This is a genomic window from Pseudomonas sp. TWRC1-2 (assembly GCF_049896685.1).
Lineage (GTDB): Bacteria > Pseudomonadota > Gammaproteobacteria > Pseudomonadales > Pseudomonadaceae > Aquipseudomonas.
In genome coordinates this window covers 1-107,045 of sequence record NZ_JAFCUU010000013.1, presented here as the reverse complement: position 1 = coordinate 107,045, position 107,045 = coordinate 1, and the positions used below count along the sequence as shown (strand labels likewise).

Annotated in this window: 104 protein-coding genes and 3 pseudogenes; 69 read left to right on the top strand and 38 right to left on the bottom strand. The window is 60.2% G+C overall.

The features are described 5' to 3' along the window. The 4 genes and pseudogenes from ACP7B3_RS27860 to ACP7B3_RS27845 form a co-directional block, all read right to left on the bottom strand. Positions 1 to 542, bottom strand: a pseudogene (locus ACP7B3_RS27860) (DUF4055 domain-containing protein); the annotation flags it as partial. Further along, positions 539 to 1,840, bottom strand: a complete 1,302-nt coding sequence (locus tag ACP7B3_RS27855) for a terminase large subunit domain-containing protein (protein ID WP_145163871.1) — start codon at positions 1,838 to 1,840, stop codon at positions 539 to 541. The pseudogene ACP7B3_RS27860 and the gene ACP7B3_RS27855, both read right to left, overlap by 4 nt. Further along, complete coding sequence (locus ACP7B3_RS27850; protein WP_242201978.1) at positions 1,827 to 2,288, bottom strand: DUF2280 domain-containing protein; 462 nt, start codon at positions 2,286 to 2,288, stop codon at positions 1,827 to 1,829. Before ACP7B3_RS27850 ends, ACP7B3_RS27855 begins: the two co-directional genes overlap by 14 nt. A gap of 30 nt (positions 2,289 to 2,318) precedes the next feature. Continuing rightward, positions 2,319 to 2,942: a putative metallopeptidase gene (locus ACP7B3_RS27845; protein ID WP_145164111.1), complete on the bottom strand. Its 624-nt coding sequence runs from the start codon at positions 2,940 to 2,942 to the stop codon at positions 2,319 to 2,321. A gap of 710 nt (positions 2,943 to 3,652) precedes the next feature. Here ACP7B3_RS27845 and ACP7B3_RS27840 point away from each other — a divergent pair. Continuing rightward, entirely contained in the window at positions 3,653 to 3,901 is a 249-nt protein-coding gene (locus tag ACP7B3_RS27840) for a hypothetical protein (RefSeq protein ID WP_145163866.1), read from the top strand. A 125-nt stretch (positions 3,902 to 4,026) separates the two neighbouring features. Here ACP7B3_RS27840 and ACP7B3_RS27835 read toward each other — a convergent pair whose 3' ends face one another. Continuing rightward, on the bottom strand, positions 4,027 to 4,344 hold the full coding sequence (locus ACP7B3_RS27835; protein ID WP_145163864.1) for a hypothetical protein: 318 nt from the start codon (positions 4,342 to 4,344) through the stop codon (positions 4,027 to 4,029). After that, a complete protein-coding gene (locus ACP7B3_RS27830; protein ID WP_025856073.1) occupies positions 4,344 to 4,715 on the bottom strand; it encodes a chemotaxis protein in 372 nt (123 codons plus the stop codon). The genes ACP7B3_RS27835 and ACP7B3_RS27830 overlap by 1 nt, the downstream gene beginning before the upstream one ends. 159 nt (positions 4,716 to 4,874) lie before the next feature. On the opposite strand from ACP7B3_RS27830, the gene ACP7B3_RS27825 reads away from it, so the two are divergent. The 3 genes from ACP7B3_RS27825 to ACP7B3_RS27815 all read left to right on the top strand — a co-directional run bounded on the left by ACP7B3_RS27825 (position 4,875) and on the right by ACP7B3_RS27815 (position 8,443). After that, complete coding sequence (locus ACP7B3_RS27825) at positions 4,875 to 5,090, top strand: carbon storage regulator (protein ID WP_145163863.1); 216 nt, start codon at positions 4,875 to 4,877, stop codon at positions 5,088 to 5,090. 1,164 nt (positions 5,091 to 6,254) lie between these two features. After that, complete coding sequence (locus ACP7B3_RS27820) at positions 6,255 to 8,033, top strand: sensor domain-containing phosphodiesterase (protein WP_145163861.1); 1,779 nt, start codon at positions 6,255 to 6,257, stop codon at positions 8,031 to 8,033. Positions 8,034 to 8,206: 173 nt separating this feature from the next. After that, positions 8,207 to 8,443: a hypothetical protein gene (locus tag ACP7B3_RS27815; RefSeq protein ID WP_145163859.1), complete on the top strand. Its 237-nt coding sequence runs from the start codon at positions 8,207 to 8,209 to the stop codon at positions 8,441 to 8,443. A 67-nt stretch (positions 8,444 to 8,510) separates the two neighbouring features. On the opposite strand, the gene ACP7B3_RS27810 is transcribed toward ACP7B3_RS27815, so the two are convergent. The 9 genes from ACP7B3_RS27810 to ACP7B3_RS27770 all read right to left on the bottom strand — a co-directional run bounded on the left by ACP7B3_RS27810 (position 8,511) and on the right by ACP7B3_RS27770 (position 13,693). After that, positions 8,511 to 9,056, bottom strand: coding sequence for a hypothetical protein (locus ACP7B3_RS27810; protein ID WP_145163857.1), 546 nt, complete (start codon positions 9,054 to 9,056; stop codon positions 8,511 to 8,513). Further along, on the bottom strand, positions 9,053 to 9,697 hold the full coding sequence (locus ACP7B3_RS27805) for a recombination protein NinG (protein ID WP_145163855.1): 645 nt from the start codon (positions 9,695 to 9,697) through the stop codon (positions 9,053 to 9,055). Before ACP7B3_RS27805 ends, ACP7B3_RS27810 begins: the two co-directional genes overlap by 4 nt. Then, positions 9,694 to 10,209 (bottom strand): hypothetical protein, encoded by a 516-nt coding sequence (locus ACP7B3_RS27800; RefSeq protein ID WP_426182443.1) that lies wholly within the window; start codon positions 10,207 to 10,209, stop codon positions 9,694 to 9,696. Before ACP7B3_RS27800 ends, ACP7B3_RS27805 begins: the two co-directional genes overlap by 4 nt. Next, positions 10,206 to 10,373, bottom strand: a complete 168-nt coding sequence (locus ACP7B3_RS27795) for a hypothetical protein (protein WP_426182440.1) — start codon at positions 10,371 to 10,373, stop codon at positions 10,206 to 10,208. Before ACP7B3_RS27795 ends, ACP7B3_RS27800 begins: the two co-directional genes overlap by 4 nt. Continuing rightward, positions 10,370 to 10,813 (bottom strand): hypothetical protein, encoded by a 444-nt coding sequence (locus ACP7B3_RS27790; RefSeq protein WP_145163851.1) that lies wholly within the window; start codon positions 10,811 to 10,813, stop codon positions 10,370 to 10,372. Before ACP7B3_RS27790 ends, ACP7B3_RS27795 begins: the two co-directional genes overlap by 4 nt. Further along, on the bottom strand, positions 10,810 to 11,598 hold the full coding sequence (locus tag ACP7B3_RS27785) for a hypothetical protein (RefSeq protein WP_145163849.1): 789 nt from the start codon (positions 11,596 to 11,598) through the stop codon (positions 10,810 to 10,812). Before ACP7B3_RS27785 ends, ACP7B3_RS27790 begins: the two co-directional genes overlap by 4 nt. Then, positions 11,585 to 12,514 (bottom strand): helix-turn-helix domain-containing protein, encoded by a 930-nt coding sequence (locus ACP7B3_RS27780; protein ID WP_145163847.1) that lies wholly within the window; start codon positions 12,512 to 12,514, stop codon positions 11,585 to 11,587. The genes ACP7B3_RS27785 and ACP7B3_RS27780 overlap by 14 nt, the downstream gene beginning before the upstream one ends. Beyond that, positions 12,511 to 13,302 carry a Rha family transcriptional regulator gene (locus tag ACP7B3_RS27775; RefSeq protein ID WP_256676496.1) on the bottom strand — a complete coding sequence of 264 codons (792 nt, stop codon included), beginning with the start codon at positions 13,300 to 13,302 and terminating at the stop codon, positions 12,511 to 12,513. Before ACP7B3_RS27775 ends, ACP7B3_RS27780 begins: the two co-directional genes overlap by 4 nt. 211 nt (positions 13,303 to 13,513) lie before the next feature. Beyond that, entirely contained in the window at positions 13,514 to 13,693 is a 180-nt protein-coding gene (locus ACP7B3_RS27770) for a Cro/CI family transcriptional regulator (protein ID WP_145163843.1), read from the bottom strand. Positions 13,694 to 13,802: 109 nt separating this feature from the next. On the opposite strand from ACP7B3_RS27770, the gene ACP7B3_RS27765 reads away from it, so the two are divergent. Further along, positions 13,803 to 14,459: a LexA family protein gene (locus ACP7B3_RS27765; RefSeq protein WP_145163841.1), complete on the top strand. Its 657-nt coding sequence runs from the start codon at positions 13,803 to 13,805 to the stop codon at positions 14,457 to 14,459. Positions 14,460 to 14,883: 424 nt separating this feature from the next. After that, entirely contained in the window at positions 14,884 to 15,105 is a 222-nt protein-coding gene (locus ACP7B3_RS27760) for a hypothetical protein (protein ID WP_145164109.1), read from the top strand. Between the two features lie 87 nt (positions 15,106 to 15,192). Here the strand turns inward: ACP7B3_RS27760 and rhuM are convergent. Then, positions 15,193 to 16,224: pseudogene (rhuM, locus tag ACP7B3_RS27755) on the bottom strand (RhuM family protein). A gap of 330 nt (positions 16,225 to 16,554) precedes the next feature. Here rhuM and ACP7B3_RS27750 point away from each other — a divergent pair. The 13 genes from ACP7B3_RS27750 (at position 16,555) to ACP7B3_RS27690 (ending at position 25,313) form a co-directional block, all read left to right on the top strand. Continuing rightward, on the top strand, positions 16,555 to 16,965 hold the full coding sequence (locus ACP7B3_RS27750; RefSeq protein ID WP_145163834.1) for a VOC family protein: 411 nt from the start codon (positions 16,555 to 16,557) through the stop codon (positions 16,963 to 16,965). A 782-nt stretch (positions 16,966 to 17,747) separates the two neighbouring features. Next, positions 17,748 to 17,999 (top strand): DUF1654 domain-containing protein, encoded by a 252-nt coding sequence (locus ACP7B3_RS27745; protein ID WP_145163832.1) that lies wholly within the window; start codon positions 17,748 to 17,750, stop codon positions 17,997 to 17,999. A 672-nt stretch (positions 18,000 to 18,671) separates the two neighbouring features. Next, positions 18,672 to 19,055: a response regulator transcription factor gene (locus tag ACP7B3_RS27740; protein WP_145163830.1), complete on the top strand. Its 384-nt coding sequence runs from the start codon at positions 18,672 to 18,674 to the stop codon at positions 19,053 to 19,055. Positions 19,056 to 19,683: 628 nt separating this feature from the next. Then, positions 19,684 to 20,121: a hypothetical protein gene (locus ACP7B3_RS27735; protein WP_145163826.1), complete on the top strand. Its 438-nt coding sequence runs from the start codon at positions 19,684 to 19,686 to the stop codon at positions 20,119 to 20,121. Continuing rightward, entirely contained in the window at positions 20,118 to 20,309 is a 192-nt protein-coding gene (locus tag ACP7B3_RS27730; RefSeq protein ID WP_145163824.1) for a hypothetical protein, read from the top strand. The genes ACP7B3_RS27735 and ACP7B3_RS27730 overlap by 4 nt, the downstream gene beginning before the upstream one ends. Further along, positions 20,306 to 20,500: a hypothetical protein gene (locus ACP7B3_RS27725; protein ID WP_145163822.1), complete on the top strand. Its 195-nt coding sequence runs from the start codon at positions 20,306 to 20,308 to the stop codon at positions 20,498 to 20,500. Before ACP7B3_RS27730 ends, ACP7B3_RS27725 begins: the two co-directional genes overlap by 4 nt. A 153-nt stretch (positions 20,501 to 20,653) precedes the next feature. Beyond that, positions 20,654 to 21,391 carry a hypothetical protein gene (locus ACP7B3_RS27720; RefSeq protein ID WP_145163820.1) on the top strand — a complete coding sequence of 246 codons (738 nt, stop codon included), beginning with the start codon at positions 20,654 to 20,656 and terminating at the stop codon, positions 21,389 to 21,391. Beyond that, entirely contained in the window at positions 21,388 to 21,951 is a 564-nt protein-coding gene (locus ACP7B3_RS27715) for a siphovirus Gp157 family protein (protein ID WP_145163819.1), read from the top strand. Before ACP7B3_RS27720 ends, ACP7B3_RS27715 begins: the two co-directional genes overlap by 4 nt. 7 nt (positions 21,952 to 21,958) lie before the next feature. Then, positions 21,959 to 22,204, top strand: a complete 246-nt coding sequence (locus tag ACP7B3_RS27710; protein ID WP_145163817.1) for a hypothetical protein — start codon at positions 21,959 to 21,961, stop codon at positions 22,202 to 22,204. After that, positions 22,201 to 22,671, top strand: coding sequence for a hypothetical protein (locus tag ACP7B3_RS27705; RefSeq protein WP_145163815.1), 471 nt, complete (start codon positions 22,201 to 22,203; stop codon positions 22,669 to 22,671). Before ACP7B3_RS27710 ends, ACP7B3_RS27705 begins: the two co-directional genes overlap by 4 nt. Beyond that, positions 22,659 to 23,150, top strand: coding sequence for a hypothetical protein (locus ACP7B3_RS27700; RefSeq protein ID WP_404483474.1), 492 nt, complete (start codon positions 22,659 to 22,661; stop codon positions 23,148 to 23,150). The genes ACP7B3_RS27705 and ACP7B3_RS27700 overlap by 13 nt, the downstream gene beginning before the upstream one ends. Before the next feature lie 60 nt (positions 23,151 to 23,210). Next, positions 23,211 to 24,218, top strand: a complete 1,008-nt coding sequence (gene yejK / locus ACP7B3_RS27695; protein ID WP_145163811.1) for a nucleoid-associated protein YejK — start codon at positions 23,211 to 23,213, stop codon at positions 24,216 to 24,218. Between the two features lie 465 nt (positions 24,219 to 24,683). Continuing rightward, entirely contained in the window at positions 24,684 to 25,313 is a 630-nt protein-coding gene (locus tag ACP7B3_RS27690; protein ID WP_426182427.1) for a hypothetical protein, read from the top strand. A gap of 80 nt (positions 25,314 to 25,393) precedes the next feature. On the opposite strand, the gene ACP7B3_RS27685 is transcribed toward ACP7B3_RS27690, so the two are convergent. Then, on the bottom strand, positions 25,394 to 26,200 hold the full coding sequence (locus tag ACP7B3_RS27685) for a hypothetical protein (protein ID WP_145163807.1): 807 nt from the start codon (positions 26,198 to 26,200) through the stop codon (positions 25,394 to 25,396). A 61-nt stretch (positions 26,201 to 26,261) separates the two neighbouring features. Between ACP7B3_RS27685 and ACP7B3_RS27680 the strand changes: the two are divergent. Continuing rightward, positions 26,262 to 28,319: pseudogene (locus tag ACP7B3_RS27680) on the top strand (DNA cytosine methyltransferase). Positions 28,320 to 28,375: 56 nt separating this feature from the next. Here ACP7B3_RS27680 and ACP7B3_RS27675 read toward each other — a convergent pair. Next, complete coding sequence (locus ACP7B3_RS27675; RefSeq protein WP_145163803.1) at positions 28,376 to 28,573, bottom strand: hypothetical protein; 198 nt, start codon at positions 28,571 to 28,573, stop codon at positions 28,376 to 28,378. A 591-nt stretch (positions 28,574 to 29,164) separates the two neighbouring features. Between ACP7B3_RS27675 and ACP7B3_RS27670 the strand changes: the two genes are divergently transcribed. From ACP7B3_RS27670 to pbpG, 7 genes are all read left to right on the top strand, one after another. Beyond that, positions 29,165 to 29,899, top strand: coding sequence for a morphogenetic protein (locus ACP7B3_RS27670; RefSeq protein WP_145163798.1), 735 nt, complete (start codon positions 29,165 to 29,167; stop codon positions 29,897 to 29,899). Positions 29,900 to 29,948: 49 nt separating this feature from the next. Continuing rightward, the gene (locus ACP7B3_RS27665; RefSeq protein WP_145163796.1) at positions 29,949 to 30,260 is read left to right on the top strand and encodes a hypothetical protein; all 312 of its coding nucleotides are present in this window, start codon (positions 29,949 to 29,951) and stop codon (positions 30,258 to 30,260) included. Between the two features lie 57 nt (positions 30,261 to 30,317). Next, the gene (locus tag ACP7B3_RS27660; protein ID WP_145163794.1) at positions 30,318 to 31,172 is read left to right on the top strand and encodes a DNA adenine methylase; all 855 of its coding nucleotides are present in this window, start codon (positions 30,318 to 30,320) and stop codon (positions 31,170 to 31,172) included. A 330-nt stretch (positions 31,173 to 31,502) separates the two neighbouring features. Beyond that, complete coding sequence (locus ACP7B3_RS27655; protein ID WP_145163792.1) at positions 31,503 to 31,724, top strand: hypothetical protein; 222 nt, start codon at positions 31,503 to 31,505, stop codon at positions 31,722 to 31,724. Positions 31,725 to 31,726: 2 nt separating this feature from the next. Further along, positions 31,727 to 32,071, top strand: a complete 345-nt coding sequence (locus tag ACP7B3_RS27650) for a hypothetical protein (protein WP_256676495.1) — start codon at positions 31,727 to 31,729, stop codon at positions 32,069 to 32,071. Further along, the gene (locus ACP7B3_RS27645; RefSeq protein ID WP_256676501.1) at positions 31,972 to 33,108 is read left to right on the top strand and encodes a tyrosine-type recombinase/integrase; all 1,137 of its coding nucleotides are present in this window, start codon (positions 31,972 to 31,974) and stop codon (positions 33,106 to 33,108) included. Before ACP7B3_RS27650 ends, ACP7B3_RS27645 begins: the two co-directional genes overlap by 100 nt. 133 nt (positions 33,109 to 33,241) lie before the next feature. Beyond that, positions 33,242 to 34,165: a D-alanyl-D-alanine endopeptidase gene (gene pbpG, locus ACP7B3_RS27640; protein WP_145163788.1), complete on the top strand. Its 924-nt coding sequence runs from the start codon at positions 33,242 to 33,244 to the stop codon at positions 34,163 to 34,165. Between the two features lie 138 nt (positions 34,166 to 34,303). On the opposite strand, the gene ACP7B3_RS27635 is transcribed toward pbpG, so the two are convergent. Then, positions 34,304 to 34,966, bottom strand: a complete 663-nt coding sequence (locus tag ACP7B3_RS27635) for a peptidase C39 family protein (protein ID WP_145163786.1) — start codon at positions 34,964 to 34,966, stop codon at positions 34,304 to 34,306. A 211-nt stretch (positions 34,967 to 35,177) separates the two neighbouring features. On the opposite strand from ACP7B3_RS27635, the gene ACP7B3_RS27630 reads away from it, so the two are divergent. Beyond that, positions 35,178 to 35,339 carry a hypothetical protein gene (locus ACP7B3_RS27630; protein WP_178119724.1) on the top strand — a complete coding sequence of 54 codons (162 nt, stop codon included), beginning with the start codon at positions 35,178 to 35,180 and terminating at the stop codon, positions 35,337 to 35,339. Here the strand turns inward: ACP7B3_RS27630 and ACP7B3_RS27625 are convergent. After that, positions 35,336 to 35,746 (bottom strand): hypothetical protein, encoded by a 411-nt coding sequence (locus ACP7B3_RS27625; protein ID WP_106578850.1) that lies wholly within the window; start codon positions 35,744 to 35,746, stop codon positions 35,336 to 35,338. The two genes, ACP7B3_RS27630 and ACP7B3_RS27625, sit on opposite strands and share 4 nt — an antisense overlap. 226 nt (positions 35,747 to 35,972) lie before the next feature. Here ACP7B3_RS27625 and ACP7B3_RS27620 point away from each other — a divergent pair, with 226 nt between their 5' ends. The 4 genes from ACP7B3_RS27620 to ACP7B3_RS27605 all read left to right on the top strand — a co-directional run bounded on the left by ACP7B3_RS27620 (position 35,973) and on the right by ACP7B3_RS27605 (position 42,636). Further along, positions 35,973 to 39,194 (top strand): efflux RND transporter permease subunit, encoded by a 3,222-nt coding sequence (locus ACP7B3_RS27620; protein ID WP_426182418.1) that lies wholly within the window; start codon positions 35,973 to 35,975, stop codon positions 39,192 to 39,194. Further along, positions 39,184 to 40,350 (top strand): efflux RND transporter periplasmic adaptor subunit, encoded by a 1,167-nt coding sequence (locus ACP7B3_RS27615; RefSeq protein ID WP_426182415.1) that lies wholly within the window; start codon positions 39,184 to 39,186, stop codon positions 40,348 to 40,350. The genes ACP7B3_RS27620 and ACP7B3_RS27615 overlap by 11 nt, the downstream gene beginning before the upstream one ends. Next, complete coding sequence (locus ACP7B3_RS27610) at positions 40,334 to 41,764, top strand: efflux transporter outer membrane subunit (RefSeq protein WP_426182412.1); 1,431 nt, start codon at positions 40,334 to 40,336, stop codon at positions 41,762 to 41,764. The genes ACP7B3_RS27615 and ACP7B3_RS27610 overlap by 17 nt, the downstream gene beginning before the upstream one ends. A 413-nt stretch (positions 41,765 to 42,177) precedes the next feature. Then, a complete protein-coding gene (locus tag ACP7B3_RS27605) occupies positions 42,178 to 42,636 on the top strand; it encodes an REP-associated tyrosine transposase (RefSeq protein WP_426182409.1) in 459 nt (152 codons plus the stop codon). Between the two features lie 78 nt (positions 42,637 to 42,714). On the opposite strand, the gene ACP7B3_RS27600 is transcribed toward ACP7B3_RS27605, so the two are convergent. Then, entirely contained in the window at positions 42,715 to 43,998 is a 1,284-nt protein-coding gene (locus ACP7B3_RS27600; RefSeq protein WP_426182406.1) for a Zn-dependent hydrolase, read from the bottom strand. 180 nt (positions 43,999 to 44,178) lie between these two features. Then, the gene (locus tag ACP7B3_RS27595; protein WP_426182403.1) at positions 44,179 to 45,666 is read right to left on the bottom strand and encodes an NCS1 family nucleobase:cation symporter-1; all 1,488 of its coding nucleotides are present in this window, start codon (positions 45,664 to 45,666) and stop codon (positions 44,179 to 44,181) included. A 589-nt stretch (positions 45,667 to 46,255) separates the two neighbouring features. Between ACP7B3_RS27595 and hydA the strand changes: the two genes are divergently transcribed. From hydA to preA, 3 genes are all read left to right on the top strand, one after another. Further along, positions 46,256 to 47,695 (top strand): dihydropyrimidinase, encoded by a 1,440-nt coding sequence (hydA, locus tag ACP7B3_RS27590; RefSeq protein WP_426182400.1) that lies wholly within the window; start codon positions 46,256 to 46,258, stop codon positions 47,693 to 47,695. Between the two features lie 146 nt (positions 47,696 to 47,841). After that, positions 47,842 to 49,209, top strand: coding sequence for an NAD(P)-dependent oxidoreductase (locus tag ACP7B3_RS27585; RefSeq protein WP_262206067.1), 1,368 nt, complete (start codon positions 47,842 to 47,844; stop codon positions 49,207 to 49,209). Beyond that, the gene (gene preA, locus ACP7B3_RS27580; protein WP_145163767.1) at positions 49,209 to 50,483 is read left to right on the top strand and encodes an NAD-dependent dihydropyrimidine dehydrogenase subunit PreA; all 1,275 of its coding nucleotides are present in this window, start codon (positions 49,209 to 49,211) and stop codon (positions 50,481 to 50,483) included. Before ACP7B3_RS27585 ends, preA begins: the two co-directional genes overlap by 1 nt. A 225-nt stretch (positions 50,484 to 50,708) precedes the next feature. Here the strand turns inward: preA and ACP7B3_RS27575 are convergent, their stop codons facing one another. After that, positions 50,709 to 51,329 carry a TetR/AcrR family transcriptional regulator gene (locus ACP7B3_RS27575; RefSeq protein ID WP_145163765.1) on the bottom strand — a complete coding sequence of 207 codons (621 nt, stop codon included), beginning with the start codon at positions 51,327 to 51,329 and terminating at the stop codon, positions 50,709 to 50,711. Positions 51,330 to 51,471: 142 nt separating this feature from the next. On the opposite strand from ACP7B3_RS27575, the gene ACP7B3_RS27570 reads away from it, so the two are divergent. From ACP7B3_RS27570 to ACP7B3_RS27525, 10 genes are all read left to right on the top strand, one after another. Further along, the gene (locus ACP7B3_RS27570; protein WP_426182395.1) at positions 51,472 to 51,915 is read left to right on the top strand and encodes a GNAT family N-acetyltransferase; all 444 of its coding nucleotides are present in this window, start codon (positions 51,472 to 51,474) and stop codon (positions 51,913 to 51,915) included. A gap of 18 nt (positions 51,916 to 51,933) precedes the next feature. Then, complete coding sequence (gene copC, locus ACP7B3_RS27565) at positions 51,934 to 52,299, top strand: copper homeostasis periplasmic binding protein CopC (protein ID WP_106578862.1); 366 nt, start codon at positions 51,934 to 51,936, stop codon at positions 52,297 to 52,299. A gap of 3 nt (positions 52,300 to 52,302) precedes the next feature. Next, complete coding sequence (gene copD / locus ACP7B3_RS27560; protein WP_426182392.1) at positions 52,303 to 53,160, top strand: copper homeostasis membrane protein CopD; 858 nt, start codon at positions 52,303 to 52,305, stop codon at positions 53,158 to 53,160. Positions 53,161 to 53,421: 261 nt separating this feature from the next. After that, a complete protein-coding gene (locus ACP7B3_RS27555) occupies positions 53,422 to 54,684 on the top strand; it encodes an OprD family porin (RefSeq protein WP_426182389.1) in 1,263 nt (420 codons plus the stop codon). A gap of 197 nt (positions 54,685 to 54,881) precedes the next feature. After that, on the top strand, positions 54,882 to 55,706 hold the full coding sequence (locus tag ACP7B3_RS27550; RefSeq protein ID WP_426182386.1) for an NAD-dependent epimerase/dehydratase family protein: 825 nt from the start codon (positions 54,882 to 54,884) through the stop codon (positions 55,704 to 55,706). A 26-nt stretch (positions 55,707 to 55,732) separates the two neighbouring features. Continuing rightward, complete coding sequence (locus ACP7B3_RS27545; RefSeq protein ID WP_242199302.1) at positions 55,733 to 56,608, top strand: SMP-30/gluconolactonase/LRE family protein; 876 nt, start codon at positions 55,733 to 55,735, stop codon at positions 56,606 to 56,608. Between the two features lie 51 nt (positions 56,609 to 56,659). Beyond that, positions 56,660 to 57,622, top strand: a complete 963-nt coding sequence (locus ACP7B3_RS27540) for a TRAP transporter substrate-binding protein (RefSeq protein ID WP_145163748.1) — start codon at positions 56,660 to 56,662, stop codon at positions 57,620 to 57,622. A gap of 68 nt (positions 57,623 to 57,690) precedes the next feature. After that, complete coding sequence (locus ACP7B3_RS27535) at positions 57,691 to 58,218, top strand: TRAP transporter small permease (RefSeq protein WP_426182381.1); 528 nt, start codon at positions 57,691 to 57,693, stop codon at positions 58,216 to 58,218. Between the two features lies 1 nt (position 58,219). Further along, the gene (locus tag ACP7B3_RS27530; protein ID WP_426182378.1) at positions 58,220 to 59,500 is read left to right on the top strand and encodes a TRAP transporter large permease; all 1,281 of its coding nucleotides are present in this window, start codon (positions 58,220 to 58,222) and stop codon (positions 59,498 to 59,500) included. A gap of 97 nt (positions 59,501 to 59,597) precedes the next feature. Next, positions 59,598 to 60,503 (top strand): aldose 1-epimerase, encoded by a 906-nt coding sequence (locus ACP7B3_RS27525; protein ID WP_426182375.1) that lies wholly within the window; start codon positions 59,598 to 59,600, stop codon positions 60,501 to 60,503. Positions 60,504 to 60,569: 66 nt separating this feature from the next. Here ACP7B3_RS27525 and ACP7B3_RS27520 read toward each other — a convergent pair whose 3' ends face one another. From ACP7B3_RS27520 to ACP7B3_RS27500, 5 genes are all read right to left on the bottom strand, one after another. Further along, positions 60,570 to 61,715, bottom strand: a complete 1,146-nt coding sequence (locus ACP7B3_RS27520; RefSeq protein WP_426182372.1) for an HlyD family secretion protein — start codon at positions 61,713 to 61,715, stop codon at positions 60,570 to 60,572. Next, positions 61,712 to 63,358 carry an MFS transporter gene (locus tag ACP7B3_RS27515; RefSeq protein ID WP_262206076.1) on the bottom strand — a complete coding sequence of 549 codons (1,647 nt, stop codon included), beginning with the start codon at positions 63,356 to 63,358 and terminating at the stop codon, positions 61,712 to 61,714. Before ACP7B3_RS27515 ends, ACP7B3_RS27520 begins: the two co-directional genes overlap by 4 nt. A 315-nt stretch (positions 63,359 to 63,673) precedes the next feature. Then, complete coding sequence (locus ACP7B3_RS27510; protein ID WP_242199296.1) at positions 63,674 to 64,480, bottom strand: sulfite exporter TauE/SafE family protein; 807 nt, start codon at positions 64,478 to 64,480, stop codon at positions 63,674 to 63,676. Continuing rightward, the gene (locus tag ACP7B3_RS27505) at positions 64,481 to 65,725 is read right to left on the bottom strand and encodes an FAD-dependent oxidoreductase (RefSeq protein ID WP_426182367.1); all 1,245 of its coding nucleotides are present in this window, start codon (positions 65,723 to 65,725) and stop codon (positions 64,481 to 64,483) included. It abuts the gene before it with no gap. Positions 65,726 to 65,775: 50 nt separating this feature from the next. Continuing rightward, entirely contained in the window at positions 65,776 to 66,111 is a 336-nt protein-coding gene (locus ACP7B3_RS27500; protein ID WP_016974127.1) for an ArsR/SmtB family transcription factor, read from the bottom strand. Between the two features lie 97 nt (positions 66,112 to 66,208). On the opposite strand from ACP7B3_RS27500, the gene ACP7B3_RS27495 reads away from it, so the two are divergent. Next, positions 66,209 to 67,072 (top strand): MBL fold metallo-hydrolase, encoded by an 864-nt coding sequence (locus ACP7B3_RS27495; RefSeq protein ID WP_426182363.1) that lies wholly within the window; start codon positions 66,209 to 66,211, stop codon positions 67,070 to 67,072. 126 nt (positions 67,073 to 67,198) lie between these two features. On the opposite strand, the gene bkdR is transcribed toward ACP7B3_RS27495, so the two are convergent. Next, a complete protein-coding gene (gene bkdR / locus ACP7B3_RS27490; RefSeq protein ID WP_078743488.1) occupies positions 67,199 to 67,687 on the bottom strand; it encodes a Bkd operon transcriptional regulator BkdR in 489 nt (162 codons plus the stop codon). A 195-nt stretch (positions 67,688 to 67,882) separates the two neighbouring features. Between bkdR and ACP7B3_RS27485 the strand changes: the two genes are divergently transcribed. From ACP7B3_RS27485 to ACP7B3_RS27465, 5 genes are all read left to right on the top strand, one after another. Further along, the gene (locus ACP7B3_RS27485) at positions 67,883 to 69,118 is read left to right on the top strand and encodes a 3-methyl-2-oxobutanoate dehydrogenase (2-methylpropanoyl-transferring) subunit alpha (RefSeq protein ID WP_426182360.1); all 1,236 of its coding nucleotides are present in this window, start codon (positions 67,883 to 67,885) and stop codon (positions 69,116 to 69,118) included. 2 nt (positions 69,119 to 69,120) lie between these two features. Beyond that, positions 69,121 to 70,179, top strand: a complete 1,059-nt coding sequence (locus ACP7B3_RS27480; RefSeq protein WP_016974130.1) for an alpha-ketoacid dehydrogenase subunit beta — start codon at positions 69,121 to 69,123, stop codon at positions 70,177 to 70,179. Next, complete coding sequence (locus ACP7B3_RS27475; RefSeq protein WP_426182357.1) at positions 70,180 to 71,445, top strand: dihydrolipoamide acetyltransferase family protein; 1,266 nt, start codon at positions 70,180 to 70,182, stop codon at positions 71,443 to 71,445. Between the two features lie 3 nt (positions 71,446 to 71,448). After that, on the top strand, positions 71,449 to 72,828 hold the full coding sequence (gene lpdA / locus ACP7B3_RS27470) for a dihydrolipoyl dehydrogenase (RefSeq protein WP_426182354.1): 1,380 nt from the start codon (positions 71,449 to 71,451) through the stop codon (positions 72,826 to 72,828). A 225-nt stretch (positions 72,829 to 73,053) separates the two neighbouring features. Next, positions 73,054 to 74,073 carry a branched-chain amino acid aminotransferase gene (locus ACP7B3_RS27465; protein WP_145163725.1) on the top strand — a complete coding sequence of 340 codons (1,020 nt, stop codon included), beginning with the start codon at positions 73,054 to 73,056 and terminating at the stop codon, positions 74,071 to 74,073. 137 nt (positions 74,074 to 74,210) lie between these two features. Here ACP7B3_RS27465 and ACP7B3_RS27460 read toward each other — a convergent pair whose 3' ends face one another. From ACP7B3_RS27460 to ACP7B3_RS27440, 5 genes are all read right to left on the bottom strand, one after another. After that, complete coding sequence (locus ACP7B3_RS27460; protein ID WP_426182351.1) at positions 74,211 to 75,104, bottom strand: GNAT family acetyltransferase; 894 nt, start codon at positions 75,102 to 75,104, stop codon at positions 74,211 to 74,213. A gap of 236 nt (positions 75,105 to 75,340) precedes the next feature. Further along, positions 75,341 to 76,174 carry a TIGR03915 family putative DNA repair protein gene (locus ACP7B3_RS27455; RefSeq protein ID WP_426182348.1) on the bottom strand — a complete coding sequence of 278 codons (834 nt, stop codon included), beginning with the start codon at positions 76,172 to 76,174 and terminating at the stop codon, positions 75,341 to 75,343. Then, positions 76,171 to 77,391 carry a putative DNA modification/repair radical SAM protein gene (locus ACP7B3_RS27450; protein ID WP_242199283.1) on the bottom strand — a complete coding sequence of 407 codons (1,221 nt, stop codon included), beginning with the start codon at positions 77,389 to 77,391 and terminating at the stop codon, positions 76,171 to 76,173. Before ACP7B3_RS27450 ends, ACP7B3_RS27455 begins: the two co-directional genes overlap by 4 nt. 81 nt (positions 77,392 to 77,472) lie before the next feature. Further along, positions 77,473 to 78,810 carry a lysine N(6)-hydroxylase/L-ornithine N(5)-oxygenase family protein gene (locus ACP7B3_RS27445; protein WP_106578884.1) on the bottom strand — a complete coding sequence of 446 codons (1,338 nt, stop codon included), beginning with the start codon at positions 78,808 to 78,810 and terminating at the stop codon, positions 77,473 to 77,475. Positions 78,811 to 78,929: 119 nt separating this feature from the next. Further along, complete coding sequence (locus ACP7B3_RS27440; RefSeq protein WP_145163719.1) at positions 78,930 to 79,412, bottom strand: sigma-70 family RNA polymerase sigma factor; 483 nt, start codon at positions 79,410 to 79,412, stop codon at positions 78,930 to 78,932. A 256-nt stretch (positions 79,413 to 79,668) separates the two neighbouring features. On the opposite strand from ACP7B3_RS27440, the gene ACP7B3_RS27435 reads away from it, so the two are divergent. The 15 genes from ACP7B3_RS27435 (at position 79,669) to ACP7B3_RS27365 (ending at position 96,354) form a co-directional block, all read left to right on the top strand. Then, on the top strand, positions 79,669 to 80,841 hold the full coding sequence (locus ACP7B3_RS27435) for an efflux RND transporter periplasmic adaptor subunit (RefSeq protein ID WP_426182344.1): 1,173 nt from the start codon (positions 79,669 to 79,671) through the stop codon (positions 80,839 to 80,841). Next, the gene (locus ACP7B3_RS27430; protein ID WP_426182341.1) at positions 80,825 to 82,816 is read left to right on the top strand and encodes a MacB family efflux pump subunit; all 1,992 of its coding nucleotides are present in this window, start codon (positions 80,825 to 80,827) and stop codon (positions 82,814 to 82,816) included. The genes ACP7B3_RS27435 and ACP7B3_RS27430 overlap by 17 nt, the downstream gene beginning before the upstream one ends. Next, positions 82,809 to 84,221, top strand: a complete 1,413-nt coding sequence (locus ACP7B3_RS27425) for an efflux transporter outer membrane subunit (protein ID WP_426182338.1) — start codon at positions 82,809 to 82,811, stop codon at positions 84,219 to 84,221. Before ACP7B3_RS27430 ends, ACP7B3_RS27425 begins: the two co-directional genes overlap by 8 nt. A gap of 106 nt (positions 84,222 to 84,327) precedes the next feature. Next, positions 84,328 to 85,089, top strand: a complete 762-nt coding sequence (locus ACP7B3_RS27420; RefSeq protein ID WP_426182335.1) for an alpha/beta fold hydrolase — start codon at positions 84,328 to 84,330, stop codon at positions 85,087 to 85,089. A 109-nt stretch (positions 85,090 to 85,198) separates the two neighbouring features. Continuing rightward, positions 85,199 to 85,966, top strand: coding sequence for a FadR/GntR family transcriptional regulator (locus ACP7B3_RS27415; protein WP_242199274.1), 768 nt, complete (start codon positions 85,199 to 85,201; stop codon positions 85,964 to 85,966). Between the two features lie 239 nt (positions 85,967 to 86,205). Then, the gene (locus ACP7B3_RS27410; RefSeq protein WP_416363078.1) at positions 86,206 to 87,408 is read left to right on the top strand and encodes an ABC transporter substrate-binding protein; all 1,203 of its coding nucleotides are present in this window, start codon (positions 86,206 to 86,208) and stop codon (positions 87,406 to 87,408) included. Positions 87,409 to 87,476: 68 nt separating this feature from the next. After that, positions 87,477 to 88,337 (top strand): branched-chain amino acid ABC transporter permease, encoded by an 861-nt coding sequence (locus tag ACP7B3_RS27405; RefSeq protein ID WP_003215751.1) that lies wholly within the window; start codon positions 87,477 to 87,479, stop codon positions 88,335 to 88,337. A 1-nt stretch (position 88,338) separates the two neighbouring features. Next, positions 88,339 to 89,349: a branched-chain amino acid ABC transporter permease gene (locus tag ACP7B3_RS27400; RefSeq protein ID WP_145163705.1), complete on the top strand. Its 1,011-nt coding sequence runs from the start codon at positions 88,339 to 88,341 to the stop codon at positions 89,347 to 89,349. Continuing rightward, complete coding sequence (locus ACP7B3_RS27395; protein ID WP_426182330.1) at positions 89,346 to 90,095, top strand: ABC transporter ATP-binding protein; 750 nt, start codon at positions 89,346 to 89,348, stop codon at positions 90,093 to 90,095. The genes ACP7B3_RS27400 and ACP7B3_RS27395 overlap by 4 nt, the downstream gene beginning before the upstream one ends. After that, positions 90,095 to 90,790, top strand: a complete 696-nt coding sequence (locus ACP7B3_RS27390) for an ABC transporter ATP-binding protein (protein WP_145163701.1) — start codon at positions 90,095 to 90,097, stop codon at positions 90,788 to 90,790. Before ACP7B3_RS27395 ends, ACP7B3_RS27390 begins: the two co-directional genes overlap by 1 nt. A 13-nt stretch (positions 90,791 to 90,803) precedes the next feature. Continuing rightward, the gene (locus ACP7B3_RS27385) at positions 90,804 to 92,072 is read left to right on the top strand and encodes a Zn-dependent hydrolase (protein WP_262209216.1); all 1,269 of its coding nucleotides are present in this window, start codon (positions 90,804 to 90,806) and stop codon (positions 92,070 to 92,072) included. Further along, the gene (locus ACP7B3_RS27380; RefSeq protein ID WP_426182326.1) at positions 92,069 to 93,469 is read left to right on the top strand and encodes an amidase; all 1,401 of its coding nucleotides are present in this window, start codon (positions 92,069 to 92,071) and stop codon (positions 93,467 to 93,469) included. Before ACP7B3_RS27385 ends, ACP7B3_RS27380 begins: the two co-directional genes overlap by 4 nt. Before the next feature lie 126 nt (positions 93,470 to 93,595). Beyond that, positions 93,596 to 93,838: a hypothetical protein gene (locus tag ACP7B3_RS27375; RefSeq protein WP_426182323.1), complete on the top strand. Its 243-nt coding sequence runs from the start codon at positions 93,596 to 93,598 to the stop codon at positions 93,836 to 93,838. A 741-nt stretch (positions 93,839 to 94,579) separates the two neighbouring features. Then, positions 94,580 to 95,257, top strand: coding sequence for a sterol desaturase family protein (locus ACP7B3_RS27370; protein WP_426182320.1), 678 nt, complete (start codon positions 94,580 to 94,582; stop codon positions 95,255 to 95,257). Next, a complete protein-coding gene (locus ACP7B3_RS27365; RefSeq protein ID WP_426182317.1) occupies positions 95,254 to 96,354 on the top strand; it encodes an SMP-30/gluconolactonase/LRE family protein in 1,101 nt (366 codons plus the stop codon). Before ACP7B3_RS27370 ends, ACP7B3_RS27365 begins: the two co-directional genes overlap by 4 nt. Positions 96,355 to 96,400: 46 nt before the next feature. Here the strand turns inward: ACP7B3_RS27365 and ACP7B3_RS27360 are convergent, their stop codons facing one another. From ACP7B3_RS27360 to ACP7B3_RS27345, 4 genes are all read right to left on the bottom strand, one after another. Then, positions 96,401 to 97,843, bottom strand: coding sequence for a hypothetical protein (locus tag ACP7B3_RS27360; protein WP_426182314.1), 1,443 nt, complete (start codon positions 97,841 to 97,843; stop codon positions 96,401 to 96,403). Between the two features lie 255 nt (positions 97,844 to 98,098). Beyond that, complete coding sequence (locus ACP7B3_RS27355; RefSeq protein ID WP_426182312.1) at positions 98,099 to 99,163, bottom strand: lipocalin-like domain-containing protein; 1,065 nt, start codon at positions 99,161 to 99,163, stop codon at positions 98,099 to 98,101. Then, entirely contained in the window at positions 99,153 to 101,615 is a 2,463-nt protein-coding gene (locus ACP7B3_RS27350) for an FtsX-like permease family protein (RefSeq protein ID WP_426182309.1), read from the bottom strand. The genes ACP7B3_RS27355 and ACP7B3_RS27350 overlap by 11 nt, the downstream gene beginning before the upstream one ends. A 1-nt stretch (position 101,616) precedes the next feature. Continuing rightward, entirely contained in the window at positions 101,617 to 102,285 is a 669-nt protein-coding gene (locus ACP7B3_RS27345) for an ABC transporter ATP-binding protein (RefSeq protein ID WP_426182306.1), read from the bottom strand. Positions 102,286 to 102,562: 277 nt separating this feature from the next. On the opposite strand from ACP7B3_RS27345, the gene ACP7B3_RS27340 reads away from it, so the two are divergent. The 3 genes from ACP7B3_RS27340 to ACP7B3_RS27330 all read left to right on the top strand — a co-directional run bounded on the left by ACP7B3_RS27340 (position 102,563) and on the right by ACP7B3_RS27330 (position 106,624). Then, positions 102,563 to 103,237: a histidine phosphatase family protein gene (locus tag ACP7B3_RS27340; protein ID WP_242199521.1), complete on the top strand. Its 675-nt coding sequence runs from the start codon at positions 102,563 to 102,565 to the stop codon at positions 103,235 to 103,237. A gap of 187 nt (positions 103,238 to 103,424) precedes the next feature. Beyond that, the gene (gene arnT, locus ACP7B3_RS27335) at positions 103,425 to 105,080 is read left to right on the top strand and encodes a lipid IV(A) 4-amino-4-deoxy-L-arabinosyltransferase (RefSeq protein WP_426182303.1); all 1,656 of its coding nucleotides are present in this window, start codon (positions 103,425 to 103,427) and stop codon (positions 105,078 to 105,080) included. Between the two features lie 26 nt (positions 105,081 to 105,106). Next, positions 105,107 to 106,624: an ArnT family glycosyltransferase gene (locus ACP7B3_RS27330; RefSeq protein WP_426182300.1), complete on the top strand. Its 1,518-nt coding sequence runs from the start codon at positions 105,107 to 105,109 to the stop codon at positions 106,622 to 106,624. The last annotated feature ends 421 nt before the right edge of the window (positions 106,625 to 107,045 follow it).

The window sequence follows — 107,045 nt, the reverse complement described above, 5'->3', positions numbered from 1 at the left end:
TCAGCCGTCTTGTAGCCGAAGCCGTCAGGAATCTCCGGCGACTCGCGCAGGACCACCAGCGTCAGCACGCTGTGACCGTTCACCATGCCTGTGCGCCAGTTGATGATGTCTTCAGCGCAGTAGGACAGGATCACCGAGTGCCCGCCGATGCCGTCGTCCTGATGATAGTCGACGTACAGACCGTGGCGACCAGCTTCAAGCACCTTTTCAAGCGTGCCCTGGGAGTGTTGATAAATGCTCACTCCGGAGCCGTTGGCGTTGTCCTGCAGGTATTCCAGTTTCTTCGGCACCGTGAGTGTCGGGTCTTTATGGAAGGCCAGACCCAGCAGCCCGTTACGGGTGTGCCCGGTTGCGTTCTTGAACACCGCCCGCTCGCGGTAAGCCCGATTCCGGTCTTCGTTCTCCGGCGACTTGTCGTGCGCGTTTATGTACGGCAGCCGATCGACTACCCGGTGCTGGCCCGCGCAGACGTCGCGAACGGTCGCCCAGCGGTCCAGGACTGCCGTGTATTCCGCCCGTTTGAAGGAGACGTCGTTGCTCATCGGGCGTATCCCATTTTGATAGCGGTGACCGGTTTGATGATCGGGTACTCGCGGTGGATGAAGTAGCCGCCGGCGTCGTTCGCGTGATCGATGCCGGCGGTTTTGTCTGGCTCCCCGTTCGCGCCCCACACCTGCTGCTCCAGGCCATCGGCATAAGTTGGACAGGTGAACGGGTTGACCAGGTAGCGGCGCTCGCCCTGCGCATTGCAGAAGACGGCGTTCATTGCGTTGATTCGGTCCTTCACGGGCGGGTTTGCCGCTGGAGCGATGACCGCGAACCCGGCCTGCTTGAGCATGGCAAGGTCGGTGATGCTGGCGTTCAGGGACTTGCGTGAATCACCCGAGGCATCCGGGTAAATCCTGATCTCGCACGTCTTCTTGAAGTCGTTGCCGTCGTGCTGCCAGTAGCGCTCTTTGATCCGGCGGATCATGTCGGGCGTGTCGTAACCGTCGATAAGCTCATCCACGGCCCTGGGCAACCCCTGGTCGCGCTTGACGTGGGTGATCGCCGCCATCTTCCCGACGTTGAAGTCCATACCGATGAACAGCGGCTCGCCGGGCTGCACGGTGTCGAAGCACCCGTTGAGCTTGCGGTCGTAAGCCGTGTAAATCGTTCCCGACGTAAGGTTGACGAACTGGCCCTTGAGGTACGCCATGATCAACTGGGGCGGATATGACTCCATCAGAGAGGCGATGTAGTCATCCGGCAGGTTCAGCTCGTTGTCGAACGTGCTGGCCTGCACCAGGCCGTACATCTCTTTCAGTGACGGCTTGTCGCGCAACTGCTTCACGAATTGCAGGAAGACAAACTTAAAGCCTTCCGGCGTCGTGGTGACGTCCACGCCGTTCTTCAGCCCCGGAAGGTTGTAGCGCATACGGGCAATGATCTTGCGCCAGGCCTGCTGAGCCTTGATGGCAGTCAGTACGTCCAGCTCATCCACCAGGGCGTGACCAATCTTGAAACCGACAATCGTCTGCGGTTTCTCCATCGACCGGCAAATCACAGTGCCGCGGTACTGCCGACCGCTGTAGATGTGAACCTCGTGGTTCGCCTGGTTGATCTTGGTCTTGAGCCCCCAGTCGTAGGCCACCTCATCCATGGTCGGATAGAAGATGTCCCGGATCTGCGGGTAAGTCGGTGCGAAGTAGCCAGCGTTGACGCCGGGCCACTCCATGAAGTGCTTACTCAGTGCCGAACAGCCCACCCAGGTCTTGCCTGAGCCGAACCCGGCAACGAACGCACGGAATTTGTGAGGCAGCGTGAGGAACTGAGCCTGCGGAACGTTAAGGCTCGGCATTCGGCTTCCTCGCATCCACCACGTCGACCTGGATGCGGGTCGGGATCACCGGTTCATCACCGGCCTCTTCCTTCCGTGCCCGGTTGACGTAGATGTCGCCGCACTCTTTGGCAGCCTGCTCCAGTAGCTGGGCAGTGAGCGCCATGTTCTTCATGCCTTCGGCTTTCTCAGCCATGCGGCTCAGGGCGCGCAGTCGGAAGGCTCGATTGGCGATCGGGATGTCTTCAGTCTCTTCGCGGAACCGCTTGCGGCTCTCTCGGAACATCGTTGCCCACTTCTCGCCCAGCGCCTTACCGGCTGCCTTTGTTGGGTCGTGTGATTCGCACTGCTGACGAGTGACAACAACGTTGAATTCTTTTAAGACCGCCTCAACCACCTGAGAAGGTGTATCAAAGCACGCGAGAGCCTGAACAATAAAGGCTTTCACCTCACTTCGAAGAGCTGCCATTGGCGATCATCCGTCTTAACCTGTCTAAAATCAGGCCGACTTGAGCAGACAGGTTCCGCAGGCCCTCGATATGTTCAATTTCCCCACCTCAGCAGGACTGTTTGCAGCGTCCACCAACGCTTGAACGTCAGGGCTTGCACCATAACGGCGGACGACACCGACGAACTCTTCAACGTCGTGGCCCTGCAGCTTGATCTTCGGTGCGCCGTCTTGGGTGAATGCTGGTTGAGCGTACTTGTCGGTCGCATGAGCCAGGTGATACAGCTCGTGTTCGATCAGGGCGCAGAACTCAAGGTCGCTGCACTGGGCGCAGTAGTCGGCCGCCAGGGTGATGATGAAGGCCGGCACATCGCCGAACCAATCACGCATCTGTTGCTCCATCCGGGCTTTCTGCCAACCGCCGGCGCGGAACGCTACCTGTTCGGCCTGGCCAAGAACTGTGAGTCCCTGTTTCTCGAAGCTCGACGACGCCCACATGACACGGATACCTGCATCCAGCAAATGGGCATGGTCTTGGTTGTAAAGGCTGCCGGTGTCGGCAAGTATCTCGGCTTGTAGCCAGTCCCATACCTCCGGCGCTGGTGTTAGGCGAATTAGGAAGTCTGGCAGATCGGCCAGATGAAGCGCTGAGGGAGGGGGTCTCGGCCAACTCAAAATCACACCTTTCCAAACTTGAAATAAGTAGCTAATACCTGCAAATATGTGACTCGCATAGCTAAGGAGCAGCAAATGGTGATGTCATGCCATGACCCCCGAAGACTCGTTAAGCATATTGAAAATGCATACCCTGATGCCAGTCGGTCTGCGGTCAATGCGGTCGGAGCCCTACAGTTTGTATTTCCTGATGGCATGGTAATCAACATCTATCCAAAGGGAACCATTCACTTCCAAGGGAAATCCAGCGCCATTCGGGCGAGAGTGGAAGCTCAAATCTCATTTATTAACAGACGATAGCGAGCAGTATCGGTGCTGATTCACCGCTGGCTACCTCAAAGTCACAATCGATCAGGCCGTTTTAGTGGGCAATGGTATTCATTGAGATACCATCTCATAGGCCTGCATGGTGACCATGGAGCAATCCAATGATCAAGCCTTTAGGAACGCTGGTAGACAACGCTGCCGTGGCATCGGCAATAGCCTTGTCGATAGCGCTTACCGCAGTATTGATATCCGGGATCACTGGCGTACTGTGAAGCAGTCGGACGAGGTTGCTCAGTTGCAAAGCCTCGCGCCACGTTTGGGCGCATTCGAAAAATATGGCGCGTTGGGTACGGCGTACCGTTAGCCGCTCGTCACACCAATTAAACTTTCTGAGCGCCAGTGCCGACCTATATTTAGGTGCAAATAAAAAATTTGGAGCGCTAGTGAATAAAGAAGAAATTGAACGAGAGCTTGCCCATGCCGCAAATAATTACAGGCAGCTGGCAAGTACCCTCGCAATGATCAAAGGCACTCCACTTGCTCAAGATCCATCTTTCATAGACCAAATTGAGCACCTCAAAGGTGCAATGATTGCTCTTCAAGCGCAAGTTCGCCGGCTGAGCGTCCTCGATGGAGCAATGCATAGTCCTGCTCGAAGAGGGAAGCACGCGCTGCACCTCGTCAAGCGATAAACGTATAGAGCGATGTTGCACTCACTTACTCTTGCTTATGACGATCTGAGCGTTCATCTAGCCTGCTCAGGAGTCCAGCAACCTAATCTACTTAACTAAGTAGGCAGCGCACCCGCAGTACGCCATCACTGGGGTGCTCGGTTTAGGACTTCATCCGCTTTGTCGGCAGCTTTGGCAGCAGTCGTCGCAGCCTTCGTGGCTTGGTCGGCGGCGGTACCGGTTCGGCGGCTCAGCTCTTCTAGGCGCTTGTCGCGCTCAGTCATGGCGGTGTCGTAGGCTTTTCGCATGTCGGTCACTTGGCTGCTCTGCTTATCAGCGAGCGACCAGTATGCGGCTTGGTAACCCAGTACTGCCCCACCACCCACCAGCACTACAGCAATGGTCCAAACTTCGGCCCGGCGCCACCAGCGGCGTGCGATAAATTCCAATGCGCATCTGTCCATTAGGCGATTCCTCCCAGCTTGGTGCGAAGGCGGGTGATCTCATCGCTCTGCTGCGTCACGCGGTCAGTGAGTTGAGCTACCTGGCTGGTGAGCGCTTCGATCTTACCTTCCATGCGCCCAACGGCAGCTGCCAGGTCATTCCGCTCCTTCGCGAATTGATCGGCGCGGGCCTCGGCTTCTTTGCGAGCGGCGCGCTCCTGGTTCAGCAACTCGTTTAGTCGCTTCAGTGTGCCGATATCGGCGCTGTCCATTGCTCGGTCAGTTGCATCCTTAGAAAGGAACCGGCGCAACCATAGCAGGCCGCCCAGTACCACGGTGGCACTACCGCCCAGCCAGGTAGCTGTGCCTGGGCCTAGGTCAGTAGGGTCCATCTTCACTCCAAACCGCATTTATTCCCATTCTGGGATTCAATAATTGCATGTTCCGCATCATTCAGAAGCGGAGACAAAAAGATATTTCCACACAAAAAATCAGATAATTCCTACATCAATTTTACTTCGGATAGGGAATATTGACGTCGAAATGAGTAATTGAGCAGAGAGGATCGCCTTTTGTTAGTCATTACTAGAACTCCCAATAAGCGCTTGCGTATAGGCGACGAAATCCAAATCAACGTGGCTAAGGTCGTTGAAGATACGGTGTATTTAGCCCTCAGCGCACCCGAACGCATATCAATCAAAGCGGTGAGTGGTATTCACGACGATGAAATACCCAAGCGTCCGAACGGCGCAGTAGAACTTGCTTGAAACGGGGTTAGCAGGCTGCACTCCCTGCTCAGAGCGAGGGGTGGCGGGGCAGAAAACGAAAAAGCCCGCATAATGGCGGGCCAGTTATTACAGCTAGTATCGAAATCCCACTAAAGAAACAGCTCTAAAAAGGGAAAATTATGAGCATTGGATACGTACTAATTGGTATCAAACTTGTCAACCATAGTTCTGGCGCTAATTGGATATCGAATGAAAAGTGAATGACCGTCCGTCAGTTGCGGAAGTACGTTTTTAGCAAATTTAGCAAAGTTGACGACTGATCAACCTGCAAGGCGCTACTCGACCTCGGTCAAGCGGCGCTCCAAAAAAACTTATCCTCTTATCCTTCTCCAGACTCACCAAGTATTTGCAGTTTCATCGCAGAAATTTCTGTTACGAGAACAGTAATGCGAGAAGACTGCGCATCATTCATAACCACCCGCGCAATTTGCTCGATCTGAGTCTGAGCCCTGACCGCGGGTACCTAGCCGCTCACTGGGCTGAATTGAGGGTACAGATCTTTTCTGTGCCTCTTATCGGGAAAAATCCAGCGAATGCTGGGTGCCCGAATAGGGACGTCACAATCAATGAAATTAAAGTGAGGTCGATATTAAATCGACGCCCAACTCAGTGTGCAGATCATGCGGAAGGCCTAGCGCCAAATATTCCAAAAACTTTGGTTGTCGAATATGAGGGACGGCGAGAGGTTCGAAGCAGCACTCCTCTCCATTGGCATTGGCCGGAGAGATCTAGATACGTGCGCACTTTGCTCGGGATCGGGTCGATGAGGACACCTTATCTGCCCCGTTTGCGCAGCGTTCGGAAAAGAAAGCCAGCCATGGATGCGAAAAATGAAGCGGCGCGGTCATTTTTTTCACACAAACTCAAAACGCGTAAGATCGACAGTATGGGCGAATAATCTCTCACTTTCTCACTCGACGCAACTCCATTTTGTGATAAAAGGAGATTTTTTATAGCTACAGTTGCTAAGCATCAAGTATTTCAGGGGAATTGTTAGCGGCTTTAGGCGACCCTAAACATATGAGCTCGCTTTCGGCACCAATCCTACCGAATAAAGCTATGACCATCATAGATAAATGCAGTCGAATTGGTGATGAGCATCTGATATGTTCACACACATATGTGTTCCAAGCGGAGGTGATCATGGATGCTGCCGATTCGACCCCAGATTATGAAGAGGTGCGCTTGAAGCGCGTGGCAGAATTTTGCTCATGCGACCAAGAGAGTGATGAGGTTTTCGAAAAGTTAATCGCTATCACTTCAGAATATTTCAACGCACCGATCGCACTGATATCCATTGTAGATGAGCATAAGCAATGGTTTAGAGCTCGGATTGGAATCCCAGAACACTCAACATCTCGCGGTATTTCGTTCTGCGCGCACTCGCTTTTTGACAAAAACCCTTTAGAGGTTTTAGACGCTAGAATGGACGAACGCTTCAAAGATAACCCTATGGTAAATGGACCACCTTATATTAGGTATTACGCTGGCGCGCCTCTTCTTACAGATGACGGCTTCTCTCTCGGTAGTCTCTGCATTATCGATACATCTCGTAGAGAACCAATGAGCAAACGAGACATGGGAATGCTCGTTTATTTCGCTCAACTCGTAATTATGCGAATGACGGGCTTACGCTCACGCACCTACATTGACCAGCCAACTGGCCTATTTAATCGACTCCGATTGGAAGAAGATATAAGACTCGTCAGCACCACTGACGAAGAACATTATCTTTATGCTGTGGACGTTATCTCACCTAAATTTCTAAACGACGTTGTAAAAGCTCTCGGGTACAGTTTCTCACAGGAACTAATGCTCAACGTCAAGACTCGCCTTCAAGCGATATTACCAAAAGGTTGCGTCTTATATAAAATCAGCCCTACACGATTTGGCTTTCTTCTACATGCGATAGACCCTATAGAGACTCTGTGTATGAAGATACTATCAGATTTTGAACGGCCGGTTGATTGCAAAGGGATTCCCATACAGATGCAGACAGGCATTGGCGTGTTACCTCTTATCGACTCAGGGGAGAAAGACTGGCTTCGCTTAGTGGTTGGAGCTGCTGACGACGCTAGAGTTCGCAATCTGGGATGGTCACTGTATCAACCGAAGTTAGATGCAGCACAGAAACGGGCGTTTGTGCTACTAAGCTCATTATCTGAGGCCGTCCGGTCAGCCAGCCAATTAAATTTGGTTTTCCATCCGAAAGTAAACCTGTCGGATTTTTCCTGCGAAAGTGTTGAGGCGTTAATCCGCTGGACCCACCCGACACTCGGCCCTATAGGTCCAGCTGAATTTATTCCTTTGGCTGAAAAGACTGCATTAATGCGACCTCTGACTTTCTGGGTACTTGATGCAGTTGCCACTCAAGCAAAAGAGTGGAAGGAACAAGGGATTAAATTGAGAGTGGCCATGAACGTAACTGTTGGCGACCTTGAAAATTCGAATTTCGTAGATCGAATCGAAGACCTTATAGGCGAGAGCGACCTTGATCCAGACGATTTAGAGCTGGAATTCACTGAAAGCATGCTTATGTCCGAACCCGTAACGGTAATAGCGCAACTGGAGCGCGCACGAAAATTGGGCATAGAGGTCTCTGTGGACGACTTTGGCACTGGTTACAGCAACTGGTCATATCTACGACAGCTTCCAGTTAACACGGTGAAACTTGACCAATCACTAATTAGCAACCTCAATGCAAATGAAAAAGACAAGCGACTCGTTAAGACATTGATCGAGCTCGCTAAAGGACTGGGATATCGGGTAGTAGCAGAGGGAGTTGAAACCGAAAAGATTCTGTCCCTCATTAGCCAATGGGGCTGCACCGAGGCCCAAGGGTACTTGATTACTAAGCCTCTGAGCGCAGGTCTATTGACCGAGTGGTTGCAACAGGGAGGTTTTCGACCTGAATCTCGATAAGGCGAGAGCACCCAATTTTGTGCTATGCCGAGGCGCCTTTGATCTCTCAGCCTCCGCGCTGAGTCCCGCCTCTATACGCGCTTAGAAAACGTCGACTCCAGCATTGAGAACCTTCAATTCTCCGTCTAGTTTTACTAGACCCAATCAGGGACGACTGAAATCGGAGATAGGATATGCGTGGATATAAGGGAGTATTCGTTGTGGCGTGTCTAGCTGCGGGAATCATGTCACAAGCGGGCATCGCTAGCGCCGAGGGGGATATTGCCACAGACGTGCGCACGGATGTACGTAATGCAGACAAAGACGCTGACCGCGCCGAGCATGATGTTGATAAGGAAGCGAAGCATCTAGAAAACGAGCGGCACAAGGGCGATCGCCACGTAGATAAAGAGATGAAGAAAGAGCTCTAAAAAACATGACCATGGCGGCGGGCAGCCCTAACATCGACTCCCCGCCATCTCAATAGTGCGCCCCATCCTATGCAGCAACAGTTTCAATTAATCCTTCCGCATCGAGCAGGTCTTGAGCAGCGGTCAGCGCAGCATTCACCTGGTCGTCTAACGCTTTACGGATAGACGAACGCCAGCGGTAGCGTGTCGATTCCGGCTTACCATCATTGTCCCAATTAGTAATGTTGTACCAGGCAGCGGGTAGCACCGCGGCGGAGCGCTTGCCCTCGGCACCGGACACCTGCGGGATGGCCCAGGTAAGTACAGCGCACTCACGGAACCGTTTCGGCGCCGGCGTCTTCACCGAGTTCAGCAGTTCCAAAATGGCGCCATGCTTTCGTTCCTGGTGCGTCGAGTACTTAGCCACAAGTGCCCGCCAGTGCGCCGGGCTCAACGCCTTGTGTAGCCGCCCGAACACCCAGCAGTCCTGAAGAAACGCAGCCTCCTTGCCGACGATCTCCCCCTTCTGCTTAGCGCACTGCACCTTCGGTTCAAAGTCGCAGCCGCCGGCGGAAGTGATGGTCTCAGCCGCGAGGGCTCGAACTACTGCTGAAACGACGTTGCGATAGGTCATGCGGCTTCCCCTTTTTTCAGCTCTCTGGTCATTGCCCGGTATTTGGCCTTGATGGCCTTGATCTCATCCACGGTGTACTTGCGCGCCTCATGAGGCCCTTCGATCCATGCGACCTTCTCGGCACCAATGCGCAGCACAAGGCGGATGCGGTACTCCACGGCGTTGCCGGAAAGGTTTCGGTTGCACTTCACGCACTGACGGTGGATGTTCGACGGCTCGAAGCGCAGCTCTGGGCAGGCGCCGACGGATCTATAGTGCCCAGCGTCCCAGCGGCTGCCAGTCATGAGATCGTTGTCAATGGGCGTCGAGTCGCAGCTGATGCATGGCAGGTGCGCGTCACGCAGGCGCACGTACTCGTTCACCGCGGCCTGGGCTTCGCGCAGGTGGTCCGCCCTACTCTTCATCTTCTCCTTGCGGACCTTGATGTCCTTGCGCTCAACGTCGGCCAGCGCCTTTCGTGCCCGGACCTGATTGACCGGCGCATGAGCCAGCGCACAAGCAATTTCACCACAAACCGCCTGGAAGTCTCGAACCGGGGTGAACTTGACCCGGCATACGGCGCAGCACTTCTGGCGGCGCGCCCGGGTCTGGATCCCGCCGGACTTGAGCGGCGTGGTGCGCTTCAGTTCGGTACGCTTCATGCCGCCTCCTTGAATGCTTCAAACTCTGCCATTTCGGTCAGTCGCTCTTCCGTGAGTGTTGGCCAGTCATGCAGCACCAGGTACGCGCAGCACTGGCGCCAAAAATCTTGGAATGTCTCCTCTCCCATCGAGTCATAGGAAAGGCTGCGGGGTGTCTTGCGGGTGAGCTGGCCCAGCCCAGGGATGTCGAACGCTTCCTCGTCGCAGTACACACCCGACTCCAGTTGCAAGGCCTTAATGGCGGCGTGGGACTGCTTGCCAGAGAACCGGTCGATGTTCTGGCTCAGCACCCGGCCCAGGCCGTGGACCAAACCATTGAACCGTGGGTTGCGTGGCTGCTTGAGGTCGGCACGAATCTTCGTGTTTATCCGAAAATCGCGCTCGCGGAGTATCGACCGGTCAGCGTCGGAGGACGGCACGAACGCTGCCACCTCCTTGCCAGTAGCCGGATCGACCAGGCGGCGCAGCACCAGGTACACAGGCATTGGGCGTGGCTTGGCTGGCTTGGTCATGGCCGCTCCTCCCTACCACTACCGCGGAAGCAAAGATCCAGACCAAAACCAAATACGCCAAGTACCACCACCACACCCAAAGGCCCAGAAAAGAACGCTATTACCAGGCCAACCGCCAGTGCTGGCACGGCGGCGAAGAACAGCCCTGCAAGGAAGTAGCTCATGACGGCTCTCCCTTGCCCATGACGGCGCGTCGACCTTCGTGGAACGCCATTACCTCCTGCATTCCGTTATCCACTGCGACGATCTCGCGGTCGAAGTAGGCCTGGCTGTCGGTCTCACCCTCTGGAGGTAGCTCGCCCGGGCCGGCCAGCGAGTTGTAGATCCACGCCATTGCGGCGGCCGGGCCCTTGCCATGCTCTTCCTCGATGAGGGCCGAGCGCATGGCGAGGAGGTAGCGACCAAACAGCAGATCCAACTCCTTGATACGCATGCGGGCCAACTCGTTCTCTGCCAGCAGCTCCAGCGCCACCTCTTCCACGGTCTTCTCACCCAGGAACTCATCCAGCGCCTCGGTGTTGCGCTTCCAGTCGGCGCAGTCGGCCCGGAATGACGCGGCTTCGGCCCAGAGCAGTTTATGAAGTTGTTGCTTGTCGATGGTCATGCTCGTGACTCTAATTCCTGGGCCTGCTTGATCAGCAGCGCGCGGCGATCCGCCAACTCGTTGGCAGCTGCAATCCGTATTTCGTCCATCTGCTGTGCGCTGGCTTTGCGCATTTCCAGCATCGAGCTCTTAACGATCTCGAGCTTTGCGCGAAGGGCGGGCTCCGGCCGGGTGACGTTGCCAGTGAGCAATCCGGCAATGGCCCGGCCATCTTCGGTGATCGGCTCAACGCTCAGGTCTGCCAGGTACTTCTGGGCGCGTTCGCGCGGGATGCGCTTCAGCTCCATCGCCTTGGTCACAGCCTGCACACGCCGGTTGGCGTCGAAGCCCACGGATACGTGCCAGTTGACCGGCTTCGCATCTTCGCGAGCCTGGCTCACGAACCTCTGGTAGGCGTCAATGAACGCCATGCGCGCGCCGATTTTGTCGCCGCCATCCAAGATGGGTTTCGCGGCTGCCAGGGCCAGCTGGATCTCATCGGTCAGCACCACGGTTTCAAATTCGTCGTTGGTGGTCATGGCGATGGCCCAGGCCTCGTCCTTGCCCGGGCGCCCGTCGGAGGACTGGACGCGCTGCAGGATGTCGGCCATCGCCAGCTTGCCCTTCACCTCGAAGCGGCAAGCCTTCAGTGCGCCTTTCACGACAGGCACCGGATACGCACAGAGGTCTTCAGCCATCATCGCGGCAGTGCCCGGGTTCATTTCCTGGCCCATGGCCTCGGCGGTGGCGCAGATGGCGGCGGCCAGCCCGGCAACCTGCTGGTCATTCATTTCAAAGGTATTCATTGCGGTCACCTGCTTGGCGTTTGGCCATTACCATCTGGGCGGCCTGCTCCGCTGCGGAGTGGTTCGCCTCTGTCCGTTCCATCTGGCGGGCGGTTGTCCCGTTGATACGCTGCCCGGTCACCCACTGGGTGTGATAGCTCTCGGCGTTGGCCAGCAGCTCGTTGAGGCTGTGGCACTTGCGCAGGACGGCCGCATCGCTAGTTTTCAGGAAGTGGGCGGCAACGTGGTGGGCGACATCGGCGCCGAGGCGGTCGACCAGTTGGCCGAGCTGGCCGCCGACCTTGGCGTTCCACACTGGCCAGGCGCTGTAGCGCTTGCGGTACGCCATGGCGTAATTCGCCCAGACCTTGAAGGTTTTGCAGGTCTGGTCTTTGGGGCCAGGCATGTCGGCGGGGATCTCGACCCGTGGGGTATCGGTGCGATCAACGACCAGCACCAAGCCGCGGGAATGAGCCGGAACAACCTCGGCGGGAGCCGGGGGTGCAATTGGTTCATTGACCGGTTCCATGACTGGTTCAAGAGAGTTACTGATTCTGGGTGCAGCTGCTGCACTACCCCCTGGTGCAGGAGATTCACTAGGAGGTGAACCTGCTGCACTACCCGGGTGAATCTGCTGCACTACCCCTGGTGCAGGAGGTGCACCACCCCCTTCGAGGGTCAGGAAGTAAACGTTCGACGAATTCCCTTTTGGGCCTCCCTTCCGGATCTCCTTGCGCAACAGTCCCGCCTCACACAGAGCGGTGATGTGGTTCATGACAGAGCGCTTGCTGATCTCGCACTGATCGGCGATGTGCTGGTAGGACGGCCAGCACTCACCAACGTCGCTGGCGTTGTCGGCCAACTTGATCAGCACCAGCTTGCGCAGTGGATTACCGACGCGAAGTTTCATCGCGGCGACCATAAGGCCCATGCTCACGCAGCACCTCGCATTGCTTTTTCGTGCGTGAACAAGCCGTCCCAGGTCTTCTTCATGGGCAGCTCGCTAGCCAGGTACAGATCGTACAGGCGTGTGGCGCCCTTCTTCAGCAGAACCGGTGTATAGGAGATGAAAGGGTCTTTACCGTGCGGGGTGACTTCGACCTGGTGCTCGGTCATGTACTTGTCGCGTGCATAGGAGCCAACACGGTGACGTAGGCCGGACTTGCTCTCGTTGTAGAGCCAGCTGCGCGCTTCCAGGTACTTGCCCACCTGCATGACGTTGACCCCATTGAGGCCCTTGCAGAACTGGGTGTGGGTCATGCCCTCTTTGAACAAGTTCTCCAAGGAGTGGATCTTCGTCGCCTGCTGCTCGACCTGGGCGGTGAGCATCAAGCGAGCCTTTTCAGACTCCATGGCGATCTGCAGAATTTCGATGGTGGAGAGCTGCTGTGGTTGCGCGACCTGCCCTTCCAGTTCCTGCCATCGGTCAACGAGGGCGGCGGTGAACTCTGGACTGAGTTGCGCGACAACAACGAAGCTGTCGCGCTTGCAGATCAGGTACTCGGCAGCTGGGCGGCCGAGGCCGTCGAGGTATTCCACCATTGGTGGAGAACTAATAACCTTCCGTTCGACCAGTCGCTCGATGGTGCGTTTCACGCTGTCGTGGCGAGATTCGACCAGTTCGGCGATCTCGCGGGAGGTCATAGTTTTGCGCGCCACGTTTTCAGATTGCGGAAAACGTGGCGCGAGATTGGTAGTGCTATTGATATGTGGCTGGTTTTGCATATAATCGGACTCACAAAGTGTTATCGAATTAGCCGACCTCGACCGTCGGCTTTTTTGTGCCTGTAATTCAGCGCCGAAGCACCAACTCCCCACTCTGGTCCCCGCTTCCCCTCTCTTAAAAGCCACTGGATAAAACTCCAGCGACTTCAGGTTTCTTACTTCGCAGACTGTCTGGGCCGATACTGGGTACATGGGCAGCAGGGTTCGCCTGTCAGGCGGCTTGGTTTTTCTTTGTCGCCTTGAACTTTCCCTTGGAAAGAACCTGGATCTGGTACTGCCGGGATTCGGGAATCGTTTCCCCCCACATGGTCACGGCGCTTGGACGGATGCCCAAAGCAAGTGCCAGCTTCGTCTTGCTGCCGAAGAATTCGGCGACTTCATGCGTATTCATTGCGCATCCTCGTTCGAGACTGTCGCAATTTAAGCATGCTTAAGTTATGGCATCAACGGTGTTTTATACCTACTGCATGCTTAAATTCAGTTAACTTAATATTGAGTTCATGGAAAGACACGAACGCATCGCCCGCGCCATACAGGTCAGCGGTAAAAAGAAAGGGGAAATTGCATCGCTTTGCGGCGTTGCTAATTCGGCCGTCACTCAATGGATTACCGGTGAGAGCAAAAGCCTCAGGCCGGAGAACCTTTACGCCCTGGCGAAAGCGACCGGCTTCCGAGCTGAGTGGCTGGCCATTGGCGAGGGTGATGAGCGGGAGGCTTCTGAATCGAACATTTCCCCAGCTGCCCAGCCAACAAAATCATTCCGGTACCCGGTTGTGAGCTGGGTTGCCGCCGGCGCCTGGGCGGAAGCAGTGGAGCCCTACCCGGCTGGAATCTCGGACACCTACGAGTTTTCGGAGTACGACGCCAAAGGCCCAGCTTTCTGGCTGACAGTCAAAGGGGACTCAATGACGGCACCGGCCGGCCAGAGCATTACCGAAGGCACGCTGATTCTGGTGGACACCGAAGCGGAAGTCGCACCAGGTAAGCTGGTCGTGGCCAAGCTGCCGGACAGCAATGAGGCCACGTTCAAGAAGCTGGTCAGTGATGGCGGCCGGTTGTTCCTGAAACCGCTGAACCCGAGCTACCCGATCGAAGCTGTGGATGAGAACTGCCGGATCGTGGGCGTGGTTGTGCAGGCGCTGCAGAAGTTTTACTGATCCGCAAGTGTGCCCGGGGGATATGCCCGAGCGGCAAGCTAAATCGAAATATCGCGAGCTGATTAGCGCTCGTATACACAAGGGAATGTGGTAATGAATGCCTTTCGGATCGCGACTCTAATAGTCGCCTCGCTTTTCATCTCCGGCTGCTACAGCACGCCAAAAGAAAAAACTGAGTACGAAAAACAGATCGACGCAGTACCGATGCCTGTAACGGAAGCTGAACGGGTTGAGCAGTGTCGTAACTTCAAGCAAAGCGCAGATTACCAGCGGACTTTGGATATTTTGCAGTACTCACAGCGATCCAAGCTCGGCGCCTCGTATTTTCAATTTACAGAGTCTCTAGCGCTTTCGCGTCGCCTTAGAGCCATGAAGTGCCCTGGGTATGGGTGGTTTTCCTGATGCTGTTGCCTTGGGTGAGCCAATGACTGCCTGGCGAGAGCAGAGCTTTTGGAGCAAGGCTTGGACCTATGCTCTGCTCGCACTCGTTGCAGTACTCACTATCTATACTGGTGCGAACTGGTCAGACGGGGGATCATCGAATCGCAAGCGGGTATTCAGTCCTAATTTCATTGCTTTGTGCGTTTTCGTGGCTGTGGTTGAGCTTATAGCGCTGAACCACTTCTATGGCGTGCGGATGAGGTGAAGGCGGGAAGGATTGTGCGGGGGAAAGGCTGAGCAAGTGGTGCATCTCTGATTTGTGAGGGCGCCAGCTTGACGCCCGGTATGTAAACTATGCGTCAATCAGCAGTTCGTCATATTCGCCGGCCGCTAAAGCGTCTTCGTCATACTCGTAACCAAGCGACTCGATTTTTAGGCGTTTTTTATACAACCCAAGCTCCTGTCGAGCGTGGCTCACAGCCTCTTCCTTAATGTAATCTTCGTACCCGCTGAACACGGGGTAGTCGTTGAATATGAGTAGAGCATCTAGCTTTCCATGCAGCGAGGCCATAGTCATTGGGCGCTTAGTGAGAGCGGTGCTTTCGGCGTATAGCATGAACTGCTCAGAGAGCAAATGGAGCCGATAAAGCTCTTCGTTATTCAGGTAGTTTTTGCCGGTCTTTGCTTCTTCCAGCGTTGGCGATGTGCCTTTTATGGCTTGCATGCCCATATTCTGAGACTTATGGTTTGCGCGATCGAGGATCAGCTTTGAGCTCGTCATGCCAGTGACTGCGTGATGAAACTTGTCCTGCAGCAGGGCATAGAAGCTTCTGACCTCCTTCGAGAGTGGGTCGTAATCTGATGCGCAAATCCTGAAACATTCTCGGACCTTCGCATAAACCTGCTTTTCTTCAGATCGAAGCGCTCGAACCGCGGCGGCCAGCTTGTTTAGCTTCTCGGGAGACTCGCGGAGAGCCTTCTCGTTGATTACGTAGCCTTATTCGATGTATGCCTTGAGGGTCTGAGTCGCCCACTGCCGAAACTTTACGGCCCTCTTGGCATTCACCCGATAGCCGACCGAGAGGATCATATCGAGGCTGTAGTGTGCTACATCGGGGCGGATAACTTCGCGACCACCTTCAATTTGAACTGAGGCAAATTTTGCCTTAGTTGCCGTTTTCTCTAGCTCATCATCGGAGTAGATATTTCGAATGTGCTTTCGAGCATTTGATACGTCCACACCAAACAAGTCGGCTATGTTTTGACTGGTAGCCCAAATTGATTGGTCATCAGATTCGAAACGGAGGCTTACCTCAGTATTCTCATCACTAAAAAACACTGTGTTCTCTGAGGTTTCAGTCCCACCATTACCTCCCAGTTCCATTGACATAATACGCTCCGAATGTGGGTTGCTCGATTCAGCAAGGAGCTATTTTGCCATCAATTGATTGAGCACATATAGCGCAGCGCCGGGCTTCTTGTCTCAGCCCTTCGTCGTGCCACCACTGAGCTGGCGATCCGCGTGATTGCACACTGGCTGCGCTGATGGATCGGCGCCCCTGGCATTACAGAAAGCCCGCCATCGAGCGGGCTTTTCTTTGTCTGCGATTTGGAGGGCCAACACTCGCCCTCCCCGTCTTACCCGACAACGGCTATACACGCCCACCTTCAAAATGACACGATAACGTCTCGCCTTTGTAAGTAGGAATACAGGATGTTCAGTCACGTAACCGTTGGGACAAACGATCTTGATAAGGCCTCGATCTTCTATGACGCCGTGCTGATCCCCCTGGGGCTCTGCCGCAGGCCTGTGACGCCTGATGGCGGACCACCTTCGGCATGCTGGATTAAGCCAGATAGCGTTCTCCCTCGCTTTTACGTGTACAGCCCTTATGACCGCAATGAAGCCGGAGCAGGGAATGGCAGCATGGTGGCTTTCACCGCACCCTCTCCAAATGCGGTAGACAGCGCCTATGCAGCTGGGCTTCTTGCGGGCGGATCTGATGAAGGTGAACCTGGCCAACGTCCCCACTACGGTGACGGTTACTACGGTGCGTACCTGCGTGATCCAGATGGCAACAAGGTGCATATCGCTCATCGTGGAGATTTGTACTTGGCGGGGTAGAAGCCGCTCACAGTATTCACGTGACGCCCGCCATCGAGCGGGCTTTTTGCTGTCTGAAATTTGATCGCGTGAAACGTTGCCGCAGGAGGATTTCTTGTATCTCTAATTCACTACCCGCTACAAGATGCTCGCTCCCCAGCCGCGCTCAGTATGATTAGATCAAACCACACGAAGAGGCGATCTTTATGATCGCCTCTCCTCATCGCGACGCATTCAAGTCCAGGTCCGTTATCGCGGTCCGCTACCGGGACCACCGCCAGGGCCCCCGCCAGGCCCGCCACCTTGACCGTGGCCACCGTGACCACCATCGCCACCACCTCCTGGCGGCATAAAAATCCAGCATCCCGACAGAGAAGACAGCAGAGCAACAACTGCTGCAACCTTGACCAATCGATTTAAAGTCATAACTACGCTCTCTATTCAGGAACAGTTGATTCGCGTGATTTATGACAGCTGAAGAATGGGTTACGTCATATTTTTCGTGTAGCGACTTGGTAAGCTTTGTGTTGCAAACGACAAGGACCAAAAGCAGCAGCCAGCACAGCGCAGGCTTTCTGCTTTTGCGACATCCTTTTCACCTGGCATTTACAGGGTCGGGGCCAAACTCCCCCTACTCCTCCGAAGAATTCCCTTTAGGCCCGCCCATAAGCGGGCTTTTTTTTGCCTGTCAAAAATGCCCCCTTAAAAATATGCATTTATGCATGAAACTTCGTGCCGCCCTCTTGCCAATACATGACAGTATCAATACTGTATATGTATACAGTACTAACAAGGAGCGAAGCATGATCCAGGCCCCCTACTCCATACCGAAACCGCGAAATTCCTACGAGCTTGTGGGCCACCGCCTACAACGCATAATCGCCTCCCCTCGAGTACAGCGGATTCAGTTGGTCGAGGTATCCAGGCGCGACGACGAAAGCCCTGAAGCCTGGTGCCAAGTCATCCAAGACATCGGCGAAACCGCCGGAATAAGAATCGAGCATTTGGGTGACGGCGCCGTTCGAATCGGCTGGCGCGAGTACTGCGACGCATAAAGGAGCCCGCCAAAGAGCGGGTTTTTTAACGACTTGAATTTCAGCATTCTGAATTATTAATTTCAGCATGCTTGACACTTCAATTTCAGCTTGCTTAAATTCAACTCAAGCCAGCAACGCACACCGCCGGCGAGCAGCGAGAGCTGCGCCGCTCTTTAACAGTCAGCGCAATACAGAAATACCAACAGACCGCATTGCCTCTACCGGCGACCGGCGATCAGACGGGTCAGATAGCCCGCCCACGACAGGAACACCCTGTACGGCTGATCGAGAGCGAAACGCTCGAACCGTGCGAATGACCCGGCAAGCAATGCGCCCCGCGAATCCCAGCGGTAGAAGGGAGACTCAATTGAACAGAATTAGCGGTCCCGATAGCCTCGGCTGGGAACGCCGGACCTCATGCACGCTGCCCCACTCAGCCAGGGCATTCAGAGCTGTAGCGTGCATGTTGTAAGGACCTGTGATCCATGGCGAACAGATGCTGTTTGACGCTGTGAGTAGGAAGCTCGAAGCCCACACCGAAGACGACCGGCCTGCCCTGCAATCAGCAGCGGGCAACGGGCCACACCGCTAACGCAACAACCCCGGCCTGACGCCAGTAGCGAGGTCGGGGGTTTCACCGATAGTCCTTGGCAGCAGGGACTAACGGGAAACCAACCGAGGGTCACCACGATGGAAGCAACAATCATCAACGGTTCATGGAAGGGTCACCTCGGACGTGGCCTTGCGCCGCGAGAGCTTCAGTTTCTGCTTTGGATTGCCCAGGGATTTACTTCGAAAGAGATCGCCCGGGAAGCAGGCATTGAAGCTGGCACCGTCAAAAAGCGCCTGACCAATGCGATGTTCAAGCTGGGCGTGACGAAGCGTACTGCTTTGGTGGCTGAGGCCATGAAGCGCCAGATCATCACGCCGTTGTGCTTTGTTCTGGCGGCGCTGATCGCGATGCACTCGATGATCAGTGACGACTCGCTGCGTCGTGATCGCCGGGCGCCGGAACGGCGAATGGCTCAGATGCGGATGGTACGTCGGACTGAGTGCGCTGAATTGACTGTATGAGCAGGTGCCACCGATTTTGCCGAGAACTGATTAGCTGCTGGCATCTATCAGCCATCTGAGGGAGGGACTCAGCCACATCAGACAGCACGCGGTACATCTCATGCTCGTCGGGAAACGGGTATACCTCGAGGTTGAGAGCGATCTGAATCTTGCGTAGATCTGTGCCTTCAACGAGCCAGCGCTCAGATGTGCGAGTCATCGCTGATCCGTTGTCATCCGTCTGCCAAGCAAGAAAATCAAATAGCCTAGCGACCTGCAGAAACGATATCGAGTCAGGGATATCGGCAAAAAGCCGATCAGCCAAATTCTCCTCCCCAAACTCAACCACTACTGCACGGACAGCGCTGAACGCTTCAGTGTATTCGGGCTCGCTGCTCTCTGCTGCGATCACGTTTAACGCCCTTTCAACAACCTGATGCATAGCAATTCCTTGCTCCGATAAGGAGTGTCGATGCTACCAGCCTTCAGTACGACTCGCTAAACGGCCAGCGCCGCGGCAGCCGTGAAAGACCGGCCCCCTTCCCCACCTCTATTACGTCAGCACTCCTCCCCCGCGCCCATCGGCAACCAGCGGTAGGCATGAGTGTTGACGAATACAGGTGAACAACCCGCCACCTTGGAGGCGACCATGAACGCAGCATTGAATATTTGCCAGGAGCGTTACGACGCTCAGTTGCCTCCAGAGGTCAGCGATAGCGACGAGGTGACGGACTGGCTTGAGCATTCGGCGGAGCGCCTAGTGTGCGGCGTCGACATCAAGTGGAAGCGCCGCTACGGCCAGCCCCAAGTGGTGACGTTCGATCGGTTCTGCACGGTCCTGCAGGGCCACCTGAACCAGCGCCAAATCGACGGTCTGGACCAGCGTGATTCGTTTGCCCGGCTGCTGCTGTCGGCGATGCTCGGCAGCCAGAGCGATGCCCGGTCTCACGCCGCAGACCTGCTGGGCCAGCAACGGCCGATTGAAGCGGTCGAGAAGATCGCTGTAGCGCTGCTGAGGCCGTATGCCGAAGACGCAGTAGCTGCGGAAAGGGAAGAGCGCGAAGACGACGTGGATGCCGATGTATGAGCCCGCACATCTTGATCGACGAAGCGCTGGAGGCGCTTGAACACCCAAGCTGCGAGCCCGGCTCCCAAGCCGTCGTGGCACGGATGATCACCAACATGCTTACCGGCGACGCGATCACCGTCGAAGAATTCAACCACTACTGCCAGCGCCTGCTGAAGATCACCAGGCAGCGCAAGGAGGCCGCATGACCACCGCACCGGTTAAATCGCTGATTGATGAGCAGCTTGAAGACGTTGAGTCAAAGCTGATCATGCTGGGCTTCGGCCTCCCCTTCAATGAAGTGATCGGCCAGCCGCGTGAGCGTGCTGTGGCCACCTTGCCGAAGCGCCTGGCGGCGACCATGAAGGGCGGTCGAATTGCGGTGAGGGTTCGGCCGTGACCACCCGCCAGCGCACCCGGCGTCTGCTCATCTGGCGCGGCTCCTTCTCTGCCCTCGCAGTCTTCACCCTCCTGATGTTGCTCAGCGCTCTCGCTGATCGGATCACCTCCTAAACACTTACAGCGCCCCTCTCCGGCGGCGCGGAGACCAATCATGTCCGAACAGAACATGCATATCTGGAACAAGGTCGATAAGACCGACACCAGGTTCACCAAGAAAGCCAAGGTCAACGGCCAGGACATCACCAGCTTGAGCGGTACCGCGATGGCCATGAAGGCCACCGAGCTGTTTGGTCCGGTCGGCATCGGCTGGGGCTGGAGGATTGTCGAAGAGCGCTTCGATGAGGGTCATGAAATCTTCATCGGAGAAGGCGACAAGCGCGCATGCATAGGTCGCGAGATTGGTCACACAGTCAAAATCGCGCTCTGGTTCATGCAGGACAGCCAGCGTGGCGAGATCGAGCAATACGGCTGCACTCGGTACCAGTACAAAACTACCTACGGCATGATCACTGACGGCGAAGCGCCAAAAAAATCGCTCACCGACGCCATCAAGAAATCGCTTTCGATGCTTGGGTTCAGCGCCGATGTGTTCCTCGGGCTGTTCGATGACGACGCGTACGTCACTCAACTCAAAGAAGAGGAAGCGATCGCAAATGCCGACGACAAGGACGCTGAAATTCTTCGGCAGAAGCAGGAGCGCGTGGACTGGCTCGCCTCAGCAGTTGAGACCATCGGGAAGGCCCTCACTACGTACGAACTGAAAACCTTGAACGTGAAATACATCCGCGAAGCTACTCGCCGCAATGAACCAGCCTTCATCGCCCGCATCACTCGCGCATTCGAAGAACGCAAAGCCAGCCTTGAGAAAGGCAAGGAGGCAGCAGCATGACTCAACTGTACGCACTCACCGGCAAACTCGCCGAACTCCAAGCCATGGCCGACACCGATGATGAAGGCCTTAAAGAGGCTTTGCAGCACGCGATGGACGAAGTCCAGGGCGACTTCAACGACAAGGCCGACAACATCGTTATGTTGCGCCGCAATATCGAAAGCGACGTGACGGCCATCGAAAACGAAATCGAGCGCCTGGCCGAACTCAAGCGGATCAAGTCCAACAGTGTGTCGCAGATCAGCGACTATCTGCGGCGCAACATGGAAGCCGCCAACATCAAGTCGATCAAGCGTCCGCTCTTCACCATCACACTGGCCATGGGCAGCGAACGGGTGATCGTGGATAACGAAGATGCAGTGCCGGACGAACTGACCACTGTGAAGTCGAGCATTGCTCCGGACAAAAAAGCCATTGCCGCCAAGCTCAAGGAGATCCGCGAACATAACGAAGCGGTGCGCAAGCGCATGGCAGCCGGTGAAGACGCTGAACACGAACTTCTACCCGAACCTACCTGGGCTCACTTGGAGCGCGGCGACAGTTCGATCCGAATCAAGTGAGGTCGCCATGTACGTCAGCAACCACCTCAACCTGTTTGAGCAGCACCGCAAGGACGCCTACTCAATATCGGAGCGCACGGCGGAGTTCTTGGCCGCTGGCGGGACAGTCGCGCAGTTGCCAAGCCCGCCACGCAAACCACTGCCACCGCCCCGCTCCACCAAGATCGATCCCGAAACCATCCTCAAGCGCCGCAAGCCGTCTATCACAGCGGCAGAACGTAAGGCGCTGCGCAAACTCGCGGTGGCACTATGAGCAAGCGCAAACCGCATAACCTGCATGCACGCATAGCCCGATCGTGCCGCTCGCTGCTGGCATCCAATCACGTCGCAGTGGTCAACATCGACCCCAGCGGCCGCCAGGGCATGATCAATTACAAGTCACTGAAGAACATCGCGCCGGGGAAGATTGGCCAGGCCGTCTGCGGTATCCCCCACCGATGGACGATCTACCTCAGCGCCCTCTGCATCGACGCCCGCGGCGACCGGTACAGCAAGTCGGTGGAGGTGGCGCCCGATGGCGTCTACCTCTCCGACCACCTGGAAGACGTGATCGAGCATTGCTACAAGCAACTGCGCGACGAGGCCAACCAATGCCAGATGGTGGCTTCAGGCTGGATCGCTATCCCCGACACACTGTCGCTGGACGAGGAGCACGCCGCGCGGATTTTCGAAGCGGTCGGCGCCTGGAACCAGGTGAAGGTCGAGCCATGCGCCGCGTAGCCCCCACAGATCAGAAAGAAAGGACGGCCAGGCTCGCGGAGAAGCGCCAGGAACTGGGCGAACAGGAAATGCGGCAAACAGTTCAGTGCGGCGCACGGGCCATGCTCAGCGAACTGATGAGCTGGCACGGGCTTGAGGAAATCAGCGAAGCCGTGCAGTTGCTGGTTTTAAATGCAAATCCCAAAGGCCTCCCGCCGGCGCCGCCGAAAGTGTCCGGCCCGTCGGAGATCATCCGGCACTACTTCAGGCAGGGCATGCGCGACAGGCTGGACCGCCTCACCGCTGAGCTGGGGGAGACAAAGCACTCACGCACGATTCAACGGCTCATAGCGCATGCCCACTCGCTTGGCCCCATAAAGTCTGCTCCGTTGCTGGAAATTAAGCGCCACAAAATCGACATATCCGAGAACGTGGCGCGCAAATTACGCCAGGCAGGCTTCGCTGTATCGCTCCAAATGAACGCCGACGACGACGATTAATGCCCTTTCACTTTGCTGCATCCGGTTCCCGGAGGGCGGCGCCTACCCGAGGTTCATCAAATGCCCGTACGCCACAGTGCAATTCACAAAATCGACAAGAAGCCCGACGGCAACCCGGCGGTGCTGCATCTGGCCTCAACTGAGCAGGTTGAAAGCCAGGCCCGCGACGATCTGATGCAGCAGTTCAACGAAAACTACAACGCCACCGCCGGCAAGGGATGGGGCTTCTTCCACCAAGAGTCAGGCGCTTTCCCGTTCAGCGGCTGGCTCGGCAAGTACCTGGCCGGCGTCACTGACTTCCTGGCGTTCAGCGCCACGGCCGTCGAGCACCTAACCAAGCTTATGGAAGAGTCGAACCTCACCACCGGCGGGCACGCTATCTTCTGCCACTACCAGCAAGGCATGACCGATTACCTATTCATCGCCCTGGTGCAGGAAACCGAGGCGGTGACGATGACCGAAGAGCTCGCACTGATGACGGTGAAGCGCCTGGACCTGGACCACATCCGCCTGGCCGCACGCATCAACATCAGCGAATGGCAGACCAACCGCCAGTCGAAGCAGTACATCTCGTACCTGAAGGGAAAACAGGGCCGGAAGCTAAACGATTACTTCCGCGACTTCATCGGCTGCCAGGAAGGGATCGACGCCCCGAGCGAAACCCGCACGCTGCTGAAGGCGTTCAGCGACTTTGTTGAAAGCGAAGATCTGCCAGAAGAGTCGGCGCGCGAGAAGACCAACACCCTGGTCAGCTACTCCATGGCCCAGGCCAAGCTGGGCGAACCGATCACCCTCGACGAGCTGTCTAGTCTGATCGATGAAGACCGACCGAAGAACTTCTACGACTTCATCAAGGAGAAGGACTACGGGCTTTCCGAGACCCTGCCGCCGGACAAGAAGACGCTCAACAAATTCCGGCGATTCACTGGCCGGGCCGAGGGTATGTCGATCAGCTTCGAGGCCCACCTGCTGGGCGACAAGATCGAGTTTGACCAGGCTGGGGGGACACTGACGCTGCGGAATCTGCCGACGCAGCTCACGGATCAACTGAAGCGTGCAGGGGCCTGATTATCCGCGCCACGAAATCGTGATTGGTGAAAACGTGGCGCGGAAATTAGATATTGCGCAGCAGCGAGAGGAACTTAAAGAGATTAAGCGCCGGGAGGTAGCTGAGTCGTGAAACGAACCGACGGCTCCCTCGCCGGAGGCGCCTCATCGAAGCCAACCAATGCCACTGTGGAATAGTACGCTGGCTCGTCTGCAACATTCAGTGATTGAGTGCCGACATGGAGGAGCTTGCCGCCGTGAGCCTGAATTAGGTGATTGATATCCCAGGCCAAGGATGTACCAAAGCTCTGACTGCAAAACGCGCAGCTCGACATCTCGTCAGTGCTCAGCTTAATGGTGTGTTTGACAGAAGTTATTTCCATTTTCAACTCCTTATGCCCGTCATGGGCCGACTATCAATACCCCAACCAAAACCAAATTGCCACCACCGGAAGCCGGAGGGTGGCGCCTAACTGGAGGTGATCCATGGATCAGTTTTATCTACAGGACAGCCGGAGCCATGCTTATGTCGGCGACGGCCTGTCGTTCTGGGGCGTGGGCGGCTCTAGATATGTGACGGACCTGGCTAAAGCCCAGGTATTCACCAGGGACGGCGCCTGCGATCACCGCGGCACGGACATACCGTGGCCCAAGGCCTACGTGGATGCAAGGGCGCGATTAGGTGTTGACTGCCAATATGTGACGCTGGGCGAGGCGCTGGACCAGCATCCTGACGCAGCAGAATTTTACATCCAAAAGCCGCAGTGCTGGAACGGCAACAATCTGATTTGGCTCTGTGATGACGGCATGTTCACTAGCGACCTGTCAAAAGCCGTGGTGGTGCCAAGAGTGCACACCATTACTTGGATCGGAAAGCTGGGGCAAACCGGCGGCGTTGTGTGGCCTAAACCATACATCGACAAGTTCGCCCGCCGTTTGGTTGAGCGCGACGACGTGAACATCAAGGAGGCCTTGCGAGGAACCGGCATCAAGCTGGGGAAGCCGCAAAAGCCTCGAATGATGATGTTCAACTGCGAAGGTTGTGGCAGGTTCATAAGTGACGCCCAGCGCTATCGGGAAGACTGCCGGAACTGCGGTACAAGTAATACACCATGACTTAGCGGATTTTAGCTAATTCCCACTACCCAACAGAGCCAATTATGGCACCAGTTTAGGACCATGAAAGCTGCAAGGAATCAGGGGTTCGATCCGTCAATTTCTGGAGCATAAGCAACATGAACTTTTCCCCAGCCTATGAGATAGCGTTGCTTACAGCTCCAACATTTAATGTATCCATCTTTAATTACTGAATCTAAAGAAATTCTGCTGCTACAGTCCTTACATGCAAAATCGTTGCCCGGATATTTCCTCACGGTTTTGAACAGCTCATCATCTAACGGACTCACTATAAAAACCGCCCCACACAAATCATTATAACAAGACACCTCAGCGCGATCATTTATTTGCGAATCGCTCACATATATCGTGGTGCTACAACAATCACAATCAATCTCACTAATTCGATTAAAACCTAGAACCATATCAGAATCATTGACTCTCTTGAGTTCGGCAGCGATAGAAACCAAGTCGTCAGGCTTCAGTTTTGAAGGAGCACTCTCCTCCTCCAAGCTTGTTTCATGGAGAAACTTTCCAAGCTTATTATAGTTTTTATTAAGCCACTTTACCGAAAGCATACGATACTCACCCAAATCAAGCCATTCTCCACTTGGCTTGCCATCAACTGAATGTAAGCATATTTCTAGCCTTGCAGGTTTGTCCGCTCTCGGTTCAAATCCAAGCAACAACTTCATAGCCCTCGGTGCCTGCCAAGTTTTATAGACTTCTGGGGGCAAGCTATCCCCTAACTTAGCTAACTTACGGTAGACGATTCGCTCTATAGCCAATCGCAACTCAAGACATGCATGTTGTAACGCGCTATATCCGCCCTGCGCGATGAATGAGTCAGCACGAACTAAGTTTTCATTTATTTGATAAATATCCATAACTAAACCCTATACCACACCATTGATAAATCGTCGGTAAATATACCTGAGAGGTCCCTCTATGTCCGCACATCACAAGAAACACGCCTTCGATTTCAAAACCCAGTATGGACTAGGCTTCAACCCTCAGGACGACGAGATCGTTGTCGACTTCTTCTGTGGTGGTGGCGGCGCCGGTACCGGTTTGGAAATGGGCCTGGGCCGCACGGTGAACGTGGCGAAGAACCACAGCCCGCAAGCAATCAGCATGCACACCATGAACCACCCGGGCGCCCAGCACTTCACCACCGACGTGTTCGAGGGTGACCCGGACACCGAATGTGGCGGCAAGGCCGTCGGCTGGTTCCACATGTCGCCCGACTGCACGCACCACTCCCAGGCAGCCGGCGGCCAGCCGCGCAAGCGCGAGATCCGCAACCTTTCATGGATCGGCCTCAAGTGGGCAGGCATGAAGCGGCCCCGGGTGATCAGCCTGGAGAACGTGAAACAGATCCTGCAGTGGGGCCGGCTGATCGCCAAGCGCGACAAGGTCACCGGCCGGGGGGTGAAACTCGGCGGCGACGTTGCCTCACCTGGTGAGGTGGTGCCGGTGGGCCAGCAGTTCCTGATTCCAGACCCGAAGCAGCGCGGCCGCACCTGGCGCCGCTTCGTCGCGCTGCTGGAAGCCATGGGCTATGTGGTTGAGTGGAAGGTGATCAAGGCGTGCGACTTTGGCGCGCCGACCAGCCGGGAGCGGCTGTTCATGATCGCCCGGTGCGACGGCCAGCCAATCGTGTGGCCCGAGCCGACCCACGCCAAGAACCCCGCCAAGGGCCAGCAGAAGTGGAAAACGGCAGCTGACTGCATCGACTTCACCGACCTGGGCAAAAGCATCTTCGGCCGCAAGAAGGACCTGGCCCCGGCGACCCTGCGCCGCGTAGCCAAAGGCATGAAGAAGTTCGTCATCGATAGCGCGGCGCCGTTCATTGTGCCGATCGCCAACTGATCAGGGGAAACGGTGCAGTCTGCCGACGAGCCGCTGCGCACCGTCACCTCCTACCCGAAGGGCGGCGCCTTCTCGGTGGTCAGCCCCACGCTGATTCAGTCAGGTTACGGCGAACGCCCAGGGCAAGAGCCACGAGTGCCAGGCCTCGACCACCCACTGGGCACGGTGGTCGCTGGCGGCGTTAAGCACGCACTGACCAGCTCAATTCTGGTAGGCGCCGGCGGGCCGGTGTACGCCGGTCACCCCGTATCGGCCGACCACCCAATGGGGACGCTCATGACCCGCAGTCATCGCGCGGTTGCATCAGCCTGCATCGTCCAGGCCGGGCACGGCGAAGGTTCTGGCGCAAACAAACGCCGATCCCACGGGGTAAATGACATCTGCGGGCCGGTGGGCACCGTCACTGCAAGCGGCGGCGGGCAGTCCGTCAGCACGGCGGTGATGATCCAGGCGAACGGCGGATTCAACACCATGCACGCCAAGGGCATGCACGAACCCATGACCACGGTGACCAATACCGGCAGCCAGCAGCAACTGGCAGTCGCGAACCTGGTGCACTTGCGCGGCAACTGCGATGCACGGGACGTAAATGATCCGCTGCACACCATCAGCGCCGGCGGCCAGCACCACGGGTTGGTCAGCGCATTCATGGAGCGAGCATTCGGCGGCAGCATTGGCCAGGGCCTGGAAGAGCCGGCGCCGACCATCACCGCTGGCGGCGGTGGCAAGAGCTCGCTGGTTTCGCTCACGTTATCGCCTGAGCACGAAGCCGGTGCCCTGCGGGTCGCTGCGTTCCTGATCAGCTACTACGGAACGGAGAACATCAGCGCTTGCAATGCGCCCGCGCCCACAATCACCACCAAAGACCGCCTGGCCATGGTCACGGTGATGGTCAAGGGCATGCCCTACGTAATCGTCGATATCTGCCTGCGGATGCTGAAGCCGGCCGAGCTGTACAAGGCCCAAGGCTTCCCCGCCGACTACATCATCAGCTACGGTGCCGACGGCAAGCCGTTCACCAAAACCCAGCAGGTGCACATGTGCGGCAACAGCGTCAGCCCGCCGCCGATGGCCGCGCTGGCACGGGCCAACGATCCATGGCGCGCAGTCGGGCGACAATGCGAAGCAGCATAGGAGTACATCCGTACTCCTCCCGCGAAGCGCGCATATTACAAGACAGCACCTGCTGACTAATGGTGACTTTCCGAAGCTGCCGGGGCAGTCCTTAGAAAATCTTTCCAAGCCTCATAGGCGTGATGATGCTTCTGAGCAGACTCAAGCCACTCAGGCCCGGTCATCTGCCCGGCCGACACCAACATCATCATTTTGCTAGTGGCAGCATCGAGTTCTACGAGCAGCTCGTGGTATTTGAATCGAACGTCTTCCATACCGCTTTCCTCAGAGGCTCATCCAAGTGGGCCTCATAACGGATCTGATTAATTTTGGATCCAAAAGAGTGACAAGTCAGTCGCTCCAAAGATCCACATCAGCTGATAAGCGGTTGAATTCGAAGCTAGAACGACCTTTGACGTCGCTCTTTTGGGGGAGAAGCAAGGTTGGGTATGGATAGCGAAACTCTCTCGCGAGCAAAATCCGAGCCCCAGACCAGAGCCTGAGACATCGTCTGCCCAGGGCGATCAAGAAAACTATCTTCAAAAATCATCATTCCAGTCTGTCCGTAAATACCAACGAACAACTGGGTCTGATTGGTCTTTGACAGTCGGACTTGGATGTTCAGCAAGATGCCAGATGGAAGACGCTCATCGTGATTGCGGCAATGCAATTCAGGATCAGCCCAATTCCAGTAGATCTGACCGCGGGTACGCATGGTCCGGCCCCATTAGATGTGTGTCGCTCAAGATTACACCAATGCCGGCGGATAGGTACGTGTGGCGCCGAAGGTTCCGCATATCCGACCAAAGGTCATTAATTAACCCCTCCCCTTCACAGTCAGCCGCTATAGCGGCAAGGAACCCGGCATGCCTGAAATAAAGGAACGGCCAATACTCTTTTCGGCGCCGATGGTGCGCGCCATCCTGGAAGGCCGGAAGACGGTCACGCGGCGGGTAATGAAGTCGCAGCCCGACGCCGACGCCACCATCACTGTCGATTTGTACAACGTAGCTGTAACGAATCGTCACGGCTATCAAGAGGCAGGGCCAGAGATCTGTGGCGCCTGGTGGCGCGATGGCGAGTCTGGGTGCAAGTGTCCGTACGGAAAGCCCGGCGACCGACTGTGGGTGCGCGAGACCTTCGCCTTGCTCGGCAACGAGGACGGCTGCTGTATCGACTGGCAAGACAACTTGGTCAAAGGCGACGAACAGGGTGCGGCACGGATCTACCGGGCAAGCTGTCCGCCGGGCGACTACGGGCTGAATCAGATCCCAGCGAAAGCGGAATGGAAGCCAGATACTGAAGCCATGGAGTATGACGGCGCATGGCGCCCGAGTATTCACATGCCGCGCTGGGCCAGCCGCATCCTGCTGGAGATCACCGACGTGCGCGTCGAGCGGCTGCAGGACATCACCACCGAGCAAGCTGCGGCCGAGGGAGTTCACCGAGGCCCGCTTCGTGAGTGGTGCGCGAGCGACGAAGGTGGCGCCTGCCACAAGTACCCGGTTCCAGCATTTCGCGACTTGTGGCAATCCGTCGGTGGAAACTGGGACGCCAACCCGTGGGTCTGGGTGGTCGAGTTCAAGCGGATGACGCCATGATCGCCACACTCTGGTTCGCCTACGTCTTCATCTACAAGGGGCCGAGACCATGAGAGTTGTTCGCCGTTTCGTGGATGATCCTGCCGCCCAGTATGGGTTCCGTTCGGTACCGGCGACCTATGAGGATGCCGAGAAGATCACAGGCTTTCGCCTCGACCGCCGAGTCAACTACTCGATCAACCAGGAAGGCGAGGTCGAGCAGGAAAGCTGGTGCACTTTGGATTGCTCGGGGTGTGGCTGGGGTTGCGAGGGTGGTTGCAGCTGCGGCCCGTCCACGGGTTGCAGCGAATGCGGCTATACCGGAAAGCGCCGGCACTGCTTTGGATTCCCGCCCTCCCCGCCAGAACGCAAGACCCCCTAACCCCAATCCCCCTACATGCCTGCCGGTGAGCGGCGGGCGCACGCCTGGAAAATAATTATGACCATCACCGCCCCGGTCATCCGGTACCACGGCGCCAAGTTCCGGCTTGCGCCGTGGGTATTGCTACACTTCCCACCGCACACATGCTACGTAGAGTCATTCGGCGGCGCCGCAGGCGTGCTGATGCAAAAGCCTCGGTCATATGCCGAGGTCTACAACGACCTCGATGGCGATATCGTTAATCTGTTCAGGGTTTTGCAAGATCAGGAGTCGCGATCGGGACTTATCGAGCGCCTGGTATTCACGCCCTACTCCCGCGAAGAGTTCGAACTTTCCTGGGAGCCGAGCGCCGAGCCGATCGAGCGTGCAAGGCGGACCATCATCAGGGCGCAAATGGGGTTCGGCTCCGCCGGTGCGACTAAGGGCGTGACCGGCTTCCGCATCGACACCAAACGCAAATACGGCACAGCCCAGTCACTCTGGGCCTCCTATCCGGAGCAACTTGCCGAGGTTGGCCAGAGGCTCAGCGGCGTGCTAATCGAAAACCGCCCCGCGATAGAGGTGATCAAGGCGCACGACGGCCCGCAGACATTGCATTACGTCGACCCTCCCTACGTGCATGACACCAGGTACAAAGGCGCGTCGAGCGGACGGTATTACAAACACGAGATGGATGATGCCGCACACCGCGAGCTACTCGGGGTTTTGCTCGAGCTAGAAGGAATGGTCGTGCTGTCGGGATACCCGAGTGACCTGTACGCGGAGCTTCTACCCGGCTGGGCCAGCTACAGCACATCCGCCCGCATCAGCGCCGGGCGCGGCACAGCCAACCGAACCGAATGCATCTGGTTGAACCCTGCCTGTGTCGATCGTGTAAGCCAGATCGGCCTGGACCTCTGCGAAAGAGCATAACCCTAACCCACCTTCTGCCGCCCAGCGCGGCCTTACCGTCTAACCCCTAACGAACGCACAAACTAGCAGAGAGCAACCAAGCCCGGTCATGGCAGGCACTGTGAAAACCGAACCGCACGCCAGGCTAGCGACGCCTCCCAAAAACCATGGCCCCACAAAAACATTCGAAAAATTCATCACCGCACTCCATAGCGAGCTACGAAGCTTACTAAATGCTCGGATCATTAGTATGAAATTTACCTTGCTATCGGCTCCCGCACAGATCCGGTGAACACCATCGGCTTAGTCATGACTACTTAACGCTGCCGCCGAGCGCGGCAAGGACACCCCATGTACGCAATAAAACTCACCCTGCTGATGCTGGGCGTTCTGCTCTACGTGTCAGCCACGGCCTGCTGGTTCTTTTGGATCGGCCCCTGCCTGCTCATGGATGGCGAGACGGCAGACATCCTCGCTGCCTTTGCAGGCACGTGCATCTGGCTGCTGATCACTTTCGGCATGGTCATCCACATCATAAAGACAGCTCGGCCCACGGCGGCCGGCGGGAGGTAGCTATGCCTGAGCCACAAGAAAGACCAGAAGCGTTTCAGCTCGACAAAGTGCCCGAGGCGCGTATGGCCGAAATCATTGGCACTACCAAGCGCGCCCTGGAAGGCAAGCGGGATCGCGGCGTCATCCCTGAGGGTGTGTGGAACAAGATAGATGGTCGGATTTTTTATAGCTTAAGGAGATATGAAGCATGGCTAGAAAGCCAATGGGCCTGCCCACAGGAGTTGAATTCGCTGGCCAGTCCGTTCGCATTCGGTTCACCTGGCGCGGCGAGCGACGCTGCGAGACTCTCGCACACCCACAAACACCAAAAGGGATTAAAGCGGCAGCCGATCTACGCGATCAAGTAATAAGCCTGGCAAAGCATGGGGTTCTGGATGATCAGCGCTACGCTGAACTTTTCCCGAACTCTAGTTACATGCCAATTTCACTGACAATGACGTTCGGCGAGTACGCTCAGGCTTGGATCAACAGCCTAGAGATCGTGCCCGGCACGCGCAGAAACTATCGTGCAACGATCAACACCTACTGGATGCCGTGGCTCGGTCAGCTCCCGATCACGGCAATCACCACCATGGTGCTGCGCAGGATCATCAGCGAAACCGTATGGGAAACCCAATCGATTAAACGTGAATCCATAGCCCGGGTCACCTCGCTGCTCAAGGCCGCGGTGCAAGATGAGTTAATCGACCGCAACCCGGCGACACCGATCAAGCTGCCGAAGAAGGCAAAAAAGCAGGTGGACCCGTTTTCTGGTGTTGAGGCGACTGCAATCATTGACTGGATGTATGCGAACTTCAGTAAGCCTGGCGCGCGGATATTCGCGGCCTACTTTGAGTTCGCTTTTTTCAGCGGGATGAGGACAGGAGAGATAGCGGCTTTGCGCTGGGGCGAGGTCGACATGGATACGCGCACCGCGCACGTATGCCGCATCGTTGTGGACGGGGAAGTAGAAGAGCGTACTAAGACGAAGTACGCTAGAACGGTAATGCTCAACAGTCGTGCTCTGAATGCCTTGCGGCAGGCCAGGCAAATCGCCGACGACCGCTTGCTACAGCGGAGGAGGATCAAAACAGAGTCGCCGTATGTTTTCCCGCCTTCGGGCAGTTCGGATTTTATCGGTCGACCCTCCCAGACCGGAGAGCAGTTCGCCAAGGCACTGGCTGCTCTGGAAATACGGCCTCGGCCCCAGTACAACTGCCGCCATACCTATGCCACTATGTGTTTGATGGCTGGAATGAACTCTGCCTTCATCGCGGGACAGCTTGGGCACAGCATCCAAGTGCTGTTGACGACCTATGCAAAGTGGCTTTCGTCAACCACGGACTGGTCAGAAGTCGGAAAGCTTGAGCAGGCAATGATTGGTACAAAATCGGTACAACCCTAACCAATCATCGGCTTACCGCCTTTATTTAAAGGCTCTCTATCGCTTTCTGATCCATACTCCTAAAATGTAACGGCATTTGTCATATAACCCGTTCCTGAACGGTATTTCCTTACTTTTTAGCGAGTTCACCCGCGTGAAAATTCGTCTCTCTATCGTCAGCCTATTTTTTGCATTTACAGGCACCTTCGCGCACGCAGCCGAAACCACCTTGGCCCCGCGCGACACCTCCAAACTGCAGATCGCTTCCGGCAGCGCCATGCTGGTTGACCTGCAGACCAACAAAGTCATCTATTCCAGCAACCCCGACGTGGTCGTGCCCATCGCCTCCGTCAGCAAACTGATGACCGGCCTGATCGTGCTTGAAGCCAAGCAGAACATGGACGAGTACATCGACATCAACATCAAAGACACGCCAGAAATGAAAGGCGTGTTCTCGCGCGTGAAAATCGGCAGCGAAATGCCGCGCAAGGAAATGCTGCTGATTGCCCTGATGTCTTCGGAAAACCGCGCTGCCGCCAGCCTGGCCCACCACTACCCAGGCGGCTACCCAGCCTTTATTGCCGCAATGAACGCCAAGGCCAAGGCCCTGGGCATGACCAGCACGCACTATGTCGAACCCACCGGGCTGTCGATTCACAACGTCTCCACCGCGCGCGACTTGAGCAAGCTGCTGGCCTATGCGCGCAAGTTTCCGATGCTGAGTCAGTTGAGCACCACCAAGGAAAAGACCGTGTCGTTTCGCAAACCCAACTACACCCTGGGTTTCTCCAACACTGACCACCTGATCAACCGCGCCAACTGGGACATCAAATTGACCAAGACCGGTTTCACCAATCAGGCTGGCCACTGCCTGGTGCTGGTCACCAGCATGAGTAACCGCCCAGTGTCGCTGGTGATTCTGGATGCGTTCGGCAAGTTCACGCACTTTGCCGATGCCGGGCGCATTCGCAACTGGGTCGAGACTGGCAAGAGCGGTTCGGTGCCGGACGTAGCGCTGCGCTACAAGGCCGACAAGAACCTGAAGAACCGCCCGAACGCCGCAGAAGTGCGTCGCTAAGCACCACAATTCCAATGTGGGAGCGGGCTTGCTCGCGAAGGCGGTGGGTCAGTCATGAATGTATCGACTGACACTCGGCTTTCGCGAGCAAGCCCGCTCCCACATGGGGTTCAGCGTATTTTCAGACGTTGTGCAGTTTTACTTTCTTTGCGCCAACACCTTGAGCGCCTGCGCCGCCGCCTGCTCCTGGCCGGCTTGGGCGGTCGCGTTCGCCGCCGCCCGCCAGCGCTGCTCATCCACATTCGCCGGCAGCTGGCTCGGACGCTGAGTCAGGATGGCCCAGTTGCCTGCGCTCTTCCACGCTGACTCAAAGTCGCTGAAGCTCATCACCAAACGCCGGTCCATGCCCGAGCGCAACAGCACCGTGCTCTTCTGTTGGTTGAACCCCACCACCACGACATAGCGTGTGCCGGACCAAAAGCTCGGGTTGATCCGCGCCATCACCGGGTAACCCGCCGCCACCTGCGCCAGCACGGCCGTCAGCTGGTTGTCCAGCGGATACACCATCAGCCCGTATTCACGCGCCAGCACCTGCATGTTGCGCTCCAGGTCCGCCTCGCCGCCTGGCAAGTGCAGGGGCTTATCCAGCAAGCCGGGTGTCATGACAATGCCTTGTTGCGACAGCATGCTGGCTAAAGCCGAGGGGCCACTCAGGTAAGCCTCGCTGCGAAAGGTCGGCACGCCGTTGAGTTCGACACGCTCCGGCAGGCCCGCCAACCTCGACGGGTGCCCGGAACAGGCCGCGAGCCCCAGGGCGCAGGCCAGCAGCAAGGATGTTTTAACGTTCGACCGTAACCGCAATTTTTTACTCTCTTGATCAACTGCCGGTAAGGGCACTGATCATAGGATGCTCCGCAAGGCGGGTATAGCCCGAGGCGTCAGTAAAATGCACTGGATAGAGCAAACAAGTTGGATGGACTCGACCATTGGTCAATAGCAGGCAACCGTCAGGTAGCTAGACTGTCCATTGAGAAGACTGTGTGGGCCCCCTGCGGGGCGAAAGGAGGCCCGAATGAGCCTTGCAACAACGATTTTCCTGTTGATCTGCGGTTGGCTGGCGGTAGCCAGCGCCATGTTGTGGGGGGTCATGCGCGTGACTCGCCGGCATCATCACCCCCACGTCAAACCTGCTGCACCGGCCAAACACCCCAAGGCCGCGGTGCATCACGCCTAGCCGGGCATGCAATTGAAGTCTTGAGTCGCTGCCACTTCCTTGCCGTGCCCGTCCTTGAGGACGGCACGCACGGTGGTGCCCAGGCTCGATTCAGTCAGGGTGTAGTGCTCACCCGCCTGAAAATGCTTGTACTCGACCCGGCCCTGGCAATCCTGCTGATTGTCATCGCCTGCCTCCTCCTCGAATAAGGTCACATCCAGGCGATGGTCACCCGGTGTCACCTCAAAAAAGCGCCCGTCGTCCACACGCTTGCCGTCGACACGCTCGGCCATCAGGTCATTCGGCGCCTCTTCTTTCAAACCAATCCAGGCTTCGCTCGGGTCAGCCTTGGGAATCGGGCCGGCGCAGGCCGACAACAACAAAACAGCACCAAGGGCTGGGATCAACAACAATGGTTTAAGTGACATGGCAGGGCTCCAAAGGACATCAGAAAAAAACGTTGGACGGCGTCAAAATGTGTCGCGTCCGATGGGAGACAAGCTTGGAGAGCTGCCCTTTGTAGAACAAATGAATACATATGAAACGATCTTCAGCCGTTAACTAAATGTTCCTTCACCTGGCTGAAAGGTGCGTGTTAGGTGGGTCGGGCAAGACTGCCGGGGTTTGCAATTCTGCTCCCTCGGAGGTTCACGCATGCTCGGGCTGGTAAAGACCGCACTGCAAAAGCCGTACACGTTTATCGTGTTGGCCATATTCATCTGTATCGTCGGGCCGATGGCGGCCCTGAAAACCCCTACGGATGTTTTCCCCGATATCGGCATCCCCGTCGTCGCGGTGGTCTGGCAGTACAACGGCCTGTCGCCGGACGCCATGGCCGGTCGGGTGATCTACACCTACGAACGCTCCCTGAGCACCACCGTCAACGACATCGAACACATCGAATCGCAATCGCTGCCCGGCATGGGCATCGTCAAGATCTTCTTCCAGCCTGGGGTGGACATCCGCACCGCCAACGCGCAAGTGACCGCGGTGTCACAAACCGTGCTCAAGCAGATGCCACCGGGCATCACGCCACCGCTGATTCTCAACTACAGCGCCTCCACGGTGCCGATCCTGCAAATGGCGTTCTCCAGCCCCAGCCTTTCGGAAGCCAAGATCCGTGACCTGGTGCAGAACAACATTCGCCTGCCGCTGAGCGCCCTGCCCGGCCTGGCCATGCCCACGCCAATGGGCGGCAAGCAGCGCCAGATCACCCTCGACCTCGACCCGCAAGCCCTGGCGGCCAAAGGCCTGTCGGCGCAGGACGTGGGCAACGCCCTGGCGCTGCAGAACCAGATCATCCCGGTGGGCACCGCCAAACTCGGGCCCAACGAATACACGATCCTGCTCAACAACAGCCCCAAGGCGATTGATGAACTCAACGACTTGCCGATCAAGACGGTCGATGGCGCACTGATCACCATCGGCCAAGTGGCGCACGTGCGTGACGGTTCGCCGCCGCAGACCAACATCGTGCGCGTCGACGGCCACCGCGCGGTGCTGATGCCGGCGTTGAAAAACGGCAGCATCTCGACCTTGTCGATCATCGACGGCATCCGCCAGATGTTGCCGCGCATCAACGAAACCCTGCCGCCGTCGCTGAAGACCTCGCTGCTGGGCGACGCCTCGGTGTTCGTCAAGCAATCGGTGGGCAGCGTGGCCCAGGAAGGCATCATCGCCGCACTGCTGACCAGTGCGATGATCCTGCTGTTCCTCGGCAGCTGGCGTTCGACGCTGATCATCGCTGCGTCGATTCCCTTGGCCGTGCTGTCGGCGATCGCGCTGCTGGCGGTCACCGGGCAAACCCTCAACGTCATGACCCTGGGCGGGCTGGCGTTGGCGGTGGGGATTCTGGTGGACGACGCCACGGTCACCATCGAAAACATCAACTGGCACCTGGAGCAAGGCAAGGCGGTGAAGACCGCGATCCTCGACGGCGCCGCACAAATCGTCGGCCCGGCGTTCGTCTCGCTGCTGTGTATCTGCATCGTGTTCGTGCCGATGTTCCTGCTGCAAGGCATCGCCGGCTACCTGTTCCGGCCAATGGCGCTGGCGGTGATTTTCGCCATGGCCAGCTCGTTCATCCTTTCGCGCACCCTGGTGCCGACCCTGGCGATGTTCCTGCTCAAGCCGCACACACCGGAACAAGGCGCAGGGCATCACCCCGAAGATGCATTCATCAACCACCACGAAGGCGATCAGCACAAGAAACCACGCAACGCCGTGCTGCAATCGGTGCTTAATTTTCAGCAAGGCTTCGAGCGCCACTTCTCGAATATCCGCGACACTTACCACGGCTTGCTGATTCTCGCGCTGGGCAACCGCAAGCGCTTTATCGTCGGCTTCCTGGCCTGCGTGCTTGCCTCGTTCCTGCTGCTGCCCAGCCTGGGCCAGGACTTCTTCCCGGCCACCGACGCCGGCGCCCTCGCCCTTCACGTGCGTTTGCCGCTGGGCACGCGGATTGAAGAAAGCGCGGCGGCGTTCGACCGGATTGAAGCGCGGATTCGCGAAGTGATACCCGCCGAAGAACTCGACACCATCGTCGACAACATCGGCATTCCGCTCAGCGGCATCGACATGGCCTACAGCAGCAGCGGCACCATCGGCCCGCAGGATGGCGACATCCAGGTCACGCTGAAAAAAGACCACGCGCCCACCGCCGACTACGTGAAAAAACTGCGTGAAGCCTTGCCGGAAAGCTTCCCCGGCAGCCACTTCGCGTTCCTGCCGGCGGACATCAGCAGCCAGATCCTCAACTTCGGCGCACCGGCCCCGCTGGACGTGAAAATCTCCGGGCGCAGCGATGAAGAAAACCGCACCTACGCGGTGGAACTCGAACGTCGGCTGTCGCACATTCCGGGCATCGCCGACCTGCGCATCCAGCAGTCCACCGGCTACCCATCGCTGCAAGTCAATGTTGATCGCATGCGCGCCAATGGCCTGGGCATCACCGAGCGTGACGTGACCAACAGCATGGTCGCCTCCCTCGCCGGCAGCTCGCAAACCGCGCCGACCTTCTGGCTCAACCCGGCCAACGGCGTGTCGTACTCCATCGTGGCGGCAACGCCGCAATACCGCCTCGACAGCCTGCCGTCACTGGAAGCCTTGCCGGTCACCGGGGCCGATGGCCAGTCACAAATTCTCGGCGGCGTAGCCACCATCGAACGCGTGCAAAGCCCGGCAGTGGTGACCCACTACAACATCGAACCCACCCTGGACCTGTATGCCAACGTGCAAGGCCGCGACCTCGGCGGCGTGGCGCGCGACGTGCAAAAAGTGCTGGATGACACTGCCTCCATGCGCCCCAAAGGCGCAGTGATCAGCCTGCATGGGCAGATCGATGCGCTGCACGAGGCCTTCAGTGGTTTGAGCTTCGGCCTGCTTGGCGCCGTGGTGCTGATCTACTTGCTGATCGTGGTCAACTTTCAGTCGTGGGCCGACCCGTTCGTGATCATTACCGCCTTGCCGGCCGCGCTGGCGGGCATCGTGTGGATGCTGTTCCTCAGCGGCACTTCGCTGTCGGTGCCGGCGTTGACCGGGGCCATCCTGTGCATGGGCGTGGCCACCGCCAACTCGATCCTGGTGGTGAGCTTCTGCCGTGAACGCCTGGCCGAACATGGCGATGCGTTGAAGGCCGCGATGGAGGCCGGTTACACGCGCTTTCGGCCAGTGTGCATGACGGCTCTGGCGATGATCATCGGCATGTTGCCGCTGGCGTTGTCCGAAGAGCAGAACTCGCCCCTTGGCCGGGCGGTGATTGGCGGCTTGATCTTCGCCACCGTCGCCACCCTGTTGTTTGTACCCGTGGTCTTCAGCCTGGTCCACGGTCGTCACCCTACTCGCGCTGCTGCTGGAGAAACTTCACATGTCGTCTGATCACAAACCCTCGCGCAAGCGTCTGATGCTCATGGGTGTCGGCGGCCTGACACTGGCCGCCCTGTTGGTCGCCAACGGCCTGCACGCCCGCACGATGCACGAACAGTCGGTGAGTGCCTGGACCGAAACCGCCGCCATCCCGCAAGTGATGGTGTTCCAGCCCAAACAAAACGTGGCCGGCGACACCTTGCGCCTGCCCGCGCACCTTGAGGCGTGGAGCAAGGCGCCGATCCATGCACGCGTCAGCGGCTACTTGAAGGACTGGAAAGCCGACATCGGCACCCAGGTCAAAGCCGGGCAAGTGCTCGCCGAAATCGACAGCCCCGACCTCGATCAGCAAATGGCGCAGGCCCACGCGCGGCTGGTGCAGGAGCAAGCCAACGCACGCCTGGCCGAAACCACCGCCACGCGCTGGCAGAACCTGTTGGCCAGCCATTCGGTGTCGCGTCAGGAGGCCGATGAAAAAACCTCCAACGCTGCCGCCGCCAAAGCCAATGCCGAGGCGGCCGCCGCCGACTACGCACGCCTGTCGGCACTGGAAAGCTACAAGACCATCCGCGCGCCATTCGCCGGCACCATCACCGCGCGCAATACCGATATTGGCCAATTGATCAAGGCTGATACCGACAGCGACCCGGAGCTGTTCAACATTGCCGATACCCATCAACTCAGACTCTACGTGCCCGTGCCGCAGAACTATGCAGCCGTGATCCATCCAGGGTTAGAAGCCGAGCTGACGGTGCCCGAGCATCCCGGCGAGCACTTCAAGGCGCGCCTGATCGGCGACTCCACGGCCATCGACCGCCGCTCCGGCACCCTGCTTGCGCAGTTCGTCGCCGACAACCCCAACGGCGAATTGCTGCCCGGTGATTACGCCGAAGCCACGCTGCCCATTCCGGCGGATACCCACGGCGTGAGCATCCCGGCCAGCGCACTGATCTTCCGCGCCCAAGGTACCCAGGTTGCGGTGCTGGACGCGCAAAATCACGTGCACCTGCAAGGCATCCACATCGGCCTCGACCTCGGCGAACGGCTGGTGATCGACCAAGGTTTGAAACCCGCCGACCGCGTGGTCGACAACCCGCCCGATGCCCTGCGCGAAGGCGACCCCGTGCAACTGGCCGACGCCGGAGGTGCGCATGCGCCCAAGGCTTAAACCCCTGGCGGCGTTGATGCTGCTGCTGTTGCAGGGCTGCTCGATGGCGCCCACCTACAAGGTGCCGTCGGTGGACCTGCCGGCCGGCTATCGCGAACAGACCAGCGATGGCCCGTGGCACAGCGCGCAACCGTCCGACCAACTGGCGCCCGAGTGGTGGAAGCTCTACAACGATCCGCGCCTGACCGACCTGCAACAGCAACTGCTCAAGGCCAACCCGGATCTGGCGGCGGCATTGGCGCATTTCGATGCGTCCCAGGCGTATGCCAGCCAGTTGCACGCCGGGTTGTTCCCGCAAATTATTGCCAGTGCGCAGCCGCTGCGCCAGCGGCAATCGGACACACGACCACTGCGCGGGGATACGCAGCCGTCGGTGTACAACAGCAATACGGCGGGCTTCTCGCTGAGCTACGACCTGGACCTGTGGGGCAAGATTCGCAACCAGGTCGCGGCTGGCGATGCCCAGGCGCAAGCATCCGGCGATGATTTGGCGGTGGCGCGCCTGAGCCTGCAGCACCAGTTGGCGACGCTGTATGTGCAGCTCAACGGGCTGGATGCGCAGAGCCGGATTCTGAACAGCTCACTGGACGATTTCAGCCAGGCGTTGCAACTCACGCGCAGCCGTTACGAAGGCCAGATTGCCTCGGAGCTGGACCTCACCCGTGCGCAAAACCAACTGGCCGAAGCCAAGGCGCAACTGGACGAAGTGCGCGGGCAACGCAACCTGACCGAACACGCGATTGGCGAATTGGTGGGCGTGGCGGCCAGTAACTTCAGCTTGCCGCCCAGCCAGCAATTGATTGCGCTGCCAGGGATTCCATCGCAGTTGCCCAGCCACCTGTTGCAACGGCGCCCAGACATCGCGGCGGCGGAACGCCGAGTGTTTGCTGCCAATGCCAACATCGGCGTGGCGAAAGCCGCGTGGTACCCGGACTTCAGCTTGACCGGGTTGATTGGCGGGCAAACTCAGGGGGTTGGCAACCTGCTGTCCGCCGGTAACCGCTACTGGGCGCTGGGGCCGTTGGTGAACTTGCCGATCTTTGATGGCGGACGCTTGAGTGCCAATGAACGTCAGGCCAAAGCCGAGTTTGAAGAGGCGTCGGCGCAGTACCGCAGCCACGTGCTCAAAGCCGTGCGCGAGGTGGAAGACAACCTGGCGCAGCTAAGGGATTTGCAGCAGGAAGCGCAGGACGAACAAGCGGCGGCGGATGCGGCGCAGCACACGCAATCTCTGGCGATGAACAGCTATCAGGCCGGTGCCGTGAGTTACCTGGATGTGGTGACGGCGCAGACAGCGGCGTTGCAGGCACAGAGGACGTTGCAGGCGGTGCAGACGCGGCAGTTGCAGGCGAGTGTGGGGTTGGTGACGGCGCTCGGCGGTGGATGGCAACCGGGCGCCTCAGATCGCTCGTAGGTTCAGCTCGGTTCCAATGTGAGAGGGGGCTTGCCCCTCTCACAGGGGTTCTGCGCCAGACACACAATGTATGAACACCTCAGATCCAATGTGGGAGGGGGCTTGCCCCCGATGGCGGTGTGCCATAAGGCTTATTTGTAACTGATACACCGCTATCGGGGGCAAGCCCCCTCCCACAGGGGTTCTGCGTCAGATACACGATGTATTAACACCTCAGATCCAATTTGGGTGGGGGCTTGCCACTCCCACAGGGGTCTGCGCCAGACACAAAATGTATGAACACCTCAGATCCAATGTGGGAGGGGGCTTGCCCCCGATGGCGGCCCTCCAGACACATCCTGCCAAAAGCCTGTCGATCACTCCTGGATTACCCGATCTAGCCTCTCAACACCCATCCAGAGAGAGGCCAAGGAATGCCTGACTTACCCGCTTCACACCGCCTGCGCATTGGACGCTTCAGCGAACCCAGCCGCATCTACCTCATCACCACCAACACTCACGAACGTCTTCCCATCTTTAGCAACTTCCACCTGGGTCGCCTGGTGGTTTGGCAATTTCGGCTGGCCCAATACCGAGGGCTCGCCAACTCCCTGGCGTGGGTGATCATGCCGGACCATTTCCACTGGATTATCGAACTGCAAAAAGGCTCGCTGGCAGACTTGATGCGGCATGTGAAATCCAAGAGCACGCGGTCGGTCAATGGCGCAAGTGGGCGCAAGGGAAGGCTCTGGCAGGAAAGTTTCCATGACCGCGCGCTGCGCAGGGAGGATGACGTGGTGAAGATGGCCAGGTATGTGGTGGCCAATCCACTGCGGGCCGGGTTGGTGAAGCGGATTGGCGACTACCCGTTATGGGACGCAATTTGGGTCTAATGCCCAGCAAACCCGTTCAAACAGCACAGCTCAAATGTGGGAAGGGGATTGCCCCCTCCCACATTTTTCAACCGCCTGTCAGGCAGCGAGTTTGCCGCTGGCGATCGCTGCCGAAGCGGCCACCATCGCCCTCAACAACACCGCACACCCCGCCGCCAAGTCATCCGGTGCGGCGTTCTCGATTTCGTTGTGGCTGATGCCGCCTTCGCACGGCACAAAGATCATCCCGGCCGGGCCGAGTTCGGCGACGAAGATCGCGTCGTGCCCTGCCCCGCTGACGATGTCCATGTTCGACAGCCCCAGCCCATTCGCCGCATCCCGCACAGCGTCCACGCAGCCTTTATCGAAATACAACGGCGGGAAATCGGCGGTGGGTTCCAGCTCAAACGTCAGCCCATGCTTGACACAGGTTTCGTCGATCACCTTGCGCACCTGGGCAATCATCGAATCCAGGCGTGCCGGCTCCAGGTGACGGAAGTCCAGGGTCATGCGCACTTCACCGGGGATGACGTTGCGCGATCCAGGATAAGCCTGCAGGCACCCGACAGTGCCACACGCATGCGGCTGATGCCCCAGCGCCGCCGCATTCACCGCCGCCACCACGGCTGCCGCGCCCACCAACGCATCTTTGCGCAAGTGCATCGGCGTCGGCCCCGCATGCGCCTCAACACCGCGCAGTTTCAGGTCGAACCACTTTTGCCCCAGAGCCCCCAACACCACGCCGATGGTTTTCTTTTCATCCTCAAGAATCGGCCCTTGTTCAATATGCGCCTCGAAGTAAGCCCCGACCTTATGCCCACTGACCGGCCGCGTGCCCGCATAGCCAATTGCATTGAGCGCATCCCCCACACTCACGCCCTCCACATCCACCTTGGCCAAGGTGTCGGCCAGGGTAAATTTCTCGGCAAACACGCCAGAGCCCATCATGCACGGCGGAAAGCGTGAGCCTTCTTCGTTGGTCCACACCACCACTTCCAGCGGTGCTTCGGTTTCGATCTTGAGGTCATTGAGGGTGCGCAGCACTTCCACGCCCGCCAACACGCCGAAGCAACCGTCGAACTTGCCACCCGTGGGCTGGGTGTCGATATGGCTGCCCGTCATCACTGGCGGCAAGTCGGGATTGCGACCCGGGCGACGGGCGAAGATGTTGCCGATGCCGTCGATGGTCACGGTGCAACCGGCTTCCTCGCACCACTGCACAAACAGGTCACGGGCTTTGCGATCGAGGTCGGTGAGGGCCAGTCGGCACACGCCGCCTTTGGGTGTAGCGCCGAATTTGGCCAGGTCCATCAGCGACTGCCACAAGCGATCGCGGTTGATGTGCTGATGGGTGGATTGCAGAACGTCGATGGCAGCGTTCATAGGGGTCTCCTCAGGCTACATTTCTTATGAATTGACGCGATTCCAACGGTTGGAAATGGGGTCTGAAAATGTGGGAGCGGGCTTGCTCGCGAAGGGGCCGTGTCAGTCGCTGCAAATGTCGGCTGGAAGACCGCATTCGCGGGCAAGCCCGCTCCCACATTTGGATTGCATTTCAAACTTTTATAGGGGTGTTTTTACTGCGAGCGGCAAGGCTCTGCGCTTGGCATTCAACCCGTAATACAGAACGCCGCCCAACGCCGATCCGGTAAACCAGCCATAACTGTAGAACCAGCTGAACGCATCGCTGCCCAGCGACAGCAGGGTCAGCACCACCGGCACGCCGAAGGCGATAAAACCGCTCCAGTTCCACGCCGGGTACACGTCGTCACGGTACAGACCGGCCAGGTCGAGCTGCTGTTTGCGGGTGATGAAGTAGTCCACCACCATGATCCCGGCAATCGGCCCCAGCAGGCTTGAATAGCCCAGCAACCAGTTCGAATACACGGTTTCCAGGCTCACGTCCGAGACGATCAGCCCGAGTTTTTTCAGCAGTTCGTGGGCCATCAACGCAAGCCCCACCAGGCCAGTGAGGATCACCGCAGTGGTGCGGTTGATCAGCTTGGGCGCGATGTTCTGGAAGTCGTTGGTCGGTGAGACGATGTTCGCCGCGGTGTTGGTGGACAAGGTGGCGATGATGATCAGCAGCATGGCGATGGCCACCCACACCGGGCTCTGGATGTGCCCGATCAAGGTCACCGGGTCGGAGACGCTGACACCCACCAGTTTCACTGACGCGGCGGTCATGATCACGCCAAGGGCCGCGAACAGGAACATGGTCAGCGGCAGGCCAAAAATCTGCCCGAGAATCTGGTCCTTCTGACTTTTGGCGTAGCGGCTGAAGTCAGGAATATTCAGCGACAACGTCGCCCAGAAGCCCACCATCGCCGTGAGCCCCGCCATGAAGTAACCGGTCAGGCTCGCGCCTTCGGGGCGCTTGGGTGGAATCGCCATCAGCTCGCTGAGTGACACATTCGGCATCGCCCACACCAGCAGGCCGATCCCCACCGCCACCAGCAACGGCGCAGACAGGGTTTCGAGGCGTTTGATCGACTCGGCGCCGCGCAGCACCACCCACAGGTTCAGGCACCAGAAAATCATGAAGCCGATGACCTCACCCGTACCGCCAAGGGATTTCCAGCCCTCGAAAATCGAGCCCAGAAACAGGTGAATCGCCAGCCCGCCGAACATCGTCTGGATACCAAACCAGCCGCACGCCACCAGCGCGCGAATCAGGCACGGCACGTTGGAGCCGAGGATGCCAAACGACGAACGCAACAGGACGGGAAACGGAATGCCGTACTTGGTGCCGGGAAACGCGTTAAGGGTCAGCGGGATCAGCACCACGATATTGGCCAGCAAAATCGCCATCAGCGCCTCGCCCACCGACAAGCCAAAGTAGGCGGTGAGCACCCCGCCGAGCGTGTAAGTGGGCACGCAGATCGACATGCCGACCCACAGCGCGGTGATGTGCCACTTGTTCCAGGTGCGTTCGTGCACCTTGGTCGGTGCCATGTCGTGGTTGTAGCGGGGGCTGTCGAGGACGTCGGCGCCGGCGTCGAGTTCGTACAGGCCGTTGCGTTCAATGACTTGCGATCTGTTCTGTTGCATGGCCGCTCCACGGTTTTTTCGAATTATTGTTGCTCATCCAACGCTGAGCGCAGGGTGGCCGGAGTACCTCGTAAACAACATGACATCACGGGTCCGGCCAGCCGCCACTGCACTCAATAACCGTGCCGACCTGCCACCTTGAACCCGCACCGCTTATATAACGTGCTGATGTTAATCAGCTTTCCGATTGCGCCTTCGGAACGTGCCGCATCACTCAGGCTAAATAATGCGAAGTTGCCGAACTGTCAGGACTCAATCTGGTGCAACACAATTATTTTTATTTCCTGTCGCCGTCAAGGGGCATGTCTCAAGCGTCTGATTTGCAATAAGAAATGTTTCTCACATTGAGAACCTGTCAAGTGCGTCAAAATGGTGAACGGTCGCCACATTTTGGTGAATTTATATTTTTATCTTTATAAATCAATTAGTTAAACTCTATATAAGCTTATAAAAAATCTTCTTGCTCATTCGAAAAACTCGGGCTAGTTTCTATTCCTGTCACCGATGACAGGATTTAATTGATCATCGGCAAGCAGCATTACAACACTTAGAAATGGCACAAGCCGGTCAAGCCTGTGAGGAACTCGACATGTCGCTGTTGATCCGTGGCGCCACCGTTATTACCCATGATGAAAGTTACCGCGCCGATGTGTTTTGCGCAGGCGGTCTAATTCGCGCTATTGGCACGGATCTGGATACTCCCGCCGGCACTGAAATACTCGATGGCAGTGGCCAATACTTGATGCCCGGCGGCATCGATCCGCATACGCACATGCAATTGCCCTTCATGGGCACTGTGGCCAGTGAAGACTTTTTCAGTGGCACCGCGGCAGGTCTGGCGGGCGGTACCACCTCGATCATCGACTTTGTGATTCCCAACCCGCAGCAATCCTTGATGGAAGCTTTCCACCAGTGGCGCGGCTGGGCGCAAAAGTCTGCCTCCGACTACGGCTTTCACGTGGCGATCACTTGGTGGAGCGAGCAGGTGCGCGAGGAAATGGCCGAGCTGGTCAGCCACCATGGCATCAACAGCTTCAAGCATTTCATGGCCTACAAGAACGCGATCATGGCGGCTGATGACACCCTGGTCGCCAGCTTTGAGCGCTGCCTGGAACTCGGCGCAGTGCCGACGGTGCACGCAGAAAACGGTGAGCTGGTGTATCACCTGCAACGCAAGCTGATGGCCCAGGGCATCACCGGGCCGGAAGCGCACCCGCTGTCGCGCCCGTCCCAGGTCGAAGGCGAGGCCGCCAGCCGTGCGATTCGTATCGCCGAAACCATCGGCACGCCGCTGTACCTGGTGCACGTATCGACCAAGGAGGCGCTGGATGAAATCACCTACGCCCGTGGCAAGGGCCAGGCGGTGTACGGCGAAGTGCTCGCCGGCCACCTGCTGCTCGACGACAGCGTTTACCAACACCCTGACTGGCAGACCGCCGCCGGCTACGTGATGAGCCCGCCCTTCCGCCCGCGCGGGCATCAGGAGGCGCTGTGGCACGGCCTGCAATCGGGCAACCTGCACACCACCGCCACCGACCATTGCTGCTTCTGCGCCGAGCAAAAAGCCGCCGGCCGTGACGATTTCAGCAAAATCCCCAACGGCACTGCCGGTATCGAAGACCGCATGGCGTTGCTGTGGCACGAAGGGGTCAACACCGGGCGTCTGTCGATGCAGGAGTTTGTTGCGCTGACCTCCACCAACACCGCGAAGATCTTCAATCTTTACCCACGCAAAGGTGCGATTCGCGTGGGTGCCGATGCTGACTTGGTGCTGTGGGACCCCGAGGGCACACGGACGATTTCGGCCAAGACCCACCATCAGAAAGTCGACTTCAACATCTTCGAAGGCAAGACCGTACGCGGCGTGCCGAGCCACACCATCAGCCAGGGCAAGCTGGTCTGGGCCGATGGCGACCTGCGCGCCGAACGCGGCGCCGGGCGGTATGTAGAACGCCCGGCGTATCCGTCGGTGTTTGAGCAGTTGAGCAAGCGGGCGGAGCATTCCAGGCCTGTAGCTGTGAAACGCTGATACCGCCAATCGCGGGCAAGCCCGCTTCCACATTTGATCGGGTTCACACAATTCAACTGTGGGAGCTGGCTTGCCTGCGATGAGGCCAGTCCAAGCGACAAAAAAATCAATGCCCGCCAGAGGCAAAAAACCGTGAGGCCAAAACCGTGATCCAGACCCTGACCCACCTCCCCCATCCCCATGAAGATGGGCCGACACTCGCCAGCCATTTCACCGACCTGGCGCCGCCCCTCAATGCCCGCCAGGCTGCACTTGAAGCGTCGCGCTGCCTGTATTGCTACGACGCGCCATGCGTAAATGCATGCCCCAGTGAAATCGACATCCCGTCGTTCATCCGCAATATCCACACTGAAAACGTCCAGGGCGCCGCGCAGAAGATTCTCTCGGCGAACATACTCGGCGGCAGCTGCGCACGGGTTTGCCCCACCGAAATTCTGTGCCAGCAAGCCTGCGTGCGTAACAACGCCGAAGAATGCGCGCCGGTGCTGATCGGCCTGTTGCAACGCTACGCCATCGACAACGCGCACTTCAGCGAACACCCCTTCCAGCGCGCCGCACCGACCGGCAAGCGCATCGCCGTGGTCGGCGCCGGGCCTGCGGGGTTGGCCTGTGCCCATCGCGCCGCCCTGCACGGCCATGATGTGGTGATTTTTGAAGCGCGGGAAAAGGCCGGTGGCCTGAATGAATACGGGATCGCCAAGTACAAACTGGTGGATGACTTTGCCCAGAAGGAGCTGGATTTCCTGCTCGAGATTGGCGGCATTGAAATCCGCCACGGCCAGCGCCTGGGTGACAACCTGACCTTGAGCGAACTGCACCAGCAATTCGACTCCGTGTTTCTTGGCCTCGGCCTCGCCGCCAGCAAACAGCTCGGCCTGCCACACGAGGACGCTCCGGGCCTGCTTGCCGCCACCGACTACATCCGCGAACTGCGCCAGGCCGATGACCTTAGCCAACTGCCGCTGGCCGACCGCTGCATCGTGCTTGGCGCGGGCAACACCGCCATCGACATGGCCGTGCAAATGGCCCGCCTCGGCGCCCGCGATGTGAACCTGGTGTACCGCCGTGGCTTGGCGGACATGGGCGCCACCCACCATGAGCAGGACATCGCCAAGGCCAATCAGGTGCGCCTGCTGACCTGGGCCCAACCCGAAGAAGTGTTGCTGGATGATCAAGGCCACGTGCGCGGCATGCGCTTCGCTCGCACACGCATGGACAACGGCCGCCTGCACCCTACCGGCGAGACCTTCGAACTGGCAGCCGATGCGATTTTCAAAGCCATCGGCCAGGGCTTCGACACCGAGGCATTGCACGACCCGCTGGCCCAGCAACTGCACCGCGTGGGCGAACGCATCTTTGTTGACGAACACCTGCGCACCAGCATTCCCGGGGTGTACGCCGGCGGCGATTGCGTCAGCCTCGGCCAGGACCTCACTGTGCAGGCGGTACAACACGGCAAGCTGGCGGCTGAAGCCATGCACGCCCAACTCATGCTGAATGTGGAGGCTGCGTAATGGCCGATCTCTCGATTGTGTTCGCCGGTATCAAAGCTCCCAACCCGTTCTGGCTGGCCTCCGCACCGCCCACCGACAAGGCCTACAACGTGGTCCGCGCCTTTGAAGCCGGCTGGGGCGGCGTGGTCTGGAAAACCCTCGGTGAAGACCCGGCGGCGGTCAACGTGTCGTCACGCTATTCCGCGCACTACGGCGCCAACCGTGAAGTATTGGGCATCAACAATATCGAGTTGATCACCGACCGCTCGCTGGAGATCAACCTGCGCGAAATCACCCAGGTGAAAAAGGACTGGCCGGACCGCGCGCTGATTGTGTCGCTGATGGTGCCCTGTGTTGAAGAGTCCTGGAAAAACATCCTGCCGCTGGTGGAAGCCACGGGCTGCGACGGCATCGAGCTGAACTTCGGTTGCCCCCACGGCATGCCGGAGCGAGGCATGGGCGCAGCGGTCGGCCAGGTGCCGGAGTACGTGGAACAGGTGACGCGCTGGTGCAAGACGTATTGCTCGCTGCCGGTGATCGTCAAGCTCACGCCAAATATCACCGACATCCGCGTGGCGGCGCGTGCGGCGTATCGCGGCGGTGCGGACGCGGTGTCGCTGATCAACACCATCAACTCCATCACCAGTGTCGACCTTGAGCGCATGGTCGCCCTGCCGGTGGTCGGCACCCAAAGTACCCATGGCGGGTATTGCGGCTCGGCCGTCAAGCCGATCGCGTTGAACATGGTTGCAGAAATCGCCCGCGACCCGCAGACCCAAGGCCTGCCGATCTGCGGGATTGGCGGCATCGGCAACTGGCGCGACGCGGCGGAATTCGTCGCGCTGGGTTGCGGCGCGGTGCAGGTGTGCACGGCGGCCATGTTGCATGGGTTTCGGATTGTGGAAGAGATGAAGGACGGGCTGTCGCGGTGGATGGACAGCCAAGGCTACAAAAGCCTGCAGGAATTTTCCGGGCGCGCGGTGGGCAATACCACCGATTGGAAGTACCTGGATATCAATTATCAGGTGATCGCCAAGATTGATCAGGAAGCCTGCATTGGCTGTGGGCGTTGCCACATTGCCTGTGAGGACACGTCGCACCAGGCTATCGCAAGCTTGAAGCAAGTGGATGGCACGCATAAATACGAGGTGATCGATGATGAGTGCGTGGGCTGCAATCTGTGCCAGATCACCTGCCCGGTGGCCGATTGCATCGAGATGGTGCCGATGGACACGGGCAAGCCGTTTTTGAATTGGACGCAGGACCCACGTAATCCGTATCGGGAGGCGGTGTAGTCCTGTAGACCGCTATCGCAAGCAAGCCAGCTCCCACATTTGATCGGTGAACACATTCAACTTTGGGAGCTGGCTTGCCTGCGATAGGGCCATCAGCCTTCACACAAGCTCAACGCTCCAACCCAACTGGACCGCCTTACAGCCCACTGCATTCCTTCAGGCAAAATGCGGTCAACTGTGGGAGCTGGCTTGCCTGCGATAGGGCCTTCAGCCTTCACACAAGGCTTAAGGCTCCAACCCAATGCCGCGCAAAATCACCGCGGTCACCGTCTGAATCGCCTTTTCGAACTGCATATCCGACAACGGCTGGTGATCATTCAGAATCTTCACCTGGTGGTCAAAGTCGGCATAGTGCTGGGTCGATGCCCAGATCATGTACAGCAGGCTCGACGGTTCCACCGGCAGGATGCGTTTGTCCTCCACCCACTGGCGAATTTTCGCTTCTTTCATCTTGGCCCAGTCGTACAGGCTTTCGTCCAGCGCCTCACCGAGCGTCGGCGCGCCGTGGATGATTTCGTTGGCCCAAACTTTCGAGCCATACGGCCGCGTACGCGAGCGCTGCATCTTGGCGCGGATGTAGCTGCTGAGCACCACCCGCGGGTCATCGAAGGTTTCAAAGCTCAAGGCATCCTGCTTCCACACCTCCAGCAGGTCGAACAGCACCGCGCTGTACAGTTCGCTTTTGGTGGTGAAGTAGTAATGCAGGTTGGAGCGTGGCAGTTGCACTTCTTCAGCGATGTCAGCCATGGCGGTGCTGCCGTAGCCTTTTTCAGCGAAGATTTTCTCCGCCGCCAGCAGGATTTTTTCGACGTTAACCCGCCGAATTCCGATCTTGTGATTGCCCATAAGGGCTCCCCGACAACAACATGGCCTCAAGACTACCATCGGCTCTAGATCGCGGCGACAAGGCATAATGAAACTTCTACGCGAACCTTTCCCCTGCAAAACGGATTGGTTAGGATCGCGATCCCCATGAAGGATCATTGCCATGACTATCCGACCTCGCGTGGCCGCCGACGACCCTGTGCTGGGAGCACTGTGGGAGCGCTCGGTGCGGGCCACCCATGACTTCCTCCCCGAGGATGACATCCAGCGTTTACTGCCGCTGGTACGCGACGCTTACTTGCCAATGCCGGCCCTCGATGTTTGGGTCTATGAAGACCAGAACGGCATCGCCGGTTTCATTGGCACAGGCGGGCACAATGTGGAAATGCTGTTTATCGACCCCGATCGCCGTGGCCAGGGCATCGGCCGCCAATTGCTCGACCACGCCCACGCGCGCCACGACACGCTGACGGTGGATGTAAACGAACAAAACCCGCAGGCCGTGGGCTTCTACCTCCACTATGGTTTCATTCAGGTCGCGCGCTCGCCGCTGGATGGCGAAGGCAAACCCTTTCCCTTGCTGCACATGGCCTTACCGACTCTCTAAACCTGAAGGTATTGAACAATGTTGATCAAGAAAACCCTGACCACCGTCGCCCTGCTCGCCTCCTTGCTGGGCGCCTCGGCGGCCTTTGCCCATGCCCACCTCAAGAGTTCGACACCGGCGGCTGACAGCTCCGTCGCCGCGCCCGCTGACCTGCGCCTGACCTTCACCGAAGGCGTCGAAGCGACGTTCACCAAAGTGTCCCTGAGCAAGGACGGCACCGAAGTCGCGATCAAAGGCCTGGAAACCCCGGACGCCGACAAGAAAGTCCTGGTGGTCACGCCGGCGGCACCGCTGGCCGCCGGTACCTACAAAGTGGAATGGCACGCCGTGTCCGTGGACACCCACAAGAGTGAAGGCAGTTACAGCTTCAAGGTCGGCCAATAACCCATGGCGACCCTGCTGGTGCTGTGCCGCTTCCTGCATTTCATCGTCGTGCTGTTGATGTTCGGGGCCTGCGTGTTCAGGCCCTGGCTATTGGGCGCTGAACCGCAGCCGGCGCTGGACCGGCAACTGCTGCGCATCACCCGCGCGCAGGCCTGGCTGGGGCTGGGCTCTGGCGTGGCCTGGCTGCTGCTGATCACCGCCAGCATGGCCGGCAGCTGGGACGCGGCCTTGCAACCGGCCACCGTGCAGTTGGTGCTGGGCAAGACCTTTTTCGGCCAGGTGTGGGTCTGGCATCTGCTGCTGAACCTGTTACTGGTGATCGCGCTGATCAAACCCTGGCCGGCCCTGCGCCTGCCATTGACTGCGCTGCTGTTGGCAACGCTGGCGCCGGTCGGCCATGGCGCCATGCTTAATGGCTTGAGCGGGCAATTGCTGATCCTCAACCAAGTGGTGCACCTGGTGTGCGTCGGCGCCTGGCTCGGTGGGCTGCTCGTGCTGGTGCTGATCTTCAGGCAGCCGCAGGGCTATGCGCTGGAGCCGATTCTCAAACGCTTCAGCGGCGTGGGTTATGGCCTGGTCGCCGGGTTGCTGGTGACGGGCTTGATCAACGTGCGCGTACTGACCGGGCAACTGTGGCCCACACCGCTGTTCAACGGGTTCGCGCTGATTCTGTTGATCAAAGTGCTGCTGGTGCTGGGCATGTTGGCGCTGGCGCTGCTGAACCGGTTGCGCATTGAACGCTGCGAAGAACGCCAAGGCAGTTTGAAGGCCAGCGTCATGCTCGAATGGTTACTGGGTGTTTCAGCTGTAGCCGCCGTTTCGCTGCTGGGCACACTGCCGCCGATGGTCATGGCCAACTGAACATCGCTTTTGAAATGCAATCCCTGTGGGAGCTGGCTTGGCTGCGATGGCATCCACTCGGGGTACCTGATACACCGAGGCGTTTGCATCGAAGGCAAGCCAGCTCCCACATTGACCGTGCCCGCTTTTGATCGGCACACGCGACGTCATCGTACAACTTCCGCTTGACACCCCACGGAAACCCCGTAAATATCCCGTCCAATGTTGTACGACGACGTATAACAAATAATAAAAACAACAAAAGAAAAAGGGAGCTTCTCTGTGAGTCAATTCGCCCGCAATTCCTCCTCGCGTATCGGCCTTATCGGTCTCGGCAGCCTGGCGTTCACCCTGCCCCTCAGCGCACATGCCGATGGTTTTCTCGAAGACGCCAAAGCCTCGCTGAACCTGCGCAACGCCTACTTCAACCGCAACTTCACCAACCCCACTTACCCGCAAGCCAAGGCCGAGGAATGGACGCAAAACTTCATCCTCGATGCCAAATCCGGCTTCACCCAGGGCACCGTGGGCTTTGGGCTCGACGTGCTGGGCCTGTATTCGCAAAAGCTCGATGGCGGCAAAGGCACGGGGGGCACTCAGTTGCTGCCGATCCACAGCGACGGCCGGCCGGCTGACAATTTCGGCCGTCTGGGCGTGGCCCTGAAAACCAAACTGTCGAAGACCGAACTGAAAGTCGGCGAATGGATGCCGGTGCTGCCGATCCTGCGTTCGGACGACGGCCGCTCGCTGCCCCAGACCTTTCGCGGCGGTCAGGTCACGTCCAATGAAATTGCCGGCTTAACGCTCTACGGCGGGCAGTTTCGCGGTAACAGCCCCCGCAATGACGCGAGCATGGAAGACATGTTCATGAACGGTAAAGCCGCGTTCACCTCCGACCGTTTCAACTTTGGCGGCGGCGAGTACAGCTTCAACGACAAGCGCACCCAGGTGGGCGTCTGGTATGCCGAGCTGACGGATATCTACCAGCAACAGTATTTCAACCTGACCCACAGCCAGCCAGTAGGCAACTGGACCCTGGGCGCCAACCTCGGTTATTTCACCGGCAAGGAAGACGGCAGCGCCCTGGCCGGCGACCTCGACAACAAGACCGTGTCCGCCCTGCTCTCGGCGCGCTACAACGGCAACACGTTTTATGTCGGCCTGCAAAAACTCACCGGTGACAGCCTGTGGATGCGGGTCAACGGCACCAGCGGCGGCACGCTCGCCAACGACAGTTACAACTCCAGCTACGATAACGCCAAGGAAAAATCCTGGCAGGTGCGCCATGACTTCAACTTTGTGGTGCTCGGCATTCCGGGGCTGACCATGATGAACCGCTATATCAGCGGCAGTAATGTGCACACCGGGACGATCACCGACGGCAAGGAATGGGGGCGCGAATCGGAACTGGCTTACACCGTGCAGAGCGGCGCGCTGAGGGACTTGAACGTGCGGTGGAGGAACTCGACCCTGCGTCGGGACTTCAGCAACAATGAATTTGATGAGAATCGGATTTTTATCAGCTATCCGATTTCGCTGCTGTAAGGCGATGAATGTGGGAGCTGGCTTGCCTGCGATAGCGGTGTATCAGCAAAACATCTGTCAACTGACAGACTGCTATCGCAGGCAAGCCAGCTCCCACGTTTGATCGCACTCGTCAGCAAGGGCGTTGACAAGCCAGGGACGACCTAACGATACTTTCGGCAAGTCATACGACAACCTACAACAATAATGGAACCCTCATGAACACCTCTACCACCACGCCTGTTCCATTCAACCGCCTGTTGCTCACCGGTGCTGCCGGCGGACTGGGCAAAGTCTTGCGCGAACGCCTGCGCCCTTACGCCCAAGTCCTGCGCCTGTCGGACATCGCCAACATGGCGCCGGCGGCCGACGCATCCGAAGAAGTACAACCCTGCGACCTTGCCGATAAACAAGCCGTGCACCACCTGGTGGAAGGCGTCGACGCGATCCTGCACTTCGGGGGCGTTTCAGTGGAGCGCTCGTTCGAAGAAGTCCTCGGCGCCAATATCAGCGGCGTGTTCCACATCTACGAAGCCGCTCGCCGCCACGGTGTGAAGCGTGTGATCTTCGCCAGCTCCAACCACGTGATCGGCTTCTACAAGCAAGGCGAAACCCTCGACGCCCGCTCGCCTCGCCGTCCGGACAGTTACTACGGTTTGTCCAAGTCCTATGGCGAAGACATGGCGAGTTTCTACTTCGACCGCTACGGCATCGAGACCGTGAGCATCCGCATCGGCTCCTCGTTCCCCGAACCGCAAAACCGCCGGATGATGCACACCTGGCTGAGCTTCGACGACCTCACTCAGTTGCTCGAACGCGCGCTGTACACGCCGAACGTCGGTCACACGGTGGTCTACGGCATGTCGGATAACCTCGATACCTGGTGGGACAACCGCTACGCCGCACACTTGGGTTTCACCCCCAAGGACAGCTCCGAAGTGTTTCGCGCCCACGTCGAAACCCAGCCACCGGTCGCCGCCGATGACCCGGCCAAGGTCTATCAGGGCGGCGCCTTCTGCGCGGCGGGGCCGTTCGGTGACTGACTGCACACCCAAGGGATTGAGTTGCCATGACTGCTGAACTGATTGTTGACGCCCGCAATGCCGTGGGCGAATGCCCGGTGTGGGTGCCTGAGGAAAACGCGCTGTACTGGGTGGACATCCCCAACGGCGGCCTGCAGCGCTGGAGCGCTGCCAGCGGCCACAGTGCCGCCTGGAAAGCCCCGCAGATGCTCGCCTGCATTGCGCGCACCACAGCGGGCAACTGGGTCGCCGGGATGGAAACCGGGTTTTTCCAACTCACGCCACACAATGACGGCAGCCTGGACACCACCGCGCTGGCGAGTGTCGAGCACCCGCGCCCCGACATGCGCCTCAACGACGGCCGCTGTGACCGCCAGGGTCGCTTCTGGGCCGGCAGCATGGTGTTGAACATGGGCTTGAATGCGCCGCAGGGCACGCTCTACCGCTACGCCTGCGGTGCCGCGCCGCATGCCCAGTTGGACGGCTTTATCACCCTCAACGGCCTGGCATTCAGCCCGGACGGCCGCACGATGTATGCCTCGGACTCACACCCGCTGGTGCAGCAGATCTGGGCCTTCGATTACGACACCGAGACCGGCACGCCCTCCAATCGTCGCGTATTTGTCGACATGCAGCAGTTTCTCGGTCGCCCCGACGGCGCGGCCGTCGACGCCGACGGCTGCTACTGGATCTGCGCCAACGACGCGGGGCTGATTCATCGCTTTACCCCCGACGGTCGCCTGGACCGTTCCCTCGCCGTGCCGGTGAAAAAACCCACCATGTGCGCCTTTGGCGGCAGCCGCCTGGACACCTTGTTTGTCACCTCGATCCGTGATGACCAGAGTGAACAATCGCTGTCCGGCGGCGTATTCGCCCTCAACCCCGGCGTCCAGGGACTGCCCGAACCGCGCTTCACCCTCTAGCTGCATTGCTGTGCCTTGAATACAAAAATAACAACACAGGAGTGACATTCCATGGACTTCAAACGCACCTTGCTCGCCGCCACACTCGTTGCCCTCAGCAGCGCCGCCCACGCGCTGGAAATCAAGTTCGCCGACATCCATCCCGCCGGCTACCCCACCGTCGTCGCTGAAGAGAACATGGGTAAAGCCCTGACTAAGCAAAGCAACGGCGAACTGACCTTCAAGTACTTCCCAGGCGGTGTTCTGGGCTCTGAAAAAGAAGTCGTCGAACAGGCCCAGGTCGGCGCAATCCAGATGACCCGGGTCAGCCTCGGCATCGTCGGCCCGGTGGTGCCGGACGTGAACGTGTTCAACCTGCCGTTCGTGTTCCGCGACCAGGCGCACATGCGCAAGGTCATCGATGGCCCGATCGGCGACGAGATCCTCGCCAAGATCACCGACTCCGAATTCGGCCTGGTAGCCTTGGCCTGGATGGACGGCGGCACGCGCAATATCTACACCAAGAAACCGGTGCGTTCGATCGCAGACCTCAAGGGCATGAAGATTCGCGTGCAAGGCAACCCGCTGTTTATCGACGCCTTCAATGAAATGGGCGCCAACGGCATTGCCATGGACACCGGCGAGATTTTCAGCGCATTGCAGACCGGCGTGATTGACGGCGCGGAAAACAACCCGCCAACCCTGCTGGAGCACAACCACTTCCAGAACGCCAAGTTCTACACCCTCACCGAACACCTGATCCTGCCCGAACCCATCGTGATGTCGAAAATCACCTGGAACAAACTCACCCCCGCGCAACAGGACATGGTGAAAAACGCCGCCAAGGTTGCCCAGGCCGATGAGCGCGTGCTGTGGGACGCCAAGTCCGCCAGCAGCGAAACCAAGCTCAAGGCCGCCGGCGTCGAGTTCATCACTGTCGACAAAAAGCCCTTCTATGAGGCCACCGCGCCCGTTCGCGCGAAGTACGGCGCAGCTTACGCCGACATCATCGAGCGCATCGACGCCGTCGAGTAAGCCCCCCCTCCTCCTCTTAGCTAGGCCCGGCGCGGTCCGCACTGACGTGCCCGGTTACGGTGAACGCCATGAAGAATCGACTGCTGCGCTTCAACGACCGCCTCTACATGACCTGCATCTGGGTCGCCGGCCTCTCGGTATTAGGCGTTGCGCTGATCATCCCCTGGGGCATTTTCGCCCGCTACATCCTCGGCACAGGCGCAAGCTGGCCAGAGCCCAGCGGCATCCTGCTGATGCTGGTGTTTACCTTTATCGGCGCCGCCGCCAGCTACCGCGCCGGGGCGCATATGTCGGTGGCCATGATCACCGACCGCCTGCCGCCGCGCCAACGCCAACTCGTCGGCATCGTCTCGCAACTGTTGATGGCGACCATCTGCCTGTTCATGACCATTTGGGGCAGCAAGCTGTGCCTGTCCACCTGGAACCAGTTCATGAGCGCCATCCCTACCCTGCGCGTGGGCATCACCTATATGCCGATCCCGATTGGCGGCTTGCTGACCCTGGTGTTCGTGCTGGAAAAACTCCTGCTCGGCGACCAGAGCCACCGGCGCGTGGTGCGCTTTGACCTGGTTGAAGAAAGCGAAGGGGCTGCCTGACATGGACGCATTGATTCTGTTGGGCAGCTTTATCGCGTTGATCCTGATCGGCATGCCGGTCGCTTACGCCCTGGGGCTGTCGGCGCTGATCGGCGCGTGGTGGATCGACATTCCGTTCCAGGCCTTGATGATTCAGGTGGCAGGCGGAGTGAACAAGTTTTCGCTGATGGCGATTCCGTTCTTCGTGCTCGCCGGGGCGATCATGGCCGAAGGCGGCATGTCGCGCCGGCTGGTGGCGTTTGCCGGCGTGCTGGTGGGCTTTGTGCGCGGCGGCCTGTCGTTGGTCAACATCATGGCCTCGACGTTTTTCGGCGCCATTTCCGGCTCGTCAGTGGCAGACACCGCCTCGGTCGGCTCGGTGCTGATTCCGGAAATGGAACGGCGCGGCTACCCCAGGGAGTTCGCCACGGCGGTGACCATCAGCGGCTCGGTGCAGGCGCTGCTGACCCCGCCCAGCCACAACTCGGTGCTCTATTCCCTGGCGGCCGGCGGCACGGTGTCGATCGCTTCGCTGTTCATGGCCGGCGTGGTCCCGGGCCTGCTGATGAGCGCGTGCCTGATGGTGCTGTGCCTGATCTTCGCGAAGAAACGCGACTACCCCAAAGGTGAAGTCATCCCGCTCAAGCAGGCGCTGAAAATCTGCGCCGACGCGCTGTGGGGCCTGATGGCGATGGTGATCATTCTTGGCGGCATCCTCTCGGGCATTTTCACCGCCACCGAGTCCGCCGCGATTGCCGTGCTGTGGGCGTTCTTCGTGACCATGTTCATTTACCGCGACTACAAATGGCGCGAGCTGCCCCAGCTGATGCACCGCACGGTGCGCACCATCTCCATCGTGATGATCCTGATCGCCTTCGCCGCCAGCTTCGGCTACATCATGACCCTGATGCAGATCCCGGCGAAGATCACCACGATGTTCCTGACCCTGTCGGACAACCGCTACGTGATCCTGATGTGCATCAACATGATGCTGCTGTTGCTCGGCACCGTGATGGACATGGCGCCGCTGATCCTCATCCTCACGCCCATCCTGCTGCCGGTGATTCTCGGCATCGGCGTCGACCCGGTGCACTTCGGCATGATCATGCTGGTGAACCTGGGCATCGGCCTGATTACCCCGCCAGTGGGCGCGGTGCTGTTTGTCGGCGCGGCGGTGGGCAAGGTCAGCATCGAGAAAACCGTGAAGGCCCTGCTGCCGTTTTATGGCGTGCTGTTTCTGGTGCTGATGGCCGTCACCTACATCCCGGCGCTGTCGCTGTGGCTGCCGGGCCTGGTGCTGTAACCCTTTCTCCGAGGCCGAGGTGATCAACTGTGGGCGCAGGCTTGCCAGCGTCCACAAATCACCTCTGTGTTGGTTCATTCATGCGGCGAGACGCCCCATGCCCTCAGACTTGATCGAGCTCAGCGACCCACTCACCCACCTCACCCTGGCCCCGGCCCTGGGTGGCAGCATCGTCAATTGGACGGTGCGCGCCACCGGGCAGCCGTTGTTGCGACACAGTGACGAGCACGCGATAAATACCGGTTTACCCGGCAAGTTGGGGTGCTACCCGTTGGCGCCCTGGTCCAACCGAATCGCCCAAGGCGGTTTCGATAACCCCGACGGCTGGCTGGCACTCACAGCCAACAGCCTGACCGATCCGTTGCCGATTCACGGTTCGGCCTGGCAACAGGCGTGGCACGTGGTCAGTCAGGCGGCGGATGAAGTGGTGCTGGCGCTGCGGTGCGACATGCCGTTCGCCTATCACGCCGAACAGCGCTTTGCCTTGCGCGACGGTGAGCTGAGCATTGCGTTGCGCGTAACGCATCTGGCCGAACAGGCGGCGTGGCATGGCTTGGGCTTGCACCCTTACTTGCCGCGTACGCCGGGCACGCGGTTGCAGGCCAAGGCTGAGCAGGTGTGGATGAGTGATGCCTCAAAGCTGCCCACAGGATTGGCGCCGGTGCCACAGGACTGGGATTTCAGCGCATTGAACACCCTGCCCGAAGGCCTGGTGGACAATGGGTTCTGCCAGTGGGACGGGCATTGCCGGATCGAGCAGCCGGCCTTGGGCTATACCCTGGAATGCCGGGCGACCGGGGCGGATTACTTCCTGCTGTATTGCCCGCCGGGGTTGGCATTCTTTTGCATTGAGCCGGTGAGCCATCCGGTGAATGCGCATCACCTGCCCGGCAGGCCGGGGCTGAGGTTATTGGAGCAAGGCCAGTCGACCCAACTCGATTTCACCCTCACATACAGTGCCCATGGGGACGCGGGCTTGCTCGCGAAAGCGGTGGGTCGGTAACCACGCGCTTTTCTGGCGCTGCGCTTTTGCGAGCGCGCCCGCGTCCACAGGGTGACCTGTGCTGTGTCAGGGCGGGGTGTCTTTCAGGCGCCCCGCCGTGTCGATACTCACCACCACCGATAACCCCGGCCGCAGGCGCTCGCTCTCGGCCTGACCCGGGTCAACGGTGATCCGCACCGGCACGCGCTGGGCGATCTTCACAAAGTTGCCGGTGGCGTTGTCCGCCTGCAACAGGCTGAATTCCGAGCCGGTCGCCGGGGAAATGTGCTGCACCGTGCCATGAAATTTGCGGTGGTTCAGCGCGTCCACCGTGAAGGTTACCGGCTGGCCCACCTGCACATTGTCCATCTGGGTTTCTTTCATGTTGGCGATCACCCACAGCTGGGGCGGCACCAATGCCATCAACTGCGCACCGGAGTTGACGAAGGCGCCCAGGCGTACGCCGATCTGCCCGAGCTGGCCGTCACGCGGCGCGAGGATGCGGGTGTTGGACAGGTCGATGCGCGCCAGCTCCACTGCGGCGTCGGCGCTGGCCACGGCGGCCTCCAGTGAACCGCGGTTGACGATCACGGTTTGCAGGTCCTGCCGGGCGATTTCCAGGCTGGCCTGGGCCTGGGCCACGGCGGCGATGGTCTGGGCATTGGCGGCGCGCGTCACGTCCAGTTCACGCTTGGAGACCGAGCCATCGCTGATCAGCTCCTCGTTACGGCGCAAGTCAGCGGTACTTTTACGCGCCTGGGCCTGGCTGTCGACCAGCGCGGCCTGGCGCAGCTTGATGGTGGCTTCGGCGCTGTTGCGTTGCTGCACCACGTTGGCCAACGAGGCTTTCTGCACCGCCAGTTGCGCCAGCGCCTGGTCGAGGCGCTGCTTGTAAATGCGATCATCCAGGCGCACCAGCAGGTCGCCGGCCTTGACGAACTGGAAGTCCTGCACCGGCACTTCATACACATAGCCGCTCAGTTGCGGGCCGATAATCGTCACCTGGCCGCGCACCAGTGCGTTTTCAGTGCTCTCCACGGCGCTGCTGAAGGGCGGCAATTGCCAGGCATACAGCACGATCAGCACGCCGACGATGGCAATCGCGGCAAAGCCCAACGATGAGATGATGCGCACCCGCAGTGAGCGTGGCTCAGTTGCGGTTGCTCCCGGTGGAGCGGTGCCTTCCGGGGTGGAGGCGATGGCGTTGGTGGTGGTCGTGGTTGTTTCGGTCATGAAGTAACGCCGCTGGGTTGAACGGGAGGGGCTGCTGCCTTGGTGGTGCTCATCAGCCACAGACTGCGGATGAAGATCCAGAGCATGGTGAGAATCGCGATGATCGCAATCAACATGAACACATCGTTGTAGGCCATCACATTCGCCTCACGCGTGGCCGCCGTGGCCAGGCTGCGAATGCCCATCAGGTTGCGCAATTGCGGGTCGGCGATGACACCGCCATACGCCGAACCGCCGCTCTGCACCCGCGCAGCCACACGCGGGTCCAGTAAGGTCAGGTGTTCGACGATCATGCTGGAGTGATACTTCTCGCGCACGATCTGGAAAGTGCCCAGCAACGCTGCGCCTATCAGGCCGCCAAGGTTCTGGCAGATGCCGAACATCACCGAAAAACTCACCAGGTTGCGCGGGTTGGTCAGCACGTTGCGCGTGCCCAGCACCATGGTCGGCCCCAGAAAGAAGGTGCCGCCAAAGCCTAGCAGGAACTGGCTGATATACAGGTTCTGTGGACGGGTCAGGTTGCTTGAGAAGCTGTCCATCACCGAGCCGATGGCCATCAGCGCCAGGGAGATGATCAAGGGCATCAACAGGTGCGCCGGGTTGATCGTCAGCGCACTGACCACCAGCCCGGCAATCGCCCCGGCCAGCATCACCACGTACAGCGTGTGCATCTGCTGGTAGCTCATGTTCAACATTTGCATGAAGCCCACGGCGCCAGTGGATTGCTCCGACAACACCATGCGAATCAATACCACGGCCAGGGCCAGGCGAATCATCACCCCACTGCCTAGCCAACGGGTCATCAGCAATGGGTTGGTGCGGTTATGCTCGATGGCCAGGCCGGCCATGATCAGCACCAGGGAACAGGCCGACGCCACGCCGATCCACGGGGCTTCCAGCCACCAGTCGATACGCCCCAGCGACAGCACCGCGCACAGCAGCGCCACGCCGGTGGCGAGGATGCCGAAGGTGAGGAAGTCGAGTTTTTCAAAGGTCTTGAAGCGATCGCCCGGCGGCAGTTTGAGCAGGAAGACGCAACCCAGGCAGATCAGCGCCATGCCCAGTTCGAACAGGTACAGCCCGCGCCACTCGGCAATTTGCAGCAGGTCTTCAGAAAACAACCGCGCCAGCGGCAGTGCCAGCTGCGCGGTGCCCAGTCCGAGCACCAGGGCTTTCATGCGCCACTTGGCCGGGAACGCCTGGATCATGTAGTACAAACCCAGCGAACTCAGCGCCGCGCCCACCATACCGTGAGCCGCCCGCACCGCGATGGCGGAGCTGAGGTCGTTGACGAACAAGTGGCCGAAGGTGACCAGCGCATACAGCACCAGAAACACCTCGGTAAACGCGCGCAGGCCGAACTGCTGGCGAAACTTCACCAGCAGCAGGTTCATGCACACGTTGGTCATCACATAGGCGGCGGGCAGCCAGGCCATCTCCGCGGTGGTCGCGCCCAAGGCGCCTTGCAGGTATTGCAGGTTGGCGATCACCAGCGCGTTGCCCAGCCCACCAGTGATTGCCACCAGCACGCCGACCATCGCGAACAACCAGCGCTTGGGCGTGGAGTGCAGCGGCGTCGACGGCGAGCCGGGCAGGCTCGGTCGCTCGTGGGGCTGCCAGGTGTGGGGGGTGTATTTGTCCATTCGGTGGCCTTGATAAGCCGACGTGCAAGGTCGGTGAATCCATTACTCAGGGAGTAGTAAACCTGAGAGACGTGCATCTTGCCATGTCAGGGCAGCAATTGAACGCTTGAACGGGCACGCTCAAAACGGTGGGAAGCAGGCTTGTCGTGGCGAGCGGGCTTGCCCCGCGTAGGGGCGCGAAGCGGCCCTTGATGCTGACGACGCGATTTTTTTGAGAACTGGGGGTGACTTTCTGGGGCTGCTGCGCAGCCCAACGCGGGGCAAGCCCGCTCGCCACGCAGGATTGTGGCGTCTCTGGACAGTTTCAACTTCAGGTCAGAGCGCGGCCTTGAGCAGCATGCCGGCGGCCACTACCACACACAGGCTGGCAAAGCCGACTTGCAGGGTGCGCGCCTTGATCACCGAACACAGGCGCCGCCCAATCAGCATGCCGACGATGCTCGCGCCGATAAACACCCAGCCCACAGGCTCGATGCTCACCCCGGCATGAAACGCACCCGCGACGCCAATCAACGAGATCAGGCTGATCACCATCAACGAGGTGGCGACGATGCCGCGCATTTGCACATCGGTGAGCTGCTTGAACGCCGGCACGATCAGAAAGCCGCCACCCACGCCAAGCAAACCCGACACGGCACCGGTCACCGCACCCAGCGCGGCCAACGTGGCGCTGCACTTGGCCGTCCAGGCCAAGCGCCCGGTCTGCTGATCAAGCATGCAGTTCTTCTGGCCCCACGACGCGGCGCCATGGTCACTTGGCCCGGCCTCGACCTTTTCGCGCTGCAACATGCGCCAGGCCACCAGCACCATCAATGCGCTGAACAGCCCCATCAGCACGGGCTCCGGCAGTTGATGGGCGAAAAATACACCCAGGGGCGAAAACACTGCGCCGAGCAACGCGATCAATAAGGCCGCGCGGTAACGCACCAGACCATGGCGCAAGCCGTCGATTGCGCCGACCGCCGCCGCCGCGCCCACCGCGAGCAATGACACCGGCGCCGCCTGGGTCATCGTCAAGCCCAACCCCAATACCAGCGCCGGCACCCCAAGGATGCCGCCGCCCGCGCCCGTGAGGCCCATGACCAGGCCCATCAACATGCCCAACACGCTTGCCAGCAGCATTTAATCCACCTTGCTCAGACGGGTCAGCCACTCGCGGCCCTTGAGCATGCCGTTCCAGTAGAACCACGGCAGCAGCGTGGCCTTGAGAAACCACATCGAACGGCGCGCCCGGGTCGGGTCCAGTGGGAAGGTCGGCAGCAGCTTGCCGCCGTAGCCGAACTCGGCCAGCACCACCTTGCCCTTCTCCACCGTCAGTGGGCAGGAACCATAGCCGTCGTACTTGAGCGGCAGCGGCGCCTGTTTGCGCAGGGCCAGCAGGTTTTCAGCGACCACCACGATCTGCTTGCGCACAGCGGCGGCGGTCTTGGCATTGGTAGTGCCGCACACATCGCCCAGGCCAAAGACGTGTGGGTAACGCAGGTGTTGCAGGCTGTGGGGGTTCACTTCGCACCAGCCGCCGGCGTCGGCCAGCGGGCTTTGGCGGATAAAGTCCGGGGAGACTTGCGGCGGGACCACGTGCAGCAGGTCGAAGGATTTCTCTTCAACCGTGAGCGTGCCCGCCGCGTCTTTCACCTCAAACCAGGCCTTGCGCGCCGGGCCATCGACCTTGACCAGGTTGGAATTGAACGCCAGGCGCGCATGGTATTTTTCGACGTATTTCATCAACGGCGGCACAAAGGTCGCGACGCCAAACAGCGCGGCGCCCGCGAGATCGAATTCGACGTCGATGTTTTTCAGGTGGCCTTGTTTAAGCCAGTGATCGCAAGACAGATACATCGCCTTTTGCGGCGCCCCTGCGCATTTGATCGGCATGGCCGGCTGGGTAAAGATCGCCTTGCCGCCCTTGAGCTGTTGCACCAGCTGCCAGGTGTAGGCGGCGTGCTCGTAGCTGTAATTGGAGGTCACGCTGTTTTGGCCCAAGGTGTCTTGCAGGCCTTCGACCTTTTCCCAGGCCAGGCGCAGGCCGGGGCACACGATCAGGTTGTTCCAGGTGACGCGCTGGCCGCTGTCGAGCACCAGGGTCTGCGCCTCGGGCAGCAGTTCGGTGACCGCGGCCTGCACCCAGGTGACGCCATTGGGCAGTACGTCGGCGAGTGGGCGCCGGGTCTTTTTGACGTCGTAGGCGCCGCCGCCGACCAGGGTCCAGGCCGGCTGGTAGCAGTGATATTCGCTCGGTTCGATCAGGGTGATGTTCAGGTGCGGGTCACGTTTGAGCAGGCTGGCCAGCAGGCCGATGCCCGCTGAACCGCCGCCGATGACTACGATATCGCCACTGATGGTAGGGCCACAGTGTTGGTCATTCATGGTCAATCGCCTTTCTTTTACATGCACACAAGGGTCGCTGCCGGATGGCGTCACGCCCAGCTTTTCATGACCGCGCCGCAGTACAGCCCGGACAGGGTTTTCATCACTTGAATCACTTCATGGCTGGCCAGCCCGTAGAAAATGTATTTGCCTTCCCGACGGGTGGCGACCAACCCTTCGTCACGCAGGATGCCCAATTGTTGAGACAGCGTGGGCTGGCGCACGCCGGTCAGCGCTTCCAGTTCACCCACGTTGCGCTCGCCCTGGGTCAACTGGCACAGGATCAACAAACGGTCCTCGTTGGCCAACGCCTTGAGCAAGGAGCAGGCCTTGGACGCCGATGCGCGCAACTGGGCGACTTCGCCCTCACTCAGAGTAGATTCCATTTGCTTCGGGTCCTTTACGTCACTTAAGCTCAAAACATTATGTGTAAACGTAAACTGATTGTAACGACTTTTTTCTTCCTCAACAGGGACAGCCGCCATGCCAGCGTTGATTCACGCTTTTCTGGACGAGGCATCGTCGACCTTCACCTACGTCATCTATGAAGCGGACGGCGGCCCGTGTGCCATCGCCGACTCGGTGCTCAATTACGACCCGGCCTCCGGGCGCACCGACACGACCCAGGCCGACAAAGTCATCGCGTTTGTGCGTGAGCACGGCCTGCAGGTGCAATGGCTGCTGGAAACCCATGCGCATGCCGATCACCTGTCTGCCGCGCCGTACCTGCGCCGCACGCTGGGCGGCAAGATCGCCATTGGTCAGTCGATCAGCAAGGTCCAGGACGTGTTCAAGAACCTGTTCAACCTGGAGCCGGAATTTTGCGTCGATGGCTCGCAGTTCGACCATTTGTTTGCGCCGGATGAGGTCTTTCATATCGGCAACCTGAAGGCCCAGGCGCTGCATGTACCCGGGCATACCCCGGCGGACATGGCCTACCTGATCGACGACCGCTTGATTCTGGTGGGTGACACGCTGTTCATGCCCGATGTGGGCACGGCACGCTGCGATTTCCCGGGTGGCGATGCGCGGCAGTTGTATGGGTCGATGCGTAAGCTCTTGGCATTTGCACCTGAAACCCAGTTGTACGTCTGTCATGACTACCCGCCTGAGGGGCGGCAGGCGAAATGCCTGACTACCGTAGCCGAGCAGCGCGCGGGCAATATTCATGTGCATGACGGGGTGGATGAGGCGGCGTTTGTAGCGATGCGTACGAAACGTGATGCGGGGTTGGGCATGCCGACGTTGTTGCTGCCGGCGATCCAGGTGAATGTGCGGGCGGGGCATATGCCGCCGGCCGAAGAGAATGGGGTGGTTTATCTGAAGATCCCACTCAACCAACTGTAAGGACGCGAACCCCCTGTGGGAGCTGGCTTGCCTGCGATGGCGGTATTGCTGACACCCATTTGTCAGCTGACCCACCGCTATCGCAGGCAAGCCAGCTCCCACATGTTTACAGCGGCGCGGCTGAGGTCATGTGCCGAGGTTGATGCCATTGGCGGGTAAAGGCAGCGCGGTCTTGTAGCGCACTTGCTTGAGCGCAAAGCTTGAGCGGATATTCGCGACGCCAGGCACTTTGGTCAGAAAGTCCATCATGAAGCGCTCCAGCGACTGGATCGTCGGCACCAGCACCCGGATCAGGTAGTCCGGGTCGCCGGCCATCAGGTAACACTCCATCACTTCCGGGCGGTCCGAGATCGCGCCTTCGAACTGCTGCAACGCCAGCTCGTTCTGCTTTTCCAGGCTCACATGAATAAACACGTTGACGTGCAGCCCAAGCAAATCGGCATCCAGCAGCGTGACCTGGTCACGAATCAGGCCCAACTCTTCCATCGCCTTGACCCGGTTGAAACACGGTGTGGGTGACAGGTTGACCGAGCGGGCCAGGTCGGCGTTAGTGATGCGCGCGTTCTCCTGCAGGGCGTTGAGAATGCCGATATCGGTACGGTCCAGTTTGCGCATGAGACAAAATCACCTGTTTATTATGTTTATGCAGTTTTTTTATCCGCAAATGATCGCGAGCGCAACGAAACAGAGATAAATATTCTTCTACGCCACGCCTATGATTGTTGTAGGACAAGATTTCTCCTACCCGGAGACGGACTGTCAGCTAGCGCGCCCACTACAAGAAATTCACAAGATAGAGCGTAGAAAGCCATGACCCAGCAGTACGAACCACTGCGCCTGCACGTGCCCGAACCCTCGGGCCGCCCAGGCTGCAAGACCGACTTTACCTACCTGCGTCTGACCGACGCCGGCCTGGTGCGCAAACCCGCCATCGACGTAGAACCCGCCGACACCGCCGACCTGGCCAAGGGCCTGATTCGCGTGCTCGACGACCAGGGCCAGGCCCTTGGCCCGTGGGCCGAAGGCGTTCCCGTCGAGATCCTGCGCAAAGGCATGCGCGCCATGCTCAAGACGCGGATCTTCGACAACCGCATGGTCGTCGCCCAGCGCCAGAAAAAAATGTCGTTCTACATGCAAAGCCTTGGCGAAGAAGCCATCGGCAGCGCTCAGGCCCTGGCCTTGAACATCGACGACATGTGCTTCCCCACCTATCGCCAGCAAAGCATCCTGATGGCGCGCGAAGTGCCGCTGGTGGACCTGATCTGCCAACTGCTGTCCAACGAGCGCGACCCGCTCAAGGGCCGTCAGTTGCCCATCATGTATTCGGTCAAGGACGCTGGCTTCTTTACTATTTCCGGCAACCTCGCCACCCAATTCGTACAAGGTGTGGGCTGGGGCATGGCCTCGGCGATCAAGGGCGACACCAAAATTGCCTCGGCCTGGATCGGCGACGGCGCCACCGCCGAATCCGACTTCCACACCGCCCTCACCTTCGCCCACGTCTACCGTGCGCCAGTGATTCTCAACGTGGTCAACAACCAGTGGGCCATTTCCACCTTCCAGGCCATTGCTGGCGGTGAAGCCACCACCTTCGCCGGACGCGGCGTCGGTTGCGGTATCGCCTCCCTGCGCGTGGACGGCAACGACTTTATCGCGGTGTACGCCGCCTCCGCCTGGGCGGCCGAGCGTGCGCGCCGCAACCTGGGGCCAACGCTGATCGAGTGGGTTACCTACCGCGCCGGCCCGCACTCGACCTCCGATGATCCGTCCAAATACCGTCCCGCCGACGACTGGAGCCACTTCCCGCTGGGCGACCCGATTGCCCGCCTCAAGCAGCACTTGATCAAGATTGGCCAGTGGTCCGAAGAGGAACACGCGGCGGTCAGTGCCGAACTTGAGGCCGAAGTGATCAAGGCGCAAAAAGAAGCCGAACAGTACGGCACCCTGGCCGGTGGCCAGATTCCAAGCGCCGCGACCATGTTCGAAGACGTTTATAAAGAGATGCCGGAGCACTTGAAGCGCCAGCGTCAAGAGTTGGGGATCTGACCATGAACGATCACAACAACAGTATCGAAGTGGAAACCGCCATGACCACCACCACCATGACCATGATCCAGGCCTTGCGCTCGGCCATGGATGTGATGCTTGAGCGTGACGATAACGTGGTGGTGTTCGGCCAGGACGTCGGTTACTTCGGCGGCGTGTTCCGCTGCACCGAAGGTCTGCAGAACAAGTACGGCAGTTCGCGGGTATTCGACGCGCCGATCTCCGAAAGCGGCATCGTCGGTGTGGCGGTGGGCATGGGCGCCTACGGGCTGCGCCCGGTGGCAGAAATCCAGTTCGCCGACTACGTCTACCCCGCGACCGACCAGATCATCTCCGAAGCTGCACGCCTGCGTTATCGCTCGGCCGGCCAGTTCACTGCGCCGCTGACCATGCGCATGCCCTGCGGCGGCGGCATCTACGGCGGCCAGACCCACAGCCAGAGTATCGAAGCGGTGTTCACCCAGGTCTGCGGCCTGCGCACGGTGATGCCGTCCAACCCGTATGACGCCAAAGGCCTGCTGATTGCCTCGATCGAAAACGACGACCCGGTGATCTTCCTTGAGCCCAAACGCCTGTACAACGGCCCGTTCGACGGCCACCACGACCGCCCGGTAACGCCGTGGTCGAAACACCCGCAAGCGCAAGTTCCGGACGGTTACTACACCGTACCACTGGACGTGGCCGCCATCGTGCGTCCAGGCTCGGCCGTCACCGTGCTGACCTACGGCACCACCGTGTATGTGTCGCAAGTGGCCGCCGAAGAAACCGGCATCGACGCCGAGGTTATCGACCTGCGCAGCCTGTGGCCGCTGGATTTGGAAACCATCGTCAAGTCGGTGAAAAAGACCGGCCGTTGCGTGGTGGTGCACGAAGCCACCCGCACCTGCGGCTTTGGTGCCGAGCTGGTGTCGCTGGTGCAAGAGCATTGCTTCCATCACCTGGAAGCGCCGATCGAACGCGTCACCGGCTGGGACACCCCCTACCCGCACGCGCAGGAGTGGGCGTATTTCCCAGGGCCGTCCCGTGTGGGCGCGGCGTTGAAACGGGTCATGGAGGTCTGAATGGGCACGCACGTTATCAAGATGCCGGACATCGGCGAAGGCATCGCAGAAGTTGAACTGTCGGTATGGCACGTAAAGGTCGGCGACCTGGTGGTTGAAGACCAGGTGCTGGCGGATGTGATGACTGACAAGGCGATGGTGGACATTCCCTCACCGGTGCACGGCAAAGTGATTTCCCTCGGCGGCGAGCCGGGTGAAGTCATGGCCGTGGGCAGTATTTTGATCAGCATTGAAGTGGAAGGCGCGGGTAACGCCAAGGATGCGCCGGCGGTGGCTGCCCCGGCAAACGCTGCACCTGCGCCTGCGCCGGTTGCTGACGCCAAACCCGCGCCAGCGCCAAGCAAGCCCGCGCCCGTGGTTGCGGCTCAGGCACACGTGGCCCGTGAAGCTGACGAACGCCCACTGGCTTCGCCTGCCGTGCGTAAACATGCCCTGGATGCTGGCATCCAGCTACGCCTGGTGCAGGGCTCTGGTCCGGCGGGCCGGATTCTGCACGAAGATTTGGAGGCTTTCTTGCTCCAGCGTCCGGCGCAAAATAAAGCCGTTGCCAACCCCTACGCCGAACGCACCGACGAAGAACAAATCCCGGTGATCGGCATGCGCCGCAAGATTGCTCAGCGCATGCAGGACGCCACCCGGCGCGCCGCGCATTTCAGCTATGTAGAAGAAATCGACGTCACCGCCCTCGACGAGTTGCGCGTGCACCTCAACGAGAAGCACGGTGCCACGCGCGGCAAGCTGACCCTGTTGCCGTTTATCGTGCGCGCCATGGTCGTGGCGTTGCGCGATTTTCCGCAGATCAACGCGCGGTACGACGACGAAGCCCAAGTCATCACCCGCCTTGGCGCGGTGCATGTGGGCGTCGCCACCCAGAGCGACGTCGGCCTGATGGTGCCAGTGGTGCGTCACGCCGAAGCGCGCAGCCTGTGGGGCAATGCCGAGGAAATCGCGCGTTTGGCCACCGCCGCGCGCAATGGCAAGGCCAGTCGTGACGAGCTGTCGGGTTCGACGATCACCCTGACCAGCCTGGGCGCGCTGGGCGGTATCGTCAGCACGCCGGTGCTGAACCTGCCGGAAGTGGCCATCGTCGGCGTCAACCGCATCGTCGAGCGGCCGATGGTGATCAAGGGCCAGATCGTGATTCGCAAAATGATGAACCTCTCCAGCTCCTTTGATCACCGCGTGGTCGACGGCATGGACGCGGCGCAATTCATCCAGGCCATTCGCGGCCTGCTCGAACAACCCGCCAGCCTGTTTTTGGAGTAAGGCATGTCCCAGACATTACACACCACGCTGCTGATCATCGGTGGCGGCCCTGGCGGTTACGTGGCGGCGATTCGCGCTGGCCAGTTGGGCATCCCGACCATCCTGGTCGAAGGCCAGGCGTTGGGCGGTACTTGCCTGAACATCGGCTGCATTCCGTCCAAAGCCTTGATTCACGTGGCTGAGCAATTTCAGCAAACCGTGCACCACAGCCAGGGTTCGCAGTTGGGCATCGAAGTCGACGTGCCGACGCTGGATATCCGCAAGAGCGTGGAATGGAAAGACGGCATTGTCGATCGCCTGACCACGGGCGTCGCCACGCTGCTGAAAAAGCACAAAGTGCAGGTGATTCACGGCTGGGCCAAGGTGGTCGACGGCAAGACCATCGACGTCGGTGACCAGCGTATCCACTGCGAACACCTGCTGCTGGCCACCGGCTCGAAAAGCGTCAACCTGCCGATGCTGCCGATTGGCGGGCCGATCATCTCCTCCACCGAAGCCCTGGCGCCCACGCATGTGCCCAAGCGCCTGATTGTGGTGGGTGGCGGCTATATCGGTCTGGAGCTGGGCATTGCCTACCGCAAGCTTGGCGCCGAGGTCAGTGTGGTCGAGGCGCAGGAACATATCCTGCCCGCCTATGACGCCGAGCTGACATTGCCGGTGGCCGAATCCCTCAAGCAACTGGGCGTGAAGCTGTACCTCAAGCACAGCGTCACCGGTTTTGAGAACCAGTGCCTGCAAGTGCGCGATCCAAATGGCGACACCTTGTCGCTGGAAACCGATCAGGTGCTGGTGGCTGTGGGTCGCAAACCCAATACCCAGGGCTGGAACCTGGAAGCGCTGAACCTGGACATGAACGGTTCGGCAATCAGGATCGACAGCCGTTGCCAGACCAGCATGCGCAATGTCTGGGCGATCGGCGACCTGAGCGGCGAGCCGATGCTGGCCCACCGCGCCATGGCTCAGGGCGAGATGGTGGCCGAACTGATCAGCGGTAAATCCCGCGAATTCAACCCGGCGGCGATCCCGGCCGTGTGCTTTACCGACCCGGAACTGGTGGTGGTCGGCAAGACCCCGGACGAAGCCAAGGCCGCGGGCCTGGACTGCATCGTGTCGAGCTTCCCGTTTGCGGCCAATGGCCGGGCGATGACGCTGGAGTCGAAAACCGGCTTTGTGCGTGTGGTCGCGCGGCGTGACAACCACCTGATTGTGGGCTGGCAGGCAGTAGGCGTGGGCGTCTCCGAACTGTCCACCGCCTTCGGCCTGAGCCTGGAAATGGGCGCGCGTCTGGAAGATGTGGCCGGCACCATCCATGCTCACCCGACGCTCGGCGAAGCTGTACAAGAGGCGGCTTTAAGAGCCTTGGGCCACGCGCTGCACCTGTAAATCCGCGGTGAGGCTATCGCGGGCAAGCCCGGCTCCCACAGGGGAATGCATTCCAAATGTGGGAGCTGGCTTGCCTGCGATAACGGTGGATCAGCCCACACACATGCTGAACGGCCCACCCACCTGCTCCCACACCGGCCAATAATGCAGTATTGTTGCGCCCATCCAGAAAAAAACCGACAAGCCTGCCTTCGACCAGGCGGTTGACCAGAGATAGAGGGTGTCATGGGTAACGAAAGCATCAATTGGGACAAGCTGGGTTTTGACTACATCAAGACCGACAAGCGGTTTCTCCAGGTCTGGAAAAACGGCGAATGGCAAGAAGGCACCCTGACCGACGACAACGTGCTGCACATCAGCGAGGGCTCCACCGCCCTGCACTATGGCCAGCAATGCTTTGAAGGCCTCAAGGCCTATCGTTGCAAGGACGGTTCGATCAACCTGTTCCGCCCTGACCAGAACGCCGCGCGCATGCAGCGCAGCTGTGCACGCCTGCTGATGCCGCACGTGTCGACGGAAGACTTCATCGAAGCGTGCAAACAAGTGGTCAAGGCCAACGAACGGTTCATCCCGCCGTACGGCAGCGGCGGCGCGCTGTACCTGCGCCCGTTCGTGATCGGTACCGGTGACAACATCGGCGTGCGTACCGCGCCGGAGTTCATCTTCTCGGTCTTCGCGATCCCGGTCGGTGCCTACTTCAAAGGCGGCCTGGTGCCGCACAACTTCCAAATCTCCACTTTCGACCGCGCCGCCCCACAAGGCACCGGCGCCGCCAAAGTGGGTGGCAACTACGCTGCCAGCCTGATGCCGGGTGCCGAAGCGAAAAAATCCGGTTTCGCCGATGCGATCTACCTGGACCCCATGACCCACTCGAAGATCGAAGAAGTCGGCTCAGCCAACTTCTTCGGGATCACCCACGACAACCAGTTCATCACGCCGAAGTCGCCTTCGGTGCTGCCAGGCATTACCCGCCTGTCGCTGATCGAGCTGGCACAGTCGCGCCTGGGCCTGAAAGTGGTTGAGGGCGAAGTGTTCATCGACAAACTGGATCAGTTCAAGGAAGCCGGTGCCTGCGGCACAGCCGCCGTGATCTCGCCGATCGGCGGCATCCAGTACAACGGCAAGCTGCACGTGTTCCACAGCGAAACCGAAGTCGGCCCGATCACCCAGCAGCTCTACAAAGAGCTGACCGGCGTGCAAACCGGCGACGTCGAGGCGCCAGAAGGCTGGATCGTCAAGGTCTAAGCCCAAAAGCCAGCAACACCACAAAACCCATGTGGGAGCTGGCTTGCCTGCGATAGTGGTCTATCAGTGACTGAATAAGTTGACTGATAGACCGCCATCGCGGGCAAGCCAGCTCCCACATTTGCGTTACGGTGTTTTCAGGATTGCGGCGGGATATTCACGGCGACCTTCTTGCCCATACTGATCCTCGGCTCCACCCCATACCCCAGCGCCTCATAAAACCCCACCACCGCATCATTGCCGCCCGTAATCTGCAAATTGATCTTCATGCACCCCAGTGCAGTCAGCGCCTGTTCGGCATACCGCACCAACGAAGCCCCCAGGCCCTGCCGGCGATAATCGCTGTGCACCGCCACCGAATACAGCCAACCACGATGCCCGTCGTAACCGGCCAGAATGCTGCCGATCACAGCCTTTTTATCCGTGGCCACAAAAAACAACCCATCGTTGACCGCCAGCTTCTTATCAATCGCCACCGTCGGCAGGTTGTGCGCGGTGTCGTACCCGAACGCCTGCTGCCACAAAGCCACCACTTGCGCACGGTGCTGACGGTCGCGATACGGCCCGATGGGGTGGCGGGATAACAGTGCTTTCTCCATCACCAGCGTGCGCTCGTTACCGTGGTAGACATCGCGCACCGTATGGAAACCCATCTTGGTGTAGAACGGCTCGGCGGTCAGCGAAGACGGCACGCTCAAGACCGTCACCCCGGCCTCTCGCGCACGCAGTTCGATCTCAATCATCAGCAACCGGCCAATGCCCTGCCCCTGCAATGCCGGGTTGACGAATACCGAGCGCACCACATTGGCATCCAGCGCCGCAGTGGCGACGATCACCTGCCCCTGCACCGCCACCAGCACAACCCGACGCTGGAGCAAGGCCAGCACGGCGTCAGGGGTAAAATTGCTCGCCACGCGAGCGATCACATCCGCCGGGTAATCCCGCGCATTGCTGCTGTGTAAGGCCGCCAGGATGACCTGGCTGATCCCCTCGGCATCGGCTGCCTGGGCGAGACGAACGGCGGTAGACATGACTGCTCCTGGCTGAAAACAGATTTCATTAGCACCGCCATACTAATGTGGGAGCTGGGTTGCCTGCGATAGCGATCTATCTGTTAGTACAGTTGGCACTGATACACGGCCATCGCCGGCAAGCCAGCGCCCACTAAATCAACAGTGGGAGGGAGCTTGCTCCCGATAAGGGCGTGTCTGGCGATGCATTCGGTGACTGACACACCGCTATCGGGAACCAGCCCGCTCTCGCCTTTTTAACCGTGCCCGCTGGAAATACGCTTGCCCGGCTTGGTACCAATCAGCTTTGCCTGCCCATCGCGCTGCTTGCCCGTCCGCGCCTCGCTGATCAACCCCGGAATCAACTTTCCCTCCGGCAGGTTCTTCCAGAATCGACTGGGCAAATGTCCTTCCATCACCTTGGGGTTCAAGCGCGCCGGGTTGAAGATATGGCTGTAGTAAGTCAGCCACATGGCGCTGTGAGGGTCTTCGACCTTTTGCGCCAGTTGCTGCCAGGCTTCGGGGCATTCACGTTGATGAATCAACTGCTGACCGTCGTAATAGACCCCATCCAGCGGCGTGGCGATCATCCAGCGATGGCGGCCCATGCGCCCGATAAAGTGCTGACTGGCTGATTTCAATATGTCATGGGCCGGCTCATGCCAGGCCACGTACTCCGGTAACTCCGGCCCGGCCTCTGGGGGCAGCGCGATAAACCGCACAAATGCGTGCAGGTGATGAGCTTCGCGACTGACCTGCTTGATCCGCCGTTGCAACTCACTGCCCAGCTTGTCCCCGGCCAGCATGGCGGTACGGTCGCCATGACTGACACGCCACAGCACTTCGTAGAGCAAGCTCCAACGCTGATCGCCGTGATAGCAGGCGGCCGATTCCAACAGCGCCAACAGCGCCTTGGGAATTCGCGCCTGGAACGGCCCAAGCTGCTCAGGAATCGGCTCGTCAGTGGCAAACAGGTCCGCCACCTCGGCCTCGCCCCAGCTCACCTGACTGGGGTCAACCTGATGGCTGAGCAGCCAGCGCGCCTGTTCGCGCCAGGTGCTGAACAGGTTGTCGCATTCCAGGCTGATCATCCCCACAGCCCCATTTGCTGAGGCTGCGGGCGGTCGCGCAGTTGCTCGCGCAACAACACGCTGGTGGTGTCGGCCTGTTGTGGGTGGTAGTCGCTGGTGATGAAAAATGGCTTGGCCTTGGCCAGCACGCAGCGCATGCGCGCCAGGTCTTCGAAACGGATCTTGCGTTCGCGGCGCAGGTCCACCAGGCGTTGAGTAGTGCGCAGGCCGATGCCGGGGATGCGCGCAATCAACGTGGGTTCGGCGCGATTCAAGTCCAGCGGAAACACCTCGCGATGCTCCAGCGCCCAGGCCAGCTTGGGGTCGATGTCCAGCGCCAGGTGACCGGGGCCTTCAAACAGCTCGTTGGCGCTGAAACCGTAACTGCGCAACAGAAAATCTGCCTGATACAAACGGTGCTCGCGCATCAGCGGCGGCGCCGCCAGGGGCACGCTTTTCGGGCTGTTGGGGATGGGGCTGAACGCCGAATAATAGACGCGGCGCAACTTGAAGTTGCCGTACAGCGCCTCGGCGCCGTGCAGGATGGTGCTGTCGTCGGTTTCATCGGCGCCGACGATCATCTGCGTGCTCTGCCCGGCCGGCGCGAAACGCGGCGCGCGCGGCTCGTTAAGCACGGTTTGTTCACCGGTGTAGATGGTTTGCATCGCCTGTTTGATCGAAACGATCTGCTTCTCCGGCGCCAGGGTTTGCAGGCTGGCATCGGTGGGTAACTCGATGTTCACGCTGAGCCGATCGGCATAGCGCCCGGCCTCGGCGATCAGTGCCGGGTCGGCTTCGGGAATGGTCTTGAGGTGGATATAGCCGCGAAAATCATGCTCTTCGCGTAACAGCTTGGCGACCCTGACCAGTTGCTCCATGGTGTAGTCGGCCGAGCGAATAATGCCGGAACTGAGAAACAGCCCGCTGACGCAATTGCGCCGGTAGAAATCCAGCGTCAGGGTGACCACCTCCTCCGGGCTGAAACGCGCACGCGGCACGTCGCTGGAGCGGCGGTTGACGCAGTATTGGCAGTCGTAAAGACAGAAATTGGTCAGCAACACCTTGAGCAACGACACGCAACGGCCGTCAGGCGTGTAACTGTGACAGATGCCCATGCCGTCGGTGGAACCCAGCCCGGCCTTGCCCTCGGAACTGCGCTTGGGCGCGCCACTGCTGGCGCAGGAAGCGTCGTACTTTGCGGCGTCGGCGAGGATACTGAGTTTTTCGATCAACTGCATGGAGAGCTACCGATACTGGTTTTTTGTACAGTACCAGTAGCTCAACCTTGGCGCCAGTGCCGTCTGTAGGACTGTGCCCGATCAGCTCGCAGTCGCAAGGAGCAGGTCCTGCACCGAGCGTGCTTTGCCCCGATGGCGATCGTTTTCATACAACGACGCCGCGATCTCGTCCGCCCGAATCGGCAGTACCGACAGCAAGGTATCGCTCAAGCCATGGCTGGCCTGGCTGAAGCCCTGGATATAAATGCCGGCCTTGCAGCGCTCGTCGGTGACGATGCGGTAGTCGCGCGCCACCTCGAAGTCGCCCATATAGGCTTCCAGCGGCGCGAGCAGTTCGCGGTGCATCTGGCGCTCGTAACCGGTGGCCAGGATCACCGCGTCGTAATGGCTGACGCTGGTTTCGCCGCTGGCGTTGTTGCGCAAAGACAGTTCGATGCCCAGCGGGCTGGCGCTGGCTTTCTCGACCACGGTCATGGTGCGGAACGCCTGGCGGGCGACACCGGAGACTTTCTGGCGATAGAAAATGCCGTAGATGCGCTCGATCAGGTCCAGGTCAACCACCGAATAGTTGGTGTTCTGGTACTCGGCCACCAGGCGTTCGCGCTCGGCGCCGACCTGCTGGAACACCAGGTCGGTAAACGCCGGTGAGAACACTTCGTTGACGAACGGGCTGTCGTCGGCGGGCTTGAGCGCCGAACCGCGCAGGATCATGTCGACCTGCACCGACGGGAAACTGTCGTTCAAGTCGATAAAGGCTTCAGCCGCGCTTTGCCCACCGCCGATGATCGCAATGCGCATCGCCTTGCCTTCAACACACGGCTGCTGGGCCATGCGTGCCAGGTATTGGGAGTGGTGGAACACGCGGCCATCATCCTTGAGAGCCTTGAACGCCTCAGGCACACGCGGCGTGCCACCGGCACTGACCACCACCGAACGGGTGGTACGCACATGCTGTTCGCCCAGCGCGTCACGGGAGATCACGCGCAGTGCTTCAACGTGTTGCTGTTGCAGGATCGGCTCGATGGCCAGCACTTCCTCGCCGTAGCGCGCCTGGGCCTGGAACTGCCCCGCGACCCAGCGCAGGTAGTCGTTGTACTCCATGCGGCACGGGTAAAACGTGCCCAGGTTGATGAAATCCACCAGGCGGTCGTGGGCCTTGAGGTAGTTGACGAAGGAATAAGGGCTGGTGGGGTTGCGCAAGGTCACCAGGTCCTTGAGGAACGAAATCTGCAGTTCGCTCTGGGTCACCAGGGTATTGCCGTGCCAACGGTAATCGGCCTGTTTGTCGAGAAACAGCACGTCCAGTTTGCCCTGGGCTTTTTCGCGCTCCTGCAGGGCGATGGCCAACGCCAGGTTCGAAGGGCCGAAACCGATACCGATCAGGTCGTGAACCGCGGGCGAAGCAATTGCCTGTGTCATTCCAGTGTCCTCTGGATAAGCCCCTTGGCGGTGGGGCGGGAATACCTTCAAGACCTGCACAACAGGTCATGTGTTGATAGGAAACGAGGACAGTGAAATAAAATTTAACTGATCATTGATCAGTGCGCGTCCCACTCGCGCATGCGCACCCGGCAATGCTTCATGGCGTTGACGATGTGTTTTTCCACCAGGCTGCGGGAAATACTCAGGCGTTCGGCGATTTGCGGGTGGGACAGGCCGTCGAGTTTGCGCAGCAGGAAGCTGTCGCGGCACGTGGCCGGCAGCTCGGCCAGGGCACGCTCAAGCATTTCAAGGCGCTGGTCCTGATCGTGGCAGGCATGCGGCGAACTGGTGGCGAAACGCTCTTCGGTGTCCAGCACGTCCAGGGGTTCGGACTGGCGCAAGGCGTTACGCCGATGACCGTCGATTACCAGGTTCAGCGCGGTGCGATACAAAAACGCACGCGGTTGTTCGATCGGCGTGTCACTGGAGCGCTCCAGCACTCGGACATAAGCGTCATGCACCACATCCTCGGCCACCTGACGGTTGCCCAGCTTGGCGTTGAGGAAACACACCAGCTCGCGATAGTAGTTTTCCACCATGACTCCCGGCCGTCAGGGGCGACGGCATCAAATCCTTGAGTACTAAAGAAGACAGGCCATGGATGATGGCAGTTTGAGTGCGTGCAATTTATAGTAATTCTCATCTACTTTTAAAGAAGTCTTGCATCAATGCGCGAGTTTTTTATTCCATAGAGCTGTTTCCGTGTATGTAAACGCCTAAATCTGCGAGCAATTTTCTCGTATAACACTCAGCCCCCCGCAACTGCGGCCCTCACTTCCTGGCTGGAACCAACGCATGAAACGCCCTCGCCCCGCTCGACGCGCCCTGCTCGCTGTCGCGTGCCTGATCCCCATCCTTGCGGTGGCCGCCTGGCAGGTGCTGCCGCCCGGCCGCGATACGCTGTCCACTGTCACCGTCACCCGCGGCAATATTGAAAACAGCGTCACGGCGCTGGGTACGCTGCAACCGCGCCGGTATGTCGACGTCGGCGCCCAGGCATCCGGGCAGATCCGCGAGATTCATGTCGAGGCCGGGGATCAGGTCAAGGAAGGCCAGTTGCTGGTGGAAATCGACCCTTCCACGCAACAAGCCAAACTCGACGCCAGCCGCTATTCCATCGAAAATCTCAAGGCCCAGCTGCAGGAACAGAAGGCCCAGCACGAACTCGCGCGCCAGAAATACCAGCGTCAACAGCGCCTGGCCGCCGGCAACGCCACCCGCGAGGAAGACGTGCAAACCGCCAAGGCCGAACTGAGTGCCACCCAGGCCCGGGTCGAGATGTTCCAGGCACAGATCCGCCAGGCCCAGGCCAGCCTGCGCAGCGACGAGGCGGAATTGGGCTATACCCGCATCTACGCGCCCATGAGCGGCACCGTGGTGGCGGTGGACGCACGGGTCGGCCAGACCCTCAACGCCCAGCAACAGACGCCGCTGATCCTGCGCATCGCCAAGTTATCGCCGATGACCGTGTGGGCCGAAGTCTCCGAAGCCGACATAGGCCACGTCAAACCGGGCATGACCGCCTATTTCACCACCCTCGCCGGTGGCAGCCGGCGCTGGACCAGCACCGTGCGCCAGATCTTGCCGATACCGCCCAAGCCGCTGAATGAAACCAGCCAGGGCAGTGGTAGCCCCAGCAGCGCCAGCAAAAGCGGCAGTGGCCGCGTGGTGCTCTACACCGTGCTGCTGGATGTGGACAACGCCGACAATGCACTGATGGCCGAAATGACCACCCAGGTGTTTTTCGTTGCCAGTCAGGTCAAGGACGTACTCACCGCCCCCGTGGCGGCCTTGCTGGGCAGCCACGGCCCCGACCGGCCGTTCGCGCGGGTGGTGGCCAAAAACGGCGACATCGAGGAGCGCCCGGTGCGCCTGGGTATCAGCGACCGCCTGCGGGTCGAAGTGCTTGAGGGCTTGAACGAAGGCGATCACCTGCTGATCGGCCCGGTCGATGGCAACGGGGGTTGACTTGACCACGCCGCTGATCGAACTCAAGAACATCCGCAAATCCTACGGCGGCGGCGACAGCCCGCAGGTCGACGTGTTGCGCGGGATCGACCTGTCGATCCATGCCGGGGAATTCGTCGCCATCGTCGGCGCGTCGGGCTCCGGCAAATCCACGCTGATGAACATTCTCGGCTGCCTTGATCGCCCCACCGAGGGCGACTATCTGTTCGCCGGCGAAAACGTCGCGCACCTGGACAGCGACGAACTGGCCTGGCTGCGCCGCGAAGCCTTTGGTTTCGTGTTCCAGGGCTACCACTTGATCCCGTCGGGCTCGGCTCAGGAAAACGTCGAAATGCCGGCGATCTATGCCGGCATCAGCGCCGCCGAACGGCACGCCCGCGCCAAGGCGCTGCTGACCCGCCTGGGCCTGGCCGACCGCACCGGCAACCGCCCGCACCAGCTCTCCGGTGGCCAGCAACAACGCGTGTCCATTGCCCGCGCCCTGATGAACGGCGGGCATATCATCCTCGCCGACGAACCCACCGGCGCCCTCGACAGCCACAGCGGCGCCGAGGTGATGGCGCTGCTGGATGAACTGGCGGGCCAGGGCCACGTGGTCATTCTGATTACCCACGACCGCGAAGTGGCGGCGCGTGCCAACCGCATCATCGAGATCCGTGATGGCCTGATCATCAGTGACTCGGCAACCCGCGATACCCACGTGCCCGCCACCGCCCACAGCGGCGCGCTGCAAGCCGTGGACCTGCGCCAGCGCCTGGCCGACGGTGCCGAACACAACGGTGCCTGGAAAGCCGAACTGGTGGACGCCGTGCAAGCGGCCTGGCGGGTGATGTGGATCAACCGCTTCCGCACCGCGCTGACACTGCTGGGCATCATCATCGGCGTGGCGTCGGTGGTGGTGATGCTGGCGGTGGGCGAAGGCAGCAAGCGACAGGTCATGGCGCAGATGGGCGCGTTCGGCTCCAACATCATTTACCTGAGTGGTTCCTCGCCCAACCCGCGCACGCCGCTGGGCATCGTCACCCTCAACGATGTCGCGGCCCTGGCGGCGCTGCCCCAGGTCAAGCGCATCATGCCGGTCAATGGCAGCGACGCGGGTGTACGCTTCGGCAATCTGGATTACCTCGCCTACGTGGGCGGCAACGACGTCAACTTCCCGGAAATCTTCAACTGGCCGGTGGTCGAGGGCAGCTACTTCACCGAGGCTGACGAGCACGCCGGGGCCACCGTCGCAGTGATCGGCCACCGTATCCGCGAGAAGCTGTTCAAGAACGTCGCCACCCCGATCGGCCAATACATCCTGATCGAGAACGTGCCTTTCCAGGTCATCGGTGTGCTGGCTGAAAAAGGCTCCAGTTCCGGCAACAAAGACAGCGATGACCGTGTCGCCATTCCCTACACCGCCGCCAGCGTGCGCCTGTTCGGCACCTACAACCCCGAATACGTGGCAATTGCCGCCGCCGATGCGCGCAAGGTGCATGAGGCCGAACTGGCCATCGACCAGTTGATGCTCAAGCTGCACAACGGCAAGCGCGACTACCAGTTGACCAACAACGCGGCAATGATCCAGGCCGAGGCGCGCACGCAGAACACCTTGTCGTTGATGCTCGGCTCGATTGCCGCGATTTCCCTGCTGGTGGGCGGTATCGGCGTGATGAACATCATGCTGATGACCGTGCGCGAGCGGACGCGCGAGATTGGTATCCGCATGGCCACCGGTGCGCGTCAGCGCGACATCCTGCGCCAGTTCCTCACCGAGGCGGTGATGCTTTCGGTGGTCGGCGGGCTGTTCGGCATCGCTCTGGCGCTGCTGGTCGGCGGCGTGCTGGTGCTGGCCGAGGTGGCGGTGCAATTTTCCTTGTTGGCGGTGTTTGGCGCGTTTGGCTGTGCGTTGGTCACCGGTGTCGTATTCGGCTTTATGCCGGCCCGTAAAGCTGCCCGGCTCGATCCGGTTAAGGCGTTGACCAGTGAATAAACGATGCATTCCACCGCACCTGTCCGTGCTCAGCCTGTGCCTGTTGCTCAACGCCTGCACCGGCCACCCGCCCCAGGTCGACAGCGGCATCGCGCCGCCCGCCGCGTGGCAATACGCCGAGCGACAGGCCACGCAAGCGACCAACCAGCGTTGGTGGACGCAATTTGGCAGCCCGCAACTCAACCGCCTGATCGACCAGGCCCGGCGCGACAGTTATGACGTGGCGGCCGCCATGGCGCGCGTGCGCCAGGCCCAGGCCAGCGCGGTGATTGCCGGTGCGCCGTTGTTGCCCGAGGTGAATTTCAACCTCACCGCCAGCCGCGAAAAGCTGCTGCGCGGCAGCGGCAATTCTTCCCTGGACGCTACAGAAAGTAATAAAACCGTCGACAGCTTCGACGCCGACCTCACCGCCAGCTACGAAGTGGATTTCTGGGGCGGCCGTGCTGCCGCCCGTGACAGTGCCCTGCAGAGCCTGCGTGCCAGTGAGTTCGACCAGGCCACTGTGGAGCTGACGCTGCTCAGCAACGTCGCCGACCGCTATGCGCAAACCCTCGCCGCGCGCCAGCGCCAACAGATCGCCGAGCTGAACCTGGCGAATGCGCGCAATGTGCTCGACCTGGTCCAGACCCGCTACGACGCCGGCTCGGCCACGGCCCTGGAACTGGCGCAACAGAAGAGTCTGGTGGCGAGCCAGCAACGGCAACTGCCGCTGATTCAACAAGTGGCCGAAGAATCGCTGATCACCCTCGCCGCCCTCCTCGGCCAGCCCGTGCAAGCGTTGAACCTGGGCGCCGAGTCGTTCCAGGCGCTGACCTGGCCGACCATTGGCCCGGGCGTGCCCAGCCAACTGCTGAGCCGCCGCCCCGACCTGGCCCAGGCCGAAGCGCAGCTTGCGGCGGCCAGTGCCGATGTCACGGTGGCCCGTGCGGCGATGCTGCCCACGGTGACCTTGGGCGCCACGCTGGGCTCGGGGTCCTACAAGGCCGAGGAACTGCTGCGCAGCCCGTACTACAGCCTGACCTCGGGCCTGGTGGCGCCGATCTTCAACAATGGCCGTTTAAGCGCCGAACGCGACAAGGCCAGTGCCCGTCAGGATGAGCTGCTGCAGACTTATCGCGGCGCAATCATCAACGGCTTTGCCGACGTGGAAAAGTCCCTGAGCAACATCACGCGCCTGGATCAGCAGCGCGATTGGCAAAGCGAAGAACTGCAACAGGCCCAGACCGCCTTCCGGATCGCCGAAAGCCGTTACCAGGCCGGTGCGGAAGACTTGCTGACGGTGCTCGAAAACCAACGCACGCTGTACGCGGCGCAAGACTTGACTGTGCAACTGCGGTTATCGCGTCTACAAGCCAGCATTGCGCTGTACAAGGCATTGGGTGGCGGGTGGAACGCCGGTTTCTGATAACGAAACTCCGTTGTCCTACACAAACCGTTTAACAAACCTACATTCTTTGACCCGAGGTCCTTGGTAAAAAAGCCGTCTTCAAACGGCTGCCCGGACCCTCTTGATGAAACCCAGCGTTGTTGTAAAAAGCCTGGCGTGCGTCTGCCTCTGGCTGATGGCAAGCCGGGCTTTTGCCGAGCCTCTGATCGCGCCCACGGCGATCGACTGGCTGCTGGATTGTCCCTTCCCTGCCTTTGAACGGCCGGACCCTGAGGTGCTGGAGCGCACCCAATGCGGCAGCGTCAGCGTGCCCCGTGACCACGCCGCGCCCAAGCGTGGCACTGTGCGCCTGGCCCTGACCCGTGTCGGCGCCCGGCAACCGCTGAGCCGCGAGGGTGTGGTGTTCATTCAGGCCGGCGAGCCGCAAAAGGGCCAGGGCGCAACCTTCGTCCTCAAACTGGTCAGCCGCTGGGAGTCCTACGCCACGGCGGCCTATTGCACCCTGACCAACCGTTATGACGTGATCGAACTGAGCCCCCGCGACCTGAGCCAGGAAACCGGTGTGGAACAGGCCGCACGCGATATGGAGTTTGTGCGCGAACAACTCGGCGAGGCGCGGCTCAACTTCATTGGCAATGCCCAGGCCACCCGACTTGGCAGCCGGTACGCCGCGCTGTTTACCGAACGCGTCGCGCGCATGGTCTTGGTCAACGCCGGGCACGCGGAACCCGCCACCTCTGGCGTCGAGCAATTGTTGCTCAAGGAATCATCCCGGCCCGACGCCGTCGCAGCCGGGTGCGTCAACCGCTGGGTCGCGGATTTTCTGGTCAACGGCCAACAGCCGCCTCCCTCTACGCGCTGTCTCGACCCCGGCCGCTGGGAATAATCACTGCGATTACGACCTCTTCGCGCCGAAAACGACACCCTGCGTTGACGCTCTCGACCAATCGTTATTAAGTGCTATTAATCCGCATTAATAGGATCAATAGACGCCCATGCTCAGCCGCCCGTTGCGACGCAAACGCCAGAAGCTCTCCGATGTGATTGTCGAGTCGGTCAAGCGCTCTATCGTCACCGATGCCTTGAAACCCGGCGACCGCCTGCCCACCGAGCGCGAGTTGATGGAAAGCTTCCAGTGTTCCAAAGGCTCGGCCCGTGAAGCGCTCAAAGCGCTGGAAGTGGAAGGCCTGGTGAGTACGCGCACCGGTCCCAGTGGCGGTGCGTATCTGAACCAGGCCGGCACCGAGCCCGCCAGCCGTGCGTTGCGCAACTACCTGCATTTTCAGCACCTGGACGGCGAGCAGGTGTACCAGCTGCGCAAGGTCATCGAAGTGGAACTGGCAGTGTCGGTGCTCGGACGCTTGAGCGAGGACGACTATCAGGCCCTGCAAGACAACGTGGATTTGTGCAGCGCGCCGGAGGACAGCGAGGCCGGCCAGCGCGAACAGCGCCTGGCGGAGCTGGAGTTCCACAACCTGCTGGCCAAGGCCTGCCCCAACCCGTTGCTGAGTTTCATGGCGCAGTTTCTCAACGATTTGCTGCGCGATCTGGTGGTGCTGAAAAAAGCCTACAAGCCCAAGCGCAAGCAGTTCGACGCCGCCAACCTCGACTATCACAAGCAGTTGCTGATTGCCTTTCGTGCCGGCGATGAACGCGCGGTGCGCAGCTTGATGCATGAACACATGTGCGACGCCGAACACCATATGACCGCCCTTGAAGGCGAGGTCAGCCCGCACTTTCTATTGGAGTTCGATCACTCTTAAAAACACCACAGGTCCACCTGTGCAAACCCAATCAAAGTGGGAGCTGGCTTGCCTGCGATGCAGACACCTCGGTGGATCAGTTGAACTGAGTCGATGCTATCGCAGGCAAGCCAGCGCCCACCGTTGACCGAGTTAAACCCGTTGTAGCCAATCATCCAATAACAGGCCTGCCCACAGGCCCTTGCTCCACCGTATCGCCATTGCCGCTCCTGCCAATAACTAAACCAGGGAGTCACCCCATGCAGCGTCGTACGTTGTTGAAAGCCAGTCTTACCGCAGCCGCCGCCCTCAGCCTTCCGCTGGGCGTGCGCTCTGCATTCGCCGCCGAACCCTTCACCTTTTACGGCCTCAAGTCCATGTCTGGCGCCTTTGCCAGCTATGGTAAGTTTGCCGACATGGGTTCGCGGCTCGCGGTGGAACAACACCCCGAGATCCTCGGCCGCCCGCTCAACTACAAGGTCATCGACACCGAAGGCAACGCCGGCAAGGCGGTGCGCAAGGTCCAGGAGGCGATCCAGCAGGACGGCGCACGGTTCTTCCAGGGCTGCACGCTGTCGTCATCGGCCCTGGCGGTGGCCAAGGAAGTCAGCAAGGTCGGCGGCGTGTTCATGACCCCGGTGGGCGCCGATGAGGTGACCGGCAAGGACTGCAACAGTGCGACTTTCCGCTGGTCGGTGCCCACCTACGGCGCGATCCGCGAAACCCTGGTGCCGCTGATCAAGCTGCTGCCGGACGCCAAGCGCTGGTACACCATCACCCCGCAGTACGTGTTTGGCGAAGCCTTGCTCGAAGGCGCCAAAAACGTGCTCAAGGAAAACGGCCTGGAACACGTCGGCAACAGCTATCACTCGCTGCAGGAGCAGGAATTCTCCGGCTACCTGACCAACGCCATCGCCGCCAAACCCGACGTGCTGGTGCTGCTCAACTTCGGCAGCCAGTCATCCAACACCCTGCGCCAGGCGGTGAACTTCGGCATCAAGGAGCGCATGAAAGTGCTGCTGGTGTGGTCCGCCGGCCTCGACCAATTCCAGGAACTGGGCAGCGATGTGCTCGAAGGTGTGTACCTCGGCGCGCAGTACTGGCACCAGGTCGACAGCCCGCTCAACCGTGAACTGGTCAAGCTGACCCAGGCCAAATACGGCATCAACCCCACCTACCCGCTGGCCGCCGACTACATCAGCACCAAGGTCATGCTCGACACCATCATTGCCACCGGCAGCTTCGACGGGCCGACGGTAGCCAAGGCCATGCAGGGCCTGAGTTTTGAAGGCCCCACCGGTAAGGAATCGATCCGCGCCGGCGACCATCAGGTGATCAAGGATTACTACCTGATGATCGGCAAAGCCGCCGGCGACATGGCCGACAAGGACGACCTGGCCAAAGTGCTCAGTGCCGGCCAGTCGTTCCCGCCGGTGGAAGCCACGGGCTGCGTGCTCGGCTGATCCGCTAAACCATCACCGGTTGTACACGACAGGGCCGCCCGCGCGGCCGCCTGTCAGAGGGTTCCTGCATGCTTAACCTTTACCTGTTCCAGATCCTCAACGGCCTTGGGCTGGGGATGATCTACTTCCTGATCGCGGTCGGGCTGACAATCATTTTCGGCCTGCTCAACTTCGTCAACTTCGCCCACGGCGCGTTCTTCCTGCTGGGCGCCTACATCTGCTACACCGCCGTGAGCCTTACCGGTAGCTTCTGGCTGGCGCTGCTGATCGCGCCGCTGGTGGTGGCCGCGCTGGCCTGGGTGATCGAGCGACTGTTGATCCAGCGCATTTATCACTTGCCGCACATGTTCCAGATCCTGGTGACGCTGGGTATCGCGCTGATCATCCAGGAAGCCAGCGTGATGATCTGGGGCCCGGTGGGCAAAAGCGTCGCCGTGCCGGAACTGCTGCGCGGCGTGCTGGTGGTCGGCGACTTCGTCTACCCCTACTACCGCCTGTTTCTCATTGTGTTTTCCGGGCTGGTCGGCCTGGGCCTGTGGCTGCTGCTGGAGCGCACGCGCTTCGGCGCCCTGGTGCGCGCCGGCAGTGAAAGCACCGAAACCGTGTCGCTGCTGGGCACCAATATCTTCCGCCTGTTCTCGATGACCTTCGCCCTCGGCGTAGCCCTGGCCGGCGTCGCCGGCGTGCTGTTTGCGCCCTTGCGCGGCGCCCAGCCCTTCGTCGGCCCGGAGATTCTCGGCGTGGCGTTCGTGGTGGTGGTGATCGGCGGCATGGGCTCGTTCAGTGGTGCGCTGGTTGGCGGTCTGCTGGTGGGCGTGGTGCAAAGCCTGATGACCACACTTTGGCCCCAAGGCGCGAGCCTGATGATCTACGGCGCGATGGCCGTGGTGATTCTGGTACGCCCTTACGGCCTGTTTGGGAGAGCCTGACATGAGCGAGAAAAATCCCCTGCCGTTTGCCAAGACCCAATCAAAAGCGATGTTGCTGTGGGTTCTGGCGGTACTGATCGGTTTGCCGTTGATATTGCCTTCGGCGACCCTGGCCACCGAGATCCTGATCTTTGCCATGGCCGCCCTGGCCTGCAACCTGCTGCTGGGCTACACCGGGCTGTTGTCGTTCGGCCAAGGCATCTTTTTCGGCGCCGGCGCCTATTGCGCTGCACTGTTGATGATCCACCTGCAACTGGGCCTGTTCCCTGCCCTGCTCGGCGCCGCCGTGGCGGGTGGTTTCCTCGCGCTGCTGGTGGGCGCCCTGGCAATCCGGCGCACCGGCATCTACTTCGTGATGCTGACCCTGGCGTTCAGCCAGATGGCCTACTTCGTCGCCTACACCCTGAGCGACTGGACCGGCGGTGACAACGGTCTGCTCAGCGTGCCGCGCCCGGAAATCCGCCTCGGTGACACCGTGCTGCTGTCGCTGGCCGACGCCCGCGCGTTCTATGGCTTTGTCGCGGTGCTGTTCCTGTTGATCTTCATCGGCGCACGCCGGGTCATCGCCTCGCCGTTCGGCAGCACCTTGATGGCCATCCGCGAAAACGAAACCCGCGCCTCGGCCATCGGCTACGACACGCGCCACTTCAAGATCCTGGTGTTTGTGCTGTCCGGCGCCGTCACCGGCATCGCCGGGGCGCTGTACGCGATGCTGCTGCACTTTGTGCCGCTGTCGAACATCGACCTGGCGATGTCCGAGAACATCCTGATCATGACCATCGTCGGCGGCACCGGTTCGCTGTTCGGCTCGTTGCTGGGCGCCGGTTCCATTGTGCTGCTGGGCGACTTTCTCTCCGACCTGTGGCCGCGCTGGCTGATGCTGCTCGGCATCATCCTGATTCTGGTGGTGATCTTCATGCGCGGCGGTCTGTGGGGCGGGCTGTCGTCACTGTTCGAACGCGTACGCGGCAGCCGCAAGGCCGACGTTGTGACCAAGGAGAAGCTGTCATGAGCATCCTGCTGGAAACCAAGAACCTGGAACTGGCCTACGGTGCGTTCCACGCGGTGAACGGCGTCAACCTCAAGGTCGAAACCGGCACCATCCACACCATCATCGGCCCCAACGGCGCCGGCAAGACCAGCCTGTTTCACTGCCTGACCGGCGAACGCCAGGCCACTGGCGGGGCGATTCATTTCGATGGCCAGAACCTGATGCGCAAACCTGCCCACGCCCGCGTCGGCCTGGGCATGGCGCGTTCGTTTCAGCTCACCAGTCTGTTCCAGAACCTCAGCGTGCGCGAGAACCTGCGCCTGGCCGCCCAGGGCCGCGACGGAGCGCGCGCCCTGAACTTCTGGCGCCGCGTCGACAGCAAGCGCGAGCACCTGGAAATGGCCGACCAGGTACTCGAACGCCTGCAACTCACGAGCCGCGCCGACACCCTGGCCGGCGAGTTGTCCCACGGCCAGCAGCGTGTGCTGGAAGTCGGCATGTCGATCTGCTCCAAGCCAAAACTGTTGATGCTCGACGAGCCCACCTCGGGCATGGGCATCGATGACATCCCGATCATGACCCAGTTGATCAGCGACCTCGGCCGCGACCACACGGTGCTGTTGATCGAACACAACATGAGCATCGTCATGTCCATCAGCCAACGCATCACCGTGATGAGCCACGGGCAGATCCTGGTGGAAGGCACGCCGGAATTCGTGCGCGCCGATGAACGCGTGCGCATTGCTTACCTGGGAGAGGCCGCCTGATGCTGATCGTCGAGAATATCCATTCCTACTACGACAAAAGCCACGTACTCGAAGGCGTGTCGCTGACCGTCAACCCCGGCGAGCTGGTGACCCTGCTCGGCCGCAATGGCGCCGGCAAGACCACCACGCTGCGCAGCATCCTCGGGATTATCTGCCCGCGCCAGGGCCAGATTCACTTCAACGGCCAGGCGCTGGTGGGCCAGAAGATCTTCGAAATCGCCCGCCAGGGCTTGGCGCTGGTGCCGGAGAACCGCGGGATTTTCCGCCTGCTGAGCGTCGAAGAAAACCTGCGCATCGCCGTGCGCAAGACCAGCCGCTGGCAGCTGGACGACGTGTACGGCATGTTCCCGCGCCTCAAGGAACGCCGCAAAAACGCCGGCCACGCGTTGTCCGGCGGTGAGCAACAGATGCTCGCCATCGCCCGCGCGCTGCTCAACGACCCCAAGCTGCTGATCCTCGATGAACCCACCGAAGGCCTCGCGCCGGTGATCGTCGACGAACTGGTGAAAATCCTGCGCAAGGTCAAGGACGACGGCCTGCCCGTGCTGCTGGTGGAACAGAACCTGATGGTCTGCGACAAGCTCGCCGACCGCCATTACGTGCTCGAACAGGGCCGCGTGGTGTACGAGGGCAGCGCCGCTGCCTTCCGCGCCGACCCAAGCATCAAGAACCGTTATTTGGCCCTGAGTGCCTGACCGGAGAGTGCCCATGAATAGTTTTGCGCAACCGCTCAAGAGCAACGCCCCGCTGATCAACCGCGACCGCCTGTGGCAATCGCTGATGGACCTGGCCCAACTGGGCGCCACCGTCAAAGGCGGCGTGTGCCGCCTGGCGCTCACCGACCTCGACCGCCAGGCCCGCGACCTGTTCGTGCACTGGTGCGAGGCAGCTGGGTGCAGCGTCAGTGTTGACGCCATCGGCAATATTTTTGCCCGGCGTGCCGGGCGCAATCCCGCCCTGCCCCCAGTGATGACCGGCAGCCATATCGACACCCAGCCCACGGGTGGCAAGTTCGACGGCTGCTACGGCGTGATGGCCGGGCTGGAAGTGATCCGCACCTTGAATGACCTTGGCATTGAAACCCAAGCACCGATCGAGGTGGTGGTGTGGACCAACGAAGAAGGCTCGCGTTTTCCGCCGTGCATGATGGGCTCCGGGGTGTTCGCCGGTCAGTTCGACTTGCAGGAAACCCTCGACAAACAGGACGAGCACGGCCTGTCGGTGGGCGCCGAACTACAGCGCATCGGCTACGCCGGTTCGCGCGCGGTGCTTGGCCACCCGGTAGGCGCGTATTTCGAGGCGCATATCGAACAAGGCCCGGTGCTGGAAGACCAGGCCACCACCATTGGCGTGGTCATGGGTTGCCTGGGCCAGAAGTGGTTCGACCTGACCCTCACCGGTGTCGAAGCCCACGCCGGCCCCACGCCCATGCACCTGCGCAAGGACGCCCTGGTCGGCGCCGCCGAAGTCGTCAGCGCGGTCAACCGTATCGCCCATCAGCAACAGCCACACGCCTGCGGCACGGTCGGTTGCCTGAGCGTGCACCCAGGCTCGCGCAATGTGATTCCCGGCCAGGTGCACATGACCATCGACCTGCGCCACCTGCACGCCGACAGGTTGCAAGCCATGGTCGATGAAGTGCGCGGCGTGATTGAAGCCACGGCTGCACGCCACGGATTGACGTTTGCGCTGACGCCCACCGCCGACTTCCCGCCGCTGGATTTCGCCCCGGCCTGCGTCAACGCCGTGCGTGACGGCGCAACGGCCTTGGGCTTGAGCCATATGGACATCGTCAGCGGTGCCGGGCATGACGCGATTTTCGTCGCCGAACTCGGCCCGGCCGGGATGATCTTTGTACCGTGCGAAGGCGGCATCAGCCATAACGAAATCGAAAACGCCGCGCCGGATGACCTGGCAGCAGGCTGCGCGGTGCTGCTGCGCGCCATGGTCAACGCGGCGCAGGGGGACCTGACATGAGTGAGATGGGCCAACTGACAGCAGTGCAACTGCTGCAGCATTTTCGCGACAAAAGCCTGTCGCCGGTGGAGGTCACCGAAGATGCTTTGCTGCGTATCGAGCGCTACAACCCGGTGGTGAACGCCTACTGCCATGTCGATCCTGAGGGTGCCTTGAGCGCTGCGCGCGCCTCGGAACAACGCTGGCTCAAAGGCCAACCCTGCGGCGCGCTGGACGGCGTGCCCGCTTCGATCAAAGACCTGACGCTGACCCTTGGCATGCCCACCCGCAAGGGTTCACGCACCACCTCCGCCGACGGGCCGTGGGACGTGGATGCGCCCTTCTCGGCCCTGATGCGCAAGGCCGGTGCGGTGCTGCTGGGCAAAACCACCACCCCGGAATTCGGCTGGAAAGGCGTCACCGACAACCCGTTGTACGGCATCACCCGCAACCCGTGGGACACCCGCACCACCGCAGGCGGCTCGTCCGGTGGCGCGGGCGCGGCGGCGGCGTTGAACCTGGGCGTGCTGCACCAGGGCAGCGATGCCGGTGGCTCGATCCGCATTCCGTGTGCGTTCACCGGCACCTTCGGCATCAAGCCGACCTTCGGCTACATACCGCAGTGGCCGGCCAGCTCGATGACGATTCTGTCGCACCTGGGGCCGATGACGCGCACGGTGGAAGACACCGTGCTGATGCTGCAAACCGTCGCGCAGCCGGATGCGCGCGATGGCCTGATCGGTGCGCCACGGACCACACCGTGGCTCAAGCCGGGTGCGAATTTGCAAGGCTTGCGTGTGGCCTACAGCCCGACCTTCGGTTATGTGGATGTCGACCCGCAGGTGGCCAACGTCGTCGCCCAAGCCGTGCAAGGGTTGGTGCAACTGGGCGCGCATGTCGAGCAGATCGACCCGGGTTTCAGTGACCCGCTGGAGGTGTTCAGCACCTTATGGGCCGCCGGCGCCGCCCGCCTGACCAGCACGATGAGCGAGGCGCAAAAACAGCTGCTCGACCCTGGCCTACTGCGTATCGCGCAACGCGGCGAACAGCTGAGCCTGCGCGACTTCAACGACGCCCTCGAAGCCCGCGCGGCACTGGTGGCGCGGATGGCGGCGTTTCATGAGCATTACGACGTGCTGGTGTCGCCGATGATGCCCATCACTGCGTTCGAGGCGGGGCACAACGTACCACCGGGTTCGGGCCTGAACGAATGGATGGAGTGGACGCCGTTTACCTATCCCTTCAATCTCACCCAGCAACCGGCGGCGTCGGTGCCGTGTGGGTTGGCGGCGAATGGCTTGCCGGTGGGGCTGCATGTGGTGGGCGCGCGGTTTGCCGATGAGCAGGTGCTGCGGGTGTGTCAGGCCTATGCCCATGCGTTCCCCACGGAACACCTTGAGGCACCTCGGGTGTTCTGAACTGCGGCGTTCGACCGCGGACTGCGGTGTGCATCGGCGGTTGCGCCTGGCTTATAATTCGCGCTTCATTTTTTGTTGCGCGGATTGTTTCAGATGCTATTTACAAGGACCGTTCTGGCGAGTGCAGTGCTCGCCCTCCTGCCCATCGTGGCCCACGCTGCAACGCTGGATTTGACCTACGAAGCGCCCGTCACCGAGGCCGCGCCACAGGCTGCACCGGCGACGGCCAAATCGTTGTTCCCCATCAAGACCCAGGCGCCGGTGACCTTCGACTACCACTGCAAGGGCCCGCGTTGCCAGTATGAAGATGACCTGGAGCCGCGCCACGAGGACCAGACCACACAGAGCTGGTCCGTCGGTATTCAATAACGATCAGGCGGCTTTTCGCTGGGATGCTATTAGCGGTGGGGGGTTTTGGGGGCGTATCCGTTATTGGGTGATGGCTGAGGTTGGTTTCGCCCTTACGGCGAGTCACTTTGGAAAAAAAGCCCCAAAGTAACCCAAGGACTCTTGCCCCACCACTCGGCCAGCGCGGTTTAACCGGGCGCCTAAGATCAAGATCAAAAAGCAGAGCACAGCGGCCTAGTAGCCGACCTGAGTGGTAGAAGCAAAACCGAGGCGGCCTGACAGCCGACCTGATCCTGAGAGCTGAACTCAATCAAATGTGGGAGCTGGCTTGCTCGCGAAGGCGGTGGGCCAGTGACACATGAGCTGACTGACCCACCGCATTCGCGGGCAAGCCCGCTCCCACATTTGGATCTCTATGCATCAGGTAGATGGGTTTCGTTTGTACTCGGTCAAAGGTGGGAGCTGGCTTGCCTGCGATGGCATCTATTGGTTATGCCTGACACACCGAGGTGCCTGCATCGCAGGCAAGCCAGCTCCCACAGAAAAGCAAAGCAGTGCGGTGGTGGCGGCTGAACTCGGTCAAATTGTGGGAGTGGGCTTGCCCGCGAATGCGGTGGGTCAGTGACACATGAGCTGACTGACACACCGCTTTCGCGAGCAAGCCCGCTCCCACATTTTGATCGGTGTACTGCGCAAAAACTCGCACATTCCCCACCAGCAACTAAGCTCAGCCTCCAACAAAAAAATACCGAGCTGACCGCCATGGCCCACCCTACCGAGACCTTCCGCACCCGTTATCGCGCGGCCATAAGCCGCCATTACCACCCATGGCTGCACGCCGGTTTCGTCCTCGGCTATGGCATTTTCTGCATCACCCTCGCCTGGTCCTCCACCGAACACATCACCCCGCTGCAGTGGCTGACGGTGCCCCTGACCCTGGTGTTCTTCAACCTGTGCATCTACCTCGTGCACCGCCACCTCGGCCATCACAAACACACCCTCGCCCGACTGTTTTATGCGCGGCACACCGGCGACCATCACAGTTTCTTCACGCCCGGCCACATGACCTACGACAGCCCTCGGGACTGGCGCGTGATCCTGTTCCCGGCGTGGCTGATCGTGCTGCACAGCCTGGCCATCACCCTCCCCGCCTGGTGGATGCTCAAGCAGCTGAGCCCCAACATCGCCGGGCTGTTTGCCGGCTGCATGATCCTCGGTTACTTGCTCTACGAGGTGTTCCACGCCTGCGAACACCTGCCTGCCAACCACCGCGTGGCACGCCTGCCGTGGATCCGCCAGATGCACCAATTGCACGCGCTGCACCACCGCCGCGAACTGATGCAGGGGCGCAATTTCAATATCGTCCTGCCGCTGATGGATTACCTGTTCGGCACTCTGCACTGGGAACCGAACGCCCACGACAACCAGGAACAGTCATGAGCCACCGCCGTCAACATCTTCGCCATGGGCTATTCGTTGTATCGCTTGCGCTGATCGCCTTTCTGCTGCTGATGCCCACCCAGGTACAACCGGTGAACTGGGCCCCGCCCAAGGCGCCCTCGATGACGGACGGCACCTACGCCGAGAATCAGCGGCTCAAGGCGGTGCAAAGAATCGGCGCCTCGGACATCGCCGGGCCCGAGGCCTTGTTGCTGGATGCCCAGGGGTTTCTGATCAGTGGCCTGCAGGACGGGCGCATCATCCGAACATCGCCCGACAGCCACATCCTGGAAGTATTGGCCAATACCGGCGGACGCCCGCTTGGCCTGGCGTTGCACCCGGATGGGCGTTTGATCATTGCCGATGGGGTCAAGGGCTTGCTCGCGCTGGATACCAATCGGCAACTCACGCCGCTGAGCAGCAGCGCGAACGGCTTGCCGTTTGGCTTTACCAATGACGTGACGGTCGACGCCAGCGGGCGTTTTGCCTATTTCAGTGACGCGTCAAGTCGCTGGGGCTATGGCCAGGATGGTGAAGCCGTGATTGAACATGGCGGCGATGGTCGGCTGTTGCGCTATGACTTTGCCACCGGCCTCACCGAGGTGTTGCTTGACCAGCTGCAATTTGCCAACGGTGTGGCGCTGGGGCCGGATGAGAACTATGTGCTGGTGAACGAAACCGGCGCCTACCGCATCAGCCGCTACTGGCTCAAGGGTGAGCACGTGGGTAGCCACGACCTGTTTATCGACAATTTGCCAGGCCTGCCGGACAACCTCAGCTTCAACGGCAGCGATCGCTTCTGGGTCGCGCTGTATTCGCCGCGCAACCCGTTGCTGGATGGCTTCGCCGGCTATCCGTTGCTGCGCAAGGTGATGGTACGGGCGCTGATGGTGGTGCCCAAGCCCATTGAGCGCAAAGCTTTTGTGCTGGGGCTGGACACCGACGGCAAGGTCATCGCCAACTTGCAGGATGGCAGCTCGGGCAATTACTCGCCCATCACCACCGCGCGTGAATACGGCGACTGGTTGTACCTGGGCTCGTTGAAGAGCACGAGCATGGCGCGCCTGCCACTGAAGCAGGCACTGGCCCGCGAATGAAAAGGGCAGCCCGGATGGACTGCCCCTTCATGCTTGCGTCAATGGATCAGTGGATGATGTCCTGGGTGCAGATGTGCCCGAAGGTCACGTACGCCACATTGTCACCGCCCACCCCCACACCGGGGAACTCGTCCAGCTCGATACGCCAGCCGCCGAAGTTGAAGGTGGTGTCCCAGTTGTATTTCACGCCGGTGCTGCTGTCCGGGTATTGCACGCGGTAATCGCCGAAGCATTCACCGAGCGCGGCGCTGGCCAGGGAGGTGCCGGCGCTGTTGGTGCTGGCCTTGAAGTCGGTCCAGTGGTACTCGGCGCCCACAAAGCGCTTGTCAACGCGCAGCACTGGCGTAACCCCCAACAGAGGCGCGCCCGTGGAGTCGGACCAGTTGGTGGTCCAGTTCAACGTGCGCGCGGCCTGGGTCGCCATCCAGAATATCGAGGCCGGCACCCGCACGATGTTGTCGCCCTTCACATCCGACGCATTCAACCGTGGCGTAGAGCCAAGGCTCAAGGCGTACTGCTTGGCCGGGTCCTGTGCCACGCCCGGGTTGGCACGTACGCGCACCTTGACGGTGGTGCCCGGCGTGACGCTCGGGTAGGTCGACGTGGAACCGGCCGGCACGGTGACCCAGTTGGCACCGTCGAAGCGCTCGAAGAGCCACTGGTTGCGGCTGCCATTTTCATCACCCGCCAGGTACATGCTCACGCTTTGGCCGCGCACCGCCTTGAAGTCGAAGTAATCAACGTCACTGGCGTTGTCGAGGTTGCCGGTCACCTTGTTCATCGAGTCCGGCAGCGCAAAGGCATTTTCCGGTGTGTCGTTGGGCTCAAAGGCGTCGATGTTGGTGTCCACCGCCACACCAAAACTGAACTGCGCGTTGGTGGCGGTCTTGGCCACCATGAACCAGTAGTAATCGCCCGCTGGCAGGATGCCGTCCAGGTATTCATCGGCATTGCCTGGGTTATCGGACGTATCGATCAATTGCGGGTTGCCCTGGCCGTCATCGCGGAACAGGCTCAGCGACATATCGGCGCCCGCGCTCTGGTTGATCAACTGCACCAATACACGGGCGTTGTGCGGCAGGTTGAAGTGGTAGGGAAACTCCTGGCCTGTTTGCACCTGGTCGATGGTGTAGAGGGTGTTGATATCCAGGGTCGGAAACAGCGGCTCAAAGGCGGCGACGGCAGCACTTTTCAGGTTGGCCTGGCTCGGCTTTTTCAGCTCGCCGATGGCAGTGTTGAACGGTGCGGATTTGGCCGCCTTGCCAGCGGGTTTTACCTTGCCGTTTTTGGCGTCCAGCAGCTTTTGCAGCAGCTCGTCCGGGATCGGCACGGGCGTCAGCGTGCCACCCGGTTTCAGCGCATCGATCACGCCTTGGTTGACCGTACCGGGGGTGAGTATCGAAAGGGTTGGCTCGGCCAGGGCAGAGGCCGAAATAAAGCAGGAGGCCATCATGGCCGCGCCCAGCATAAGGGCTTTTGTCGGTTTCATTTTTTATCCATCCATAGTTAAAAAATTGAAGCTCAGGTGATCGGTGACATCCGGTCACCTGGGATGGAATGTAGAACATGACTGTATATATGTACAGTACTTTTATGGGTTTTTTCACGCTCGGTTTGAACCGATCCAACACAGGCCGTCGGCTTACCAGACACGCCAATACGGCCCGGACACAAGTCCAGGGGCGCGCATTCACATTGGGAACTTGCCTACCTGACAGAGAAAAAGCGCCTGCACAAAGGCGCGTTAATACCCGGTCATTTCCAGATACCCCACCCCGCCCTCAAACTGCACCGGCCCTTCCCAGTACGGAATGCTCAGGTTCATCCAGGCCTTCGGGTTGACGGCCTGGGGGGTGATATCCAGATGCTTGCCGGGGATTTTCAGTGACCAGCGCGTCGGAATGTGGCGCCCGTCGATTGCGGTGGTGGTCAGTGGCGTGAGCTGGATATCGGCGTTGTGCAGCGTCTCGGTGCGGCCCTGTTGATCAATCCAGGTGCCGGTGAGATAGCCCGCGCCGTCTGTTTGCCGAACGCGAAACAGCATCAACTGCTCGCCGCGATCCAGGTGCAGGGAAAACCAGTCCCAGCCGGTCTGACTGGCCGCCAGTGGTTGGCTGCTCCATTCACGGTCGAGCCACGCTGGGCCGCTGACCTGATAGGTGATGCCGTCGATGCTGACAGTGCCGGTCGCGTTGAAAAACGGCTGGCTGTAGTAGTACGACGCCTGGCCCTGATCGGATTTGCGGCTGTAGCCGTTGTCACCTTGCAGCACCAGTGGGCGGCTGGAGGTCAGGTGCAGGTCGTAGGCAAATTGCGCGCCGCCGGCCTTGAGTTGGATCTGCGCCAGAGGGCTTGCGGCGCCGGGGCGGGTAGTGAAATTCCAGTCGTCGATCCAGGCGTTGAACGGCACCGCCTGGGCGCCGGCCTGACCGATCCCGCCACGCGCGTAGCGTTCGGCAGCGTAATGGTGAGTGGCAGAGGTGACAGCGGCGTGGCCGAGCCAGATCGTGGAGTCGTGCCAGCCGGGTTGCGTCGGCCCCGCCTTCAACGCGTTGCGAAACAGCGTCCATTGCACGCCGAACACATTGCCCTGGGCGTCCTTGAGGTTAGCGGTGACGTACCACCACTCAATGCGAAAGCCGTCATGGGGGCCATGGTCCTCGGGAAAACTGAAGACCTTGCCGGGCACCACCTGAGCAAAGTCCGCCGCATCGCTGCCCAGGCCGGCGAAGCTCTCCGGCGGCGCGGGGGCTTTGTCGCACGCGGCCAGCAACAGCAAGGCGGCCCACAACCACGCTTTAATCTTCATTGGCAAACGTCCTCAGCAAATCCGCCGGGCGACTGCGGTACAACTGCCACAACGGCCAGGCCGAGGCCAGCAAGGTGGCCAGCAGCGCCAACCCCAACAACTGAGCAAGCTGCCACGGGAACACCTGCAATGGCAGGCGCCAGCCGAATGCCTGCACGTTGATCACCGCGTCCAAGCACCACGCCAGCACCAGGCCCAGCGGCAACGCCAGCACCAGGGTCAGCACCGCCAACAGCCAGGTCTGGCCCAGGTTGAGCAACATCAATTGCCGACGCGTCACGCCCAGCGCCCACAGGGGCGCGAGTTGGCCCAGCCGGCTCTGGCTCTGGGTCAGCAGGCTGATAAACAGCGCCACGCCGGCCACGCCGAGGGTCAGGCTGTTCAAGGCGGCGGTGGCGGCGAAGGTGCGTTCAAACACCTGGCTCGACCAGCCTTTGAGTTGTTGCTGATCGACGATGCGGCTGTCATCCAGGGCAAACGTGCGCTGCACCTCGCGCACCAGCGTTGGCACGTGTTGCGGCTGCACCCGCAGGTTGAAGCGGGCCGGTGTCAGCGTCGGCCAATGCGCCAGCAGGTGCTGCGAATTGACCAGCAGATGGCCTTTGGGGTTGCCGTAGTCGGCGTAAATCCCCACCACCTTGGGCGACCAGAGCCCCTGAGGCGTGGGAATCGCGACGGCATCGCCCAACTGCACCTTCAAGCGCCTCGCCAATTGTTCGCTGAGCATGACCGTGTCGTCTTGCAGCAACTGGTCCCAAGGCGTGCTTGCCGCCTCCAGCAACGGCCAGTGCTGGCGGTAGGTTGGGTCGTCGACCACGCCGAACACATCCGCCGGCCAGCCCTGCAGTTGCACAGCAACCTGCCAGGTCGGTAGCACCGCCTGCACCAAGGGTTGCTGCGCCAACCACGTCGCGAGTTGCTCGGCCTGAGCCGGGTTTTGCGGGTTGAGGTACAGCTCCGCCGTCAGGCGCTGCTCCAACCAGTTATTGAAGGTCTGGCGAAAGCCCGAGGTCATGGAGCCCGCGCCGATATTCGCCGCCAGGGCCAGCAGCAAAGCCATCAGCGCCAGGCTCAAGGCCGGCAACTGCTGGCGACAGTCGGCAAGAAACCACTGGCCGAGCACGGAGCGGCTACGCCCGAGCACCGCCGTCAGCAGCCCATTGAGCACCACTGGCAAACCGAGTGCCGCGCCCAGCAGCAAGGCGGCCATCAACACAAAACCGGCCGCCAGGCTGTCGCCCAACCCTAGCGCCAGCAGTGCGATGACCAGCGCGGTAGCCGCCACCCAACCCTGGCGTCGCAACCAGCGCGCGTGCGCGTCATGCCAGGCCTGGGCATTGGCCAGTGCCAGCAGCGGCAAGCGCGCCGCCCGCCACAGGCTGCTGCCGCCGGCCAGCAGCGCGCCGACGAGGCTCAGGCCCAGCCCGGCCATCCACCACCACGGGCTGAGGCTCAACTGGCCCGGCACCTCGGCGCCGTACAGCCCACGTAAACTTGCGGCGACATCCGGCAGCAGCAGGCTCGCCAACAGATACCCGCTGGCGACACCGAGCACACCGCCGAGCAACGACAACACGCCGAGCTCGACGCCCAGGCTGAGGATCAGCATGCGCGCGCTGACCCCGCAGGCGCGCAACGTACGCAATAACCCGCGCCGTTGTTCCAGCGCCAGGCCGATCGCGGCGTGGACAATAAACAGCCCCACCACAAAGGATAAAAAGCCCAACGCGTCGAGGTTCAAATGAAAGCTTTCGGTGAGGCGCGCGAGGTTGTTGTCTTCACCCTGCTTGAGTTGCAGCGCGGCCGGTGGCGTGGGATGACCGGCGGCAAAGGCTTTGTCCAGCAGCAGGCGCGACAGCTGCCCCGGCATGCCCAGCAGCGGTTGGGCAAAACCGATATCGGTCAGCAACAGGCCCGGAGCCATGTCCTGCTGAACCTGCAACGGTGGCAAGGCTTGCCCGCTCGCGGTCAGCGGTTGCTCGCCCTCATGCAACCCCAGGGCCGCCAGGGTTTGCGGTGCGATCCAGGTACGCCCCGGCGGGTTGAAAAACGCGATCATTTGCGCCTGGCTCAACCGCTGCCCCGCCACTGCGCCGCCGCCGGGCAACGACAGCGGGTCGATACCCATCAGTTGCAGGCGCAGGTCCTCATGCCCCTTGAGCTGCAAGCGGCCCTGCACCACGGGCGATACCGGCCACCCGGCACGGCGCAGCTCGGCAAACAGCGCCTGAGGGAAGCTGGCAGCGTCCGGCGCACTGAGGCTGGCTTGCGGCTCACCGCCGATCAATTGACTGGCGCGTGCATAACTGTCCCGCGCCTGGCTGTTCAGCGCCTGCACCCCGGTCAACAGTGCGGTGGCCAGCCACAGGCCGGTCAACACGCTGAAAAACTGCACCGGGTGACGCCGCCAATGGCTCAGCAGTGCGCGCAACGTCCAATAAAAAACGCTCATCTCAACGCGCGTCCGCGGGCACTACACGGCCGCGATGCAGTATCACTTGCTGGTCCAGGCGCGCTGCGATGCGCGGGCTGTGGGTGACCATCAACAGGCTGGTGTCGCTGTCACGCAGCAGGTCCAACAGCAACTGCAACACTTCATCGCTGGTGGCTTCGTCCAGATTGCCGGTCGGCTCATCGGCCAGCAGCAAGCCGGGGCGCGAGGCCAGGGCGCGCCCCACCGCCACCCGTTGCTGCTGACCGCCGGACAGTTGCTCGGGGTAACGCTTGAGCAAGTCACCCAGCCCCAGGCGCTCCACCAATTGTGCCTGCCACTGCGGATCAAAGCGCCCTGCCAACCGCGCCTGGAACGCCAGGTTGTCCTCGACGCGCAAACTGCCGATCAGGTTGAATTGCTGGAACACCAGGCCGATTTCGGTGCGCCGCCAGTGAGCCAGCTGCGCCTCGGTCAGTTGATCCAGGCGCTGTGTGCCAACCTGGATGCTGCCGCCGTCCACGCGGTCGAGCCCGGCCACCAGATGCAGCAGCGTGCTTTTGCCGCTGCCCGACTCGCCCATCAGCGCAAGGCTACTGCGTTCGCCCAGGTGCAAATCGACGCCCGCCAACACCGTCAGCGGGCCCTGCGGCGTGGCGTAGCTTTTAAGGACACCGTGCACCTGCAACATAAGAGCGCTCACGTGAAAGACTGCAAACGAGAATAACGGCTCATAGTCGCGCCCACGCAATTTTTTCACATTGATTTCACCGCCCGCCTACCCTCGCCCCACTAAATTGCCCACCACACGCCAAGGGTCGGCAACTCGTTAGTTGCCGGCCGTGGCCACTTTTAACCGCTGGATGTTCAGCGAAAAGACAGCAGCCCTATGACAGCCTCTTGCTTAACTTCGGGCATCCGTCGAAGCGTTGCGCCTACTTCAATAAAAACAGTGCAGTACAGTGCCCATGGTGAATGATGTGGTTGACCTTACCCTGACCAAACCGCGCTCGCGCCGCGGCTATATCAAGTGGTTGCGAAAGTGGTGGGCGGGCCTTGCAGTCATCGCGCTGCTGCTCGCCGGCTTCCTGCTGTGGCCCTCATCACCGCGTGACCTGAGCGTGGGCAATCGCTTGCTGAGCTCGCAAGTGCTGCCCAGCTGGCGCGATGGTGACCTGATCGTGCTGGTGCGCCATGAAGAGCGCTGCGACCGCTCGACAAACCCCTGTTTCGGCGGCCCCGAAGGCCTGACAATCGTCGGCACCCAACGCGCGCAAGAACTGGGCAAGGCCTTCCTCAAACTCGGCATGGAAGGCAGCGACGTGCTCGCCAGCCCCGCATTGCGCACGGCCCAGACCTCACACTTCATGTTCGGCAATGCCGAACTGACCTCCGGGCAGCAGGCGATCTGCGGCGCGGCCATTGGCGAAGAGCTGCTCAGCCACAAGCAGCCCGGACGCAACCTCGTATTTGTCACCCACAGCGGCTGTATTGCCGACTTCGAAAAGACTCTGGGTTACCCGCGCGCAGCGTTTCCCGAGTACGGCAGTGCCCTGTTCGTTCGGGTCAAGGCCAACGGCAAATTCGAGACCCTGGGCATCATGAACAACTCCGCGTGGCCCGCCGTCCTGAAACAACTCTAGACACTTTTTTACATATACCCACCTGTATGTTCAGCAAACCGACAGCCCTCTTCTGGCATGTTTAACTGCGCCTGTTACTTCAGGACGTCATGAATATTTTCAGTGACTTAGTGAACTTAGTGACTCTTTCTACTATTACTTACATGCCTCAGTACTCCACCGTTAAACGTCAAGGAGCGACGTTTTGATGACCCGTTTGAAACCTCTGCCGCTACTGTTGCTGGCCTTCGCCGTGTTCTACCTGTTGCCCTTGGGGCTGCACGGTTTATGGATCCCGGATGAAACCCGCTACGCCCAGATCAGCCAGGAAATGCTGCTGAGCGGCAACTGGGTGGCGCCTCATTTCATGGGCGTGCGTTACTTCGAAAAACCTGCCGCCGGCTATTGGCTGATCGCCATCGGCCAGTGGGTGTTTGGCGAAAACCTCTTCGGGGTGCGCATTGCCTCGGCCTTGACCACGGGCCTGAGCGTTCTGCTCGCGTACCTCATCGCCCGCCGCCTGTGGAACGACCCACGCAAGAGCTTCGCCTGTGCCCTGCTGTACATGAGCTTCGGGCTGGTGGCAGGGCAAGCGGGTTACTCCAACCTCGATCCGCAATTCACCTTGTGGGTCAACCTCAGCCTGGTTGCTCTGTGGTTCGCGCTCGACAGCCGTACCCCACGCGGCCGGCTCGGCGCCTGGGCAGTGCTGGGCGTGGCCTGCGCCATGGGGTTCATGACCAAGGGCTTTCTGGCCTGGCTGTTGCCGGTGCTGATCGCCGTGCCGTACATGCTTTGGCAGCGACGCCTGGGTGAACTGTTGCGCTATGGCCCGCTGGCGATCCTGGTGGCGGTGGTGCTGTGCCTGCCGTGGGTGTGGGCGATCCATCTGCAGGAACCGGACTACTGGCGCTTCTTCTTCTGGCACGAGCACATCCGCCGCTTCTCCTCCAACAATGCCCAGCACGCCAGGGCCTGGTGGTTCTTCCTGCCGATCATGGTGGTGGCGTGCCTGCCATGGGCGGCGCTGTTGCCCGCGACCGTGGTCAACGCCTGGAAAGACAAAGGCCAGCCGGCGATTATTTTTCTGGCCTTGTGGCTGCTGCTGCCGCTGGGTTTTTTCAGCCTGAGCAACGGCAAGCTGCCGACCTACATCATGCCGTGCCTGCTGCCGCTGGCGTTGCTGATGGGGCATGCGTTGATCGACCTGATCAACCGCGGCAAAACGCGCAGCCTGCGCATTAACGGCCTGTTCAATTTCGCCATCGGCCTCGGCGCGATGGCGACCCTGATTTACCTGCAAATCGACAAACCGTTGTACAGCAACAGCCACGCCGAGATGTACAGCCTGTCGCTGACCTTCATCGTGCTGTTGGGCTGGATCCTGGCAAATCTGCTGCAAGCCTTCCGCCCGATGACGCTGTGGGCCATGCCTGCGCTGGCCATCGGCGTGCTGGTGGCGCTGCTGCCTGCCGGCATGCCGCAAGAGATCACCGATACCGAAATGCCCGACCAGTTCGTGCTTGAGCATCTGGATGAACTGCAACAAACCCATGCTTTGATCAGCAATGAACTGGGTTCGGCCTCGGCTTTGTCCTGGCGCTTGCGCCGCCCTGATGTGGCGTTCTACGACACAGAGGGCGAGCTGCGCTATGGCCTCAAATACGCAGATTCGGTGCACCGCAAAGTCAGCTTTGAAAATGTTCAGCCCTGGCTGAGCGAAGCCCGCCAACAAGGCTCGGTCGGCGTATTGATGCGCGTCAGAAGCACCAGTGAACATCGCGAAGAAGGGCAACTGCCACCCGGAGGCCAGCGCTATCGCAAGGGCGCCATGCTGCTGATCATCTATCCCAAACTTCCTTGACGTGATGCCCACCGTGAGAGCCGCCGATGAATTTCTGGAAAACCGAACGCGGCGCGCTGGTGCTGCTGCTGGGCGTCTCGGCGTTACTCCTGCTGCTGGGCCTGGGCAGTCGCGATTTGTGGGGGCCGGAGACCCGCTGGGCCAACATCGCGCTGCAGATGCTGCAAAGCGGTGACTACTTCGACCCCTACCTCAAGGGCGCACCGTATTACGACAAACCGCTGCCCTCTTATTGGCTGATTACCGCGTGTGCCAACCTGATGGGCGGGCTCGGCCCGTGGTCGCTGCGCCTGCCGTCCGTGATCGCGGCCTGGCTGAGCATCTGGCTGGTCTACCTGATCGGCGAGCGCCTGTTTCGTAAAGGCACCGGGCTGATTGCCGGCTGGATGCTGGCGACCACCTTCTACTTTCTGTTCTGGGCCCGCGTGGCCACGGCCGATGTGCTGACCGTGTGTGGCGTGCTGTCGGCGGTCTGGTGGTATTGGCGCGGGCCGGATGACACGCGGCTGGGACGCTACACGGTATTTTTCCTGCTGCTGGCGGCAACGTCGCTGTTCAAAGGCTTGATCGGCTTTGTGTTGCCGGGCCTGGTGCTGTTGCCGCATCTGCTCAGCGAACACCGCTACCGGCGCCACCTCAACCTGCGCCTGCTGCTGGCCATGCTGATCGCGGCGGCGTTCTATTCGATTCCCTTCGTGTTGTCCCACTTTTACGGGGCCCCCACCTATGGCGAGAGCGGCCTTGAACTGGTGTTCAAGGAAAACGTGGTGCGCTTTTTCGATCCCTTCGACCACATGGGGCCGATCTATACCTACCTGATCTACCTGCCCGCCTACACCCTGCCCTGGGCGCCGTGCTGGTTGCTTGGCCTGTGGCTGGCGCTGCGCCATTGGCGCCAAACACCGCCCAACGTGCGCTGGCTGGTGTGGGGCCTGGGCCTGCTGTTTGTGTTCTTTACCGCCAGCGGCAGCCGCCGCAGTTATTACGTGTTGCCCCTGGTGCCTTTCGCCCAGTTGCTGGCCGCCTGGTGGCTGAGTGAGCGCCTGCAACAACAACCGGCCCGTTGGCCGCGCTGGCGGAAGGCTTTTGGCATCACCGCCGGCGTGTTGCTGCTGGTGCTGGGCGTGGTCTACCCCTGGACCACCGGCAACGGCGGCGTCACCCGATTCGCCGAGGATGTGCACGCCCAGGCGGTGAAAAGCGCGCCGTGGAATCAGTGGCAGATGGTGCTGGTGGAAGTCGACAACAAGGTGCCGATGTACCTGCAAAACGGCGGCAAGCCGTTTTACTACGTGAGCGAAACCCAGGACTTCCCACGCCAGGGCGACAGCGCCGCCCTGATGGCCTGGCTGGAAAAAACCAGCGGCCAGGGGTTTGACCCGCAGCACACGATCATCGTCGCGCAATACTCAAAGGAAGACCCGACGCCGTTGGCCTACCTGGGCACGGATCATCAGGTGATCACCACGCAGCCGGACAATGGCGAGCGGCTGTTCCAGAAACGTTCGGGCGGCAGCGTGGCGTTTATTCCTGTGCCACGCTGACAGGCCCACTCAGGCGTTGCGGGTCTTCACCTGTGCGTGGAACCCCGCCAGCGCTGCCTGTGGTTTTTCCAGCGTCCGTTGGTGGCTGCAATTCTCCAACACTTGAAACACTGCGCTCGGTGTCAGGCCGTTGGGCGGGTTTCATCAGCGCGTTGAACATGGACAGGCGACGGGCTTGGTGCGCTTGGTGGTGGGTCAGTGAGTTGGCTGAGCTGGGGGTGTATATCCGTTATTGGGTGATGGCTGAGGTTGGTTTCGCCCTTACGGCGAGTCACTTTGGAAAAGCCCCAAAGTAACCAAAGGGCTCTTGCCCCACCACTCGGCACCTCGCCTAGGCTCGGTGTGCCCTCACGCAGGCTTTGGAGCGTGGGCCGCCGCGATGGGCCATCCATGGCCCAACACGGCTAAACCGGCGTCCTGC

Coding starts and splice junctions, on each gene's coding strand:
- ACP7B3_RS27855 (WP_145163871.1), bottom strand. CDS start 1,840: ATGCCGAGCCTTAACGTTCCGCAGGCTCAGTTCCTCACGCTGCCTCAC.
- ACP7B3_RS27850 (WP_242201978.1), bottom strand. CDS start 2,288: ATGGCAGCTCTTCGAAGTGAGGTGAAAGCCTTTATTGTTCAGGCTCTC.
- ACP7B3_RS27835 (WP_145163864.1), bottom strand. CDS start 4,344: ATGGACAGATGCGCATTGGAATTTATCGCACGCCGCTGGTGGCGCCGG.
- ACP7B3_RS27830 (WP_025856073.1), bottom strand. CDS start 4,715: ATGGACCCTACTGACCTAGGCCCAGGCACAGCTACCTGGCTGGGCGGT.
- ACP7B3_RS27820 (WP_145163861.1), top strand. CDS start 6,255: ATGGATGCTGCCGATTCGACCCCAGATTATGAAGAGGTGCGCTTGAAG.
- ACP7B3_RS27815 (WP_145163859.1), top strand. CDS start 8,207: ATGCGTGGATATAAGGGAGTATTCGTTGTGGCGTGTCTAGCTGCGGGA.
- ACP7B3_RS27810 (WP_145163857.1), bottom strand. CDS start 9,056: ATGACCTATCGCAACGTCGTTTCAGCAGTAGTTCGAGCCCTCGCGGCT.
- ACP7B3_RS27805 (WP_145163855.1), bottom strand. CDS start 9,697: ATGAAGCGTACCGAACTGAAGCGCACCACGCCGCTCAAGTCCGGCGGG.
- ACP7B3_RS27800 (WP_426182443.1), bottom strand. CDS start 10,209: ATGACCAAGCCAGCCAAGCCACGCCCAATGCCTGTGTACCTGGTGCTG.
- ACP7B3_RS27795 (WP_426182440.1), bottom strand. CDS start 10,373: ATGAGCTACTTCCTTGCAGGGCTGTTCTTCGCCGCCGTGCCAGCACTG.
- ACP7B3_RS27790 (WP_145163851.1), bottom strand. CDS start 10,813: ATGACCATCGACAAGCAACAACTTCATAAACTGCTCTGGGCCGAAGCC.
- ACP7B3_RS27785 (WP_145163849.1), bottom strand. CDS start 11,598: ATGAATACCTTTGAAATGAATGACCAGCAGGTTGCCGGGCTGGCCGCC.
- ACP7B3_RS27775 (WP_256676496.1), bottom strand. CDS start 13,302: ATGCAAAACCAGCCACATATCAATAGCACTACCAATCTCGCGCCACGT.
- ACP7B3_RS27770 (WP_145163843.1), bottom strand. CDS start 13,693: ATGAATACGCATGAAGTCGCCGAATTCTTCGGCAGCAAGACGAAGCTG.
- ACP7B3_RS27765 (WP_145163841.1), top strand. CDS start 13,803: ATGGAAAGACACGAACGCATCGCCCGCGCCATACAGGTCAGCGGTAAA.
- ACP7B3_RS27760 (WP_145164109.1), top strand. CDS start 14,884: ATGACTGCCTGGCGAGAGCAGAGCTTTTGGAGCAAGGCTTGGACCTAT.
- ACP7B3_RS27750 (WP_145163834.1), top strand. CDS start 16,555: ATGTTCAGTCACGTAACCGTTGGGACAAACGATCTTGATAAGGCCTCG.
- ACP7B3_RS27745 (WP_145163832.1), top strand. CDS start 17,748: ATGATCCAGGCCCCCTACTCCATACCGAAACCGCGAAATTCCTACGAG.
- ACP7B3_RS27740 (WP_145163830.1), top strand. CDS start 18,672: ATGGAAGCAACAATCATCAACGGTTCATGGAAGGGTCACCTCGGACGT.
- ACP7B3_RS27735 (WP_145163826.1), top strand. CDS start 19,684: ATGAACGCAGCATTGAATATTTGCCAGGAGCGTTACGACGCTCAGTTG.
- ACP7B3_RS27730 (WP_145163824.1), top strand. CDS start 20,118: ATGAGCCCGCACATCTTGATCGACGAAGCGCTGGAGGCGCTTGAACAC.
- ACP7B3_RS27725 (WP_145163822.1), top strand. CDS start 20,306: ATGACCACCGCACCGGTTAAATCGCTGATTGATGAGCAGCTTGAAGAC.
- ACP7B3_RS27720 (WP_145163820.1), top strand. CDS start 20,654: ATGTCCGAACAGAACATGCATATCTGGAACAAGGTCGATAAGACCGAC.
- ACP7B3_RS27715 (WP_145163819.1), top strand. CDS start 21,388: ATGACTCAACTGTACGCACTCACCGGCAAACTCGCCGAACTCCAAGCC.
- ACP7B3_RS27710 (WP_145163817.1), top strand. CDS start 21,959: ATGTACGTCAGCAACCACCTCAACCTGTTTGAGCAGCACCGCAAGGAC.
- ACP7B3_RS27705 (WP_145163815.1), top strand. CDS start 22,201: ATGAGCAAGCGCAAACCGCATAACCTGCATGCACGCATAGCCCGATCG.
- ACP7B3_RS27700 (WP_404483474.1), top strand. CDS start 22,659: ATGCGCCGCGTAGCCCCCACAGATCAGAAAGAAAGGACGGCCAGGCTC.
- yejK (WP_145163811.1), top strand. CDS start 23,211: ATGCCCGTACGCCACAGTGCAATTCACAAAATCGACAAGAAGCCCGAC.
- ACP7B3_RS27690 (WP_426182427.1), top strand. CDS start 24,684: ATGGATCAGTTTTATCTACAGGACAGCCGGAGCCATGCTTATGTCGGC.
- ACP7B3_RS27685 (WP_145163807.1), bottom strand. CDS start 26,200: ATGGATATTTATCAAATAAATGAAAACTTAGTTCGTGCTGACTCATTC.
- ACP7B3_RS27675 (WP_145163803.1), bottom strand. CDS start 28,573: ATGGAAGACGTTCGATTCAAATACCACGAGCTGCTCGTAGAACTCGAT.
- ACP7B3_RS27670 (WP_145163798.1), top strand. CDS start 29,165: ATGCCTGAAATAAAGGAACGGCCAATACTCTTTTCGGCGCCGATGGTG.
- ACP7B3_RS27665 (WP_145163796.1), top strand. CDS start 29,949: ATGAGAGTTGTTCGCCGTTTCGTGGATGATCCTGCCGCCCAGTATGGG.
- ACP7B3_RS27660 (WP_145163794.1), top strand. CDS start 30,318: ATGACCATCACCGCCCCGGTCATCCGGTACCACGGCGCCAAGTTCCGG.
- ACP7B3_RS27655 (WP_145163792.1), top strand. CDS start 31,503: ATGTACGCAATAAAACTCACCCTGCTGATGCTGGGCGTTCTGCTCTAC.
- ACP7B3_RS27650 (WP_256676495.1), top strand. CDS start 31,727: ATGCCTGAGCCACAAGAAAGACCAGAAGCGTTTCAGCTCGACAAAGTG.
- ACP7B3_RS27630 (WP_178119724.1), top strand. CDS start 35,178: ATGAGCCTTGCAACAACGATTTTCCTGTTGATCTGCGGTTGGCTGGCG.
- ACP7B3_RS27625 (WP_106578850.1), bottom strand. CDS start 35,746: ATGTCACTTAAACCATTGTTGTTGATCCCAGCCCTTGGTGCTGTTTTG.
- ACP7B3_RS27620 (WP_426182418.1), top strand. CDS start 35,973: ATGCTCGGGCTGGTAAAGACCGCACTGCAAAAGCCGTACACGTTTATC.
- ACP7B3_RS27615 (WP_426182415.1), top strand. CDS start 39,184: ATGTCGTCTGATCACAAACCCTCGCGCAAGCGTCTGATGCTCATGGGT.
- ACP7B3_RS27610 (WP_426182412.1), top strand. CDS start 40,334: ATGCGCCCAAGGCTTAAACCCCTGGCGGCGTTGATGCTGCTGCTGTTG.
- ACP7B3_RS27605 (WP_426182409.1), top strand. CDS start 42,178: ATGCCTGACTTACCCGCTTCACACCGCCTGCGCATTGGACGCTTCAGC.
- ACP7B3_RS27600 (WP_426182406.1), bottom strand. CDS start 43,998: ATGAACGCTGCCATCGACGTTCTGCAATCCACCCATCAGCACATCAAC.
- ACP7B3_RS27595 (WP_426182403.1), bottom strand. CDS start 45,666: ATGCAACAGAACAGATCGCAAGTCATTGAACGCAACGGCCTGTACGAA.
- hydA (WP_426182400.1), top strand. CDS start 46,256: ATGTCGCTGTTGATCCGTGGCGCCACCGTTATTACCCATGATGAAAGT.
- preA (WP_145163767.1), top strand. CDS start 49,209: ATGGCCGATCTCTCGATTGTGTTCGCCGGTATCAAAGCTCCCAACCCG.
- ACP7B3_RS27575 (WP_145163765.1), bottom strand. CDS start 51,329: ATGGGCAATCACAAGATCGGAATTCGGCGGGTTAACGTCGAAAAAATC.
- ACP7B3_RS27570 (WP_426182395.1), top strand. CDS start 51,472: ATGACTATCCGACCTCGCGTGGCCGCCGACGACCCTGTGCTGGGAGCA.
- copC (WP_106578862.1), top strand. CDS start 51,934: ATGTTGATCAAGAAAACCCTGACCACCGTCGCCCTGCTCGCCTCCTTG.
- copD (WP_426182392.1), top strand. CDS start 52,303: ATGGCGACCCTGCTGGTGCTGTGCCGCTTCCTGCATTTCATCGTCGTG.
- ACP7B3_RS27550 (WP_426182386.1), top strand. CDS start 54,882: ATGAACACCTCTACCACCACGCCTGTTCCATTCAACCGCCTGTTGCTC.
- ACP7B3_RS27545 (WP_242199302.1), top strand. CDS start 55,733: ATGACTGCTGAACTGATTGTTGACGCCCGCAATGCCGTGGGCGAATGC.
- ACP7B3_RS27540 (WP_145163748.1), top strand. CDS start 56,660: ATGGACTTCAAACGCACCTTGCTCGCCGCCACACTCGTTGCCCTCAGC.
- ACP7B3_RS27535 (WP_426182381.1), top strand. CDS start 57,691: ATGAAGAATCGACTGCTGCGCTTCAACGACCGCCTCTACATGACCTGC.
- ACP7B3_RS27530 (WP_426182378.1), top strand. CDS start 58,220: ATGGACGCATTGATTCTGTTGGGCAGCTTTATCGCGTTGATCCTGATC.
- ACP7B3_RS27525 (WP_426182375.1), top strand. CDS start 59,598: ATGCCCTCAGACTTGATCGAGCTCAGCGACCCACTCACCCACCTCACC.
- ACP7B3_RS27520 (WP_426182372.1), bottom strand. CDS start 61,715: ATGACCGAAACAACCACGACCACCACCAACGCCATCGCCTCCACCCCG.
- ACP7B3_RS27515 (WP_262206076.1), bottom strand. CDS start 63,358: ATGGACAAATACACCCCCCACACCTGGCAGCCCCACGAGCGACCGAGC.
- ACP7B3_RS27510 (WP_242199296.1), bottom strand. CDS start 64,480: ATGCTGCTGGCAAGCGTGTTGGGCATGTTGATGGGCCTGGTCATGGGC.
- ACP7B3_RS27505 (WP_426182367.1), bottom strand. CDS start 65,725: ATGAATGACCAACACTGTGGCCCTACCATCAGTGGCGATATCGTAGTC.
- ACP7B3_RS27500 (WP_016974127.1), bottom strand. CDS start 66,111: ATGGAATCTACTCTGAGTGAGGGCGAAGTCGCCCAGTTGCGCGCATCG.
- ACP7B3_RS27495 (WP_426182363.1), top strand. CDS start 66,209: ATGCCAGCGTTGATTCACGCTTTTCTGGACGAGGCATCGTCGACCTTC.
- bkdR (WP_078743488.1), bottom strand. CDS start 67,687: ATGCGCAAACTGGACCGTACCGATATCGGCATTCTCAACGCCCTGCAG.
- ACP7B3_RS27485 (WP_426182360.1), top strand. CDS start 67,883: ATGACCCAGCAGTACGAACCACTGCGCCTGCACGTGCCCGAACCCTCG.
- ACP7B3_RS27480 (WP_016974130.1), top strand. CDS start 69,121: ATGAACGATCACAACAACAGTATCGAAGTGGAAACCGCCATGACCACC.
- ACP7B3_RS27475 (WP_426182357.1), top strand. CDS start 70,180: ATGGGCACGCACGTTATCAAGATGCCGGACATCGGCGAAGGCATCGCA.
- lpdA (WP_426182354.1), top strand. CDS start 71,449: ATGTCCCAGACATTACACACCACGCTGCTGATCATCGGTGGCGGCCCT.
- ACP7B3_RS27465 (WP_145163725.1), top strand. CDS start 73,054: ATGGGTAACGAAAGCATCAATTGGGACAAGCTGGGTTTTGACTACATC.
- ACP7B3_RS27460 (WP_426182351.1), bottom strand. CDS start 75,104: ATGTCTACCGCCGTTCGTCTCGCCCAGGCAGCCGATGCCGAGGGGATC.
- ACP7B3_RS27455 (WP_426182348.1), bottom strand. CDS start 76,174: ATGATCAGCCTGGAATGCGACAACCTGTTCAGCACCTGGCGCGAACAG.
- ACP7B3_RS27450 (WP_242199283.1), bottom strand. CDS start 77,391: ATGCAGTTGATCGAAAAACTCAGTATCCTCGCCGACGCCGCAAAGTAC.
- ACP7B3_RS27445 (WP_106578884.1), bottom strand. CDS start 78,810: ATGACACAGGCAATTGCTTCGCCCGCGGTTCACGACCTGATCGGTATC.
- ACP7B3_RS27440 (WP_145163719.1), bottom strand. CDS start 79,412: ATGGTGGAAAACTACTATCGCGAGCTGGTGTGTTTCCTCAACGCCAAG.
- ACP7B3_RS27435 (WP_426182344.1), top strand. CDS start 79,669: ATGAAACGCCCTCGCCCCGCTCGACGCGCCCTGCTCGCTGTCGCGTGC.
- ACP7B3_RS27430 (WP_426182341.1), top strand. CDS start 80,825: ATGGCAACGGGGGTTGACTTGACCACGCCGCTGATCGAACTCAAGAAC.
- ACP7B3_RS27420 (WP_426182335.1), top strand. CDS start 84,328: ATGAAACCCAGCGTTGTTGTAAAAAGCCTGGCGTGCGTCTGCCTCTGG.
- ACP7B3_RS27415 (WP_242199274.1), top strand. CDS start 85,199: ATGCTCAGCCGCCCGTTGCGACGCAAACGCCAGAAGCTCTCCGATGTG.
- ACP7B3_RS27410 (WP_416363078.1), top strand. CDS start 86,206: ATGCAGCGTCGTACGTTGTTGAAAGCCAGTCTTACCGCAGCCGCCGCC.
- ACP7B3_RS27405 (WP_003215751.1), top strand. CDS start 87,477: ATGCTTAACCTTTACCTGTTCCAGATCCTCAACGGCCTTGGGCTGGGG.
- ACP7B3_RS27400 (WP_145163705.1), top strand. CDS start 88,339: ATGAGCGAGAAAAATCCCCTGCCGTTTGCCAAGACCCAATCAAAAGCG.
- ACP7B3_RS27395 (WP_426182330.1), top strand. CDS start 89,346: ATGAGCATCCTGCTGGAAACCAAGAACCTGGAACTGGCCTACGGTGCG.
- ACP7B3_RS27390 (WP_145163701.1), top strand. CDS start 90,095: ATGCTGATCGTCGAGAATATCCATTCCTACTACGACAAAAGCCACGTA.
- ACP7B3_RS27385 (WP_262209216.1), top strand. CDS start 90,804: ATGAATAGTTTTGCGCAACCGCTCAAGAGCAACGCCCCGCTGATCAAC.
- ACP7B3_RS27380 (WP_426182326.1), top strand. CDS start 92,069: ATGAGTGAGATGGGCCAACTGACAGCAGTGCAACTGCTGCAGCATTTT.
- ACP7B3_RS27370 (WP_426182320.1), top strand. CDS start 94,580: ATGGCCCACCCTACCGAGACCTTCCGCACCCGTTATCGCGCGGCCATA.
- ACP7B3_RS27365 (WP_426182317.1), top strand. CDS start 95,254: ATGAGCCACCGCCGTCAACATCTTCGCCATGGGCTATTCGTTGTATCG.
- ACP7B3_RS27360 (WP_426182314.1), bottom strand. CDS start 97,843: ATGAAACCGACAAAAGCCCTTATGCTGGGCGCGGCCATGATGGCCTCC.
- ACP7B3_RS27355 (WP_426182312.1), bottom strand. CDS start 99,163: ATGAAGATTAAAGCGTGGTTGTGGGCCGCCTTGCTGTTGCTGGCCGCG.
- ACP7B3_RS27350 (WP_426182309.1), bottom strand. CDS start 101,615: ATGAGCGTTTTTTATTGGACGTTGCGCGCACTGCTGAGCCATTGGCGG.
- ACP7B3_RS27345 (WP_426182306.1), bottom strand. CDS start 102,285: ATGTTGCAGGTGCACGGTGTCCTTAAAAGCTACGCCACGCCGCAGGGC.
- ACP7B3_RS27340 (WP_242199521.1), top strand. CDS start 102,563: ATGGTGAATGATGTGGTTGACCTTACCCTGACCAAACCGCGCTCGCGC.
- arnT (WP_426182303.1), top strand. CDS start 103,425: ATGACCCGTTTGAAACCTCTGCCGCTACTGTTGCTGGCCTTCGCCGTG.
- ACP7B3_RS27330 (WP_426182300.1), top strand. CDS start 105,107: ATGAATTTCTGGAAAACCGAACGCGGCGCGCTGGTGCTGCTGCTGGGC.